This is a genomic window from Enterobacter sp. 18A13 (genome assembly GCF_007035975.1).
Lineage (GTDB): Bacteria > Pseudomonadota > Gammaproteobacteria > Enterobacterales > Enterobacteriaceae > Enterobacter > Enterobacter vonholyi.
The window spans coordinates 2,626,741-2,742,083 of record NZ_AP019634.1 but is presented as its reverse complement, the minus strand read 5'-3'; the positions used below and the strand labels follow the sequence as shown (position 1 = coordinate 2,742,083).

101 protein-coding genes and 2 pseudogenes (2 of these 103 only partly in view) are annotated in these 115,343 nt (G+C 56.3%); 78 read left to right on the top strand and 25 right to left on the bottom strand.

The window, feature by feature from the left end; genetic code table 11:
• Positions 1–247: the 3' portion of a cysteine cluster protein YcgN gene (ycgN, locus tag FOY93_RS13330; protein WP_024909872.1), read on the top strand. Its footprint begins 194 nt before the window's first position; the window shows 247 of its 441 coding nt (coding positions 195–441); the start codon falls outside the window, past its left edge; the stop codon is at positions 245–247.
• A gap of 115 nt (positions 248–362) precedes the next feature.
• Here ycgN and dsbB read toward each other — a convergent pair whose 3' ends face one another.
• Both dsbB and nhaB read right to left on the bottom strand, forming a co-directional pair.
• On the bottom strand, positions 363–893 hold the full coding sequence (dsbB, locus tag FOY93_RS13325; RefSeq protein WP_063408593.1) for a disulfide bond formation protein DsbB: 531 nt from the start codon (positions 891–893) through the stop codon (positions 363–365).
• 143 nt (positions 894–1,036) lie between these two features.
• On the bottom strand, positions 1,037–2,575 hold the full coding sequence (gene nhaB / locus FOY93_RS13320; protein ID WP_111964783.1) for a Na(+)/H(+) antiporter NhaB: 1,539 nt from the start codon (positions 2,573–2,575) through the stop codon (positions 1,037–1,039).
• 200 nt (positions 2,576–2,775) lie between these two features.
• Between nhaB and fadR the strand changes: the two genes are divergently transcribed.
• Entirely contained in the window at positions 2,776–3,495 is a 720-nt protein-coding gene (gene fadR / locus FOY93_RS13315; protein WP_023336056.1) for a fatty acid metabolism transcriptional regulator FadR, read from the top strand.
• 44 nt (positions 3,496–3,539) lie between these two features.
• Here the strand turns inward: fadR and FOY93_RS13310 are convergent, their stop codons facing one another.
• Positions 3,540–5,072 carry a SpoVR family protein gene (locus FOY93_RS13310; RefSeq protein WP_023293929.1) on the bottom strand — a complete coding sequence of 511 codons (1,533 nt, stop codon included), beginning with the start codon at positions 5,070–5,072 and terminating at the stop codon, positions 3,540–3,542.
• A 321-nt stretch (positions 5,073–5,393) separates the two neighbouring features.
• On the opposite strand from FOY93_RS13310, the gene FOY93_RS13305 reads away from it, so the two are divergent.
• Positions 5,394–6,692 carry a D-amino acid dehydrogenase gene (locus tag FOY93_RS13305; protein ID WP_143345252.1) on the top strand — a complete coding sequence of 433 codons (1,299 nt, stop codon included), beginning with the start codon at positions 5,394–5,396 and terminating at the stop codon, positions 6,690–6,692.
• 9 nt (positions 6,693–6,701) lie between these two features.
• Positions 6,702–7,772 (top strand): catabolic alanine racemase DadX, encoded by a 1,071-nt coding sequence (gene dadX, locus FOY93_RS13300; protein WP_127731402.1) that lies wholly within the window; start codon positions 6,702–6,704, stop codon positions 7,770–7,772.
• 47 nt (positions 7,773–7,819) lie between these two features.
• Here the strand turns inward: dadX and FOY93_RS13295 are convergent, their stop codons facing one another.
• Entirely contained in the window at positions 7,820–9,553 is a 1,734-nt protein-coding gene (locus FOY93_RS13295) for a potassium/proton antiporter (protein ID WP_111964781.1), read from the bottom strand.
• A gap of 97 nt (positions 9,554–9,650) precedes the next feature.
• The gene (gene ldcA / locus FOY93_RS13290) at positions 9,651–10,565 is read right to left on the bottom strand and encodes a muramoyltetrapeptide carboxypeptidase (RefSeq protein ID WP_133294664.1); all 915 of its coding nucleotides are present in this window, start codon (positions 10,563–10,565) and stop codon (positions 9,651–9,653) included.
• 106 nt (positions 10,566–10,671) lie between these two features.
• On the opposite strand from ldcA, the gene emtA reads away from it, so the two are divergent.
• A complete protein-coding gene (gene emtA, locus FOY93_RS13285; RefSeq protein WP_024909815.1) occupies positions 10,672–11,283 on the top strand; it encodes a membrane-bound lytic murein transglycosylase EmtA in 612 nt (203 codons plus the stop codon).
• Between the two features lie 37 nt (positions 11,284–11,320).
• On the opposite strand, the gene ycgR is transcribed toward emtA, so the two are convergent.
• Positions 11,321–12,052, bottom strand: a complete 732-nt coding sequence (gene ycgR, locus FOY93_RS13280) for a flagellar brake protein YcgR (protein ID WP_023312174.1) — start codon at positions 12,050–12,052, stop codon at positions 11,321–11,323.
• 208 nt (positions 12,053–12,260) lie between these two features.
• Here ycgR and FOY93_RS13275 point away from each other — a divergent pair, with 208 nt between their 5' ends.
• Together FOY93_RS13275 and FOY93_RS13270 are read left to right on the top strand one after the other, a co-directional pair.
• A complete protein-coding gene (locus FOY93_RS13275; protein ID WP_008502662.1) occupies positions 12,261–12,515 on the top strand; it encodes a GlsB/YeaQ/YmgE family stress response membrane protein in 255 nt (84 codons plus the stop codon).
• Positions 12,516–12,626: 111 nt separating this feature from the next.
• Positions 12,627–14,729, top strand: a complete 2,103-nt coding sequence (locus tag FOY93_RS13270) for a TonB-dependent siderophore receptor (RefSeq protein ID WP_143345251.1) — start codon at positions 12,627–12,629, stop codon at positions 14,727–14,729.
• 63 nt (positions 14,730–14,792) lie between these two features.
• Here the strand turns inward: FOY93_RS13270 and FOY93_RS13265 are convergent, their stop codons facing one another.
• Both FOY93_RS13265 and FOY93_RS13260 read right to left on the bottom strand, forming a co-directional pair.
• A complete protein-coding gene (locus tag FOY93_RS13265) occupies positions 14,793–16,478 on the bottom strand; it encodes an alpha,alpha-trehalase (protein WP_143345250.1) in 1,686 nt (561 codons plus the stop codon).
• A gap of 102 nt (positions 16,479–16,580) precedes the next feature.
• The gene (locus tag FOY93_RS13260) at positions 16,581–17,537 is read right to left on the bottom strand and encodes an AraC family transcriptional regulator (protein WP_111964777.1); all 957 of its coding nucleotides are present in this window, start codon (positions 17,535–17,537) and stop codon (positions 16,581–16,583) included.
• 115 nt (positions 17,538–17,652) lie between these two features.
• Between FOY93_RS13260 and FOY93_RS13255 the strand changes: the two genes are divergently transcribed.
• Entirely contained in the window at positions 17,653–18,840 is a 1,188-nt protein-coding gene (locus FOY93_RS13255) for an MFS transporter (protein ID WP_143345249.1), read from the top strand.
• Between the two features lie 41 nt (positions 18,841–18,881).
• Here the strand turns inward: FOY93_RS13255 and gap are convergent, their stop codons facing one another.
• Both gap and FOY93_RS13245 read right to left on the bottom strand, forming a co-directional pair.
• Positions 18,882–19,892, bottom strand: coding sequence for a type I glyceraldehyde-3-phosphate dehydrogenase (gap, locus tag FOY93_RS13250; RefSeq protein ID WP_143345248.1), 1,011 nt, complete (start codon positions 19,890–19,892; stop codon positions 18,882–18,884).
• A 78-nt stretch (positions 19,893–19,970) separates the two neighbouring features.
• The gene (locus FOY93_RS13245) at positions 19,971–20,951 is read right to left on the bottom strand and encodes a GlxA family transcriptional regulator (protein WP_111964774.1); all 981 of its coding nucleotides are present in this window, start codon (positions 20,949–20,951) and stop codon (positions 19,971–19,973) included.
• 149 nt (positions 20,952–21,100) lie between these two features.
• Here FOY93_RS13245 and FOY93_RS13240 point away from each other — a divergent pair, with 149 nt between their 5' ends.
• Positions 21,101–22,072 (top strand): fatty acid desaturase, encoded by a 972-nt coding sequence (locus FOY93_RS13240; protein WP_143345247.1) that lies wholly within the window; start codon positions 21,101–21,103, stop codon positions 22,070–22,072.
• Positions 22,065–22,823 carry a phosphate/phosphite/phosphonate ABC transporter substrate-binding protein gene (locus tag FOY93_RS13235; protein WP_143345246.1) on the top strand — a complete coding sequence of 253 codons (759 nt, stop codon included), beginning with the start codon at positions 22,065–22,067 and terminating at the stop codon, positions 22,821–22,823. Before FOY93_RS13240 ends, FOY93_RS13235 begins: the two co-directional genes overlap by 8 nt.
• Here the strand turns inward: FOY93_RS13235 and FOY93_RS13230 are convergent.
• On the bottom strand, positions 22,802–23,698 hold the full coding sequence (locus FOY93_RS13230) for a LysR family transcriptional regulator (RefSeq protein ID WP_143345245.1): 897 nt from the start codon (positions 23,696–23,698) through the stop codon (positions 22,802–22,804). The genes FOY93_RS13235 and FOY93_RS13230 overlap by 22 nt on opposite strands.
• A gap of 21 nt (positions 23,699–23,719) precedes the next feature.
• Positions 23,720–26,008: an FdhF/YdeP family oxidoreductase gene (locus tag FOY93_RS13225; protein WP_143345244.1), complete on the bottom strand. Its 2,289-nt coding sequence runs from the start codon at positions 26,006–26,008 to the stop codon at positions 23,720–23,722.
• 1,001 nt (positions 26,009–27,009) lie between these two features.
• Between FOY93_RS13225 and FOY93_RS13220 the strand changes: the two genes are divergently transcribed.
• The 46 genes from FOY93_RS13220 (at position 27,010) to FOY93_RS12985 (ending at position 74,976) form a co-directional block, all read left to right on the top strand.
• Positions 27,010–27,504, top strand: a complete 495-nt coding sequence (locus tag FOY93_RS13220; protein WP_111964770.1) for an SH3 domain-containing protein — start codon at positions 27,010–27,012, stop codon at positions 27,502–27,504.
• Positions 27,505–27,527: 23 nt separating this feature from the next.
• A complete protein-coding gene (gene tssJ / locus FOY93_RS13215) occupies positions 27,528–28,031 on the top strand; it encodes a type VI secretion system lipoprotein TssJ (protein WP_063143854.1) in 504 nt (167 codons plus the stop codon).
• A 28-nt stretch (positions 28,032–28,059) separates the two neighbouring features.
• The gene (gene tssK / locus FOY93_RS13210; protein ID WP_111964768.1) at positions 28,060–29,403 is read left to right on the top strand and encodes a type VI secretion system baseplate subunit TssK; all 1,344 of its coding nucleotides are present in this window, start codon (positions 28,060–28,062) and stop codon (positions 29,401–29,403) included.
• Between the two features lie 17 nt (positions 29,404–29,420).
• Positions 29,421–30,659 carry a DotU family type VI secretion system protein gene (locus tag FOY93_RS13205; RefSeq protein WP_133294654.1) on the top strand — a complete coding sequence of 413 codons (1,239 nt, stop codon included), beginning with the start codon at positions 29,421–29,423 and terminating at the stop codon, positions 30,657–30,659.
• A gap of 3 nt (positions 30,660–30,662) precedes the next feature.
• Positions 30,663–34,283 (top strand): type VI secretion system membrane subunit TssM, encoded by a 3,621-nt coding sequence (gene tssM, locus FOY93_RS13200; protein WP_143345243.1) that lies wholly within the window; start codon positions 30,663–30,665, stop codon positions 34,281–34,283.
• 16 nt (positions 34,284–34,299) lie between these two features.
• On the top strand, positions 34,300–35,016 hold the full coding sequence (gene tagF, locus FOY93_RS13195; protein WP_029740102.1) for a type VI secretion system-associated protein TagF: 717 nt from the start codon (positions 34,300–34,302) through the stop codon (positions 35,014–35,016).
• An 11-nt stretch (positions 35,017–35,027) separates the two neighbouring features.
• The gene (gene tssA / locus FOY93_RS13190) at positions 35,028–36,044 is read left to right on the top strand and encodes a type VI secretion system protein TssA (protein ID WP_133294652.1); all 1,017 of its coding nucleotides are present in this window, start codon (positions 35,028–35,030) and stop codon (positions 36,042–36,044) included.
• Positions 36,045–36,119: 75 nt separating this feature from the next.
• A complete protein-coding gene (tssB, locus tag FOY93_RS13185) occupies positions 36,120–36,644 on the top strand; it encodes a type VI secretion system contractile sheath small subunit (protein ID WP_008502644.1) in 525 nt (174 codons plus the stop codon).
• Between the two features lie 3 nt (positions 36,645–36,647).
• Positions 36,648–38,147 (top strand): type VI secretion system contractile sheath large subunit, encoded by a 1,500-nt coding sequence (tssC, locus tag FOY93_RS13180; RefSeq protein ID WP_014884232.1) that lies wholly within the window; start codon positions 36,648–36,650, stop codon positions 38,145–38,147.
• Positions 38,148–38,484: 337 nt separating this feature from the next.
• Positions 38,485–38,904 (top strand): T6SS amidase immunity protein Tai4 family protein, encoded by a 420-nt coding sequence (locus FOY93_RS13175; RefSeq protein ID WP_232057350.1) that lies wholly within the window; start codon positions 38,485–38,487, stop codon positions 38,902–38,904.
• Positions 38,905–39,084: 180 nt separating this feature from the next.
• Positions 39,085–39,567: an Hcp family type VI secretion system effector gene (locus tag FOY93_RS13170; RefSeq protein WP_008502640.1), complete on the top strand. Its 483-nt coding sequence runs from the start codon at positions 39,085–39,087 to the stop codon at positions 39,565–39,567.
• Between the two features lie 56 nt (positions 39,568–39,623).
• Entirely contained in the window at positions 39,624–40,166 is a 543-nt protein-coding gene (locus FOY93_RS13165; protein ID WP_021240381.1) for a hypothetical protein, read from the top strand.
• Positions 40,157–40,564: a putative T6SS immunity periplasmic lipoprotein gene (locus FOY93_RS13160; RefSeq protein WP_111964764.1), complete on the top strand. Its 408-nt coding sequence runs from the start codon at positions 40,157–40,159 to the stop codon at positions 40,562–40,564. The genes FOY93_RS13165 and FOY93_RS13160 overlap by 10 nt, the downstream gene beginning before the upstream one ends.
• 81 nt (positions 40,565–40,645) lie before the next feature.
• Positions 40,646–42,409, top strand: a complete 1,764-nt coding sequence (gene tagH / locus FOY93_RS13155; RefSeq protein ID WP_133294651.1) for a type VI secretion system-associated FHA domain protein TagH — start codon at positions 40,646–40,648, stop codon at positions 42,407–42,409.
• Positions 42,406–43,203, top strand: a complete 798-nt coding sequence (locus FOY93_RS13150; protein WP_143345242.1) for a PP2C family protein-serine/threonine phosphatase — start codon at positions 42,406–42,408, stop codon at positions 43,201–43,203. Before tagH ends, FOY93_RS13150 begins: the two co-directional genes overlap by 4 nt.
• 16 nt (positions 43,204–43,219) lie before the next feature.
• Positions 43,220–44,218, top strand: a complete 999-nt coding sequence (locus tag FOY93_RS13145) for a hypothetical protein (protein ID WP_133294650.1) — start codon at positions 43,220–43,222, stop codon at positions 44,216–44,218.
• Positions 44,219–44,227: 9 nt separating this feature from the next.
• On the top strand, positions 44,228–45,040 hold the full coding sequence (locus tag FOY93_RS13140; protein WP_133294649.1) for a type VI secretion system accessory protein TagJ: 813 nt from the start codon (positions 44,228–44,230) through the stop codon (positions 45,038–45,040).
• Positions 45,033–45,596 carry a type VI secretion system baseplate subunit TssE gene (gene tssE / locus FOY93_RS13135; protein ID WP_111964760.1) on the top strand — a complete coding sequence of 188 codons (564 nt, stop codon included), beginning with the start codon at positions 45,033–45,035 and terminating at the stop codon, positions 45,594–45,596. Before FOY93_RS13140 ends, tssE begins: the two co-directional genes overlap by 8 nt.
• Positions 45,597–45,598: 2 nt before the next feature.
• The gene (gene tssF / locus FOY93_RS13130; protein WP_111964759.1) at positions 45,599–47,470 is read left to right on the top strand and encodes a type VI secretion system baseplate subunit TssF; all 1,872 of its coding nucleotides are present in this window, start codon (positions 45,599–45,601) and stop codon (positions 47,468–47,470) included.
• Positions 47,467–48,510 (top strand): type VI secretion system baseplate subunit TssG, encoded by a 1,044-nt coding sequence (tssG, locus tag FOY93_RS13125; protein WP_133294648.1) that lies wholly within the window; start codon positions 47,467–47,469, stop codon positions 48,508–48,510. Before tssF ends, tssG begins: the two co-directional genes overlap by 4 nt.
• A 38-nt stretch (positions 48,511–48,548) precedes the next feature.
• Positions 48,549–51,164: a type VI secretion system ATPase TssH gene (gene tssH / locus FOY93_RS13120; protein ID WP_143345241.1), complete on the top strand. Its 2,616-nt coding sequence runs from the start codon at positions 48,549–48,551 to the stop codon at positions 51,162–51,164.
• 24 nt (positions 51,165–51,188) lie between these two features.
• Complete coding sequence (locus tag FOY93_RS13115) at positions 51,189–52,607, top strand: serine/threonine protein kinase (protein ID WP_143345240.1); 1,419 nt, start codon at positions 51,189–51,191, stop codon at positions 52,605–52,607.
• Positions 52,608–52,627: 20 nt separating this feature from the next.
• Positions 52,628–53,431 carry a DUF8093 domain-containing protein gene (locus FOY93_RS13110; protein WP_143345239.1) on the top strand — a complete coding sequence of 268 codons (804 nt, stop codon included), beginning with the start codon at positions 52,628–52,630 and terminating at the stop codon, positions 53,429–53,431.
• Entirely contained in the window at positions 53,415–53,867 is a 453-nt protein-coding gene (locus tag FOY93_RS13105; protein ID WP_045404275.1) for a hypothetical protein, read from the top strand. Before FOY93_RS13110 ends, FOY93_RS13105 begins: the two co-directional genes overlap by 17 nt.
• A gap of 71 nt (positions 53,868–53,938) precedes the next feature.
• On the top strand, positions 53,939–55,867 hold the full coding sequence (locus tag FOY93_RS13100) for a type VI secretion system Vgr family protein (protein ID WP_143345238.1): 1,929 nt from the start codon (positions 53,939–53,941) through the stop codon (positions 55,865–55,867).
• Positions 55,868–55,878: 11 nt separating this feature from the next.
• Complete coding sequence (locus FOY93_RS13095) at positions 55,879–56,673, top strand: DcrB-related protein (protein WP_136195747.1); 795 nt, start codon at positions 55,879–55,881, stop codon at positions 56,671–56,673.
• A gap of 2 nt (positions 56,674–56,675) precedes the next feature.
• A complete protein-coding gene (locus FOY93_RS13090; protein ID WP_045404269.1) occupies positions 56,676–57,938 on the top strand; it encodes a polymorphic toxin type 46 domain-containing protein in 1,263 nt (420 codons plus the stop codon).
• Positions 57,931–58,278 (top strand): immunity protein Tsi6 family protein, encoded by a 348-nt coding sequence (locus tag FOY93_RS13085; RefSeq protein ID WP_045404268.1) that lies wholly within the window; start codon positions 57,931–57,933, stop codon positions 58,276–58,278. Before FOY93_RS13090 ends, FOY93_RS13085 begins: the two co-directional genes overlap by 8 nt.
• 200 nt (positions 58,279–58,478) lie before the next feature.
• On the top strand, positions 58,479–59,549 hold the full coding sequence (gene tri1 / locus FOY93_RS13080; RefSeq protein ID WP_136195745.1) for an ADP-ribosylarginine hydrolase Tri1: 1,071 nt from the start codon (positions 58,479–58,481) through the stop codon (positions 59,547–59,549).
• Positions 59,550–59,629: 80 nt separating this feature from the next.
• Entirely contained in the window at positions 59,630–60,010 is a 381-nt protein-coding gene (locus FOY93_RS13075; RefSeq protein WP_133294641.1) for an immunity protein Tsi6 family protein, read from the top strand.
• Positions 60,011–60,047: 37 nt separating this feature from the next.
• Entirely contained in the window at positions 60,048–61,145 is a 1,098-nt protein-coding gene (gene tri1 / locus FOY93_RS13070; protein ID WP_133294640.1) for an ADP-ribosylarginine hydrolase Tri1, read from the top strand.
• 111 nt (positions 61,146–61,256) lie between these two features.
• Entirely contained in the window at positions 61,257–61,697 is a 441-nt protein-coding gene (locus FOY93_RS13065) for a hypothetical protein (RefSeq protein WP_143345237.1), read from the top strand.
• Positions 61,698–61,748: 51 nt separating this feature from the next.
• Entirely contained in the window at positions 61,749–62,198 is a 450-nt protein-coding gene (locus tag FOY93_RS13060) for a hypothetical protein (protein ID WP_143345236.1), read from the top strand.
• A 59-nt stretch (positions 62,199–62,257) separates the two neighbouring features.
• Positions 62,258–64,180 (top strand): type VI secretion system Vgr family protein, encoded by a 1,923-nt coding sequence (locus FOY93_RS13055; protein WP_143345235.1) that lies wholly within the window; start codon positions 62,258–62,260, stop codon positions 64,178–64,180.
• Entirely contained in the window at positions 64,173–64,670 is a 498-nt protein-coding gene (locus FOY93_RS13050) for a hypothetical protein (protein ID WP_232057348.1), read from the top strand. The genes FOY93_RS13055 and FOY93_RS13050 overlap by 8 nt, the downstream gene beginning before the upstream one ends.
• A 75-nt stretch (positions 64,671–64,745) precedes the next feature.
• On the top strand, positions 64,746–65,300 hold the full coding sequence (locus FOY93_RS13045; RefSeq protein WP_232057347.1) for a hypothetical protein: 555 nt from the start codon (positions 64,746–64,748) through the stop codon (positions 65,298–65,300).
• A 3-nt stretch (positions 65,301–65,303) separates the two neighbouring features.
• Complete coding sequence (locus FOY93_RS13040; RefSeq protein ID WP_143345234.1) at positions 65,304–66,197, top strand: Ivy family c-type lysozyme inhibitor; 894 nt, start codon at positions 65,304–65,306, stop codon at positions 66,195–66,197.
• Positions 66,198–66,272: 75 nt separating this feature from the next.
• Positions 66,273–66,713, top strand: coding sequence for a DcrB-related protein (locus FOY93_RS13035; RefSeq protein ID WP_143345233.1), 441 nt, complete (start codon positions 66,273–66,275; stop codon positions 66,711–66,713).
• 3 nt (positions 66,714–66,716) lie between these two features.
• The gene (locus FOY93_RS13030) at positions 66,717–71,195 is read left to right on the top strand and encodes an RHS repeat-associated core domain-containing protein (RefSeq protein ID WP_143345232.1); all 4,479 of its coding nucleotides are present in this window, start codon (positions 66,717–66,719) and stop codon (positions 71,193–71,195) included.
• Between the two features lie 381 nt (positions 71,196–71,576).
• A complete protein-coding gene (locus FOY93_RS13020; protein ID WP_126304639.1) occupies positions 71,577–71,783 on the top strand; it encodes a hypothetical protein in 207 nt (68 codons plus the stop codon).
• A gap of 575 nt (positions 71,784–72,358) precedes the next feature.
• A complete protein-coding gene (locus tag FOY93_RS13010) occupies positions 72,359–72,604 on the top strand; it encodes a hypothetical protein (protein WP_126304651.1) in 246 nt (81 codons plus the stop codon).
• 146 nt (positions 72,605–72,750) lie between these two features.
• Entirely contained in the window at positions 72,751–73,233 is a 483-nt protein-coding gene (locus tag FOY93_RS13005) for a hypothetical protein (protein ID WP_070533130.1), read from the top strand.
• A gap of 26 nt (positions 73,234–73,259) precedes the next feature.
• Positions 73,260–73,736 (top strand): hypothetical protein, encoded by a 477-nt coding sequence (locus FOY93_RS13000; RefSeq protein ID WP_136195001.1) that lies wholly within the window; start codon positions 73,260–73,262, stop codon positions 73,734–73,736.
• Positions 73,737–73,856: 120 nt separating this feature from the next.
• Positions 73,857–74,201, top strand: a complete 345-nt coding sequence (locus FOY93_RS12995; protein WP_232057346.1) for a hypothetical protein — start codon at positions 73,857–73,859, stop codon at positions 74,199–74,201.
• Positions 74,202–74,217: 16 nt separating this feature from the next.
• Positions 74,218–74,583, top strand: coding sequence for a hypothetical protein (locus FOY93_RS12990; RefSeq protein ID WP_133294631.1), 366 nt, complete (start codon positions 74,218–74,220; stop codon positions 74,581–74,583).
• A 99-nt stretch (positions 74,584–74,682) separates the two neighbouring features.
• On the top strand, positions 74,683–74,976 hold the full coding sequence (locus FOY93_RS12985) for a YciI family protein (RefSeq protein WP_133294630.1): 294 nt from the start codon (positions 74,683–74,685) through the stop codon (positions 74,974–74,976).
• 53 nt (positions 74,977–75,029) lie between these two features.
• On the opposite strand, the pseudogene FOY93_RS12980 reads toward FOY93_RS12985, so the two are convergent.
• A pseudogene (locus FOY93_RS12980) lies at positions 75,030–75,131 on the bottom strand (DUF933 domain-containing protein); the annotation flags it as partial.
• A gap of 2 nt (positions 75,132–75,133) precedes the next feature.
• Here FOY93_RS12980 and FOY93_RS12975 point away from each other — a divergent pair.
• From FOY93_RS12975 to FOY93_RS12965, 3 genes and pseudogenes are all read left to right on the top strand, one after another.
• Positions 75,134–76,299 (top strand): annotated as a pseudogene (locus FOY93_RS12975) (RHS repeat domain-containing protein); the annotation flags it as partial.
• Positions 76,265–76,828: a hypothetical protein gene (locus tag FOY93_RS12970; RefSeq protein WP_115875499.1), complete on the top strand. Its 564-nt coding sequence runs from the start codon at positions 76,265–76,267 to the stop codon at positions 76,826–76,828. The pseudogene FOY93_RS12975 and the gene FOY93_RS12970, both read left to right, overlap by 35 nt.
• A gap of 113 nt (positions 76,829–76,941) precedes the next feature.
• Positions 76,942–77,367 carry a tetratricopeptide repeat protein gene (locus FOY93_RS12965; protein ID WP_045405000.1) on the top strand — a complete coding sequence of 142 codons (426 nt, stop codon included), beginning with the start codon at positions 76,942–76,944 and terminating at the stop codon, positions 77,365–77,367.
• Positions 77,368–77,428: 61 nt separating this feature from the next.
• On the opposite strand, the gene ychF is transcribed toward FOY93_RS12965, so the two are convergent.
• The gene (gene ychF / locus FOY93_RS12960; RefSeq protein WP_003856650.1) at positions 77,429–78,523 is read right to left on the bottom strand and encodes a redox-regulated ATPase YchF; all 1,095 of its coding nucleotides are present in this window, start codon (positions 78,521–78,523) and stop codon (positions 77,429–77,431) included.
• A 126-nt stretch (positions 78,524–78,649) separates the two neighbouring features.
• Positions 78,650–79,234, bottom strand: a complete 585-nt coding sequence (pth, locus tag FOY93_RS12955) for an aminoacyl-tRNA hydrolase (protein WP_143345231.1) — start codon at positions 79,232–79,234, stop codon at positions 78,650–78,652.
• A gap of 274 nt (positions 79,235–79,508) precedes the next feature.
• Between pth and ychH the strand changes: the two genes are divergently transcribed.
• The gene (gene ychH / locus FOY93_RS12950; protein ID WP_111965910.1) at positions 79,509–79,784 is read left to right on the top strand and encodes a stress-induced protein YchH; all 276 of its coding nucleotides are present in this window, start codon (positions 79,509–79,511) and stop codon (positions 79,782–79,784) included.
• 122 nt (positions 79,785–79,906) lie between these two features.
• Positions 79,907–80,965, top strand: a complete 1,059-nt coding sequence (locus FOY93_RS12945) for a MerR family transcriptional regulator (protein WP_136194999.1) — start codon at positions 79,907–79,909, stop codon at positions 80,963–80,965.
• Here the strand turns inward: FOY93_RS12945 and dauA are convergent.
• From dauA to lolB, 4 genes are all read right to left on the bottom strand, one after another.
• Positions 80,951–82,630, bottom strand: a complete 1,680-nt coding sequence (dauA, locus tag FOY93_RS12940) for a C4-dicarboxylic acid transporter DauA (RefSeq protein ID WP_136194998.1) — start codon at positions 82,628–82,630, stop codon at positions 80,951–80,953. The two genes, FOY93_RS12945 and dauA, sit on opposite strands and share 15 nt — an antisense overlap.
• Before the next feature lie 124 nt (positions 82,631–82,754).
• Positions 82,755–83,702 carry a ribose-phosphate diphosphokinase gene (gene prs / locus FOY93_RS12935; RefSeq protein ID WP_003856663.1) on the bottom strand — a complete coding sequence of 316 codons (948 nt, stop codon included), beginning with the start codon at positions 83,700–83,702 and terminating at the stop codon, positions 82,755–82,757.
• Positions 83,703–83,827: 125 nt separating this feature from the next.
• Positions 83,828–84,697, bottom strand: a complete 870-nt coding sequence (ispE, locus tag FOY93_RS12930; RefSeq protein ID WP_143345230.1) for a 4-(cytidine 5'-diphospho)-2-C-methyl-D-erythritol kinase — start codon at positions 84,695–84,697, stop codon at positions 83,828–83,830.
• Positions 84,694–85,305, bottom strand: coding sequence for a lipoprotein insertase outer membrane protein LolB (gene lolB, locus FOY93_RS12925; RefSeq protein WP_047651182.1), 612 nt, complete (start codon positions 85,303–85,305; stop codon positions 84,694–84,696). The genes ispE and lolB overlap by 4 nt, the downstream gene beginning before the upstream one ends.
• Before the next feature lie 201 nt (positions 85,306–85,506).
• Between lolB and hemA the strand changes: the two genes are divergently transcribed.
• The 6 genes from hemA to kdsA are packed head-to-tail and all read left to right on the top strand — an operon-like array spanning position 85,507 to position 90,810.
• Positions 85,507–86,763: a glutamyl-tRNA reductase gene (hemA, locus tag FOY93_RS12920; RefSeq protein WP_024907067.1), complete on the top strand. Its 1,257-nt coding sequence runs from the start codon at positions 85,507–85,509 to the stop codon at positions 86,761–86,763.
• A 41-nt stretch (positions 86,764–86,804) separates the two neighbouring features.
• Positions 86,805–87,887 carry a peptide chain release factor 1 gene (gene prfA, locus FOY93_RS12915; RefSeq protein WP_021240360.1) on the top strand — a complete coding sequence of 361 codons (1,083 nt, stop codon included), beginning with the start codon at positions 86,805–86,807 and terminating at the stop codon, positions 87,885–87,887.
• On the top strand, positions 87,887–88,717 hold the full coding sequence (prmC, locus tag FOY93_RS12910; protein WP_143345229.1) for a peptide chain release factor N(5)-glutamine methyltransferase: 831 nt from the start codon (positions 87,887–87,889) through the stop codon (positions 88,715–88,717). Before prfA ends, prmC begins: the two co-directional genes overlap by 1 nt.
• Entirely contained in the window at positions 88,714–89,106 is a 393-nt protein-coding gene (gene sirB2 / locus FOY93_RS12905) for an invasion regulator SirB2 (RefSeq protein WP_143345228.1), read from the top strand. Before prmC ends, sirB2 begins: the two co-directional genes overlap by 4 nt.
• Before the next feature lie 3 nt (positions 89,107–89,109).
• Positions 89,110–89,919 carry an invasion regulator SirB1 gene (sirB1, locus tag FOY93_RS12900; RefSeq protein ID WP_143345227.1) on the top strand — a complete coding sequence of 270 codons (810 nt, stop codon included), beginning with the start codon at positions 89,110–89,112 and terminating at the stop codon, positions 89,917–89,919.
• 36 nt (positions 89,920–89,955) lie between these two features.
• Positions 89,956–90,810 (top strand): 3-deoxy-8-phosphooctulonate synthase, encoded by an 855-nt coding sequence (gene kdsA / locus FOY93_RS12895; RefSeq protein WP_143345226.1) that lies wholly within the window; start codon positions 89,956–89,958, stop codon positions 90,808–90,810.
• A 91-nt stretch (positions 90,811–90,901) separates the two neighbouring features.
• Here the strand turns inward: kdsA and chaA are convergent, their stop codons facing one another.
• Positions 90,902–92,002, bottom strand: a complete 1,101-nt coding sequence (chaA, locus tag FOY93_RS12890) for a sodium-potassium/proton antiporter ChaA (protein WP_039024239.1) — start codon at positions 92,000–92,002, stop codon at positions 90,902–90,904.
• A 270-nt stretch (positions 92,003–92,272) separates the two neighbouring features.
• Between chaA and chaB the strand changes: the two genes are divergently transcribed.
• Together chaB and FOY93_RS12880 are read left to right on the top strand one after the other, a co-directional pair.
• Positions 92,273–92,503, top strand: coding sequence for a putative cation transport regulator ChaB (chaB, locus tag FOY93_RS12885; RefSeq protein WP_045908986.1), 231 nt, complete (start codon positions 92,273–92,275; stop codon positions 92,501–92,503).
• Positions 92,504–92,680: 177 nt separating this feature from the next.
• The gene (locus tag FOY93_RS12880; RefSeq protein ID WP_061097960.1) at positions 92,681–93,376 is read left to right on the top strand and encodes a gamma-glutamylcyclotransferase; all 696 of its coding nucleotides are present in this window, start codon (positions 92,681–92,683) and stop codon (positions 93,374–93,376) included.
• Positions 93,377–93,406: 30 nt separating this feature from the next.
• On the opposite strand, the gene FOY93_RS12875 is transcribed toward FOY93_RS12880, so the two are convergent.
• The 3 genes from FOY93_RS12875 to FOY93_RS12865 form a co-directional block, all read right to left on the bottom strand.
• A complete protein-coding gene (locus FOY93_RS12875) occupies positions 93,407–93,646 on the bottom strand; it encodes a DUF1883 domain-containing protein (RefSeq protein WP_111965917.1) in 240 nt (79 codons plus the stop codon).
• 211 nt (positions 93,647–93,857) lie between these two features.
• Positions 93,858–95,642 carry a methyl-accepting chemotaxis protein gene (locus FOY93_RS12870; RefSeq protein ID WP_133294622.1) on the bottom strand — a complete coding sequence of 595 codons (1,785 nt, stop codon included), beginning with the start codon at positions 95,640–95,642 and terminating at the stop codon, positions 93,858–93,860.
• Positions 95,643–95,748: 106 nt separating this feature from the next.
• Positions 95,749–96,102, bottom strand: coding sequence for a DsrE/DsrF/TusD sulfur relay family protein (locus tag FOY93_RS12865; RefSeq protein WP_127731335.1), 354 nt, complete (start codon positions 96,100–96,102; stop codon positions 95,749–95,751).
• Between the two features lie 72 nt (positions 96,103–96,174).
• Here FOY93_RS12865 and nasR point away from each other — a divergent pair, with 72 nt between their 5' ends.
• The 7 genes from nasR to FOY93_RS12825 all read left to right on the top strand — a co-directional run bounded on the left by nasR (position 96,175) and on the right by FOY93_RS12825 (position 108,488).
• The gene (nasR, locus tag FOY93_RS12860) at positions 96,175–97,359 is read left to right on the top strand and encodes a nitrate regulatory protein NasR (RefSeq protein WP_143345225.1); all 1,185 of its coding nucleotides are present in this window, start codon (positions 96,175–96,177) and stop codon (positions 97,357–97,359) included.
• A gap of 226 nt (positions 97,360–97,585) precedes the next feature.
• The gene (locus tag FOY93_RS12850) at positions 97,586–98,833 is read left to right on the top strand and encodes a CmpA/NrtA family ABC transporter substrate-binding protein (protein ID WP_133294619.1); all 1,248 of its coding nucleotides are present in this window, start codon (positions 97,586–97,588) and stop codon (positions 98,831–98,833) included.
• 2 nt (positions 98,834–98,835) lie between these two features.
• Positions 98,836–99,714, top strand: a complete 879-nt coding sequence (ntrB, locus tag FOY93_RS12845) for a nitrate ABC transporter permease (protein ID WP_127731329.1) — start codon at positions 98,836–98,838, stop codon at positions 99,712–99,714.
• A 9-nt stretch (positions 99,715–99,723) separates the two neighbouring features.
• A complete protein-coding gene (locus FOY93_RS12840) occupies positions 99,724–100,512 on the top strand; it encodes an ABC transporter ATP-binding protein (protein ID WP_033145769.1) in 789 nt (262 codons plus the stop codon).
• Positions 100,513–100,525: 13 nt separating this feature from the next.
• The gene (nirB, locus tag FOY93_RS12835; protein ID WP_143345224.1) at positions 100,526–104,512 is read left to right on the top strand and encodes a nitrite reductase large subunit NirB; all 3,987 of its coding nucleotides are present in this window, start codon (positions 100,526–100,528) and stop codon (positions 104,510–104,512) included.
• Positions 104,509–107,034, top strand: a complete 2,526-nt coding sequence (locus tag FOY93_RS12830) for a nitrate reductase (protein WP_143345223.1) — start codon at positions 104,509–104,511, stop codon at positions 107,032–107,034. The genes nirB and FOY93_RS12830 overlap by 4 nt, the downstream gene beginning before the upstream one ends.
• Positions 107,035–107,081: 47 nt before the next feature.
• Positions 107,082–108,488 (top strand): YchO/YchP family invasin, encoded by a 1,407-nt coding sequence (locus FOY93_RS12825; protein WP_143345222.1) that lies wholly within the window; start codon positions 107,082–107,084, stop codon positions 108,486–108,488.
• A gap of 3 nt (positions 108,489–108,491) precedes the next feature.
• Here FOY93_RS12825 and narL read toward each other — a convergent pair whose 3' ends face one another.
• Positions 108,492–109,142 carry a two-component system response regulator NarL gene (narL, locus tag FOY93_RS12820; RefSeq protein WP_008499531.1) on the bottom strand — a complete coding sequence of 217 codons (651 nt, stop codon included), beginning with the start codon at positions 109,140–109,142 and terminating at the stop codon, positions 108,492–108,494.
• Positions 109,135–110,931 (bottom strand): nitrate/nitrite two-component system sensor histidine kinase NarX, encoded by a 1,797-nt coding sequence (narX, locus tag FOY93_RS12815; RefSeq protein WP_143345221.1) that lies wholly within the window; start codon positions 110,929–110,931, stop codon positions 109,135–109,137. The genes narL and narX overlap by 8 nt, the downstream gene beginning before the upstream one ends.
• Positions 110,932–111,240: 309 nt before the next feature.
• Here narX and FOY93_RS12810 point away from each other — a divergent pair, with 309 nt between their 5' ends.
• Together FOY93_RS12810 and FOY93_RS12805 are read left to right on the top strand one after the other, a co-directional pair.
• Positions 111,241–112,638 carry a NarK family nitrate/nitrite MFS transporter gene (locus tag FOY93_RS12810; protein WP_133294615.1) on the top strand — a complete coding sequence of 466 codons (1,398 nt, stop codon included), beginning with the start codon at positions 111,241–111,243 and terminating at the stop codon, positions 112,636–112,638.
• Between the two features lie 380 nt (positions 112,639–113,018).
• Positions 113,019–115,343, top strand: the 5' portion of a protein-coding gene (locus tag FOY93_RS12805; protein ID WP_143345220.1) for a nitrate reductase subunit alpha. The gene runs 1,419 nt beyond the window's last position; only the first 2,325 of its 3,744 coding nucleotides appear in the window; the start codon lies at positions 113,019–113,021; its stop codon lies beyond the right edge, outside the window.

Genomic DNA, 115,343 nt, shown 5'->3' with positions numbered 1-115,343 from the left:
CCGGTTTGAATTTGAGCCGGACTGCATAAAGTTAACCCGGGATAATCTTCCGACGTTTGAATGGCTGCCGCATACCTGCGCGTATCGCCTGCTGGCGGAAGGGAAAGGTCTGCCTGACTGGCATCCGTTGTTAACCGGTTCAAAAGCGGCGATGCACGGCGAGCGTATCTCTGTGCGCCACATTGCGGTGAAAGAGTCCGAGGTGCGGGACTGGGAAGATCACATCATGAATCACCCGACCCGTTGAGATTAAAAAACCCGCCGAAGCGGGTTTTTTATTATGCGCGGTTGTGTCGGGTGGCGCTGCGCTTACCCGACCTACAAAACCGTAGGCCCGCGCAAGCGAAGTGCCGCCGGGCAACTTAGCGCCCAAAGAGATCGCGTTTCTTCGGTTTGAACGGCTGAGCGATCAGCACCAGCAGCGCCACGATGAAGTAGGCGGCAAAAATGCCTACCAGCCACTGCGGCATCTCCAGCGTCAGGAATTCCCACTGACGAACGGAGCAGTCACCGGATGCGACAAACACCTGCGGCAGCCATTTATCCAGCGGCAGCCAGCTCGGGAAGCGGGCGGCAAAATCGCAGGTCATAAACGGTGACGGATGCAGCTGCATCATGGTGTGCTGCCAGGAGAGTTCAATCCCTTTCCAGGCGCTGTAGAGCCAGATCGCAATAGCGGCATAGCGAAGCGGCGATTTCGGCGCAATTGCGCCCACCAGGCCCGCCCCCATAATGCCGAACAGCGCGCAGCGTTCGTAAATACAAAGCACGCAAGGTTTCAGTCCCATTACGTGCTGGAACCACAGCGCGACCATTTCCAGCGCAAAGGCGGTCAGGGCCATTAACAACCACGCTCCGCGACCGCGGGAGCACTGGTTTAAAAATCTCAACATAATCATTTCCCTGGAACATGCTTAGAAAGCGCAGTGTAAACGAATTCGTTTTTCACGCCACCTGTACCTGGCGAAATAAAACGTAATTGGATGTTTATCGTGCGAAAAGGCAAACGGGCAGCGAACTGCCCGAGATGCATAGTTTACTGCGCCGCAAGTATACCCGCTTGTATCAACCATTGCGTACAGGGAATGAGGGTAATTTTGACGCAAAGCAATCCCACGATCGTGAGCACCAGCGTGTAGGGCAGCGCCATCCACACCATCCGGCCATAAGATAGACGTATGAGCGGCGCGAGGGCGGAGGTCAGCAGGAACAGGAAGGCGGCCTGGCCGTTTGGCGTCGCCACCGACGGAAGGTTGGTGCCGGTATTGATCGCCACGGCCAGCAGTTCAAACTGTCCGGCGCTGATAACGCCTTGCTCCATAGCGGCTTTGGCCTCGTTGATGTAGACCGTCCCGACAAAGACGTTATCTGAGATTGACGAGAGCAGGCCGTTAAACAGGTAAAACAGCGACAGCTGAGCATCCGGTGACGCCTGTAATACAAAGGCAATAATCGGCGCGAAGAGATGCTGGTCGATAATCACCGCCACGACCGCAAAGAACACCGCCAGCAGGGCGGTAAACGGCAGGGCTTCGGTAAACGCTTTACCGATGGCATGTTCGTCCGTCACGCCGGTAAAGGTGGTGGCGAGAATAATGACTGACAGGCCTATCAGCCCCACTTCGGCAAGATGAAGCGCCAGCGCGGCGATAAGCCAGACGCCGATGATCCCCTGAGCAATCAGGCGCAGCGTCTCCTGGCGGGTCCGCTGGCGTCGGCTCTGCAGATCGAATTTATGCAGTTCCTGACGTACCGGCTCCGGGAGTTGGGCCCCATAGCCAAAAAGGCGAAATTTTTCCACCAGCAGACAGGTCGCCAGGCCGCAGATAAGCACCGGTACGCTGACCGGGGCCATTCTCAGGAAGAAATCACCGAAGTGCCAGCCCGCCGCTTTGGCAATGATCAGGTTTTGCGGCTCGCCCACCATGGTCATTACGCCGCCCAGCGCGGTACCGACCCCAGCGTGCATCATCAGGCTGCGCAGAAACGCGCGGAACTGTTCCAGCACGTCACGGTTATGCGCATCGACGTGACTGTCATCCTGCAAATCTTCACCCGGACGAGAGGAGGCCACGCGGTGATAAATACCGTAAAACCCAACCGCGACGCTTATCACCACCGCGACGACCGTCAGCGCGTCCAGGAAGGCCGACAGGAAGGCGGCGGCAAGGCAAAACGCCAGCGAGAGGAACATTTTTGACGGAATGCTGAGCAGCAGGCGCGTGAAGATAAACAGCAGGAGCTGTTTCATGAAGTAGATGCCCGCCACCATAAACATCAGCAGCAGAAGCACTTCGAGATTTGACGCCAGCTCTGCTTTGACATGTTCGGCGCTGGTCATGCCGATGACGACGGCTTCAAACGCCAGCAATCCGCCCGGCAGCAGGGGATAACATTTTAGCGCCATGGCCAGGGTGAAGATAAACTCTGCCACCAGCAGCCAGCCGGCGATAAAGGGATTCACACTAAAAATGATGGGATTAACGACCAGGAAAACCAGCAGTATCAGCTTATACCAGTCAGGAGACTGACCTAAAAAATTGCGCCACAGCGCGCGCCCAAAAGAAATTTCCACAACAGACGTCCTTCCCGTCAAGTAAGACAAAACATCAGTATACGCAAAAAATGCGGCCTGGAGGCGGATGAGGCGGCATTGTAAATTTCACAAAAATGAAACGGCGATCCCTCTTTTCTCTCTTTGCCGCGCTACCTGCCACTGGCTGCCTCTGGTATGATGAGTCCAATTTGCTAAAGCTGTGTAATGGAAATCTCACTATGGTCATTAAGGCGCAGAGCCCGGCGGGTTTCGCGGAAGAGTACATCATTGAAAGCATCTGGAATAATCGTTTCCCTGCGGGGTCCATTCTTCCGGCTGAACGCGAACTCTCTGAACTGATTGGCGTCACTCGCACCACGCTGCGTGAAGTGCTTCAGCGGCTGGCGCGCGATGGCTGGTTGACGATCCAGCATGGTAAGCCTACGAAAGTAAACAACTTCTGGGAAACATCCGGGTTAAACATTCTTGAAACGCTGGCGCGTCTCGACCATGAAAGCGTGCCGCAGCTCATTGATAATCTGCTCTCCGTTCGCACCAACATCGCGACGATCTTTATTCGTACAGCTTTCCGTCAGCATCCGGAAGACGCCCTTGCGGTGCTGGCCAGCGCGAACGAGGTGGAAGATCATGCCGATGCCTTTGCCACCCTCGATTACAACGTGTTTCGCGGCCTGGCGTTTGCCTCCGGCAACCCGGTTTACGGCCTGATCCTCAACGGTATGAAAGGGCTCTATACCCGCATTGGCCGCCACTACTTTGCCAATCCGGAAGCCCGCAGCCTGGCGCTGGGCTTCTACCATAAGCTGAGCAAGCTCTGTACCGAAGGCCTGCACGATCAGGTTTATGAGACGGTGCGCCGCTACGGTCACGATTCCGGTGAAATCTGGCACCGTATGCAGAAAACGCTGCCGGGTGATTTAGCGATTCAGACCCGCTAAAAGAAAAACCTCTCGTATGAGAGGTTTTTTTTCGTCGGGTGGCGCTACAGCGTATTCAACCGCGCCGGGCAACGTTCCAGCAGCTCGACGCTGCCGTCTTCATTCTGTTGCTCCAGCTGCACGTCAAATCCCCACAGGCGATGCACATGCTTCAGCACCTCTTTACGCCCTTTATCCAGCGGCGCGCGATTGTGCGGGATATAGCGCAACGTCAGGGAGCGGTCACCGCGCAAATCGACGTTCCATACCTGAATATTCGGTTCAAGGTTGCTCAGGTTGTACTGGGAGGAAAGGCGAGAGCGGATCTCACGGTATCCCTCTTCGTTATGGATTGCTGAAATCTCCAGATAGTTGTTGCGGTCATCGTCCAGCACGGTGAAGAAGCGGAAGTCACGCATGATCTTCGGCGACATAAACTGGCTGATGAAGCTCTCATCCTTAAAGTCGCGCATCGCAAAGTGCAGCGTTTCCAGCCAGTCTGACCCGGCGATATCCGGGAACCAGTACTTGTCTTCTTCCGTCGGCGACTGGCAGATACGCTTAATGTCCTGGAACATGGCAAAGCCAAGGGCATACGGGTTAATGCCGCTGTACCACGGGCTGTTGTAGGGCGGCTGGAACACCACGTTAGTATGGCTGTGGAGGAACTCCATCATGAACCGCTCGGTGACTTTCCCCTCGTCGTACAGATGGTTGAGGATAGTGTAGTGCCAGAAGGTCGCCCAGCCTTCGTTCATCACCTGCGTCTGCTTTTGCGGGTAAAAATACTGGCTCACCTTGCGCACGATACGCAGGATCTCACGCTGCCACGGCTCTAGCAGCGGGGCGTTCTTCTCCATAAAATAGAGCAGGTTTTCCTGCGGCTCGGACGGATAACGACGCGCTTCGGCGATCGTTTTTTCCTCCTCACGCTTCGGCAGGGTGCGCCACAGCATGTTCACCTGGCTTTGCAGATACTCTTCGCGGCTTTTCTGCCGGGCTTTCTCCTCCTGCAGGGAGATTTTCTGCGGACGTTTGTAGCGGTCCACGCCGTAGTTCATCAGCGCGTGGCAGGAGTCGAGCAGTTTTTCCACTTCGTCCACGCCGTAGCGCTCTTCGCAGTCGGTAATGTATTTACGGGCGAAGATCAGGTAATCGACGATGGAGCTGGCATCCGTCCAGCTGCGGAACAGATAGTTATTCTTGAAAAAGGAGTTGTGCCCGTAGCAGGCGTGCGCCATCACCAGCGCCTGCATGGTAATGGTGTTCTCTTCCATTAAATAGGCGATACACGGATTGGAGTTGATGACGATCTCATACGCCAGACCCTGCTGCCCGTGCTTATACAGCCGCTCCGTTTCAATGAATTTCTTACCAAAAGACCAGTGCGGATAGTTAATCGGCATCCCGACGCTGGAGTAGGCGTCCATCATTTGTTCGGACGTAATGACTTCAATCTGATGGGGATAGGTATCCAGGCGGTACAGTTTTGCGACCCGGTCGATCTCGGCGAGGTAAACATCCAGCAGCTCGAAGGTCCAGTCGGGTCCATCGCTCAGACGTGTGTTGTCCTTGTTCAGGGAATCAATAGTAGCCATTAGCGCGCCCTCGTTGTGGGTGCTCTCTCTGTCTGGAGAGCCTCCTTTCAAGCATAGATCAACGTGTTAAAAAGCGTGCTGGGGCAGAAATTTTTTCTTTGCGATTTCGCGTTTTTGATACGGCAAAAAAACGGTGTCCATCAGCATTTTATGCTGGTTAAAAATAACGCGCAGCAGGAGATCCCAAATTAGCACTATCCCCTGATGCTGGGGGATGTGTGAGGTAAGTCACCATAAAAAAGTCGTATGTTGAATAATATTTTCAACTAGGTTATCAATCTGTAATTAGAAGATTGTTCTTTTACACATAATGGAGTGGCTATGCGTGTTGTCATACTGGGAAGTGGTGTCGTTGGGGTAACCAGCGCCTGGTATTTAAGTCAGGCGGGACATGACGTCACCGTTATCGATCGTGAGTCCGGTCCTGCGCTTGAAACCAGCGCGGCGAACGCCGGGCAAATCTCTCCGGGGTATGCGGCACCGTGGGCAGCGCCGGGCGTTCCGCTGAAGGCGATTAAATGGATGTTCCAGCGCCACGCGCCTCTGGCCATCAGCCTTGACGGCACGCAGTTCCAGCTCAAGTGGATGTGGCAGATGCTGCGTAACTGTGACACCCGCCACTACATGGAGAACAAAGGACGCATGGTGCGCCTGGCGGAATACAGCCGCGACTGCCTGAAAGCGCTGCGCGCGTCGACGGGTATTGAGTATGAAGGCCGCCAGGGCGGGACGCTGCAGCTTTTCCGCACCGAGCAGCAGTACGAAAATGCCACCCGCGATATCGCCGTGCTGGAAGATGCCGGTGTACCTTACCAGCTGCTGGAAGCCAGCCAGCTAGGCCAGGTTGAACCGGCGCTGGCGGAAGTTGCGCATAAGCTGACGGGCGGCCTGCGCCTGCCGAATGACGAAACCGGCGACTGCCAGCTCTTTACGCAGCGTCTGGCGCAAATGTGCGAACAGGCGGGGGTGAAATTCCGCTTTAACACCTCTGTCGACAAGCTGCTGTCGGAAGGGGAAAAAATTTACGGCGTGAAGTGCGGCGAGGAGGTGATCAAAGCCGATGCCTACGTGATGGCGTTTGGTTCGTACTCCACCGCCATGCTGAAAGGTATTCTCGATATTCCGGTCTACCCGCTGAAGGGCTACTCGCTGACCATTCCGGTAAAAGAAGAGAGCGGCGCTCCGGTGTCGACCATTCTGGATGAAACCTACAAAATCGCCATTACCCGCTTCGATAACCGCATCCGCGTAGGCGGCATGGCGGAGATCGTCGGCTTCAACACCGAGCTGCTGAAGCCGCGTCGGGAAACGCTGGAGATGGTCGTGGGCGATCTCTTCCCGCGAGGAGGTTTTGTTGAGCAGGCGACGTTCTGGACCGGCCTGCGTCCGATGACCCCGGACGGCACGCCGATCGTGGGGCGCACGCCGTTCAAAAACCTGTGGACCAATACCGGACACGGCACGCTTGGCTGGACGATGGCCTGCGGATCGGGCCAGCTGCTGAGCGACCTGATTTCCGGGCGCACGCCGGCCATTCCGTTTGACGATTTAAGCGCCGCGCGCTATCAATCGGGGTCTACGCCGTCGCGTCCACAGCACCTGCACGGCGCGCATAGCTAAGGAGTTGTCATGTCCCGTCCTGTTCTGGCCCAGCTGAACCTGCAGGCCCTGAAGGATAATCTGCAAATTGTTCGCCGGGCGGCGCCTGGTTCGCGCGTCTGGTCTGTGGTGAAAGCGAATGCCTACGGCCACGGTATTGACCGTATCTGGAGCGCCCTGAGCGCCACCGACGGCTTTGCGCTCCTGAACCTGGAAGAGGCCATTCTGCTGCGCGAGCGCGGCTGGAAAGGGCCGATACTGCTTCTGGAGGGCTTCTTCCACGCGGACGATCTGCCGCTGCTGGATAAATATCGGCTGACCACCAGCGTTCACAGCAACTGGCAGATTAAGGCGATTCAGGATGCGAAACTCCACGCGCCGCTGGATATTTACCTCAAGGTGAACAGCGGCATGAACCGCCTGGGCTTCCAGCCTGAGCGCGTGCATACGGTCTGGCAGCAGCTGCGCGCCATGAAAAACGTGGGCGAAATGACGCTGATGGCCCATTTTGCCGACGCGGAAAAACCGGACGGCATTGCCGATGCCATGGTCCGCATTGAGCAGGCGGCAGAAGGGCTGGACTGCCCGCGCTCGCTGTCAAATTCGGCGGCCACGCTCTGGCATCCTGAGGCGCACTACAACTGGGTGCGTCCGGGGATCGTTCTTTACGGTGCGTCACCCTCGGGCCAGTGGCAGGACATCGCCAACAGCGGCCTGAAGCCGGTGATGACCCTGCGCAGCGAAATCATTGGCGTGCAAACCCTGAAGGCCGGCGACACGGTGGGCTACGGCAGCCGCTACCGGGCAAAGGGCGAGCAGCGGATTGGCATCGTGGCGGGCGGCTATGCCGACGGCTACCCGCGCATCGCACCAACCGGCACGCCTGTCTGGGTCGATGGGGTTCGCACGGGAACGGTGGGCACCATATCAATGGATATGCTGGCCGTTGACCTGACGCCATGCCCGCAGGCGGGCATCGGTTCACCGGTCGAGCTGTGGGGTAACGAAATTAAGATTGATGACGTTGCTGCCGCTGCGGGCACGGTGGGGTACGAATTGATGTGCGCGCTGGCACCGAGAGTGCCGGTTGTGACGGTGTAACGAGCATTAGTGTCGGGTGGCGCTAGCGCCACCCGGCAAAAAAACCGCTACTCCGCTTCATCTTCCATCGGCCTGACGCCGACTTTCCTGACAGCGTTATCTTCTTTCTCCGCAACCGTCCAAATCATCCCGGCGAACTCCACCTGGTCGCCGACGACGGGGGCCGCCCCCAGCAGTTGCTGAATGATTTCCCCCAGCGTTTGCTGCTTGTCGCGGTACTCCAGCCCTTCATCCAGGCCGTAAATCAGCGCCACATCGGCAAACTTGGCGCTGGCTTCCAGAATAAAATCGCCGAAGAAACGCTGGTCCAGCGCCACCGGAGGCGACTGACTGAACAGTTTGCCCAGCGCGGGCAGGTCGCGCTCGCGGCCAATCACGCAGAGAATATCCCCTTCGCGCAGGCGGGTGCTGCCGGTAGGGTGCAGCAGGACATTATCGCGGAACAGGGCGGCAATGCGCGTTTCAGTCGGCATGTGCAAATCGCGCAGCGAGGCCCCCACGCACCATTTGTCAGCGCTCAGCTGATAGACAAACTGCTCCCAAGGATTCTCTGGGTGAATATCGAGCCCCACGCGAGAGACCGGCCAGCCCACGGGAGGCACCACAACTTTGGCTTTCTTCGCCGCCCACCCGAGGGAGGTTCCCTGGAACAGCAGCGAAATCAGCACCACGAAGAAGGCCACGTTAAAGAACAGCCGGGCGTTATCCAGACCGGCCATCATCGGGAAGACCGCAAGAATAATCGGTACCGCGCCGCGCAGGCCCACCCAACTGATAAAGACCCGCTCGCGCAGGTTGAAGCCGCGAAACGGCAGCAGGCCTGCAAATACCGACAACGGACGGGCGAAGAAGATCATCCACGCGGACAGCAGCAGCGCCGGAACGGCGATCGGCAGCAGGTCCGAAGGCGTAACCAGCAGGCCCAGCACCAGGAACATGCCAATTTGTGCCAGCCAGGCCAGGCCGTCGAAGTTCTGCAAAATGGCATGACGGTTACGGATCGGTCGGTTGCCCATCAGGAAACCGCAGAGATAGACGGCGAGAATGCCGCTGCCGTCCAGCGCGGTGGTAACGGCAAAAATAAGAATGCCGCCGCTCAGCGCCAGTAGGGGGTAAAGCCCCGCGGGCAGGGAGATGCGGTTGATCATCTGCTGTAAGAGGTATCCCCCCGCCAGGCCAATAACAATCCCCAGCCCGAACTGCTGCAGGATATGCCAGACGAACATCCAGCTCAGGCCCGTCTCGTGCTGCTGGATCATCTCAATCAGCGTGATGGTGAGAAACACCGCCATCGGATCGTTACTGCCGGATTCAATCTCAAGCGTGGAGCCGACGCGTTCGTTAAGCCCTTTTCCGCCGAGCAGGGAAAACACCGCTGCCGCATCGGTTGAGCCAACAATCGCCCCAATCAGCAAACCTTCCATGATGTTGAGATGGAAAAGCCACGCGGCCATCATTCCGGTGAGGCCTGAGGTAATCAACACGCCAACCGTCGCGAGCGACAGCGCGGGCCCTAAGGCCACGCGGAAGGAGCTTGCCTGGGTGCGCATCCCGCCGTCCAGCAGGATCACCGCCAGAGCAAGGTTACTCACCATGTAGGCGAAAGGGTAGTTATCGAATGGGATACCGCCAATACCATCAATGCCGGCCAGCATGCCGATGGCGAGGAAAATGACAAGAATAGGTATGCCGAGACGCGATGAAAATGAACTTAATAAAATACTGCTGGTTACAAGGACCGAACCCAGAATGAAAAGGCTGATTATCGCTGCGGCATCCAATGTTCTCTTACTCCCACCTCAATGTTAACGCTGTTACTAAAACCCTAACATATTAACGACGGCAACAGCGTTTTATTAAGGGGGTATAACGGCTTTTTTATGCCTTTATGACAGGATGGCCGCTGATGGTCAGCCGACTGCCTGAATCATTGTGGATCAGGGAGGCGTGCGCCCCCAGCGCCAGGGTCACGGTTTGCTGCTCATGACCAAAATCCAGACCGGTGATGACCGGAACATCCAGCCGCGAGCGAATGAACTCAACCATGGTTTCCAGGGAGTAACCCGCGTCATAGTCATTCGGGGCAGAGCCGCTGAAGCTGCCCAGCACAATTGCGGACTGGCGCTCAAGAATACCGGCATGATAGAGCTGCAACAGCATGCGCTCGACGCGGAACGGATGTTCGTTGATATCTTCCAGCACCAGAATGCCGTCCTCGATTTGCGGCATCCACGGCGTGCCGATAAGCGAAACCAGCATCGCCAGGTTACCGCCCCAGAGCTGACCTTCACATTCCCAGTGCGGTCCATTGCCTTGCCACTCCACGCTGTAGGTGGAATTGCGCAGCGCGCGCCAGAAGTGTTCCACGGTAAACGCATCCAGCTCCGGTGCGCCGAAGTTACCGGCCAGCATTGGGCCGCTGAAGGTGATAATGTCATGCAGCGCCAGCAGCCCAAGCTGGATGACGGTGAAATCGCTGTGGCCGCAGATCAGCAGCGGATCCTGCTGCTGACGCTGTGCCAGCCCCTGCCAGTCAATGCTCTCCAGTAACCGGCTCGCACCATATCCGCCGCGCACCGCCAGCACAATCCGGTTTTCGCCCGTCAGGCTCACCAGACTATTGATATCATTCAGCCGCTGCGCTTCGGTACCGGCAAAACGCTGCTGGCGGCGGGGGATAATTGTCTGATTTTCTACCTGGTGGCCCGACTCCAGTAAACGCTGAACGCCCCGCTGCGCCGCATCCTGGTTAATGCAGTAGCCCGACGGCGCGATGAGATGAAACTGAGACATGGCAAATCCTTGCTGAATGAGAAACTAATTGTCTATATCATGCCGCTTATTCGCCGCCTGCTTCAAGAGCGGCGCACCGCAATGACCGGCTATAAGGATAGATGACGTGAAACTGAGATGGTTTGCTTTTTTGATTGTGTTGCTCGCTGGCTGTAGTTCAAAACATGATTATCAAAACCCGCCCTGGAATCCGGAAGTGCCGGTGAAGCGGGCCATGCAGTGGATGCCGATCAGTGAGCAAGCCGGGAAGGCCTGGGGCGTCAGTCCGCGCCTCATCACGGCGATCATCGCGGTGGAGTCAGGCGGTAATCCCACCCTCGTCAGCAAATCCAACGCGGTGGGCCTGATGCAGCTTAAAGCGTCAACGGCGGGGAAAGAAGTTTACCGCTATATGGGCTGGAGCGGCCAGCCGTCGACCAGCGAGCTGAAGAACCCGGAACGCAACATTTCAATGGGCACGGCCTATCTGAGCATCATGGAGCATGGCGTGCTGAAGGGCATTAAGGATCCGGAGGTGATGCAGTACGCGCTGGTGGTGTCTTACGTTAACGGTGCCGGCGCGTTGCTCAGAACCTTCTCTTCTGACCGAAAAGAGGCGATTGAAGAGATTAACGGCATGGACAAAGACGAATTCTTTGAACACGTGGCGAAAAATCATCCGGCACCACAGGCGCCTCGTTATATCTGGAAGGTACAGAAAGCGATGGATGCCATGTAATGCCGCAGACGGGCGGCGGTCACGCTGCCCGATTTCTTCACAGGACTTTATTTGCGCGTTCCCGCGCCTCCCGCTCCAGGGAATAGATAATACGCTGAAGCTCACGCTCTGCGCCTGGCCCGACGTTCAGGAAGCGGAAGCTCAGACGCGGCGTGGTGATGGTTTCGTTTTTGCTGTCCACGACGGTGCGGTCGCTGATGGCAATCAGCTGCGCATCGAAATAGAAGCGACCCCAGCCACCCATATCCAGTTCAATTTGCGTAAACCGCATGCCCTCTACCAGCCCGTCGGGTTTCGGCGTATCCATCAGTGCGCCCATGCCGCCAAGCGACAGATCGAAGAGGCGAAAGCGGATCTCTTTTTTGTCCGGCATTTTGGCCTTACAAAAATAGGCGGGATGGAGCGGGGCGCTGATGCGGAAATATTCACGACGTTGAACAAACCAGAGATTGGTCGGAAGGGGGGTCACAAAAGCCGGAAGTCCCTGGTATTCGCTGAGTTCCAGTCGCGACAGGACAAACTCCACTTTGGCCCCCTGCGTTTCGGCCATCACCGCGATGTTCTCCGCTTTCAGCGCCGCGCGGTTTTCGTACTCCTGACTGCCTAAATCAATCACCAGCCGATCCTGCGAGGCGTCAAGGATCTTGCTGATGAACTGATTATTCGACCAGCTGATGCGCAGCGGCACTTCACCTTTTTGCAGGTCGCGTAATACCCCTAATACAGCCAGCGGATTTTGCTTGAGGAACTGCTCACTGTAATGACTCACGCCGGATGGCTCCTTGATTGATGACAGACTGTCTTAGCGTTATCGGCAATCTGCAATGAAACTTAATACAAACCGGTGAGTTTTTTTTGCCTGTTTAACCAAAGATAAGTCGGTGAGATGAAAATGGTTTTCCGGCGATGACCTATACTTAAGTTAGCTGTGCAGAAGGTTTTCTGCGCATGCGTTAAACCTGCAAGAGGGCATCGCTATGGGTATCATCGCCTGGATTATCTTTGGTCTTATTGCTGGCGCTATCGCTAAACTGATCATGCCGGGAAACGATGGCGGCGGCTTTATTTTGACCTGTGTACTCGGGGTCGTTGGTGCGGTTGTGGGCGGCTGGCTGGCGACGATGTTTGGTTTTGGAGGCAACATAAGTGGTTTCGACCTGCACAGTTTTCTGGTCGCTGTCGTGGGTGCCATTGTGGTGCTGGGCATATTCAGGTTACTGCGACGAGCATAAATTCACATAAACGGCTCTCTGAGGAGGGCCGTTTTTTGCCTGCGTATTGATTTGTTAATCTAAATGATAATAATTGTCGTTCCGTATTGCATCTAACAACAAGACGACATTATGAATACCTCACGTTTTACGCTATGCGTCCTGGCAGGCGCCGTCACGCTCGCACTGCATGTTCCGGCATTCGCCGAAGAATCCACTATTGTCGTCACCGGCTCAGAGCAGGGCAGCGCGCTGCCGGCCTGGACGAACAGCGCCACGAAATCGGCCGTTGCCGAAAGTAAAACGCCGCAGGTCATCACGACCGTCTCTGCGCCGGAAATTGAAAAGCGTCATGCGAATTCCGTGAATGAAATCCTGCGCTATGCTCCGGGCGTCTCAACCGAGGTGCGGGGGAATACGTCATACATGAGCGAATACAAAATTCGTGGCTTTACCGTCGACCAGGAGTTCTACAACGGGCTGCAGCTGCCCTATAACGTTACCGGCAATACCAAAGCGCGAATCGATCCGCTGTTGATTGACAGCGTTGATATCCTGAAAGGCCCCTCATCGGTACTTTACGCCGGCGGTTCACCGGGCGGGCTGGTGAATATTCAAAGCAAAAAACCGCAGCGTGAAGCCCGAACCGAAATCGGCGTTAACACCGGAAACCGTAATCTGAAAGAGGGCTATCTCGATTCAACCGGGCAGGTTGCCGACAGCAACTGGAACTACCGTCTGCTGGGCAAAGCCACGGAAAACGACGATCAGCCGCACTCCACCCGGTATGAAAACTACCTGGTTGCCCCGTCCGTTGCCTGGCAACCCGACAGCAAAACCCGCCTTACCCTGGACGCGCTGGCGCAAAACACCCCGAGCCTGACGCCGTCTAACCCGCTGCCGCTCGCCTACCTGCGCTCGAAATACGCGGGCAAGCGCGACTACGCCGGTGATGAGTGGAGCGGGTTTAAGCAGCGTCAGTGGATGCTGGGCTACAGCTTTGAACATGAATTTGACAGCGGCTGGGGCTTTAATCAGAAGGCGCGCTATTTTGATGTCGATACCCATCAGCGCAGCGTGTATGCAACGGGGACGGGAAGCGAGGTCTATCAGCTCAACCGCTTTGCCTACACCACGGATGAAGATCTGCAGAGCTTCAACATTGACAACCAGGTGACCAAAACCGTTGCGCTGGGCGAGTGGAAACACCACCTGCTGGCCGGGTTTGACTACCAGAAGCTGAACTCCCACTTCCACTACCGCTACGCGTCGGCCACGCCGGGTATCGATATGCGGCATCCTGACTATTTGCAAATCCAGGAAAGCGCGCTGGGGCTCTATACCGCCCAGAAAAACCGCCTCAGCTATCAGCAAAACGGTTACTACCTGCAGGATCAGGTAGAGTTTGGCGGTCTCAACCTGCTTGGCAGCCTGCGCTACGATGATTACCGCTCCGTCACCACCAACTACCTGCAAAACGGTGATAAGGCCTGGGTGTCGCAGGATCGCGTCACCAAACGCCTGGGCGCGCTTTACGCCTTCGATAGCGGGATTTCGCCGTTTATCAGCTATTCCGAAGGTTTTGCGCCGGTGTCGCCGCAGGGCACGCTCGTGGCGAAAGACGTTAAGCCAACCACCGGCAGGCAGGTGGAAGGCGGGGTAAAATATCTGCTGGCCGACTACGCTACCACCTTTACCGCCTCGGTGTTTAACATCCGTCAGAAAAATGTCGTCACCTCCGATCCGGGCTTCCTGAACTATCGTCAGACCGGGGAAGTGGAATCTAAAGGGGCAGAGCTCTCCGCCATTAGCCGTCCGACGGACAACCTGACGCTGATTGCCAACTATGCGTACACCCACGCGATCAACAGGGAAGATGACAAGTACAAAGGTAAACGTCCGACGCAGGTCCCGGAGAATGCCTTTAACCTCTGGGGGGATTACACCTTTGAGAGCACCGCGCTGAAAGGGCTGATGCTGGGCGCAGGCGCACGCTACACCGGGCCAATGGAGATCTCTCCGGCTAACGATACGGGTAAGCTGGGCGGCACCACCCAGTACGATCTGGCGGCTTCATATCGGATGGGCGAGATCCTGCCTTCCCTGGCAGGGCTGACGCTTAAGGCCAGCGCGCAGAACATCACCAACAAAGAGACGCTGACCTGCTACGATGCGACCAACTGCTGGATTGGGCGTGACAGGACGTATCAGCTAGGGGCGAGTTACAGCTTCTAGGTAACTCCCTGTGAGTTCAAAATGTAGGCCGGGTAAGGCGTAGCCGCACCCGGCATTACTCCCTTACTGCGCCGTCGCTTTTACCGGCGCAGCCTCATCATTCGCCGCAGGCCGATTCTCCGGCACGCTGTCGCAAGGTTTCTCTTTCGGGCAGACCCGATCCAGCATTTTCAGCGTCACGCCGTTGCTCCAGCCGAAGCCGTCCTGCAGCGGATACTCGCCGCCGCCGCCGCCCGTACCGGTGGTCGACACGTCATACTTTTCAACCAGTTTCTTTTCCCGGTCGTAAGTATGCTGAACGTTCTTCAGGAAGCGCCAGGTCACGTCCATCGAGACCTTCTCTTGCCCGTAATTCTGCAGCCCTTCCGCAGCCACCCATTGCAGGGGGGCCCAGCCGTTTGGCGCATCCCACTGCTGGCCGCTGTTTACGGTGGTTGTCGCTATCCCGCCCGGTTTCAACAGGCGCGACGAGGTTGCCGCGGCGACTTTATCGGCACGATCCTGCGCCGCCGCCTTCACGTAAAGCGGGAACAGGGCTGCGGCGGTGAGCTGATTGCGTACCTTCTTGCTCTTCAGATCGTAATCCGCGTACCAGCCCTCTTTATCATTCCACAGGTGGCTCTCGATGGCTTTCTGACGCGCCGTAGCCAGCGCTTCGTATTTACTTGCGCTGGCGGCGTCGCCGCTCTCCTGGCTTGCCCGCGCCAGCAGTTTTTCCATCTTAAACATCAGGGCGTTGAGATCCACGGGAACAATGCTGGTGGTCCGGATGGTGCCGAGCTTTTGCGGGTCGTCCATCCAGCGGGAGCTAAAGTCCCAGCCCGAGGCCGCGGCGGAACGTAAATCACGATAGATCTCGGTCGCGGGTCGGTTAGGGTTACTTTTGGCAGTATTCACATCGTCAAGCCAGGACTCCGGACGCGGGGTATCGCGGTCGTCCCAGTAGCGGTTGAGAACAGCGCCGTCGTCCAGCTTCACCACGCGCTTGTTGGCCTGACCCGGCTGAAGGGCGTCGACGCCGTCCATCCAGTAGGCATACTCTTTCTCCATCTGCGGACGATACTTCTTCAGCGCATCGCTGTCGTGCGTTGCCAGCAGTTCCACCATCAGCGAGAAGAACGGCGGTTGGGATCGGCTCAGGTAATAGCTGCGGTTGCCGTTGGGAATGTGGCCGAAGGTGTCAATCTCATAGGCAAAGTTATCCACCATGTCGCTGATTTTGTCCCAATGATCGCTCTCTGCCAGGCCCAGCATGGTGAAATAGCTGTCCCAGTAGTAAACCTCGCGGAAACGTCCGCCGGGCACAACGTAAGGTTTCGGTAACGGCAGAAGGGAATCCCATTTGTTGCTGGCTTTACCGGTGGTGCGCGTCAGCACGGGCCAGAGATCGTCAATGTGCTCACGTAAACTTTGTCCAGCAGGCGGAACATATTTTTCCCCTTCCGCAGGGAGCGTAAAGTTCATCTCGACAAAGTGGCGTAAGTCAAAGCTGGACTGCGTGTGCTGCATCCGGTAGTCCGCCAGAATCATCAGCGGGTCGCTTTTGGGGACGGCATCAGCAAAGGTTTTCTGATCGGGAAACAGTTTGGCGCTTTGCACATCGTTAAACAGAGGGCCCAGCAAAATATCGGGTGAGGTTGTCTGGGCTGCGGGGCTATCGTCGGCATATCCCAGTGTCGTTACGCCGAGCAGCGCGCCGCCTAACGCAAGGGGCAAAAACGCGGGGCGTAGTGTACGAGGTCTTATCATCAGTTCGTCTCCTGTCTTCACTAAACAGCGTGACCGCTGTTGTCAATCACCTGAAAACCTTAGACGAATATTGCCCGCTTCGCGTTAAATATTGCCGGTCTTTCAGACCTCTTCCGCGGTCTGGCTGGCTTCCCGCAGCGTGCCCGGCGCATGTCCAATAATGCGCTTGAATGCCCGGCTGAAGGCCGCCAGGGAGCCGTATCCCAGCCGCAGCGCGACGGTTTCAATGGGTTGATTTTCATGCCGAATGTACTGAATCGCCAGCCGCATTCTCAGCTCGCTGAGATATTTTGCCGGAGTGGTTCCCGTCGCGGCCAGAAACCGTTCGGCGAACACGGAGCGGGACGTGCCTGCTTCTTTTGCCAGATCCGCGACGCTCCAGTTCAGGCCTGGCTGCTGGTGCATGGCGTAAATGGCACGGCTCAGGCGCGGGTCGCGCAGAACCTGCACCCAGCCGGTGGCTTTACCGCAGCCGCCTTCAACCCAGCCGCGCACGATTAATGCCGCCACCACGTCGGCAAGGCGCGCAAGGATCCCGGCATACCCGGCCTGACGCGCCGCGGATTCCCGCTCCATCGCCGCCAGCAGCGGATGAATTTCCGGCCAGGTGGACATCAGCCGGCTGACCATCATCACTTCCGGCATCGCTTTGATCAGCGGCTGCATCCCGCCCAGCTCAAAATCCATGCACCCGCTAAAGATGAGGGTATTCTCGCTTTCCGGGCAGGGCTCGCAGGTGATAGCACACACCGAGCTGCAGATAGGCTCGCTCGGGAAGGCGTTGATGGGCGTAATGGTGGCCTGCTCGTCAGAGAGCAGGGCGTGGGAATTCCCGCCGGGAATAAAGAGGGCGTCGCCACCGCTCAGTTCGAACGTTGCACCGCTCTCCATGCGCAGCAGGGCGCTACCGTGGCTCACAAAATGAAACTGTGCCCGGCCGGGCGCCTGATGAAAAGCGACGCCAAACGGCGCGCTGGCCTGGATCCGCCGGTATTTCACGCCTGACAGACGCATGCCGCGTAAAAGTTCGCTGATCAGATCGGGTGACTGTACGGTCATGGCACAACTCCGGACGAATAATCAATAAGTGGAGATTATATGTCATAGATCGTCCAGGGTGAACCTTCTATTCTTTTGCGACAGTAGTCACATTTTTATAACGGGAGATCAACAGATGAGTTCATGTGTCGCGGCGAGCGAGGCGGTAGCGCCTGCAAAACCCGCCTGGCGGGCCGTCTATTCACTGGGGCTGGGAGTATTTGGTTTGATTACGGCAGAATTTCTGCCGGCGAGTTTGTTAACGCCCATGGCCGCGAGCCTGGGCGTGACCGAGGGAATGGCCGGACAGGCCGTCACCGCCACCGCGCTGGTGGCGCTGGTCACCGGGTTGCTGATTACCCCTGCCACCAAAAGTATTGACCGCCGCTGGGTGCTGATGTTTTTCTCGGTGCTGCAAATTATCTCCAGCCTGCTGGTGGCCTTTGCGCCCAACCTGCACGTCCTGCTGATGGGGCGTCTGCTGCTGGGGGTAGCCATTGGGGGATTCTGGGCGATGTCGACGGCGACTACGATGCGTCTGGTTCCGGCAGATAAAGTGCCGAAAGCGCTGGCGGTGATCTTCTCCAGCGTATCAATTGCCACGGTGGTCGCGGCGCCGCTCGGCAGCTATCTGGGCAGCCTGATCGGCTGGCGCAACGTCTTTATACTCTGCATTCTGCCGAGCATGCTGGCGCTGCTGTGGCAGCTCTGGGTGCTGCCGTCCATGAAGCCGGAGAGCAGCGGCAGCCTGAGTACGCTGTTCCGCGTGCTGCGTCGTCCGGGAATGATCGGCGGCATGCTCGCAACCATCCTGATCTTCAGCGGCCATTTCGCCTTCTTTACCTACCTGCGTCCGTTCCTGGAGACGGTGGGGCAGGCGAGCGTGGAGACCATTTCGCTGATCCTGCTGGGCTTTGGTATTGCCAACTTTGTGGGCACTTCTGTTGCAGGGCATCTGCTGGCACGCAATCTGCGCCTGACGCTGGCGCTGGTGCCGTTTGCGATGGGCGTTCTCGCGCTCATGATGGTCGCCTTTGGTCATCTGGCGATGCTGGACGGGCTGCTTGTCGCGCTGTGGGGCTTTGCATTTGGTCTGGTTCCGGTGGGCTGGTCAACCTGGCTTGCCACTACCGTTCCGGATGAAGCCGAAAGTGCAGGAGGGCTGCTGGTGGCCTCAATTCAACTGGCAATCAGTGCCGGTGCGGCCGGGGGCGGGGCGGTCTTTGACCTCAACGGTGCCAGCGGCGTGTTCGCGGGAAGCGGTTTCCTGTTAGTAACGGCGATGGTGATTGTGTTTATGGGCGTGAAAGTGAAAGCGGATTGAATTATTTGCCGGGTGGGCGCATGCGCCACCCGGCATCAGGCTTACAGCCCTTTCTTATCCATCAGCACCGCCAGATCCACCAGGCGGTTAGAGAAGCCCCACTCGTTGTCATACCACGCCAGGATCTTCACCATGTTCCCGCCAATCACCAGCGTGGAAAGCCCGTCGATAATTGAGGAGCGTGGGTCGCCCTGGTAGTCGCTGGAAACTAGCGGTTCATCGCTATAGCCCAGAATGCCTTTAAGAGGCCCGCTGGCGGCCGCGTTGCGGAACGCGTCATTCACCTCTTCGGCGGTTACGTTACGGCTCAGCGTTACCGTTAAATCCACAATCGACACCACCGGCACCGGCACGCGCAGGGAGTACCCGGTCAGTTTGCCGTCAAGGGAAGGGATCACTTTCCCCAGCGCTTTCGCCGCACCGCTTGAATAAGGCACAATCGACAGCGCCGCCGCGCGAGCGCCGCGCAGATCTTTTTCCGGCTGATCGTGCAGCGCCTGGCTGTTGGTGTAGGCGTGCGTCGTGTTCATCAGGCCATGCTCAATCCCGAACTGCTGGTGCAGCACCTGAGCGGCCGGCGCCAGACCGTTAGTGGTGCAACTCCCGTTGCTTACCACCGCGTGTTTGGCGGGATCGTACTGCTCATGGTTGACGCCCATCACAATCGTCAGATCATCGTTTTTCGCGGGAGCGGAAATGATGACGCGCTTAGCGCCGCCGTGGGTGATATGCACCGCCGCTTTCTCCCGTTCAGTGAAGAAGCCGGTGGCCTCAATCACCACGTCTACTCCAGCTTCACGCCACGGGATATTCGCCGGATCGCGTTCGCTAAATACGGCGATCCGCTGGCCGTCTACCTGCAGCGCGCCGTCACCCGCTTCAACGGGCGCGGGCAGCGTGCCCAGAAGGGAATCATGCTTCAGCAGATGGGCGAGGGTTTTACTGTCCGTCAGATCGTTAATGGCCACAATCTGCAGAGCCGGGTTGCCCAGCGCCGCGCGCAGGAAATTACGTCCGATACGGCCGAAACCGTTAATACCGACCTTAACCATGATGCACTCCTTATCTCTGTTGTCTGGAGTCACTGTAGGCGTCGGGCAGGTTGGCGTAAACGACAAAAAAGGATCAGATTACGCCATCTTGCGGCAGTGGAAGCGCTGGCGGTACTCGCCGGGCGTAAGGTGAAGCTGTTTCTCAAAGATGCGGCGCAAGTTAATGCTGGTGCCAAACCCGCTTTGCTCGGCAACGCGCTCAAGGGAGTCATGGGTCTGCTCAAGCAGCTGACGGGCCGCGGCCAGGCGCGCTTCGGTCACATAGCGGGCGGGAGAGACTCCCGCGTCGCGGGTAAACACGCGGGTGAAGTTACGCGGGCTCATTGCCGCTTTCTCGGCCAGATTTTCCACGCACAGATCGGCGGTGAGGTTCTGCAGGATCCAGGTTTGCAGTTCGCTTATCGGACCGGATGTGCCGGGCTGCTGAAGGCTGTAGCGGCTGAACTGCAGCTGCCCGCCGGGACGGCGCAGGTACATCACCATATCCTGCGCGACGTCGCGGGCGAGGGTAAATCCGTAATCGTCCTCTACAAGCGCCAGGGTCAGATCGAACCCGGAACTGACGCCGCCGGAGGTCCAGATGGGGCCGTCCTGAATGTACAGCGGGCCGCCTTCGACTCGGATTGACGGGTACTGTGTCTGCATTGTCTCCAGCAGCCGCCAGTGGGTTGTCGCGCGGCGACCGTCCAGCAGGCCGGTCTGGGCCAGCAGCATCGCGCCGCCGCAGATAGAGGCTACCCGCCGGGCGTGCGGCGCAGCGAGGTGCAGCCAGTCCACAACGGCCGTGCTCTCCTGCTCGTTCATGCCGCGTCCGGTGATGATAATGGTATCCAGCGGTTCACGTGGATCCAGCTCCGGCAGGCGATAGTCCGCCAGCAAATTTAGGCCGGACTGGCCGTGGATCACCTGGTGAGGCTGCGTGGTGGCGATGATAATCCGGTAGCGGGGCTGCGCAAGCCCTTCCGGATGCAGCCGGTTGGCCTGCATCAGAATGTCGGCGATACCGGCGGCTTCAAACAGCATGCCGCCGTCGGGAACGATAATCAGGATCTTTTTCATGTCCTGAAAAGTACCTTTATTACAGAATAAGTCAAGGAACGCATGACCCCCACGTTTCTGGCAAAGCAAAGCGATTAATGTTCTTTGTTATTTCAGGCGTTTTCCCCGATCGTCAGAGAATTATCTCTGGCGAAACGGCGTCTGAAGGAATGAGTCAACGAAGCTCCCTCTATTTACATCCGCAACAACGCGAACAAATCCGCCACCTCGCATCGGGTTTTTTATGGCGAAGCGAACTGCCCACGTGGCTGCTGATTATCACTATTTATGCAGGCTGGTTTACCACGCTGGCGTTCTGGCAAACGCTGGGTCTGCTGCCCGCCACGCTGCTGCTTATCGGGTTTACCGCCTGGTACATGTCGCTGCAGCATGAGCTGATCCACGGGCATCCCACCCGTTTTGCCTGGCTGAACCAGCTGTTTGGCACGCTCCCGCTGGCGGTCTGGTATCCGTACGGCCTGTACCGGGACTCCCATCTCGCCCATCATCGGCACCATAGCCTGACCCATCCGGTGGATGACCCGGAGTCGTACTATTTTACCGACGAGAGCTGGGCGCGCTTTTCTCCCTGGCAGAAACGGCTTATCAGGGCCCGGAATACCTTTGCCGGACGGCTGATGCTGGCACCGCTGCTGGATATCCTTCAGACGCTGGGCAGCGCCGCGGCGGCATTTCGTCACCTTCACCTGTGCGCAATGACGATGTGGCTGGTGCACGCTTTGCTGCTGGTGGTGCTCTTCGCCTGGATGGCGCATACCGGTTTTTCTCCCTTCTGGTTCGTGCTGGCAGTCAGCTATCCGGCGCTGGCGCTGACCAAGGTCCGATCGTTTTTCGAGCATCGCGCGGCGGACGATCCGCTGGCGCGCTCCGTCATTAACGAGGCCGGGCTGTTCTGGCGGGTACTGTTTTTGAATCTCAACTACCATTCAGTACATCACGATCTGCCGGGCGTGCCCTGGTACGGGCTGAAGGCGATCTACCAGCAAAACCGGGAGGCGTACCAGCAGCGAAACCACGGTTTTCTCGTCAGGGGCTATGGTGAATGGCTGCGTCAGTTCTGGGTGAGACCCGTCGACGTCACCGTTCATCCCGCAAAACAACAGGGGGAAGGGTATGAGTAACCTGCTGGCGTTTCCCATGTATGCTGTGGATCGCGCCGACACCCTTGCGCTCTGGCTGGCGGTAAAAGGGCTGCTGGCTGCGCGCGGTGTGTCCGTCGATCGCGATCCCGGCTGGCCGGAGTCCTATCTGCTGACCCACTGGCGACAGCCTGCGCTTGTCCTCAGCCAGACCTGCGGTTATCCGCTGGTTACCCAGCTTCCGGACGTGCAGGTGGTCGGCTGTTTTCACTACGCGCCCCCGGGCTGCGAAGGGTTCCAGTACCGCAGCTTTCTGGTGGTGCGCGAGGAGGATCGCCACCTCACGCTGGCGGATTTTCGCGGACGTCGTGCGGTCTGTAATTCTCCGGATTCGCAGTCCGGCTACAATGCGCTGCGAAAAATAGTCGCTCCCCTGGTGAGCAACGGTCCATTTTTCGCGCAAACGTCCTTCAGCGGCAGCCATCGCCAGTCGCTGATTGATGTGAAACGCGGTGCAGGGGATATCGCGGCCATCGACTGCGTGACCTGGGCGTTGCTGCAGCGTCACGAGCCGGAAAGACTGACGGGGCTGGCGGTGATTGACCATACCCCTCTGACGCCGGGGCTGCCGCTCATTACCTCGCACCACACCTCGCCTGACACCCTTGATGCCCTTCGCGATGCGCTCCGCGCGCTGGTGAGTTTGCCGGAATATCGGGCCGTGTGCGGCGCGGTGCTGATTGACGGTTTTAGCGTGGTGACGCGCCAGGCCTACGCCTCATTGTTGGCGTGATAAATCTCCTGCGCGTCGGTAAAGCAGCGCAGCGCCAGCGAGGAGACGGGCTTCTGCCTGCGCATAATCAGGCCGACAGGGGCCTCAATATTCGCGTCGGCGATGGGGACAATCCTGAAATTACTGTTCAGATCTTCCAGACCGTTATTCAGCGGCATCACGGCGCAGCATACGCCGCTTTGCACCGCCTGTATGATCTGAAACGTGGAGTCGCTCTCGAAAACGGACGCCGGTTCGATGCCTGCAGACTTAAAGCTGGCCTCCATATGCGCCCGGTAATGCATCCCTTTAGTCAGAAACCCCAGCGGAAAATCCGTCAGATCGCGCCAGGTCAACGTCTCCTGGCCGAGCTGGAAATGGCGGACGTCGTGCAGCAGGCCCATCTTGGTTTTGGGTAGCTGGATAATATCGAACAGGCTGGTGTCGATGCTGTTGAGGTAGCAAATTCCCAGCTCAAGCTGATTGCGGCTGACGCCGTCGGCAATCTGCGCGGAGGACATGGAATAGAGGCTGTAGGTCAGCTCCGGATATTTTTGGGTCAGCAGGCGAATAAAGATCATCGGATCCACGCTCGCCAGCGGCACCATCCCGAGACGTAATTCGCCCACCACCTGGCCTTTGCACAGCGCCGCTTCCGCCTGCAGCCCGTCGTGCGCGGCCAGCAGCGCTCGGGCCCACGCGAGGATGCGTTCACCCTCCGGCGTCAACCCTTCAAAGCGCTGTCCTCGAACAATCAGCACCAGCCCCAGCTCCTCTTCCAGGCTGCGGATGCGCATGGAGAGGGTCGGCTGGGTGATGTTGCACTGCGAGGCCGCCTTGCCAAAATGGCGGGTCTCGTCGAGCGCGATTAAATATTTTAACTGTTTAATATCCATCTTTTTCTCTGCGCGATCGGCTTACAGCATGCGGATCTCTTTAGAGCGCAGGGTGATGCGAACCGGAACGGATTTATACGACGGCGTACCGCTGTCCTTATCCAGATAATCCAGCGGTACCAGCACGTTGGCCTCCGGATAATAGGCGCCGACGGTGCCCGGCGCGATGTTGTACGCCACCACGGTAATATCTTTCAGACGCTGAACGCTGCCGGGGAGGGCGGTTTCGATATCCACGCGGTCGCCATGTTCCAGGCCTGACAGCGCCATGTCGTCCTCGTTCATGAACAACACGTCGCGGCGGCCAAACACGCCGCGGTAGCGGTCGTCCAGAGCGTAAATGGTGGTGTTGTACTGGTCGTGGCTGCGCAGCGTGATCAGGCGCAGAACGTGCTCACCTTCGCCGCTGGCGTTCTCGTGAACGCCGTCGAACACCGAGAACATCGCTTTTCCCGTCGCCGTTGGCCAGATGCGTTGCGTGGGCGGCAGCGGCATGCGGAAGCCGCCGGGAACGCGGATCCGCGCATTGTAGTTCTCAAAGCCCGGGATGGTCTGCTCGATCAGATCGCGGATGCGGTCGTAATCCTCAACCAGCATCAGCCAGTCCACGCGGGTTTCCGGCAGCGTGGCTTTCGCCATGCCGGCGACGATAGCGGGTTCCGAACGGAGCAACGGCGAGGCGGGCTTCAGCTTGCCGGATGAGGCATGGACCATCGACATCGAGTCTTCGACGGTAATGGACTGACGACCGGTAGCCTGAACATCCAGCTCGGTACGGCCAAGACACGGGAAAATAAAGGTCTCTTTGCCCACCAGCAGATGGGTACGGTTCAGCTTGGTGCCGACGTGCACGCTCAAATCCAGGTTACCCATCGCCGGAAAACCACGTTCGTGATCGGGCATCGCCACCGCAAAATTACCCCCGAGGCAGATGAGCGCCTTCGCGCGGCCGTCGATCATGGCCTGCGTGGCCTGCACCGCATCGTGTCCATGGTGAGACGGCGGCTCAAAGCCGAACACGTCCTTCAGACGATTCAGGAAGGCCGGCGATGGTTTCTCGCTAATCCCGACGGTACGGTTCCCCTGAACGTTTGAATGACCGCGCAGAGGACATATTCCCGCACCGGGCTTGCCGATATTCCCCCGTAGCAGCAGCAGGTCAGCGATCAGGCGGACGTTGGCCGTGCCTTTATTGTGCTGGGTAATGCCCATCCCGTAGGTGATGATGGTGGCATTCGATTTCGCATAGGCCTCGGCTACCGTTTTGAGGGCCGCCTGACTGAGACCTGACTCCCGCTCGATCTCGTCCCAGCGGGTCTGTGCGATATCGGCGGTGAAATCTTCAATGCCCTGGGTATGTTCGGCGATAAACGCGCGATCGAGCACGTCGCCGCGTTCGGCCTCCATTTCAAGCAGGTGTTTAGCTATGCCTTTCAGCGCGGCGGCGTCGCCCCCGGCCTTTACCTGGAAGTAGGTTGAGGCAATATCCGTAGAGCCGTAAGTTGCCATTTCAATCACGCTTTGCGGATCGGCGAAACGTTCGAGGGCGCGCTCGCGCAGCGGGTTAAAGACGATAATCGGTACGTTGCGGCGGGCCAGCTCATGGAGGGTGCCCATCATTCGCGGATGGTTCGTGCCGGGGTTGTGACCGATGGAGATAACCAGCTCGGTCTTGTCGAAATCATCCAGCGAGACGGTGCCTTTCCCGATGCCAATCGAACGCGGCAAACCGACGCTGGTGGCCTCGTGACACATATTAGAGCAGTCGGGGAAATTGTTGGTGCCGTATTCGCGAGCGAACAGCTGGAACAGATAAGCCGCTTCGTTAGAGGCCCGCCCGGAGGTATAGAACTCAACCTGGTCCGGTTCAAGCCCGCGCAGCACTTCGCCGATGCGTTCAAACGCCTCGTCCCAGGCGACGGGCCGGAAGGTATCGCTTGCCGGGTCATAGCGCAGGGGATGCGTGAGTCGACCGTAACCTTCCAGCTCAAAGTCCGATTTTGCCAGCAGCGAGGAGACGCTGTTTTCGGCCAGAAACGCGGGGGTAACGCGTTTGCTGGTGGCTTCCCAGGTCACCGCTTTGGCGCCGTTCTCGCAGAACTGGAAGGTCGATTTGTGTTCTTTATCCGGCCACGCGCAGCCCGGGCAGTCAAAGCCGTCAGGCTGGTTGGTGCGCAGCAGCGTCGCGGGGGCATCAAGGGTATCCATTTGGGTACGTACTGCAATGGCCGTCGCTTTCAATGCGCCCCAGCCGCCGGCAGGACCGTCATAGTGTCTGATACCCGGCACCGAGCGTCTTTTCTTGTTCATACCCACTCCTGATTTGTTCGGTCACACAACGTCTGAACCCCTAAAAGCGCTGCAAAGAACGATAAGTGAATGCAATGACGACCGGATGGCGACGCGCGTGCGGTACGAAAAGATGCTTTAACTTAAATTCTTTTTATTACAGTTGTTTATAGGGTCTGGTGTTGAAGCATTTAAAGAAATTATAACGATTTTTTATCATTTTAATAATAAATCTTATCTATCGCATGGTAAGCAAGATAGATGGGGCGAGCAGGAGAGGATGTAGCACCAATAAAGTTTCGAATGAAGCCTTTGAGCGGTGACAATAAAAAACATTCACAGCTGGCGGGCTATCGCGAGCATTTTCGGCTGCTATAAGGTCAGGAAAGTTAACTCAGGCTTAATGATTAATAGATAAAATTTAGGCCTGACGGGATAATTGCCATAACGAGAAATATAAAGTTATTTTTAGGCGTGAAATTAACGCCCTGCAACATAAGTGAAATAGTCACATTCAAGTCTTAGAGTCCGATCGATATTAAAGATACTCTGTTGGTGCAACAAATAATTCATCGTTGATATATTCTGCTGACCTCATCAATACGCAAATTCTACTAATTATGGTAGTGGCGATAATAGCTGTATTGCGTTAATGAAAGTATTTCTATTTTATATTTTTGCTATATAAAACATTAAGTTGCAGTGTATTTTGGTAGGGAAATAAGAGAGTTTGGGCTACGTCGGGTTTTTTCATAGGATTAATCCTATAATTTTCCGACTGCTTCATTTAGCAACAGTTACGCAACGGTAAATATTGAATTGAGGCAAAGCTCATGTAAACTTGCTTACCGTTTGTCAAAATATGTCAGGAAGACGCTGGGCCTTATTCTGAAGGGCTCGTGCGGTAGCTATGTCCTTAAAATAGTAACGCCCCGAAAATATCCTGGCTATTTTAACAATAGCACTTAAGTCAAACTTCACCCCCTTATCTTCATCATCGAAATATCGCTACGGAAAAGCATATGAAAATGCGCGTACTGTTTTCACTTCTGTTTGTAATGGCGGTGGCGGGCTGTAAAGCGCCGCAGAAACCTGTGATCAACGACGATACTATCGAGACCAGTCAGGTCAACGGCGTCACCTTAACCCACCGTCACGCTGTTACCCCGCCGGCGGAGTTCACGCCGGTCAACGAGCCGTATCGTGCTATGTATCCGGCCTCTCTGATGAGCCGTCCTGACTTCGGCGGTAAAGTTATCCGCACTCTTGATACCGGAAAAACGTACGTGGTGCTGGGTCAGGTTGAACACTACTGGATGGCGCTTGCCGATGAAGGTAACGAGCAGCTGATTGGTTACGTCCCGATGCGCGCCGTTATCAAGGCCGACCTGTACGACGCCGCCGTGCGTAAACAGGCTATTCGTCCGAAGACGCGTAAAAAAGCGACCTGTGTCGATGTCGATGGCAACAGCAAAGCCTGCAAAGACAGCGCTAACGGTACCTGGATCCTGAACTAAACGGCTTTAATGAGCGCATTTTTATGAATAATAAAAATTTTCATAAGCTGTGGTTATTCTTTTACGCGGTGGTTTTCGCCCTGGTCAGTGGTTGTACGTCGTCTTCACACAGCGACCCCTCCCGCTACAATCTGCAGTTTCAGGCTCATCCACAAATCAATGAATCTGCGCCGCTTAAGGTCCGGGTGCTGTTGCTGAAATCCGATGCGGATTTCATGTCCAGCGACTTTTACTCCCTGCAGAACAACGCGTCAGCCACGCTTGGCGCGAATCTGCTGAACAGCGACGTGTTTTTCCTGATGCCGGGACAGCTGTCCAAAACCCTCAGCGGGCAAAGCTCTCCGGAGGCCCGCTACATCGGCGTGATGGCGGAGTATCAGGTGCTGGATGGCAAAAAATGGCGCGTTTCACTTCCTCTGCCCGTGCCTGGCGAAAATCATATCTACCAGTTCTGGAAATGGTCCGCAGATGAACTCCAGGCCAACGTTTTTCTCGACGTGAACGGCATTCGGGTCATCAGCCAGTAACGCGCTTCTAAACAGGAAACACATCATCATGACGAAAGCAGAAAAGGTTGTCTGGACCGAAGGCATGTTCCTGCGTCCACACCATTTTCAGCGGACTGAAAGCTATCTGCTCAACCATGTTCGTGAATGGGGCGCGCTGCAGCGATCGTATCTCTGGGGCTTTCTTGACGTTGAACTGGATGAAGCGATGCTTCGTCAGGGATGCATAGCCCTGAGCTACTGCAGTGGGTTGCTGCCGGACGGCACCTTTTTCCAGGTCCGTAACGGGCGCAACGGCCCTGTACCGCTGAAAATTCCTGACAATCTCACTAACGAAAAGGTGGTGCTCGCGCTGCCGGTTCGTCGTGGCGAGAGAGAAGAGGTGATCTTTAGCGAAGAGGCAGCCTCGCTGGCGCGCTTTATCGCTTTCGAGCAAGAGGTGGAAGACGACAACGCCATGTCGGTGGGAGATGCCACCGTTCAGTTTGGCCGCCTGCGTCTGACCCTGATGCTGGAAAAAGACCTCACGGCAGAATGGACCGCCATCGGCGTGGCGTTTGTGACGGAGAAACGTAACGACAACCACGTGCGGCTCGACAACAGCTACATCCCGCCGATGCTCAATGCCAACAACAGCCCGCAGATCTACAGCATGATCAACGATCTGCACGGCTTGCTGGTACAGCGCAGCCAGCAAATTGGCGGTCGTTTGCGCCAGCCCGGTCGCTTTAATACCTCTGAACTGATTGAGTTCACGCTGCTGTCGCTGGTTAACCGTCATCTGGGCGAGGTGTCTCATTTAAAAACCCTCCCGCTGCTGCATCCGGAAACGCTCTGGCGCAGCTGGCTGCCGTTTGCGACCGAACTTGCCACCTGGACGTCGCAGCGGACCGCCGAAAGCGTGCTGCCGATTTACGATCATGACGATCTGGCAAACTGCTTCAGCAAGCTGATGCTGATGCTGCGTCAGGGGCTGTCGCTGGTGATGGAAGACCACGCGATTCAGATCCCGCTTAACGAGCGCTCTCACGGCCTCAACATCGCCACGGTGCCTGAAACCAGCATGGTGCGTGAGTTCGGCTTCGTGCTGGCGGTAAAAGCCAACGTGCCGGGCGAACACCTGCAAACCCATTTCCCGGCGCAGATGAAGGTCGCACCGGTGTCGAAAATCCGCGATCTGGTTCAGCTTCAGCTGCCGGGCATTATGCTGCGGGCCATGCCGGTCGCGCCGCCGCAGATCCCGTGGCATGCCGGCTACAGCTACTTCGAGCTCGAGAAGGGCAGCGAGCTGTGGCACGAGATGGATAAGTCCGGCGCATTCGCCCTGCACCTTGCAGGGGAGTTCCCGGGGCTGGATATGGAGTTTTGGGCCATCCGTAGCCCGACAGAATAATAAAGCGAGCGCTTAATATGCAGGAACGACAGGACACCGGCAGCGATGCCGCGTTTACCGGGGCCAGTAGCAACAATCAGCTGGTGGCGGCCGCCAATCCGCTGCTCAATGCGATTCCGCAGATCCGTCATTCGGTCTCCCATGACGATCAGGTGGCGTTACGCCAGCGCCTGATCGATGAAATTCGCCGTTTTGAAGTCCGCTGCCAGCAGGCAGGGCTGCCCTACGAAGTGATCGTCGGGGCACGTTACTGCCTGTGTACGGCGCTCGACGAGGCCGCCGCGCTCACCCCCTGGGGCAGCAGCGGCGTCTGGTCCAGCAACGGTCTGCTGGTGACGTTCCATAACGAAACCTGGGGCGGCGAGAAGTTCTTCCAGCTGCTGGCGCGCCTGTCGCAAAACCCGCGCGAGCACATTCTGCTGCTGGAGATGATCAACTACTGCCTTCTGCTGGGCTTCGAGGGACGCTATCGGGTTCTGGATAATGGCCGCACCCAGCTTGAGACCATCAAGCAGCGGCTGTGGCAGATGATCCGCGGCGTGCGCGGCAGCTATCCGCCGCCGCTTTCTCCCCATCCGGAAGATCGTCCCGTGCTGCGTAAGCTCTGGCGGCCGATGGTTCCCCTGTGGGCCTGCGTGGCGCTGGCCGGGTTTATCGCCTGTCTCTTCTATATCTTGCTTAACTGGCGTCTTGGCGACAGCACCAACCCGGTGCTGGCGAAGATTTACCAGTCCCAGCTGCCGGAAACCACTATTCAGCAACCGGCCCGTCAGCTACCGGCGGTGCTTAACCTTCGCGGCTTCCTGAAACCGGAGATCGAGGCTGGCCTCGTCGCGGTGAAAGACGAAGCGGATCGCAGCGTCGTTATCCTGAAAGGCGACGGGCTGTTTGCCTCTGCCTCGACCGTCGTGCGCGACCGCTATGAACCGGTCATCAGCCGCATTGCGCAGGCGATGAATAACGTCAGCGGCAAAATTCTGGTGGTGGGCTACAGCGACAACGTGCCGATCCGCAGCGCGCGCTTTGCCTCCAACTATGAACTCTCTCTGGAACGCGCCCGCTCGGTACAAAAAATGCTGCAGGGAAGCCTCTCTCAGCCTGGCCGCGTGAAAGCGGAAGGGCGGGGCGAGATTAACCCGGTGGCGCCAAACACGACGCCTGAAAACCGCGCCCGAAACCGCCGTGTGGAAATTACTCTGCTGGTGTCGCCTGAAAACACTCAGGCCGAGCTGAACGGATTGCCGCAAGGAAACTAAGGAATGCTGACTACACTTCTTTCCATTTTGACCAACCGCATTCTGTGGAGCTTCCTCGGCGTAACGGCGCTGGCGGCGGTGATCTGGATGATTGGCCCTCTGCTGTCCATCGTGGACACCCGACCGCTCGAATCCGAACAGAACCGCATCATCAGTATCGCCGTGGTCTACCTGCTGTGGGCGCAGGGCCATATTCTGCCGCGCCTTTATAATGCCTGGCTGAACCGCAAGCTGATGGACAAGCTCAAGGAGAACACCGCCAGCCAGGAAGCGGCGGATCCGCAGAAGCGACTGAACAGCGAGGAGCAGATCCTCGCCAGCCGCTTTGATGAAGCCGCGCAGATGCTTAAAAAAGCGCACTTCAGCAAAGCGGGCCAGGGCGCCCAGTGGACGCAGCGCTTCAGCACGCAATATCTCTATCAGCTGCCGTGGTACGTCATTATTGGCGCGCCGGGCTCCGGCAAAACCACGGCGCTGGTCAACTCCGGGCTGCAGTTCCCGCTGGCCGACCGCTTCGGTAAGACCGCGCTGCGGGGTATTGGCGGCACGCGTAACTGCGACTGGTGGTTCACCAACGAGGCCGTGCTGCTGGACACCGCGGGTCGTTATACCACCCAGGAGAGCGAGCAGGCGCAGGATGCCGGTGAGTGGCTGCAGTTCATGGGGTTACTGCGCAAGTACCGTCGCCGCCAGCCGATTAACGGCGTCATCGTCACGATCAGCATTTCGGACCTGCTGACCCAGTCTGCCGAGGCGTCCCGCCAGCAGGCGGTGAACCTGCGCCAGCGCCTGTCCGAGCTGCATGAACAGCTGGGTATCCGCTTCCCGGTCTACGTGATGGTGACCAAGGCCGACCTGCTTAAAGGCTTCCGCGCCTGGTTTGCCGACTACGATAAAGCGCAGCGCGACCAGATCTGGGGCTTTACGCTGCCGTGGGAGCAAACCAAACACGCCGATTACGACCTGATGGGCAACTTCCAGCAGGAGTTTTCTCTGCTGCAGCAGCGCCTCGATGCCGGGCTGCCGGAAACCATGCTGAAAGAGCATGACGCGAAAACCCGCGCAGAAGCGTATCTCTTCCCGCAGGAGTTCGCCGCGCTGCGTCCGCTGCTGGCGGACTACCTGAGCACCGTCTTCGCCCGCTCCAACTTCGAAACCGAGTTCTCTCCGCGCGGGATCTACTTCGCCAGCGGGACGCAGGAAGGCATGCCGTTCGACCGCGTGATGGGCGAACTGAACCGCGCGCTGTCGCTGCCGGAAGGGGGAGAGGCGGATAACTGGGATTCAGTCAGCAAAGAAGCGCCAATCCCGGGCGCAAAAGGCCAGAGTTTCTTCATTAAGAACCTGCTGCAAAACGTCATCTTCCAGGAAGCCGGGATCGCAGGCGAAAACCGCTGGTGGGAGCTGCGCAACCGGGCGGTGATATGGTCCGGCTACGCGGCGCTGCTGGCCCTGCTGGTGATCCTGGGCGGTCTGTGGCTGACCAGCTATGCCAAAAACAAGGCCTACCTGGAAGAGGTGGATGCGAAGGTGCCGCTGCTGGACCAGCAGAGCAAAGCCTTACAGAACCAGACCCAGCGTGACCTGTTCGATCTGCTGCCGCTGCTGAACGGTCTGGTTGACCTGCCGAAAAGCGACGCGTTTGATGTCAACGATCCGCCGGTATCCCGCCGTATGGGACTCTATCGCGGGGATGACGTCAGCGACGCCTCGCAGTCGCTGTATCAGAAAGCGCTGGATCAGATGCTGCTCCCTGCCGTTGCCATGCACATCACCACCTGGCTTCGTAACGACAACGGCAGCGATGTGGAATACAGCTATGAAGCGCTGAAAGCCTATCAGATGCTCTATCAGCCAAAGCACTACGACGGTAAATTCCTGCATTCGTGGGTGATGCTCAACCTGCAGCGGAATCTGCCGCAGAACGTCACGAAGGCGCAGCTGCAGCAGCTTGAATGGCACCTGACGCAGCTGCTGGAGCCGAAAATTCAGGCCTCGCCGTACGCGCAGGACGAATCGCTGGTTGCCCGCGAAAGGGCGATGATCGGCCAGCAGCCGCTCTCCACGCGGGTGTACGGTCGTCTCAAGCGCCTGCTGGAGCATGATGAAAACCTGAAGCCGGTTTCCCTTTCCGACCTGGGCGGGCCGCAGAGCGAGCTGGTATTTTCCCGCAAAAGCGGCAAGCCGGTCAGCGAAGGCGTACCGGGGCTCTATACGCCGGACGGCTACTGGAAAAGCTTTAACGGCCAGATTGACAGCGTAACCACCGCTCTGCACGAGGACGACGCCTGGGTGCTGGGGGCCGCGACGGCGCAGGAGGATAAACAGCAGATCGACAACGCCGTGCGCCAGCTCTACATGCGCGACTTTATCGCAAACTGGGATCGCTTCCTCGCCGACATTCAGCTGAACAACAGCGCCGATCTTTCCCAGCGCATCAACACCGCGCGCCTGCTCTCCGGCGCCAATTCGCCGCTGCGCCGTCTGGTGCAGAACCTGAGCCAGGTCCTGACGCTCTCCCGCGATACGCCAGCGCCGGAAGATGCGGGTAAAGCGCAGGCGCAAAGCAACCGCGCCACCCGCACGCTGGAAGCGCTGTTCAGTAATAATGACAATGCGCCGACGCAGGCCGCCGCGGTTACCCAGGCGCCGGAGCAGCTGGTGACCGACCACTACGCGCCGATGATTGAGCTGGCCCAGCCGCTGGAGAAGGGCGGGAAGACCATCGTGTTTGACGATTTTCTCAAGCAGGTGGATGAGCTGTATCGCTACCTGACCGCCGTTCAGGATGCGGCCAACAGCGGCATGCCGGCGCCGGGCGGGGAGGCGATCAGCCGCCTGCAGGCCAGCGCCGGTCGTCTGCCGGGCGGGCTGCAAACCATGTTCAGCAACATGGCTGTGGGCGCCAGCAGCGATACCCAGCGTCGTGACCTGGAAAACGTACGGAAGCGGATTAACGTTGAAGTGGGCGGTTTTTGCCGCCAGGCAATTGCCGGTCGCTACCCGCTGGTGCGCAGCGCCAGCACCGAGGTCACCCCTGACGATCTCGCGCGCATGTTTGCGCCGGGGACCGGGCTGATGGATACCTTCTTTCGCGATAACCTGACCAGCAAAGTGGACACCACCCAGGCAAACTGGCGCTTTATGCCGGGCATCGACGGTAAAACGCTGCCGGGCAGTGAAGGGCTGCTGAGACCGTTCCAGCAGGCCCAGTCGATTCGCGACGCCTTCTTTGCTAACGGCACAACCACGCCGTCCTTTAAGGTGACGGTTCGCACCGTGCGAATGGATAACTCCATTCTGAACCTGACGCTGGACGTTGACGGCCAGCTGCTGCGCTACAGCCACGGCCCGCAGGCCGTGCAGATCATGAACTGGCCGGGGCCGGGCGGCACCAACCAGGTGCGCATGCAGCTGGGGCTGACGAACGGCAGCACGGCGACGCTGGTGACCAACGGTTCCTGGGCGCTGAACCGCTTCTTTGATAAAGCGAGCACCAGCCCGGGGGCGGGTAGCCTGAGCCGTCAGGCCACCTTCAACGTCGACGGACATCAGGTCACGCTGGAGTTTGCGCCAAACAGCATTCGTAACCCGTTCCAGCTTCCCCGTTTCTCATGCCCATAACCGCAAGGACAGCCGTATGACGAATACCCCTGCGATGAACCGCTACAGCTGGTATGGCAAGTTACCCAGCGCCGGAGATTTTTTGCAGCGTCGCTTTCCTGACACTTTACAGCGCCAGTGGTCACACTGGTTCCAGGTCGGCCTGCTGGCCTGGCAGCAGGAAGAGCAGCGCAGCGGCGAGCGCCAGTTTCAGAAAGCGCCAGTCTGGAATTTTGTGGTACCGCCCATGCTGGGCAGCCAGATGATCCAGATGGGCTGTCTGCTGCCCGGCCGCGACAGCGTTGGCCGACAGTATCCTGTTTGCCTTCAGCTGAGCTTCGCGCCGTCCGAATGGTCGACCAGCCTGCTCAGCCAGGCCGAAAGCTGGTATCAGCAGATTGGGCGCCTGGGGCTGCACGCGGTGCGCAACAGTTTTTCCGCCTCGCAGCTCGACGAAATGCTGATGACCATTCCGGCGCCGCAGCCGGTCGAGCCGCAAAAGCGTTCCGACATACTTGATGTGATTGGCTATGACGAGGACGGCCAGAGCACGCTGGGCTGGCCTCAGGCGGCTGAATGTTTTGATCCTCTGCGTCAGACCAGCTACTGGTGGACCAACCGCTGCGACGGCTACCCGCTGTACACCCACGTGCACAGCGGTAACTTTACCGGGCAGCTTTTCACCCTGCTGTTCGACCCGGCAGGGGGCGCTCGTCCGGGCCGTCACGGTCTCTATCCGCCTATGTTTGAATAAGCAGGGATCTCATGAATATCGAAGAATTTCTCGCGCCAATAAGTCCCGAAAAACCCTGTGGCGAAAACCTGGAGTACGACGCCGACTTCCAGAGCATGAATCAGGCAAGTCTTGGGAAAGCGGAACAGCAGTTTGGCGACACCATTATTCCGGCAGAACCAGCTGACTGGAACACGGTGGAAAAATACGCCACCAGCCTGCTGACCCGCACCAAGGATCTTCGCGTCCTGCTGGCGTTAACCCATGCCTGGACCCGCCGTCGCGGGCTTGCGGGCTACGCGGACGGATTACTGCTGGTGCAGGAGGCGATCGCCCGTTACTGGGAGACGCTCTATCCGCTGCTGGAAGAGTATGGCGAAACCGACCCGTTCTACCGCATTAACGCCCTGGCAGGGCTGAGCGATAAGTCCGACCTCACCATCGCCGTGCGTAACGCCTCGCTGCTGCGTTCAAACGGCGATGAAATTTCGCTCCGGGATGCTCAGGCCCTGCTGGACGGCAGTAAAACCGAATGCCCGGACTATCCCGGCGGGCGTCCACGGCTGATTGACGAGCTGGCCCGCGGCGACCAGCCGGGGACCGCAGCGGTTATCGTCATCAACGAACGGCTGCTGGCCATTCGCGAGCTGCTCACCGGGCATCTCGGTGAAAGCGGCGTGCCCGAGATGGAGCAGCTGCTTAAAACCGTCGGACTGGTAGCAAGCGCGTGTCAGGTAACCGACATCAGCAAGCTGCTGCCGAACCGTGAGGCGCATGCAGAACCACAGGCAGAGCAGCCGTCGTCGGCAGCGCAGCCCGCTCAGCCGGTCACCGACTGGCGCAGCGTGCAGGTCACCAGCCGCGCCGACGCGCAGCTGATGCTGGAAAAAGCAAAACAGTATTTTGCGCAGTACGAACCGAGCCACCCCGCACCGCTGATGATTGAACGGGTGCAGCGGCTGTCAGAACTCAACTTTATGGACATTATTCGCGACCTGGCGCCAGACGGCGTTAACCAACTTGAAAACATCTTTGGGCGCCGCGAATAACGCGTCCAGGCATTATGACGACAGGCATGGAGCCTGCCGTTTCACCTTCACCGCGCATCTTTGATGGAGAACATCATGGCAATGAGTAACAGTGGGCAGAAATTCATCGCACGTAACCGTGCCCCCCGCGTGCAGATCGAGTACGACGTAGAGATCTACGGTGCAGAACGTAAGATTCAGCTGCCGTTTGTGATGGGCGTCATGGCCGATCTGGTCGGCAAACCGGTTGAAAACCTGCCGGCCGTCGACGAGCGTAAATTCCTCGAAATCGACATCGACAACTTTGACGAACGCATGAAGGCGCTTAAGCCGCGCGTGGCGTTCCAGGTGGATAATACCCTGACCGGCGAAGGTAAGCTCAACGTGGATCTGACCTTCGACAGCATGGACGACTTCCTGCCGGATGCGGTGGCCCGCAAGGTTGAGCCGCTGAACAAGCTGCTGGAAGCGCGTACCCAGCTTTCCAACCTGCTGACCTATATGGACGGTAAAAACGGTGCGGAAGAGCTGATCGCAAAAATTCTGCAGGATCCGACGCTGCTCAAATCCCTGAGCCAGTTGCCGAAAAATGACGAAAGCGCGAAAGGTAGCGAGGAATAATCGATGAGCAACCAGACTCAACAACACGAGCAGCAGGCGGGTCAGGCGTTCAGCCAGGATGAATTCAGCGCGCTGCTGAACAAAGAGTTCCGCCCGAAAACCGACCAGGCGCGTTCCGCTGTAGAAAGCGCGGTCAAAACCCTGGCGCAGCAGGCGCTGGAAAATACCGTCACCTTCTCGAACGATACCTACCGTACCATTCAGAACCTGATTGCCGGTATCGACGAGCAGCTTTCGCAGCAGGTAAACCAGATCATTCACCACGAAGAGTTTCAGAAGCTGGAGAGCGCCTGGCGCGGTCTGAGCTACCTGGTGAACAACACTGAAACTGACGAGATGCTGAAGATCCGCTTTATGAGCATCTCCAAGCAGGAGCTGGGCCGCACCCTGAAGCGCTTCAAGGGCGTGGGCTGGGACCAGAGCCCGATCTTCAAAAAAATCTACGAGCAGGAGTACGGTCAGTTCGGCGGCGAGCCGTTTGGCTGCATCGTCGGCGACTATTACTTCGACCACAGCCCGCAGGACGTTGAGCTGCTGGGGGAAATGGCGCGCATCGGCTCTGCGGCGCACTGTCCGTTTATCACCGGTACCGCACCGGGCGTGATGCAGATGGAGTCCTGGCAGGAGCTGGCTAACCCGCGCGACCTGACCAAGATCTTCCAGAACACCGAATACGCCGCCTGGCGTTCGCTGCGTGAATCCGAAGATGCCCGCTATCTGGGTCTGGTGATGCCGCGCTTCCTGTCGCGCCTGCCGTACGGCATTCGCACCAACCCGGTCGACAGCTTTGACTTTGAAGAGCAGACCGACGGCGCGAACCACAACAGCTACTCGTGGGCGAACGCAGCGTATGCGATGGCCGCCAACATCAACCGCTCCTTCAAAGAGTACGGCTGGTGCACCTCGATTCGCGGCGTGGAGTCCGGCGGGGCGGTGGAAAATCTGCCGTGCCACACCTTCCCGAGCGATGACGGCGGCGTGGACATGAAGTGCCCAACCGAGATCGCCATCAGCGATCGTCGTGAAGCTGAGCTTGCGAAAAACGGCTTTATGCCGCTGGTTCACCGCAAAAACTCCGACTTTGCTGCCTTCATCGGCGCGCAGTCCCTGCAGAAACCGGCCGAGTACCACGACCCGGATGCCACCGCCAACGCGCGCCTGGCCTCTCGTCTGCCGTACCTGTTCGCCTGCTGCCGCTTTGCCCACTACCTGAAGTGCATCGTCCGCGACAAAATCGGCTCCTTCCGCGAGCGCGAAGAGATGGAGCGCTGGCTGAACGACTGGGTGATGAACTACGTCGACGGTGACCCGGCTAACTCCTCCCAGGAGACCAAGTCCCGTAAACCGCTGGCGGCTGCGGAAGTGCAGGTGCAGGAGATTGAGGACAACCCGGGATACTACGCCGCGAAGTTCTTCCTGCGCCCACACTACCAGCTGGAAGGTCTGACCGTTTCTCTGCGTCTGGTATCTAAACTGCCGTCTCTGAAGACGAAAGACGCGTGATGATGAGTGCCGGCCCTGGAGGGTCGGCACCATTTCGGTGAGTACGAGATAGCTAATGAATTTGACTGTGAAAGCGTTAATACGAAAATTCATCAGCTATTTAACCGTTTATATATTGCTAATAATTTCATTTATGCTGTTTGTGGCGGTATCCAGCTACTATCTGTTTATCTTTGACTGGCCGGAAGATGTTCCGAGAATCGCAATGCATGGATTCTTATGTGCTGGACTTAATGCATTAGCGATAGGGATATACGTTGTCGCAGAAAAATGGAAAGATAAAAGTTAGTATTTTGGTCGGACTGATGCGCTGTGGTTCTATGGCAAAGGATATAAGGTGAAGCATTTCTGTTTTTTCCTCGCATTTATGACTTTTTATGTGTGTGCTGGAAATAACTATCCTGATTTTTATCAGCAGCAAACATACCGGCAGGTTTTAAAAGATTTAGTTCTGTCGCGCTGTCTTGCTCAGGTGGCAGATAAAGGCAGTCAGTTTTCTGCTGATGCGGCCCGAAGTGCGAGCGCATTTATTGAGTGGATACCTTTTGATGCTGAAAATGGCACGGATAAAGTGAATGCCCTCATCGAAAAATATAAAAATCAAATTAATGGTTTTCATTCAGAGCGAAAACCCGATGTCAAAGGTGTAACCTTCAACTGTCTACGTCTTTATCATAGCGACGAACTGAACAAACTGGTTCCGCAAGTCATCATTGGCGATCCTGATCGTAGCTGGATCCAGGATAACCCAGAGTAGTAAAAGACTTCACATTCTTTCCGTTCATTCAGGGGGAATGTAAGACTGTCAAATGACACGGGTCATTTGATATGAGGCAGAGGTAAAATATGGACGGTTTTATTCAGCCCCATGCTTTCCTGTTTGCCATATAAGTGCTTTTTCGAAAGCAATATTGTTCATCCACGAAGAGTAGATATTATGGCTATTGATATGTTTCTGAAGGTCGAGGGTGTTACGGGCGAATCTAAAGATTCTAACCACACCGGCTGGACTGATATTACCTCCTTCTCCTGGGGTGCTTCCCAGCCAGGTAATATGAGCGTTGGCGGTGGCGGCGGTGCTGGTAAAGTTAACTTTAACGACCTGCACGTTAACGCGCTGATCGACAAATCCACCACCGCTATCCTGAAACACTGCGCCAGCGGTAAACACCTGACCAAAGTTGAGCTGTCCGTCTGTAAAGCCGGCGGCCAGCAGGTGGAATACTCCCGCATCACGCTGGAAGATGTGCTGGTCACCTCTGTTCAGTACACCGGTGCAGACAACGGCGATACCGTTGGTGTGACCTATGCGTTCCAGGCTGCGAAAGTGAAACAGCAGTACTGGGAGCAGACCACGTCTGGTGGTAAGGGTGCTGAAAGCAGCGCTGGCTGGAACATCAAAGAAAACAAAGAAGCGTAATTGCGTATGTGGCCGGGGAGTTTCCCCGGTCATTATCAACCGGGAAGGAAGATAGCATGGCAAGTTTGCAGGAAGGAGGCGCCCGTCCTCTCACCATTGGCGAAATAGCGCTGGCGCGCTCGGTTTTTGGTGACGCAATAAAGTATTCAGAAGTAAAAGTCCATAATAAAAGCTATTTGCCGTTTAATATGCAGTCGACAGATGTCGCGATGACCCCCAATGGTGAGCTCTATTTTCGCGAGCCGCATTATCGGGATGACTTCTCAATAGAGGTTCCGCGATATAAACACTGGTTTATTCACGAAATGGTGCATGTATTGCAGCATCAGATTGGAATGAATGTTCGAACCCGAGGCGCATTCAGTTGGGCAGCAAGTTATAATTATTCTCTGCCCCCCGATAAAAAACTATCGGACTTTGGTATGGAGCAGCAGGCTTCTATCATTTCGGATTTTTATTATTTGATAAATTACGGCCTGGGTGATTTCCGAAACATTGCTGGGTTTGAGGGAATAATCGGCCCCGACCTGAAGGATAAATACCTGCAGGTATTATCGTTGTTTATTCAAAATCCTAAAGACCGGCGGGTATGGTTATGAAACAGTTACTCAGTGTTGTAGCAATCGCATTAACGGTGAGTGCATGTGTATCTCATCCTGCACAATATCAGTCGCTTTCGGTTACGCTAAAGAACAACGAACCCTGCTTTGCTATTCCCGCTAACTCCGGGTTAGACGCGCCTGTCACCAGCCATTCGCCCACCATAATGAAACGCGCGGGAAATGAGTGGAAAGCGGTATCGCCGCCGTCAACGTTTAGCCCTGAAGTGACGTTAACGACCCAACAGTGTCACCAGTGGCAGGGGATTGCGTGGCAAGCCGGAGAATATGATGTTGCTCTGAAAGTGTCAGGGAAAAACGATTCTGTTCGCTATGCTGCCCGCTTCACCTTACAGGAAGGTCCTTCAGGCCAGTTTAAGCTTACGCAGACTGAATAGAATGTGTTAACCCCAAACGCCGCCGTTCTCGCCCCGAGAGCGGCAGCGTTTGAGCGCTAATCATACCAGCAGGAATACGCCATGCGATTCACGATTATTTCTACAAAACCCGGTCATCAGCCGCCGCAAAGCAGCTGTGATTTTTACGCCCCGGGCGGCACCATTGGGCGCGGTACGGATAACAATCTGGTGTTGCCGGACAATGACCGCACCATCTCTCGTCTGCAGGCCATTGTTCACGTTGACGCCCAGGGCGAATGCCGCGTGACCAACCGTGGCAGCGTCACCCGCGTGGTATTAAATGACATTCCGCTGGAGCGAGGGCGTCAGGTTGAGCTGCAGGATGGCGACATTCTCGGTATTGATGACTACCGTATCGAAGTCACCGAACTGATCCACGATACGCAGCCAGTGAGCCGTATGGCCGCCAGCATGCATCAGCAGGCGCGTCCGGCAGCCGCGTCCGCGCCCGCTCCGCAACCGAAGCCGGCGAGCACCGCACCGCGCGGGAAGGCCGAGCCGACCGCCGTGCCAACGGAAATCTGGGATAGCCTGATGCAGGAGTTCTCCATCTCCGACAGCATCTCCAGCAACCGTACAAAACCGCAGCCAGCTGCATCGCACGATCCATTCTCCCAGCCAGCGGCCCCGGAGCGTAACGCTGAAGATCCGCTGGCGATGTTCAACGACAGCGATCCAAGGCTTGAGCGTAAGAACGTTGACCCGGACACGCTGTTCAGCGACGAAGCGTTGTTCAAAAAAGAGAGTATTTTTGACGACGTCACCCCGTCAACGCTGGTGCCGCCGGGCGAGACGAGCCCCGTTAAGCCAGAAGACGAGGCGACGGATGAGCTCGATCCGCTGGCCCTGTTTGGCGGCAAGGCCAGCGCGCCAGCCGCGCGTAATGACGACCCGCTCGGGCTGATGGGCGGCGCGCCGTTAACCCATCCGGATGACATAGTCGACGAAAAGCCTGCGCCAGTGCCGGAGCCTGAGCAGGAAGAGGACGTGCTGGCCGATTCTCCGCTGTTCGCCCCTGAGCCGCAGGAAGAACCGCGCGCTGAAGAAGAGCCCGCGCGACCGGATTACGCAGGCTTCACCATGCCTACGCCGCAGGCCGTTGCGCGCAGCAGCGCCCAGGCCCCTAAGGGCCGTCTTCGCATCGACCCGGTCAATAACGCCGCCGCCCCAGCCGCCACGGCAAACAGCGGTGAGAAGGGCGAAGTGCTGCAGGGCGAGCTTCTGGAGGCGCTGCTGGAAGGCATGGGGCTGAGCGAAATGCAGCCCGTTCCGCAGTTTGACCGTGAAAATATGCGTCAGCTGGGACAGATCCTCGGTATGTTCTCTCAGGGGACCGTGGCGCTGCTCTCCTCGCGCTCCATCCTCAAGCGCGGCGTAAAAGCCGATATGACCATGGTGCTGGACGATGCCAACAACCCGTTCAAGCTGTTGCCGACCGGCAAAACCGTGCTGATCCAGATGTTCGGCACCCCGATGCCGGGCTTTATGCCGCCGACCAAATCCGTGCGCGACGCGCTGATCGATCTGCAGGCGCACCAGCTGGGTATGATCTCCGGCATCCGCGCCATCATTGCCGCGATGCTGCAGTCCTTTAACCCGGAGCAGCTGGAAGAGCAGGCGAAGCAGAACGGCATGACCTCACGTCTGGCGCTGCCGGGCAGCCGCAAAGCCGCCCTGTGGGACTATTTTGTGCGCAGCTATGGCGAGACGGCGGGCGAGATTGAGGATGACTTCCACACCCTGTTCGGCGAGGCCTTCCTTCATGCGTACGACATGGAGGTGAATCAGTACAAAGACTCACAGAGCGGATCGGAAGACAAATGAATATCGCAACGGCTTCTCTCTCCCGCCAGGGGACGCGCGCCAGCAACCAGGATCAGACGGGAGAAACCATAGGGGAACGTTCAGCCTGCTTTGTCGTCTGCGACGGCATCGCGGGCCTGCCGGGCGGTGAGGTAGCTGCAGAGCTGGCACGCAACAGCATTATCTCCCGCTTCGATGGCGACAAACATCTTAATGCGCAGCACATCCGCGACTACGTGCAGACGGCGAACCGCACCATCCTCAGCAAGCAGCAGGCCGTTCAGGACTATCGCCGGATGGGCACGACGCTGGTCAGTCTGTTCATTGACCGTGATTACGGCCTGGCCTACTGGGCGCATGCCGGAGACAGCCGCCTGTACCTGTTCCGCCGGGGATGGCTGTGGCATGTGACCACCGACCACAGCCTGGTGCAGCAGATGAAAGATGCCGGACACCAGACCGACAACCTGAACAGCAACCTGCTCTATCTGGCGCTCGGGATTGAAAACGGCGGGCCAGAAGCGAGCTACAGCGACGTGGTGCAGGTTGAAGACGGCGATGCATTCTTACTCTGCACCGACGGGTTCTGGCACGGCGTCAGCGAAGAGCAAATGAAGCAGTCGCTGCATATGGTCAATACGCCGCAGGAGTGGCTGACCTTAATGAACCAAATCATTCAAAAGAATGGTGAACAGGAAGGGAATGCTCAGGATAACTATACTGCCCTGGCGGTATGGATGGGCAACCCTCAGGACACCACTTTGCTGCACACCCTCTCTGACGCAGCACAATTTCTTCCCTGCGGAACTGATTAGACACACAAGGAACGATATGAAACTTTGGCTATCGGGTTTGGCACTTCTGGCGGTCACCTCCACCGCGCAGGCTGAGAATTTCCGCATCGTGCAGTCTCCTGCACAGAAGCTGGATATCTGGATCGACAACATTAAAGACAACACGCCGCAAAGCTGGTGTAAGCCTGAGGTGGCGCTGCGCATTGTGGCGAACGGCAAGAAAGACGTCTCCGTGCTGGAGAACTTTGTACCGCGTCTTGGCTCACTGCTGGAACACCAGTGCAGCAAAGTGAATAAACTCAGCTGGACGCTCAACGATCCGGCAGGTACCACGCTGGCGCAGGGCACCGCAGGCAAAGCGCAGGACTGGGCGCTGGTGGTGAAACAGGAGCAGGCCACGCCTGCCGCAACCGTCACCGCTGCCACAGCCAGCGGCACGTTAATGCCGCCAGATCAAAATGTGGCTTCCCGCACCGTTGCCGCCGACCGTACGCCGTGGCAGGAGTTTACGCTTCAGGACGGCTGCCACCTGCGCACCTTCTGGGAAGGGGGCGCCTCTGCTCCGGCGCTCTTTATTCCGGATTCTGACACCACCCGCTGCGGCAACGGCAGCTGGCTGAGCGGACACACCGTAGTTTCGCAGTCCCGCAACGGCGGACAGAAAGAGATGGCGGTGACGTACATCCACGGTTTCCCGGTGACCGGCCTAAATCAAAGCGCCGACCCGGAAAACGCGCTGATCACCTCCGTCAACAAAGAGCGCATGGTATTCAGCACCCCAAACAGCGACCAGAGCTGGATGATCCTGCCTTACGATAACAGCCTGAACAGCTGGAAGAGCAACGGCACCGTAGCGGTGGAGATTTCCCGTGAAATCGCCAGCGATGACGCAAAACTGCAGGCGCGTATCGCGGCGGTGAAAAAAACGTGGAGCGCCTGGGTCGCACCGGGTACTCCGCTGAATATCGTTCTGATTGACACCCTGCGTCCTCAGCTGCGCGATCCGGCCGTCGGTGCATGGCGCGCGGCGAATTAAGGAATGGCTATGAATACGCTTTATCAACACCTGGCGGGCGAGTCGCTCAACGATGCGCTGGCGCGTCTGGAAGCTGAAATCAAAGCCCGTCCGGCGGATGCCGACCTTCGCGCTGCGTTTGTGCAGTTTTTAACCCTCAGCGGCAACTGGACGCGGGCTCTTACCCAGCTGAAAAGCTGGCTGGCGCTGAAGCCTCAGGCGAAACCTACCGTCACGCTGCTGGAGCAGTCCATTCAGGGCGAGCTGCAGCGCGCGCAGGTGATGGCGGGACAGGCGCGCCCGGCCATGCCTGAAACCCAGTGGCCGTGGCTGACTACTCTGGCCGAGGCGCTGAGCGAGAAGGGCGAGCGCGCCCGGGAACTGCGTCTCGAAGCCCTCGAACAGGCGCAGGCCACTGCGGGTCACATCACCCTCGAAAACGAGGAGACGCAGGCTTTTGACTGGCTGATGGACGGCGATGCCCGTCTCGGCCCGGTCTGCGAAACCATAGTGAACGGCCGCTATTTCTGGCTGCCGTTTAACGCTATCGCGGAGATCCGTTTCCAGGCGCCTGCCAGCGTCACCGATCTGGTCTGGCGTCACGCGCTTGTGCGCCTGACCGACGGTACGGAGCAGGTGTGTCAGATCCCGGCGCGTTATCCTTTTGCTGCCGATGCCGCTGATGCGGTCAAATTAGGCCGCACCACCGAATGGCAGGCGCTCGACGAAGACGGTACCCTTTACGAAGGCAGGGGCCAGAAAGCCTGGCTGAGCGAGCAAAGCGAAAGCCCGCTGCTGTCCTTGAGCCTCGTGACGTTTGCGACGGATGGAGCCGATGAGTAATCCCGCTGGCGAAGGCGATCTGCTGCGCAGCGGCTGGCAAGCCCGCAGCAAGCAGGAGAAGGTGGGGGCGCGCGACAAAATGCAGCCCTCGCTGCTCGATCGCCTTACCGATGACGACCCGGAAAAAAAGCGCGAGTCGGCCAACAGCAATCTGATCACCCACGCCGCCCTGCGCCGCAACGTCCTGCGCGATCTGCAGTGGCTGTTTAACACCATCAACCACGATGCCTCCGGCGATTTGAGCGCCTTGCCGCACGTGAACCGCTCGGTGGTCAACTTCGGCGTCGCGCCGCTGGCCGGGAAAAGAATGTCGGACATCGAATGGCACGATATTCAGCGCAAGCTCACCGAGGCCATCATTAATTTTGAGCCGCGCATTTTGCCGCAGGGGCTGCAGGTTCGCTGCGTGTCGGATACCTCCTCGCTGGATCTGCACAACGTGCTCTCCATCGAGATCAAAGGGCGTTTATGGTGCGTGCCGTACCCGCTGGAGTTTCTGTTTCGTACCGATGTCGATCTGGAAAACGGCCATTTTGAACTGAAGGATGCGGGGTAATCATGGAAAGTAAACTGCTCGAATATTACAACCGCGAGCTGGCCTATCTGCGCGAAATGGGGGCCGAGTTTGCCGAACGCTACCCTAAAGTCGCCGGACGGCTGGGCATGCGCGGCATCGAAGTGGCGGACCCGTATACCGAACGTCTGATGGAGGGCTTCGCCTTCCTGACTTCCCGCGTGCAGATGAAAATGGACGCGGAGTTTCCGCGCTTCTCCCAGCGTCTGCTGGAGATGATCGCGCCTAACTATCTCGCGCCCACGCCGTCGATGGCGATTGCGGAGATTGAGCCCGACAGCAGCCGGGGCGACCTGAGCAAAGGCTTTATTGTCCCGCGTGGCACCATGATGGACAGCCTGGCGCTGAAAAAAACCGGCGTGACCTGCAGCTATACCACGGCGCACGAGGTCAACCTGCTGCCGCTGAAAATCGATAAGGTTGAACTGGGCGGCGTCCCCGCCGATCTGCCGCTGGCGCAGCTGGGACTGAGCCAGCGGGGGATCGGCAGCGCCCTGCGGATACGCATTGCCTGCGACGGCCCGCAAAACCTCGGGCACCTGGATTTCGACCGCCTGGAATTTTTCCTCGGCGGTCCGGACATTGAAGCGCTGAAGCTGCTGGAGCTGGTGATGGAGCACCACGCCGGGATCGTCTGTCAGACGGTCAGTCCGCAGCCGCAGCGACAGCTGCTGGCGTCAGATGCGCTGCGCCAGGAGGGCTTTGAGCCTGACCAGGCGCTGCTGCCGGACGATCTGCGCAACTTTGACGGCTATCGCCTGCTGCAGGAGTACTTTGCGTTTCCGGCCCGCTTCCGCTTCATCAGCCTGAGCGGTCTGAGCACGCTGATCCAGCGCTGTGAAGGCGAAAAAGCCTTCGACATCTTCATTCTGCTGGATAAGTCAGATGAACAGCTGGAGCGCGTGGTCGATGCCAGCCATCTGGCGCTGCACTGTACGCCGGTCATCAACCTGTTTCCAAAGGTCGCGGCGCGTCAGAAGCTGAATGACGGCCAGCATGAATACCATCTGGTGGTCGATAACATTCGTCCGCTGGATTATGAAATTTACGCGGTCAAAAAAATTTATGGCAGCGCGGACGGCCAGCGCGATGACCAGACGTTTCGTCCATTCTGGAGCACCTGGAGCGGCGATGCGGGCAACTACGGGGCCTATTTTTCGCTGCGACGCGAACAGCGCGTGCTGTCCGAACACGCCCTGCGCTACGGCACCCGTACCGGCTATATCGGCTCGGAGGTGTTTGTTTCACTGGTGGATGAACAGCATGCCCCCTGGCAGGAGAACCTGCGCTATATCTCTGCCGAGGTGCTCTGCACCAGCCGCGACCTGCCGCTGATGCTGCAGCAGGAACTCGGGCAGTTCATTGTGGCGGACTCCATGCCGGTGAAATCCCTCACCCTGCGTAAAGGGCCGACGCCGCCGCGTCCGGCGCTGGCGGAAGGGTTCAGCACCTGGCGGCTTATCAGCCAGCTGCAGATGAACTACCTCAGCCTGATGGACAGCGAAAACGAAGAGGGGGCGGCCGCGCTGCGCCAGCTGTTAGGGCTTTATGCCAACCTGGCCGAAACGCCCGTTGCGCGTCAGGTGGAGGGGGTGCGCCACTGCGTGCTGGAGCCGGTTCACCGCCGCGTGCCTGAACCCGGCCCGGTCGTGTTCGCCCGCGGGATCGGCATTACCCTGACGGTGGATGAGCGAGCCTTTTCCGGGGCCAGCCCGTGGCTCTTCGGTAGCGTGATGGAGCGCCTCTTTGCCCGCCTGGTGTCTATCAACAGCTTTACGGAGTTCACCCTGAAAAGTCAGCAGCGCGGCGAGATTGGCTACTGGGCGCCGCGCATGGGTAAAAGGGCGCTGATATGAGTGACGCTGCCACTGCACCGCTGCGCGTGCATCGCCTGACCAGGCTGCCGGACGCGTTCTGGCACGGCGTCCGTGAGACGCCCTGGCGCTACGATCTGTTTCAGCTGTTAAGGCGCATTGATGCCCAGAGCGGCGAGCGCTACCCGCTGGGACGCGCGCCGCTGCCGAAATTTGAACCGCTGCGCATCGGCCAGCAGCCGTCGATGAGCTTTGCGCCGTCGACGCTGGCCCACGTACGTCAGCGGGAAGAGAGCGGGCTGCACGAGGTGTCTATCCTCAGCTTCGGCCTGTTTGGCCCGAACGGCCCGCTCCCGGTCCATATGACCGAGTACGCCCGCGAGCGTATTTATCATCATCAGGACACCAGCCTCAGCGCGTTTGCCGATCTGTTCCATCACCGTCTTGCGCTGCTGTTTTACCGCGCCTGGGCGGATGCGCAGCCTACCGTCTCCCTGGATCGTGCTGATAACAAGCGCTTTGAGGGCTATCTGGCGTCGCTGATTGGCATGGGCCAGCCGGGGCAGATGAACAAAGGCAGCCTGAGCTCGCACGCGCGCTTTACCCACGCCGGGCACCTGACCCGCCACGGGCGGGATCCCGAGGGGCTGGAGAAGATCCTGCGCAGCTATTTTAAGGCGCCGGTCAAACTGGTTAGCAACGTGCCGCAGTGGATGCCCCTCTCCACGCGCGAGCAGGCGCAGCTGGGAGCAGGACGCCGCATGCCGCGCATGGGTGAATCGGCCTTTCTCGGCGTCGCCGTCCGCGACGTGCAGCACAAGTTTCGCATCGAAATTGGCCCGCTGAGCGCGGAGGAGTACAACCGCTTTCTGCCGGGTGAAGCGTGGGTGACCGAGCTGCGCGACTGGGTGCGTCAGTACGCCGGGGTGGAGTTTGAATGGGAAACGCGGGTGATCCTGCGCGAAGACGCGGTGCAGGGCACCACGCTCGGCAGCAATGGGCGATTAGGCTATAACACCTGGCTGGGCCTTCAGCCGCAGCCTGTACCGCGCGGCGATCTGGTGTATCGCGCAGAGCGGTAATCCTTCCGTATACCGAACCATTGTTAATGGAAACTAACATGTCAGAAATTAGCCGTGCCGTGCTTTTCGGCAAACTGGATACGCTGTTATTTACCTCTCTGGAAAGCGCCACTGCGTTCTGCAAGCTGCGCGGTAACCCGTACGTTGAGCTGGTGCACTGGCTGCATCAGCTGATGCAGCAGCAGGATGGCGATCTGCAGCAGGTCATCCGCCACTTTGCCCTCGACGAACAGCAGCTGACGCGCGATATCGTGGCCGCGCTGGATGTCCTTCCGCGTGGCGCCAGTTCAGTTTCCGATCTCTCCGAGCATATCGACAGCGCCGTGGAGCGCGCCTGGGTCTTCGGCTCGCTGAAGTTTGGCGTCAGCCGTATTCGCGGCGGCCATTTGCTGATCGGCATGCTGAAAACCTGGAACCTGGCCAACGTGCTGAAAAGCATTTCGGCGCAGTTTACCCGCCTTAACGTCGAGGTGCTGATTGAGCAGTTCGATACCATCTGCGCCAACAGCAAAGAGACGCAGCAGGCCGCTGCCGCCGTCGACGCACCGGCGGGTGCGGTACCGGCTGCACAGGGGACGCTGGCCCAGTATGGCCAGGATCTGACCGCCCGCGCCCGGGACGGGAAGATTGACCCGGTTGTCGGGCGCGACGAGGAGATCCGCCAGATGGTGGATATCCTGATGCGTCGCCGTCAGAATAACCCGCTGCTGACCGGGGAAGCCGGGGTCGGCAAAACCGCCGTTGTTGAAGGGCTGGCGCTGCGCATCGCCGACGGCGACGTCCCGGAGCCGCTGCAAAATATTCAGCTGTGGCTGCTGGATATCGGCATGCTGCAGGCGGGCGCAGGCATGAAAGGTGAGTTTGAAGCCCGTCTGCAGGCGCTCATTAACGAAGTCCAGTCCAGCGCCACGCCGATTATTCTGTTTATCGATGAGATCCACACCCTGATTGGCGCAGGCGGCCAGCAGGGGACCGGCGATGCGGCGAACCTGCTGAAGCCAGCCCTGGCGCGCGGCCAGTTGCGCACCATCGGCGCAACTACCTGGGCAGAATATAAAAAGTACATTGAGAAAGATCCGGCGCTGACCCGTCGTTTCCAGACGGTGCAGGTGCACGAGCCGGATGAAGCGAAAGCTATTCTGATGCTGCGCAGCACCGTGTCGCCGCTGGAGACGCACCATCAGGTCCTGCTGCTCGACGAGGCGGTCAGTGCGGCGGTGAAGCTGTCGCATCGCTACATTCCGGCGCGTCAGCTGCCGGACAAAGCCGTGGCCCTGCTCGACACCGCCTGCGCCCGCGTCGCGGTCAGCCAGAGCGCCCCCCCTGCGCAGCTCGAAGACTGCCTGCGCCACCTTGCCGCGCTGGACGTGGAAATTGAGATTGCTGAACGCGAAGCGCGCGTGGGGGCCGGTGACGCCGAGCGCGTGACGACGTTACGCGCAGAACGCGGCGCGTATGAGACAAAACGCGAAGCCCTGGCCCTGCGCTGGGAAGAAGAACGCAGCCTGGTGCAGGAAATTATTCGCCTGCGCGCGGCGCTGTTCGCGGCGGGTGATGAAGATAGCGCCGATCTGCGCAGCCAGCTGGCGGAGCAGCAGCAGGCGCTGAACGCCCTTCAGGGCGATGAACCGCTGCTGTTTGCGGCTGTAGATGAAAACGTGGTCGCCGCGGTGGTCTCCGACTGGACCGGGATCCCGCTGGGCCGGATGGTGAAAAACGAGATCGACGCGGTGCTTAACCTGGCAGACACGCTCAACCAGCGCGTTATCGGCCAGCGTCACGGTCTGGATCTCATTGCCCGCCGCGTGAAAACCTCGCGGGCGAAGCTGGACGATCCCAACAAGCCGGTGGGAGTTTTTATGCTCTGCGGACCGTCCGGGGTCGGTAAAACTGAAACCGCGCTTGCGCTCGCCGAATCCCTTTACGGCGGCGAGCAGAACGTCATCACCATCAACATGAGTGAGTTCCAGGAAGCGCACACCGTTTCCACCTTAAAAGGTGCGCCTCCGGGGTACGTAGGGTATGGTGAAGGCGGCGTGTTGACCGAGGCCGTGCGCCGCCGTCCTTACAGCGTGGTGCTGCTGGACGAAATTGAAAAAGCGCACCCGGACGTCCACGAGATCTTTTTCCAGGTGTTTGATAAAGGCTGGATGGAGGACGGCGAGGGACGCCACATCGATTTCCGCAATACCATTATTATTCTGACGTCCAACGTCGGCACCGAGCTGATTAGCGCCATGTGCGCCGATCCGGACCTGATGCCGGAGCCTGAGGCGTTAAGCGGCGCGCTGCGCCAGCCGCTGCTGGAGGTCTTCCCTCCGGCGCTGCTGGGCCGCCTGCTGGTAGTGCCTTACTACCCGCTCAGCGACGAGATGCTGGGGCAGATTGTTCGCCTGCAGCTCAAGCGCATTCAGCGTCGTCTGGAAGAGAATCACAGCATAATTTCTGAGTTTGACGACAGCGTGGTGGAACAGATCGTTCAGCGCTGTACCGAGGTGGAGTCCGGGGGACGCATGGTGGACGCTATTCTGACCAACACTCTGCTGCCTCAGATGAGCCAGATCTTACTTACCGCCAGCCGCAGCGACGAGCAGTACCGACGTCTGCACGTCACCTGCGAGCAGGGCGAGTTTCACTGTCAGTTTGCCGCGTAATAATCATCAAGAGAACTGTAAAAGATGACGGATAATGATAACAATCGGACTGTCCCAAACGCGCTCCCGGTCGGGTACCGCTTCAACGAGTTTGAAATCAAAGAGGTGATCGGCGGCGGGGGTTTTGGCATCGTCTATCGCGCGTGGGATCACCAGCTCGAACGCACTATCGCTATCAAAGAATTTATGCCTTCCTCGCTCGCCGTGCGCGGCGACGACATGACCCTGGTGCTGCGCAGCGAGCGTTTTGGCAAAGCGTTTTCCGCAGGCCTGAACAGCTTCATTCAGGAAGCCCGTCTGCTGGCGCGCTTTAACCACCCGAACCTGCTGCACGTCCTGCGCTTCTGGGTGCAAAACGACACGGCCTACATGGGGACGCTGTTTTACAGCGGCACCACGCTTTCGCGCCTGCGCGAACAAAAGCCGGAGCTGATTAACGAAGCCTGGATCCGCCGCACGCTGCCGATGCTGTTTGGCGCGATCAAGACTATCCACAACGAAGGCTACCTGCACCGCGACATCTCTCTGGATAACATTCAGATCCAGGATAACGGCCTGCCGGTGCTGCTTGATTTCGGCTCCGCGCGCCGCACCATCGGTAATCTCTCCGACGAAACGGAAACCATGCTGCGCCCGGGCTTTGCCCCGATTGAGCAGTACACCGACGACAACGAAAGCGAGCAGGGCCCGTGGACGGATATTTACGCCCTCGGCGCCGTGCTGCGAACCCTGATTGTGGGTTCTCCGCCGCCGGTCAGCGTGGTGCGCTCTATTCAGGATACCTGCAAACCGCTGGTGGAAATCATGCCGCAGGGCTATTCCATTCCGCTGCTGCAGGCCATTGACCGTGCGCTGGCGCTGCACATGGAGGATCGTCCGCAGTCAATCGACGAGTTCGCCGCGCTGATAGAGATGCCGGTCGCCGGGATCAACGACGTGCTGACGGCGAAAAAGCCCGGCACGATGCTGGTTCCGGTTGAAGACGAGAAACCGGCTTCGCTGCTCGACTGGCGCCGCTACAAGATCCCGGGCATGGTTGCCGCAGGCGTGCTGGTAGGGGTTATCGCCGGGGCGATGCTGTTCAGCGGCGGTAACGATGCCCCTGAGCAGGCTGCACAGACACCGGGCGAGACGCGTCCAACCGAAACCGTCGCAAACGCGCCAGACGTGAAGCCGGAAACGGCGAAGGTGAGCGAGCAGGCGACGGCACAGCAGACGCCACCGCCTGTCGAGAGCCCGAGTGCGTTGGTCTATATCCGCATCCTTGATGGCGAAACGCTGAAAGTGAACGGCGAGCAAAAAGCGCTCCGTCCAGCGACCAACGGTTATGCGTCGCTCAAGCTGCCGGCCGGTGAGGTGAAGATTGAACTGCAGGGCAACGGAAGAACGCGTGGCCAGACGCTGGATATCACCAGGCCGGGCACCTGGCTGGTGAATCCGTAGAAATATAAACAGGAGAAACTATGGAAGTGTACGATCTTCGAAGCCAGAGGCTTCATCCAAAGGAATTCGAAAAGATTGTCTCTCCTGTTTATGCGCGGAGCGACGTAGGACGTGAATTTGTTGTGGTGCGCGGTGCTTTAAATCCATTTCACAGCATTGATGGTTTAACGTTGCGACGTCGCTTCGAATTTAATCCTAATGCCGTGTTTGATCCTCTCTACGCACAAAATCTTAGTAAAATTGAACGGTTAATTGACTCAGGAGAAGTAGTTTTAACAGACCACCGTCAACGGACAAAAGCCATATATCCCTTTTCCATCTCTGAGTCAGGAGAGTTGTTTTGTGTAGATGAGAAGATGTACAGCTCAGCTTTCGTGAGTTACATCCTCGAACGTTACCGAAACAATGTCGCTCTATTTGGAAAACCAGCCCCAACGCGTGATTCATTTATTCCATCGACCGCTTACTACGGACCGGGTTACTGGAAAACTGTGGAAGATGATTATCATGGCACAAAAAATGTTGTGATCATGGCGATTAATCGCCTGACGAGCATGGGGGACGAGGGACGGGTGTTTGGATCGGACGGTAAAGATTACATGAATACGTCGCGCGATAAAATCCAGCGCTGGACAGCACTACCCGCAGACCTGGACGGAGTATCACGCGCGTTGATATCTGAAAAATCTGTAATTAGACGATTCGGAGAACAACGATCCATTTATCAGAAATACCTTGAGAGCGATGATGCCTGGGCAGTAAGTGGTAAATCATGGCAATGGATACCTGGAGTCAGAGAAGAGGATTATGAATTTAAAAAGTAAATTATGGTATTTCTGGGGATGTATGGATGTACTGGCTATCTTGCTTTACGCTATAAATTCACTTCGCCAGGACAGGATCCCCTTCATTTCAGATATCATCGCGTTCACAGGGAACTCAGATGTCATTTCAGGAGGCGGTTACAGCTTTATCGTAACCCTCTTTTTTATATTTGATTTGCTTTTGTTGCTTTCTCTTTTTGCTTCGGCCTGGATGTTTTTTAAGAGAAAAAATGTTGCGATTAAGTTTGCCCTTATTCAGGAAGTCTTTCGTCTCATTTCATTCAGATGTTCGGTTTCTCTTTTCCCACTTCTGATAAGTGTGTTTGGTATTTCAAATGTGTGGGTGAATTTAGGGTTGTTTGTTATATCGGAGTTTCTGAAGATATATTCTCTCATTTACGTAATGGGCAAAAGAGAAAAAACTCATTCACTTTGATATATAAATGACGCTCATGCATAGATGCGAACCTCTTTTCTGAATCGCATAAGCTAGATGGAATAAAGATTATGCTCAACCGAATTACCGTTCAGCTCCCGGTGGAGGGGCTTCTGTTCTGGAAACTGACGGGCCGCGAGGCGATGTCCGAGTCGTTCGCGCTGACGCTGACCGTGCTCGGCACGGACGCGCGCATCGACCGCAGCAAGCTGCTGGGCCAGCCGGTCACGGTGACCATCCCGACGCAGAACCTGCTGACGTCCCGCTATGTTAACGGCAAAATTACCCGCGTGGCGGTCAGCGCCGTTGAGCTGACGGGCACCCGCTATGCGGTGTACCAGCTGACGGTGGAGCCGGACCTGTGGCCGATGAAGCGCGACCGTAACCTGCGTATTTTCCAGGGCCAGACGGTGCCGCAGATTGTGAAAACCCTGCTGGGTGAGCATCAGGTCAACGTTGAGGATAAACTCACCGGCAGCTACCGGGTGTGGGACTACTGCGTGCAGTATCAGGAGTCGAGCCTGGACTTCATCAGCCGCCTGATGGAGCTGGAGGGGATTGCCTATCACTTCCGCCATGAGGCGGACAAACACACCCTGGTGCTGACCGATGCCGCCACGCAGCATCAGCCGTTCAGCGGCTATGAGGTTATTCCTTACCACCAGACGCCTTCAGGCGGCAGTACGGATGAAGAGGGCATCAGCCAGTGGGCGCTGGAGGACAGCGTGACGCCGGGGATTTACAGCCTCGACGACTATGACTTCCGCAAGCCGAACGCGTGGCTGTTCCAGGCCCAGCAGAACCCGGCATCGCCGAAGCCGGGCAGCATCGACGTGTACGACTGGCCGGGGCGCTTTGTGGACAAAGGGCACGGGGAGTTCTATGCCCGCATTCGTCAGGAGCGCTGGCAGGTGGAGCATCAGCAGATTCAGGCCACCGCCACGGCGGCGGGGATTGCGCCAGGGCACACCTTCACGTTAACCAACGCGCCGTTCTTCAGCGACAACGGTGAGTATCTGGTCACGGCGGCGGGTTACCACCTCGAAGAGAACCGCTACGCCAGCGGCGAGGGTGAAACTATTCACCGCACCGATTTCACGGTGATCCCGTCGGCGGTGGTCTACCGTCCGGCGCAGACCACGGCGTGGCCGCGCACCTACGGCCCGCAGACCGCAAAAGTGGTGGGGCCGAACGGCGAGAGCATCTGGACGGACAAATACGGCCGCGTAAAGGTGAAGTTCCACTGGGACCGCCTGGCGAAGGGCGATGACACCAGCTCCTGCTGGGTGCGCGTGTCGAGCGCGTGGGCGGGCCAGGGCTACGGCGGGGTGCAGATCCCGCGCGTCGGCGATGAGGTGGTGGTGGACTTTATCAACGGCGACCCGGACCGGCCGATTATTACCGGTCGCGTGTACAACGACGCGAGCATGCCGCCGTGGGCGCTACCGGCTGCGGCGACGCAGATGGGCTTTATGAGCCGCACGAAAGACGGTTCCGTGGACAACGCCAACGCCCTGCGCTTTGAGGACAAGGCGGGCGCAGAGCAGGTGTGGATCCAGGCCGAGCGGAATCTGGATATTAACGTCAAAAACGACGAGTCGCATTCTACTGAAAAAAATCGCACTCAGTTTGTTGGCGAAGATGAAACCTTACGGGTAGCGAAAAATCAGAAATCAGGGATTAAAGGCGATGTGATATGCCTGACGGGTAACAGTCGAAACGATAAAGTGGTTAACAATTTTATCCTTTCCGCAGGTAATACACTGAGACTTGAATGTGGTGAAAGTGCTATCGAGCTATCAAAAGACGGCAGCGTTAATATCATTGGGAATAATTTTAACTTTACTGCAAAAGAGAATGCGCAAATTAATACGCTTTCCGGCGAATTACATTTGAACCCTGATGATGGACAAAATGTCATCGATCCGCCTGGCGCATCCCTTCAGGGTGAAATCCAGCAGGAAGTGGATAGTTTTTTTGTTATTAATGGCAATAAATAAGAGTAACCCGAATGGCTGAATATATTCTTCAGGAAGCATCCCTTGCCTTACCCGATGTTTTTAAAGACAGAACCATGAATTTATTTACCCTGAGTGATAACGGAGCCAGCGAGTTTACTTTTGTTGTTTCTCGTGCGAGTGCTAAAAACGAAGATAAAGTCCATGATGCGGCAACCCGTTTGGTACGTGAACTGGAAATTACGGTGCCCGACTTTCGTCTCGAATCCTCGCAGATGACCTCTGTTGATGGTCTCCCGGCGGTTGAGCTTTTTTATCAATTCAAAAATGATAATGCGATCATTTTCCAGAGGCAGACCGTTATTTTGCTCGGTGACCATCCTGGCGGCCAAAAGATGGTGTGTTATATCGGTACTTGCCCGGGCGAGTTTAGCGATTATTATCATAATCAATATCAGGAAATTATCCGCAGTATTAAGTTCCACAAACCGGCTCAGACTGAAACTAGAGAAATGCTCGCTGCCGACAGCCAGGGGCCATTTTTTGCGCTTGATAGTGAGAGTAAGGAATTGAGTGTCTTTGAAAACATTCAGGAACTGTATGGACATCTTTCGCTTCAGCGGGCGAAAGAGGGGCAATATTTGCTTTTTGAAAAACAGGGTAAACCACTCAGTATTGCACCCGTTCCGGACAGCCAACCCCTTCGTTACGCGCTCTGGACGACTTTCGCAGACAAATCACATCACCTACTTTCACAGCTTTCCGTATGCCGCCAGGTCTCTGGTTCTGACCAACTTGATACACCCGATCGGATACGTGGGTATCTGATGGCACAGCGAGCCGAATAGTTATGTCCGAATGTCTGGCCGCTCGCGTAGATGATGAGATTGCTCATACAGCCTCAAAAGGCTGGATGATCGCAGGATTGGTTGGTGGGGCAATTCTGGGCGCAGCTGCCGTTGTCGTCACAGGAGGGACCGCGTTGGTTGCTGTTTCTGCCGTTGCGGCTGGGGCATGTGCTGCGGGTGGGTTGGGTGAGCTCCTCGGCAGTATGTCATGGGCTCCACGCCATACCACCGGTACGCTAAAAGAAGGTTCACCCAATGTCTTTATCAACAGCCGAAAGGCTATCCGCGCTCATCTGTCAGCCGGAGAGTGTGATGAGCACAGCGGTAGCCTGCAACGGGTTGCGGAAGGTTCGATAAAAGTTTACATCAATAACTTTCCCGCCTCTCGCACAGGCGATAAGTTGACTTGCAGCGCCGAGATTAGTCAGGGATCGCGTAATGTTATTATCGGTGGAAGCAAGGTTCAGACCGATGAAATAAGTCCTGAAATCCCGGAATGGGTTAACTGGACGATGCTCGCCGTTGGTGCCGGAGCCATGGCGGTGCTGGCCAGTCCGGCAATCGCACTTCTGAGTACCCTCGGTGCGATGGGCGGTGGCACTGTGGGTAGCTACGCGGGTGGAATGCTGTTTGGCGAAGGCAGCGACGGTCAGAAATGGGGGATGCTGATTGGCTCTGTTATCGGCGGCGGGGCTGGCATGAAGGGAGGGGCAAGGTTTGATGCGTGGCGGGCTGGTAAGCCTGTTCTCGAACCGGTTAAGCCAAATATTTCGGCCCGAAGAGCTGAACTTAATGAAAAATTTGGACGCACGGGCGATCTCAATAGAGATATTACAGCCAGAGGAAATAAAGAGCTGGCAAGAAACTGGCTCGAATCTAAGGGCTTCACTCCGCAACAGATTCGTGACTTTGATAATGGCATTGACTATACAAATAGAGTGAGTGTTGAAACAATAAACAGAAATAAAACACTCTATCAAAACCAAGTGCCAGGAGGACGACAGGGAAACTGGTATGCTCTTCGAGAAGATGTTGAGCCAACAGAGTTGGGTATCAATCCAAAAGGTACTATTTATGGCACTGATCAAGTTGTTGATAAAGTAGCAAAACCGTATGTTTCACAACAAAAAGTTGAAATGTTACGTAGTACTTCTTTGCCCGCACTTGATACTTGGTCAGTGAAAGATGTACCCTATCAGACAAAAGGTGGGGCAATACAGATGCTTTCAAGCGAAAAGGATATATTTAAGGTGGCTCATGAATAAAGAAAATTACACCGCGCTAGATTATATAAATGATGCTATTGATGCAATTAATAATCGATTAGAACAAAATCCTACATTTTCTTTATATGTTATGGCGAAAAATCAGTTGGATTATATTAAATCTATTCTAACTGGTGCTGAAAAAGATAAAAGTAAATTACACACATTGAATCTTGGAGTGCTTGCGTCTAAAGAGTTTGATACTACCGATGCCGAACTTGCTCAGCATTTGTCCAATGCTAATTATATAGCCTCGCAGATGGGGCAAGGATTGAAGGTTATTCTTCCCCATGAGCAAGACGTAGAGTACCTGAAAAGGCAAAAAAGATATCGTAAGTGATAGGCAGTTTTTTTTATTTTTAAATGTGATTGTCCGGTATCGTTAACACTTTTTTGCTGTAACTATCATATACACTTGATTGCTATCTCCATTTTTTAATGTAATTAAGTCTTCTGTTTCACGGAAAAAAAGAGAGAATGATAGATTATAATCTGTCATGCGCAGTTTCCCTGGTTTAATCCTTTTATAAAGAATGCATAATGGAAGATCTTCACAGTGAAGACTCGGTAATCAATCGTTATGCCGATCGTTATCGTAGCTACATGCCAATTAATATCCGTAATGGAAGAAGAAACACTAGTCTTGATGCGTCGAATTCATCTCACTCATGGGATGCAACATTACCTTTAACCATAACTGAAGATGTTTCACGTGATAAGGCACTTGGATCGCTGGTCGGTTTGGCAGCCGGGGACGCCGTCGGCACCACTCTTGAGTTTAAGAAAAGAGACAGTGAACATGTAGAGGATATGATTGGTGGCGGGCCTTTTCAATTAAAACCTGGTGAATGGACAGATGATACGTCCATGGCATTATGTCTGGCAGAGACTTATCTTTCAGAAAAAAGAATGCATACCGATGTGCTTAGAAAATATCTCTTGAAATGGTATCTTAACGGAGATAATAGCAGTAATGGTCGGTGCTTCGATATCGGGAATACGACGCGATTCGCGCTTGAACAGTATATGCGTGTCGGACCTTCCTGGTATGGCAATACAGAGAAACACACTGCTGGTAATGCTGGGGTTATTCGTCAAGCCCCGGTATCTATCTTTCGTCGAAAATCGCTGCGTGCGATTTACTTCGAATCCCAGGCTCAGAGTAGAGCAACGCATGGCGCGGTAGAATCAATTAACGCATGCCAATTTCTCGGATTGGTATTGCACTATTTAATTAACGGTTATCAAAAAGAAGAAGCTTTTTCGCCTCATATTTTCCCACTGTGCGCGCGTGTAATGATCATAAACGCGGGTGAGTATAAGCAAAAAACTCGCGATCAGATTCGTTCAAGTGGTTATGTTATCGATACGCTTGAGGCCGCGATGTGGTCCGTATGGAATACTGACAACTTCCGGGATGCGATTCTGCTGGCTGCCAATCTTGCCGATGATGCTGACAGCGTTGCGGCGACGGCGGGACAAATAGCGGGAGCATTATATGGTTATTCCGGTATCCCGCAGGGGTGGAAAGATAAACTCGTGCAACACGAACGTATCGCCACAATAGCAGGTGAGTTATTCGATAGAGCACCTGAGGATAATTTTTTATAGTTAGAATTAATAGGGGGAAGCGAGGTGATAAAACAACTCGCACTAAGGTGTCGTATTTCAATTTAACTGAATCTACTGCAATGAATGAAATGACAACCTTTGGTTATGTTGATAAAGCATTAACTTTAGCACAAAAGAGATATGCAGACGTCACGAATCGTAATTCTCACGCCCCGATTTTACAAATGTACGACTCTATTGTACAACAATTAATATTTTTACGGGACTTAATCGAAGGCAAGGAAAAGGATAAAGCAAAGTTATGGAAAATGACTTTCGGTATGTTTGCAGCGAAGGAGTTTGATAATTCTGATGAGTTGTTTTTTGAAAGGTTGTCGGATGCCTGGTTTATTGTGGATCAAATACGTCGAGGGTTAAAGGTTAGACTACCGCACGAGGTTGACGCCAATTACACAATAAAACAACAAAACCTAAAGATGAAATATCCTGATGAGTTTTAGGTTACGATATTGAATGTAACTATATTTTAGGTGATGGATGATAGATTTACATACCAATTTGCATGCCCTGATAAAATATGTGGATAAATATCGCGAATACTTACCGATTAGCAATCCTTCCGTCCAGCGGAGGCTGCAGTATATTTATGATAATAAACCCTTAGAATCATCCTCGAATAGTGATGTACAAAAACAATGGGACTTAACGCCATCATGTAACATCTCACTAGCGGAATCGCGAGACCGTGCTGTCGGTGCGCTTATAGGTCTTGCTGTTGGAGATGCTGTAGGTACGACGCTCGAATTTTTACCTCGTGACAAAGCACATGTCAAAGATATGATAGGTGGTGGGCCATTTCGACTCCGCGCAGGTGAATGGACGGATGATACATCCATGGCATTATGTCTTGCGGAAACGCTTCTTGAGAAAGGTGATGCTGATACTATATGCTTCAGGAATAAACTTCTGGAATGGTATCAGCATGGTTATAATAGTTCAAATGGCGTCTGTTTTGATATAGGAAATACAACTCGGTTTGCTTTAGAGCAATATTTAACTGTTGGTCCCGGGTGGAACGGTAATACAGCACCAGAAACTGCAGGTAATGCTTCCATCATCAGGCAAGCACCTGTCTCTATTTTTTTTAGAAAGTCATTAAGTAAAGCGTTTTATGAGGCTAAAAAACAAAGTATAGCAACGCATGGAGCCGCGGAAGCAATAAATAGCACACAGTATTTAAGTTATTTGCTCGTGCATATGATTAACGGTAGCAATAAAGATTTTGTTTTTTCTCCGCACGTCATGCCGCTACAGCCACGTGTAATGATTATCAACGCGGGTGAATATAAGCAAAAAACTCGCGATCAGATTCGTTCAAGTGGTTATGTAATCGATACGCTTGAGGCCGCGATGTGGTCCGTATGGAATACTGATAATTTCCGGGATGCGATTCTGCTGGCTGCCAATCTTGCCGATGACGCTGACAGCGTTGCGGCCACGGCGGGACAAATAGCTGGGGCATTATATGGGTGCTCCGGTATTCCGAAGGAGTGGAAAAACAAACTCGTTCAATACGAACGAATTGCTACAATGGCAGGTGAATTGTTCGATAGAGCTCCTGAATACATCGCTTAGAAATTGTTCATCATCTATGGCACGGAAGGATATCCGTGTCATAAATCTGAAGAAAAGTAGTGGCTGTTTTTTACTCTGGCAAAAAGCATGGATAAAAGATGAAATAATGAAATGGACTGGCTTTATAATTTTATACTCATCGCCTTAGTCTATATCTGGAACGGGAAAGATCTTTACACCCTAAAAGAGTGGCGAGACTTTCGAATTAAATTCATTTCAGTGTTGGTTGGTGCGCTTGCATTGACACTCATTTTAATTGGCGTATCAAAATTAACCCCGTTACTGGACAGAGAAAGCGCGCGGGCGATAGCATTAATATTACCGGCATCCCTGGTGGCAATGTTACTGTCGAAATTTTTTGTTGTGATGTTGAATGCTATTTTCGAGAGTATTATGCGATTTCATAAACGGTATAATACCAAAGAAATGTATTTAAAACTATCGTCTCTGTCTGCCCGGTATGGGGCCAAATTACACCTGGTAGCAAAATGTCTCGCCTCGTTAGGCTGTATCTTGATGCTCTATGGCATCTGGTTTGGCAGTACAGGCTGATATAAAGAGGTTAGTTAGATGCCAGCAATGCCAGGATATGAAAATAAGTAAATGCGGGATATTATGATGCATTTGTTTTTCTTTTTTATTTTTATGATTTGGACGCTAGCACTTATCTGGAATGGAAAGGATTTGTTCAACAAAAAACAATGGTTCCTTGCTGGTGTGATGTTCGTTCTGGTGCTAGCGGTTACGGTTGTTATTGGCTTTACATTGAAATGGCTCGCGCTGTCAATGTCATTATTCTCCGTCGCAACGGCGAAACAATATTCGATTATCTTTTCCATGTCTTTCCTGTGCGTATGGGGACTAAAAGTTACCGTTGTGCTGCTCTGTACGATCTTTTCCGGGATTACAGGAGGGCACAAAAAATACAATGCTGAAAATTATGAAGCAATATCGTCTATAACACGCGTTGTTGCGCCTTGCTTACTTATCGTTGCTAAAAGCGTAGTTTCCCTGGGGAGCGTCCTTATGTTTTCAGGTTTATGGCTTAAATAAGCACGATTTAAAAAATATCTCAATGAACACCGAGATTAGTCCATAGTGGAATAAAGATTATGCTCAACCGAATTACCGTTCAGCTCCCGGTGGAGGGGCTTCTGTTCTGGAAACTGACGGGCCGCGAGGCGATGTCCGAGTCGTTCGCGCTGACGCTGACCGTGCTCGGCACGGACGCGCGCATCGACCGCAGCAAGCTGCTGGGCCAGCCGGTCACGGTGGCTATCCCGACGCAGAATCTGCTGACGTCCCGCTATATTAACGGCAAGGTGACGCGCGTGGCGGTCAGCGCCGTTGAGCTGACGGGCACCCGCTATGCGGTGTACCAGCTGACGGTGGAGCCGGACCTGTGGCCGATGAAGCGCGACCGTAACCTGCGTATTTTCCAGGGCCAGACGGTGCCGCAGATTGTGAAAACCCTGCTGGGTGAGCATCAGGTCAACGTTGAGGATAAACTCACCGGCAGCTACCGGGTGTGGGACTACTGCGTGCAGTATCAGGAGTCGAGCCTGGACTTCATCAGCCGCCTGATGGAGCTGGAGGGGATTGCCTATCACTTCCGCCATGAGGCGGACAAACACACCCTGGTGCTGACCGATGCCGCCACGCAGCATCAGCCGTTCAGCGGCTATGAGGTTATTCCTTACCACCAGACGCCGTCAGGCGGCAGTACGGATGAAGAGGGCATCAGCCAGTGGGCGCTGGAGGACAGCGTGACGCCGGGGATTTACAGCCTCGACGACTATGACTTCCGCAAGCCGAACGCGTGGCTGTTCCAGGCCCAGCAGAACCCGGCATCGCCGACGCCGGGCAGCATTGACGTGTACGACTGGCCGGGGCGCTTTGTGGACAAAGGGCACGGGGAGTTCTATGCCCGCATTCGTCAGGAGCGCTGGCAGGTGGAGCATCAGCAGATTCAGGCCACCGCCACGGCGGCGGGGATTGCGCCAGGGCACACCTTCACGTTAACCAACGCGCCGTTCTTCAGCGACAACGGTGAGTATCTGGTCACGGCGGCGGGCTATCACTTTGAAGAGAACCGTTACGCCAGCGGCGAGGGGGAGACCATTCACCGCACCGATTTCACGGTGATCCCGTCGGCGGTGGTGTACCGTCCGGCGCAGACCACGGCGTGGCCGCGCACCTACGGCCCGCAGACCGCAAAAGTGGTGGGGCCGAACGGCGAGAGCATCTGGACGGACAAATACGGCCGCGTAAAGGTGAAGTTCCACTGGGACCGCCTGGCGAAGGGCGATGACACCAGCTCCTGCTGGGTGCGCGTGTCGAGCGCGTGGGCGGGCCAGGGCTACGGCGGGGTGCAGATCCCGCGCGTCGGCGATGAGGTGGTGGTGGACTTTATCAACGGCGACCCGGACCGGCCGATTATTACCGGTCGCGTGTACAACGACGCGAGCATGCCGCCGTGGGCGCTGCCTGCCGCGGCGACGCAGATGGGTTTTATGAGCCGCACGAAAGACGGTTCCGTGGACAACGCCAACGCCCTGCGCTTTGAGGATAAAGCGGGTGCAGAGCAGGTGTGGATCCAGGCCGAGCGTAACATGGACACCAGCATTAAAAATGATGAAACGCACAGCGTCGGCGGCGAGCGCAGCCATTACGTGAAGAAAAATGAACTGCATCGCGTGGAAGCGAATCAGACTCAGGCCGTGAAAGGTGGCACCGAGATCCTGACGGGGAAAGGCAAGCTGGATGCGGCGGTGGAGCAGTACGTCATTGCTTCCGGGACGAAGCTGCGGCTGGTCTCCGGTGAGAGTGCCATTGAGCTGAATGCTAACGGCAAGATTAACCTGATCGGTAAAGAATTTAACTTCTTCGTGGAAGGGGATGGGTATATCACCACTGGCGGTAAGCTGCATCTGAATACCTCTGGTACAAAACCGGGCACCACGGCACCGGGATCGGGGCATAAAGGGGATATTGATGCGGCGGTGCAGGCGAAATTTACGGCCAAAGATGAGTAAAGCAGGTGCGGTGCTTATCGCGTTACTAACGACGGGAATGGCTGGAGGTGATGCACAGAAAAAGGATCTTTGGATGTTTATTTCCGGGATGAGTGCATCGCTTAAGACGTTATCCGTTACAACCCTTAGTAACGCGCCGTTATCGTTTAAGATGACCAGGCAAAATGAATATATCAATTTCTACAATGCCGACGATATCAAACTCGCTGATGGAACGAACATAACCGCAATTGGGTTACGTTTAAGCAAACAAAACGACGGCATGGCGCCTTTACTGAATTTTTCACCTTCCTCAGGTCAATGCATAACGCTTGATACCGTTAAAAAGCGCTATCCGCAGCTGAGGTTAACTGATTATCCGCGCGGCCGTTCGGAGAACGAAGTGACCAGCTATACAGCCCGAAAAGATATGAATGGACAAAAAGTGAGCTTCAGCTTCACCGTGAAAAATCCTCACTGTCTGGGTTCAGTCGTCATTAGCGCCGACTAAGAAATACTGCACTCATGTCCTGACGGTTTCTTCAGGGTGATAATGGCCATACACATTTAATAAATGACGATTAACGTGAAAAAACATACGCCAATATTTCTTTGTTCGGTCCTGATGTTTAGCTGTCCTGGCAGCAATGTGGTTTTCGCTCAAGGTAAGCCATCCATTCTGACTAAACAGGATTTTTCAGTACAGATCAAAGACCTGCCTGTCGCCTTGGGCGACAGATGGACGCCTGATATTGCCCGTAAAATTGGCGTGCCGGTGGAAGGTAGTTTTACCGGTGAGGTTCCTTTTGATGGAGTCCAATATAAATTCTTTCAGCATCAAAACGCTGGAGTAGAGATATTCACTTCCAATCTCTGGTGGGATAAAGCTGAACGAAGCGTTGATGATTATATCGTGTCGCAGATTACGCTGACTGCCGAAGAATTCGCAACGCCGCGTGGTGTCCATGTGGGTTCAACGAGAAAGGAACTGAACAGCGCATACGGTACCGGTCAGGTCGACAATGATGCGGGGGAGCAGTGGATTACCTACGAATTGGATAAAGAATTGCTCTCTTTTGAGATAAAAGGCGGCAACGTTATAAAAATAACGATGAATTACAAAAATGATTCTCAAGAATAATTTATGACCAAAAAATATCTGGCAGTCGTATTGTTCACGGCTTTATTGACAGGCGTCGTTGAAACGTCATCGGCACTTGAATTATCGCAATATAATAAGCTCGATACGGTAGGTCGCATCCTTAACGACAGTGAAGTGACAGACAATCTCAGGACGCTGCTGGGAAATCACTACCAAACCTTTATTGATAACTTTGACGTCTTCGGCGAACCGCATACCACCACAGGTGGAGGATTGTTTGTTGAAGGCTGGCTAAAAGATCTTTATCTGGAGAACGCGTCAGCGCTGGTTATCAATCCTGACGGCAAAATCTTTGCGGCCTGGGTGGTTCCGGAGTCGGACGTAATCCATTACCAATCCTCTGATAATAGCCCGGGTATTAATGTTGATATCCAGCAATGGGCCGCCAGGTTCAATACGATGCAGTTTGCAACGAACAGCCAGTCGAGACCTGCGTTTGACGGGGTTTGGGCAGGCGGCGCAGGCGGACGGGCTGTTCTGGAAATAAAGGGGAGTGAAATGGAATGGCGTCTGGTAACGCCTCCTCAAAAAGGAAATGATTATGCTCCACAGCGCTATACGTTACGTAAAGCCGCTTCGGTTCATCACGCTGAAACCCGAAAACTGGATACCGAAAAGTTCGCTATTTCTCTGAAAAACAGGTGCGGTCATTTTGAGAGCGAATGTGACGAGATGCTCTATCTCGTAGTGCGAAAAAGCGATAACAGTACGATCTCCTTAAAGGGAAAAACGTTGCACGATTCCGCAGGTAAAATAATCGGTTCAACGTACAAGAATGGCGAGATCGTTTATACCGTGACGTATGAGCCCGCGAAATTGGTTGTCAGCAAAGGCAGCCAGGTTTTAGTCGAACAGTCAGGTCAATGGCGTAAATAATAAAACAGCCAGCCAAAGGGCCAGCATGGATTGGCCTTTTTGTTTCTCACAATATTAATCATCCCGAGTTCACTTATGAAATACACCCTCCAGGAAGGTTCGTTTTCCCTTTTTCCTGCTGTCTGGCAGGATAACAGCATGAACATTATTCGCGATGACGAAAGCGGGCTGTCCGTGGTGGTCAGCCGTGGCGTGATCCCCAATGGCAGCGACTATGAACAAGAGTTCCACCGCCAGTGGGATGTACTGCGACCTCAGATGGGTGAGATCGCCCAGAGCGAATTTAGGAACGTAAAGGCCGGGCCTGACGGCAACATTAACGGGCTGGAAGTTGAGACCACGTTTGACCGTAACGGGCAGCGCCTGTGGCAAAAACAGCTGGCCGTGCAGACACCGGGCAAACCGGTATTGATGATTTTTACCCTCTCGGCACTCAGAGCCTTTACCGAAGAGGACGAGGTGCGCTGGAGCGCGCTTAAGCAGAGTCTGACGCTAAACGACAACCGGAATGTGTAAGGCATGAGCGATAACAACGCGGCCCGTAAGGGCGACGAGATTATTCACTCCAGCATTTTTGCTGACATCACCAGCATTGTGGCGGAAGGTGCCGCCTATGCGGTGATCGGCGCGGCGGTAGGCGCAGCAGCAACCGTAGCGGCGCCATTGCTGGGGGCCGGGGCAGCAGCTGCAGGCGTGGCGGCGATTGGCTCCAGCTGTCTGTTAAGCGGCATTATCGGTGGCGTGCTGGCGAACGTCGCGGGGATCACCGACGATATCAGCAACGCCGCTGAGGGGTTAGGTAATGCGCTTTTCCCGCCGTCGCCTGCGGGTAAAATCACGACCGGTTCCAGTAACGTTCTCACCAACGCAATCCCCGCCGCACGCGCGGCAGGCACGCTGACGCCCGCAGATACTCCTTCACCTGAGCCGCAGTCGCCGGGCAGCTTTGCCGATTACGCGGGCATGCTGCTTTCCGCCGCCGGACAGTTTGGCAGCGAAATGTGGCAGCCGAGCGTGGCCTCTGCCGCTGCCGGAACCTCCCCGCTGGAAGAAGACAAGGTGGCGTGCGAAAAGCACTCCGGGCCGCAGTATCTGGCGGAAGGTTCTAAAAGCGTCTTCATCAACGGGCAGCCCGCGGTGCGTGCGAAAGATCGCACCACCTGCGAAGGTACCGTGTCCGACGATGTTTCCCCGAACGTAATCATCGGCGGGGACACGCTCACGGTTCGCGATATCAAAAGCGGTAAAACGCCGGGTCTGGCGCTGGGGATGATTGCGCTCTCCCTGCTGCGCGGGCGTCCGGGCAAGATCCTGAAAAACATGCCCTGCGCGCTGGCGGCGGCCGGCGGCGGGATGCTGGCGGATATGGCGGTCAACGCCGTGTTTGGCTCCTCGCACCCGGTCCACGCCGCCACCGGCGTGAAGGTGCTGAACGACGACGATGAGCTCGACTTCTCGCTGCCGGGGCGCTTTCCGCTTCGCTGGCAGCGCAGCTACAACAGCCTGACCACCCGCGAAGGGCTGTTTGGTCTGGGCTGGGCAACCACTTTTGACAGCTACCTGGTGCTGGAAGAAGACAACGCGACCTGGTTCGACGAAACCGGGCGCGAGCTGAGCTTCGAGCTGCCGCCGGTCGACCGGGCATTTTACAGCATCAGCGAAGGCATTATTATCCGCCGCAACGAGAGCGGCGACGTGGCGATTGCCGACGATGACGGCGCGGTGTGGCGTCTGTATAAACCAACCCGGGCGAACCCCTCCATCCTGCGTCTGGCCTCCCTCAGCGACGAATACGGCAACGCGCTGCTGACGGAGTGGGACGAGCACGGCAGGCTGACTGGTATTCATGACGAGCCGCGGGCAATCGACGTCACCCTGCGCTATGAAGATGAACGTTTCCCGCAGCGCGTGACCGCAGCCAGCCATTTCGACGGCAACCAGACCTGGCCGCTGATGCAGTGGGGCTACGACGCGCGCGGCCAGCTGGCGAGCGCGACGGATGCCTCAGGCGTGGTGACGCGTGAATACCGCTACAACGACCACGGCCTGATGGTCTGGCACCGGATGCCGGGCGGTCTGGAGAGCGAATACCGGTGGCAAAAATTCGACCACTGGCGCGTGGTGGAAAACCGTACCAGCACCGGCGACGGGTGCCGCTTTAGCTACGATTTAGCCGCCGGGCTGACGACCGTCGAGCACTACGATGGTCAGACGCGCCGTCACTACTGGAACGCGCAGAATCTTATTGTCCGCTACGTTGACGAGCGCGGTGAAAACTGGCGCTACGAGTGGGACGAAAACGAGCTTCTCACGCGTCGCATCGATCCGCTCGGCAACGCCGTCACCTTTGTCTACGACGAGATGGGCAACCGGGTGCAGGAGACCGATGCCGACGGCAACACCCGCACCACCACCTGGCTGGAGCACCGCGCGCTTCCTGCGGCCATTATTGAAGCCGACGGCAGCGCCACCCGGTTCTGGTACGACGAACATCACGGGCTCAAGCGCGTAGTAGACCCGATGGGGCAGACGACGCAGCTGCGCCGGGACGAGTTTGGCCAGGTCGTGGAAGAGGTCGATGCCGCTGGCAACAGCCGTTACCAGGAGTACAACGAGGCCGGGCAGATTGTCCGTTCGACGGACTGTTCCGGGCGTATTACCCGCTATCGCTATCATCCGCTGGGCTGGCTGGTGGCTGAGACTGGCGCCGACGGTGAAGAGACGCGCTACCGCTACGACGCCGCAGGGCGTCCGGTGCAGCTCGATCGCCCGGAAGGCTGGATGGAATCGCTCAAATGGAACGAACGTGGCCTGCCGGTGAAGCATGCGGGTGCTGACGGGAAAGAAAGTGAGTTCAGATACGACGAGGCGGGGCGCTTAACCGCCACCCGTAATACGCAGGGTGAAGAAGTGCGACGCCGCTGGGACAGCCGCGGGCGTCTGATTGCCCTGGAAAACGAGAACGGCGAAGCGTATCAGTTCCGCTGGGGGCCAGACTCGCTGCTGCTGGAAGAGGTGGGGCTCGATGGCGTGGCCTCGCAGTATCGCTATGATGCCTGCGGGCGCACGATTGCGCGCACCTTTGCCGCCGGTCATCCGGAGGCCATCACCCACGTCTTCGCCTGGAGCGCGAGCGGCCAGCTGGTCGCCCGCACCACGCCGGAGGGGCAGACCCGCTACCATTACACGCCGTCCGGGCTATTAAGCCGGATTGGGCTGCATCCTGCACTTGCAGCCGACGCGTGGACCACCGAGGCAGAGCAGGAGCTTGCCTTTGAGTATGACGCGCTCGGTCGCGTGACGCGCGAAGCGGGCGAGCACGGCGAGCTGGCGTGGGAGTATGACACGCTGGGCAACCGCACCTCCGTCACGCTGCCCGATGGCCGCGAGCTGAAGCAGTTCTACTACGGCAGCGGGCATCTGCTCAGCATTGCGCTCAATAAGCTGTCGGTCTCTGATTTTACCCGCGACGAACTCCACCGGGAGACCAGCCGCACCCAGGGGCTGCTGACCACCCGCAGCGAATACGATCGTCTTGGCCGACTGCATCGCCGGGACGTCTTTACCGGCAATGCGCAGCGCCCGTCGCCGCGCCGCTGGTCCCGCCGCTGGGATTACGACTACCGCAATAACCTGGTGCGTGAAGAGCGGGACGATAACCCGTTCAGCTGGTACCGCTGGCAGTACGACAGCGCCGGGCGCCTGCTCGTTCAGGACGGCACGCTGCCCGGACAGGAGCAGTGGCGCTGGGATGCTGCCGGTAACCCGCTCGAAGGATCTGTTGAGAAGGTCACGCACAACCGCCTGACGCAGCTGAACGGCATTCGCTGGCGTTATGATATCCACGGCCGCACCGTGGAAAAAGATAACGGCCAGACCCGCTGGTACTACCGCTACGACGGTGAACATCGCCTGACGGAAGTCATCAGCCAGCCGCGGGATCGCAACAAGCCGCAGACGCAGGTCAGCTTCCGCTACGATCCGCTCGGGCGACGCATCAGCAAAACGCGCCGCCAGATGCTGGGCGGACAGCCAACCGGCAAGCCGGTCACCACCCGGTTTGTCTGGGAAGGGTTCCGTCTGCTGCAGGAGGTGCACGGGGATGTGCCGCTGACCTACGTCTACAGCGATCAGGACAGCTACGATCCGCTGGCGCGTATTGATGGCGTTAATGCTCCGGAGATCTTCTGGTTCCACTGCCAGCCGAACGGCACGCCGGAGCGGATGACGGATGTCGAAGGGCAGGTGCGCTGGGAAGGGGTCAACAGCGCCTGGGGCAAGCTGCTGCGGGAAAGCGAGTCGCAGGTATCAGGATATTCTCAGAACCTGCGCATGCAGGGGCAATACCTGGACCGTGAGACAGGGCTGCACTACAATCTGTTCCGGTATTACGACCCGGACTGCGGGCGGTTTACGCAGCAGGACCCGATAGGGCTGGCGGGGGGGATAAACCTTTACCAGTATGCGCCGAATGCGCTGGGGTGGGTGGATCCGTGGGGGTTGAGCCGTGAGTGTAGCGGTAAAACGAAACCTGATTTCTACGTCGGTCCAGCGGGGCCAAGCGCTACAATGCCTTCTACAGCCTATCGCTATATGAGGTATCTTGAGGATGACGGTACTATTAATGCATGGGTGCCTAAAACATTTGAATCCAAATCCGCACCAGTCACTTATTTTGGTTTTGATAAATTAGACTCCGGCCGCACAGTAAGAGATGCATTCCAGATCAAAGGAGCAGATAAATTGAATCCACTTGATCCTTTGGATAAATCATGGAGTGATGGACGTCTTAGAGCTGAGTTTGATACGCTTCAATTATATGAAAATGGTGTTCCGCAAGTGCGAACCCCGAGAATGTTCGGCGATAGACCAGGAGCGCCACTTGAACCGTTTACTAAGGCATACCCTGAATACGGCCAAGGTAATGTTCAACAGCTGCATGCTGAAAATAGAGTTATTAATTTCGACAAGATTGATATTCTGCCAGAGGAACCATGATAAATTTACAATCTTATAATGAAGTGTTAGATTTCCTGGAGCTGTTTTTTCAAAAATATATTCTTGATTCTAATTGTTTGCAGGATATGCAATCTATTTTAGATGATTGTCGAAAAGAAAAAATGGTGGCTATTCGAGCTATAGACTCATGTTTTATGGAATATAGGCGAAAGACTCAAGATTATAGAGTCCCTACTCATGAGGAACAGGAGGTATGGAAACAGTTGTTCAATATATGGCAGTAAAATATTAAATAAAAATGGCTGGGTGGGTTTTTACTTAATATCCCGTATTATTTTGCTAAGGTTATGCTATTACCATCGGTGTCAGGAGGTGATCTGTTTTTTTCGAATGTGTTATTAAAATTCAGGAGTAAAATGAATGACAGTGGAAAAGTTACGAAAGAATCTTGTTTTTTTAATAAAAAAATATGTTCGGGAAAGTCAACGGGAAGCATTTTATGATGACATATCAAAGCCTGATGTGCCAGTGAAAGGTATTTTAGCTGACTTTAATAAAGTCAAAACAAGAACCGTTGATGAAGCGGATGGAGATTTGATACGTGATATTTACTTTTATTTTTGCTAACTAATAGTTATACGGGGAATTGATTTTTTCAGGTTGTTTATTATGTTTGTTTTTTTAGTTTTTTTATGGAAGGTGAGTAGGTTGATGCATGGGGAAGGGTAAATGACTCTTGAGTCGTCCCAATCCTTACCCTCCCCTATGAGGGACATTAGAAATATATTAATTACAGATTTTATTTTATATATCACGCATTATGCTGATTTCCTTGTTTTAACTTTATTCAAAACCTGTTCGCCGCTGATGATAATCCGTTCGAAGGGCGATTGAGAAAATTACCCATAACCGCCTGCTGCAGGAGGTGAACGTGGACGTGCCGATGACCTAAGTATACTGCGACCAGACAGTGATGACCCGTTGGCACATGCTGACGACGTTAATGCCCCAGAGATCTTCTGGTTCCACTGCCAGCCCAACGGCACGCCAGAGCGGATAATGGATATCGAAGGGCAGAAGCGCTGGGAAGGGGCGAACGGAGCCTGCGTAAGCTACTGCTGGAAAGCGAGACGCAGATATCCGAGTATCTCCAGAATTGGATGTGCCAAACAAACCAGTGTATGAAATCAGGGATGCCTATCATGAATTACGATTCATATAATGAAGTACTTGATTATCTGAGGTTTTTTTTCAACGAAAGAGTGGATTCATCAATTTATTTAGAAAAACTAATGACTTTGATTGAAGGATCTCGCACTGAAAAAACGGTGATAATAAGAGCAATTTATGAAACGTACATGCAGTATGTAAAACAAAGTAGTGATGGCATAAAAATTAACGCTGAGGAAAAAGAAATGTGGATTGACTTATTGCACCATTGGCAATAAGACTTTATTGTTATGCGGGTGTCATTGTAAATGGTTATAATAAATATAATATGTACGCGGAAAATGCTCCTCATATGGATATTCTCATGTTGAGTCGATTATATTATTAAGAACTTGTCAGGCAATAAAAAGTCAATTAGGACAAAATGATTGAATTAAAATTTAAACCGATTACAGGTGAACTAAATCTTGATGATCTGCCTTTGGAAATTGATACTGAAGAAGGCTTTTGTAAGTGTGATTTATACCGCGAATTAGTAAAGCACAAAGCCGTTAAGAAAACCATGCCAAATCACTACCTTGTTGACTCAGCAGTGTTTTCCGATAAAGAATTTCAAGTTACTATACGCCCAGTGTGCTATGGTTTTCCTTTTATGCTTCATCTTGTAGATAAAAACAGTCAATACTATAAAGCATTAAATGATTGGAATGCTCGAACTAATATTCACATACTAAATGAATCAGTAAAAAGTTTGTCTGATTGGCTGAAAGAATCACTAAACCTGGACACGCCTGATACCATGGAAACAGACATCATTAGGTGGAACTTTGCGTGGGGGCGGGTTTCAGTCTCATATGAGACAAAGTCGTTTAATCATGGGATATATATAGTTTGGAATATAACGTAGTCACTTCCAGACAAGGTTGTTTAGATATGTTAGAAATGAAACTTGATGTTCATACTGGATTTGTAGCAATTAACAACTACCCAATCGAATTAAAAGATGTTGATACTTTTAAAAATTCCTCATTTTACAAGTTCTTCTCGCCATTGACTAAAATAGGTCCTTTTTATTTCGCTATCGATAATATTAAATGGAAAGATCAAGTTTTCATTTTGGAACTGAGGCCCTCAGCATTTTCTTTTACTCCATCATTATTCCTTACTAGTAAGGATGGAAATTTTTATAAAACTCTAGATGATTGGGATAAAAGGGCTAATCTGAGTAATTTATCGGAGGAGCGGCAGCGTTTGACAGCATGGGTTGAGAATGAAATAACCTCGAACCCTAAACTTAAAATTACAACCCCACCATATGGAATTCACTGGGTGCATGAATGGGGAAGTATTGTTGTGCAGTCTAATGAAAAAAGCTTCGATTGTGGTATTTATATCGAATGGAATGTTTGACATAAATAATGTTATTAATTAATAAAATTCCTCATTTTCTTCTCACCTTACTTTTCTATTAATAACTTAAAGGCTCAATAAAAATTGAAATTAACTAATCGACTAAAGAAGAAGATATTAGTGCTGGATGGCACTGATAATGACTTTATAGATTATGGCGCAAAAATAGCATGCCCTGAATGCGAGGGGGTAATAGTCTATTCTATCGTAAACTCATATGATTTTGACACGCTCACTGAAGAGGTAAAATGCTTTTTGGTAAAGAAAATGAGAGGTGTGAAGCTTGTCAGTGAACATAAGAAATATAGCTACGACGATAGCCAGTTAGATGTTTCGAAAAATACATGTACAAAGTGTTTGAAAGAGTTTTCTACTGTATTAACGTATAAAGAAGTGCAGCCAGCCCGATACCGGGTATATCTTGTGGGGCTTTTTGAAGGTGATTTGAAACAGATCAAACTTTAAAAGTTGAGGTTTACCAATGATTGAAAATCTCATTTGTATTAAAGAAAATGACCTGCTTCAATGGGCGCGTGGCGAAAGTAACATACAGGTTAGTATGCCATTTTTAGACTATGCAATGGTCGACTCAACACGCCAGTTAGTCTTTGCGTTAAGCAAGCCAAAGCCATTACCAACCGTTTTGACCATCTTCAATGCGCAGGGCGAAAAACTATTTTGGTCAGCACCTCCTGAAGGCGCATTTTTCTATTACTTAACCTTCAACCTGTCAAAGGAAGTGGTTGTGGTCTGTAGCTATGCAGAAAAGCAAAACTGCTGGCATGATTGGTTTTATTCCTGGGATATGAAGCGTAATGCTTTGTCTCAATTAGGCCCTGCGTATTAACATCAAAAGCGCCAAAAAACGATAACAATAACCGGTAGCCAAAGAGGGCCGCATAAGCAGTTCCAACAAGCGGTTTAAAACTGAACTGAGTGGCAAAGGATGAGCACGGTTTACATTGTCATTTTGACCTATATAAAACCACACGAAGAAATCGACGCAGCGAAACCTGCTCATGTGGAGTGGCTTAAAAAGGGGTATGCAGAGGGGATTTTCCTGACGTCCGGTAGACGGATCCCAAGGACCGGTGGAGTCATACTCGCTAAATGTGAGAGTCTTGCCTCTCTTGAAGAGCGCTTGCGCGAGGATCCTTTTCAGAGGTTAAAACTTGCGACTGCTGAAATCATTCCCTTTGAACCCTGCATGAAAACCGAACTCCTGGACAATGTGTTTTAACCCCGCAATAAAAAAAACACGCCAAAGCGTGGATTTTTTTCATTCAAAACAAATCAAACGTTAAACAGGAAGTTCATCACTTCGCCATCTTTAACGATGTAATCTTTCCTATTCGCACGCATCTTGCCTGCTTCTTTCGCGCCTTGCTCACCTTGTTCTCAATAAGCTGTCGGTCTCCGACTTTACCCGCGACGAACTCCACCGGGAGACCAGCCGCACCCAGGGGCTGCTGACCACCCGCAGCGAATACGATCGTCTTGGCCAACCGCATTGCCGGGACGTCTTTACCTGCAATGCCAGGTGCCGTCGCCGCGCCGCTGGTCCCGCCGCAGGGATTACGACTACCGCAATAACCTGGTGCGTGAAGAGCGGGACGATAACCCGTTCAGCTGGTACCGCTGGCAGTACGACAGCGCCGGGCGCCTGCTCGTTCAGGACGGCACGCTGCCCGGACAGGAGCAGTGGCGCTGGGATGCAGCCGGTAACCCGCTGGAAGGGGCTGCTGAGAAGGTCACGCACAACCGCCGTACGCAGCTGAACGGCATTCGCTGGCGCTATGACATCCACGGCCGCACCGTGGAGAAGGATAACGGCCAGACGCGCTGGCACTACCGCTACGACGGCGAACATCGCCTGACGGAGGTCATCAACCAGCCGCGGGATCGCAACAAGCCGCAGACGCAGGTCAGCTTCCGCTACGATCCGCTCGGGCGCCGCATCAGCAAAACGCGCCGCCAGGTGCTGGGCGGACAGCCAACCGGCAAGCCGGTCACCACCCGGTTTGTCTGGGAAGGGTTCCGCCTGCTGCAAGAGCAGCACGGAGATGTGCCGCTGACCTACGTCTACAGCGACCAGGACAGCTACGATCCGCTGGCGCGTATTGATGGCGTTAATGCTCCGGAGATCTTCTGGTTCCACTGCCAGCCGAACGGCACGCCGGAGCGGATGACGGATATCGAAGGGCAGGTGCGCTGGGGAGGGGTCAACAGCGCCTGGGGCAAGCTGCTGCGGGAAAGCGAGTCGCAGGTATCAGGATATTCTCAGAACCTGCGCATGCAGGGGCAATACCTGGACCGTGAGACAGGGCTGCACTACAATCTGTTCCGGTATTACGACCCGGACTGCGGAAGGTTTACGCAGCAGGACCCGATAGGGCTGGCGGGGGGGATAAACCTTTACCAGTATGCGCCGAATGCGCTGGGGTGGGTGGATCCGTGGGGGTTAACTCCTGAATATCTGATTCGCTACCGCCCACACGATTCTCTTGTAAGCAATTATAGGGGGAAAGATGAACATAAAAAATGCAGTCCAAGACTTTGTTAGCAAATTCAAAATGAATGATTTAAATATGGGAGAGATAGACTATACAGACGATGAAAATGAAACTTCTTTTCCAGTGAATTTAAATGGCGAAATTCGTTTTTTTTATAGCCATTTGATTTTAAATGACCACCCAACATTTGATGGTACTTTCTTTATACAGATTGTTGAGCCCCAAGAGCTTAATGAAATGTTATCAGGCTGGCGAGTTCAAAATGACACGACCTGGCGCGATGAATATATAATCTTTGCTGAAAGAAATGGAGATGTTCTTTTTTGTGATACCCAAAATATTACATCTCCTGTTTATGGTAGTATTCAAAAAAGAAATTTCATTATTTCCAATTCGTTAGCCGACTTTTTGGATGCTTTTTGTTCTGCCATTGAGATAGAACAAAGTAAATATGATGGTGATGCTACAGATGATGATTTTAATTTCAGAGAGGACTTTCTGGAAGATATCGATTTAATGCTAAAAAGCAAGCTTAAGGATGTTGAGGCAGAAGCTTTTAAATATTTCTTTTTTGGTTAATAACAATAAAAACTTACTCTTTTAGAGACCTCCATGCTTCTGAAGGCATTTATTGCTTATATCCCTTTTATATAGGCAAGGAGGTCTCTTTTCGAATGATAATGAATAAATATATGAAAAACGTATGCTATAAATTCGATGAAAAAAGAGTTACATCTCTTGTAGAAAAAGGAAACGAGTTTCACGACAACCAAAAATACGCCGAAGCTTTAGAGCAATACCAAAAAGCCTGGCAAGCTCTTCCTGAGCCAAAGTTTGAATCGGAATTTGCTAACTGGATCGCTGCGTGCATGTACAGCGCTTACTTTGATCTTGAGGATTACGATGAGGCGAAGAAATGGGGAGAGACGACTTTGCGCACACGTGGATCGGATATAGACACCGCACCATCAATCGACCTCGGCATGGTCTGTTACGAGTTGAATCAATTCGATGAAGCGTATAAATATTTCAACGATGCTTATAACTACGGCAAAGAGCGTGCGTTTCAGGATAGACCTAAAAAATACCTTGAGTTCTATCTGCGCAAGAAGGCGTAAAATCGGTAATTTATGAAAAAAAATCCACGCCAAAGCGTGGATTTTTTTCATTCAAAACCAATCAAACGTTAAACAGGAAGTTCATCACATCGCCATCTTTAACGATGTAATCTTTCCCTTCCGCACGCATCTTGCCTGCTTCTTTCGCGCCTTGCTCACCCTTGTAGGTAATAAAGTCTTCAAACGCGATAGTCTGCGCACGAATAAAGCCTTTCTCGAAGTCGGTGTGGATCTTACCGGCCGCCTGAGGCGCGGTCGCACCTACAGGGATCGTCCACGCACGCACTTCCTTCACGCCAGCGGTGAAGTAGGTCTGCAGATTCAGCAGCTCATAGCCTGCGCGAATTACGCGGTTCAGGCCCGGCTCTTCCAGACCCAGCTCGGCCATGAACTCTTCACGGTCGGCATCGTCCAGCTCGGCGATGTCGGATTCAACGGCAGCGCACACGGCAACAACCACAGAACCTTCCGCCGCGGCGATTTCACGCACTTTGTCGAGGTAAGGGTTGTTCTCGAAACCGTCTTCGTTAACGTTGGCGATGTACATGGTTGGCTTCAGGGTCAGGAAGCTCAGGTATTTGATCGCCGCTTTGTCTTCGTCAGTCAGGTTTTTCAGCGCGCGCAGCATGCCGGCGTTTTCCAGCTGTGGCAGACATTTTTCCAGCGCAGCCAGTTCCGCTTTCGCGTCCTTGTCGCCGCCTTTGGCTTTCTTCTGCACGCGGTGAATCGCGCGTTCGCAGGTGTCGAGGTCAGAGAGCGCCAGCTCGGTGTTGATAACGTCGATGTCGTCAGCCGGATCCACTTTGTTGTTTACGTGGATGATGTTGTCGTTCTCGAAGCAGCGCACAACGTGGCCGATCGCTTCGGTTTCACGAATATTGGTCAGGAACTGGTTGCCCAGGCCTTCACCTTTGGATGCGCCTTTTACCAGGCCCGCGATGTCCACGAATTCCATGGTGGTTGGCAGAATGCGCTGCGGCTTCACGATTTCCGCGAGCTGGTCCAGACGCGGGTCCGGCATTGGCACAACGCCGGTGTTAGGTTCGATGGTACAGAACGGGAAGTTCGCCGCTTCGATACCCGCTTTGGTAAGCGCGTTAAACAGGGTGGATTTGCCCACGTTTGGCAGACCGACGATACCGCATTTGAATCCCATTTCTAAATCACCTTAATATCTTGATAATCAATCCGTTAACGATAACCGATTGATGAAAAGTAAATAACTACGCCTATTATACACGTAACCCGCATGACGCGCGGTAAAAAAGCCGTATCGGGCGGATTATTGCGCTTTAAAAGCGTGCAGGCGGTTTGTCGCTTTGGTTAAGCCATCTTGCAGCCAGATTTCAGTGCAGCGCGCCGCTTCGTCTACCGCCTCGTCAATCAGTTTCTGTTCGGAAACCGGGGGCTTACCGAGCACGAAACCGACAACTTTGTTTTTATCGCCCGGATGGCCGATTCCCACGCGCAAACGGTGGAAATTCGGGTTATTGCCCAGCTTGCTGATGATGTCTTTAAGACCGTTGTGGCCGCCGTGGCCGCCGCCAAGCTTGAATTTCGCCATGCCAGGGGGGAGATCCAGCTCATCGTGGGCGACCAGAATTTCATCCGGATTGATGCGATAAAACGTTGCCATCGCCGCCACGGCTTTACCGCTCAGGTTCATAAACGTGGTGGGTACCAGCAGGCGAACGTCCGCGCCTGCAAGGTTGATACGTGAGGTATACCCGAAGAATTTAGGTTCTTCACGCAGGGGCGCACGTGACCGCTCGGCCAGCAAATCGACGTACCATGCACCGGCATTATGGCGGGTAGCCGCATATTCTGCGCCCGGGTTGGCGAGGCCGACAATCAGTTTAATCGTCACGATTCAATTCCTAATGGGTTCCAGATCTGGCGCGTAGTTTACTGTCTGGCGCGCCGCTTGACAAAATTCTGCGATCTTCTCGGCGAAATACGAATAATTTCTGATTTGAACAATTAGAATTTCAAGCTGTTCAAAGTCTTATTTGTAAACTTTTGTTTGGGAGTTATCTGTAATTGTGATCATTCACGCAACTCATAAAAGGGGCGTTGTCTATACTTTACACACAAGGATTAGGGGCTTTTCCCATGACAACCCAAAGTTCCGGAGGTGACACATGAAACGCAAAAACGCTTCGTTACTCGGTAACGTGCTGATGGGGTTGGGGCTGTTCGTGATGGTAGGCGGCGTGGGTTATTCCATTTTGAACCAGTTGCCGCAGCTTGATCTCCCGCAATACTTCGCCCATGGCGCGATACTGAGCATCTTCCTCGGTGCGGTATTGTGGCTCGCCGGGGCACGCATGAGCGGACATGAGGAAGTGTGCGATAAATACTGGTGGGTGCGCCACTACGACAAACGCTGTCGTCGCGACCAGCATAAGCACAGCTAGTGCTGCGATAAAGAACACCGAAACGGCTCCCGAGGGAGTCGTTTTTTTTTTGCATCAGGGGTTGACCCTCACGTAACGTAAGGCTCCAGAGTGGCGCCACTGGCAAAGAAAAAGGAGCAGTTATGTTGATTCAGGTGGGTGAGCTGGCGAAACGTGCCGGGATCACCGTGCGGACATTGCACCACTATGAGCAAACAGGGTTGTTGCTGCCTTCTGCCAGAAGCGCGGCAGGTTACCGGCTTTACAACCTGGCGGATGTCCAGCGTCTGCACATGATCCAGGCGCTGGCAAAAGCGGGGCTGGAACTTGCTGAAATCAGGGATTTCCTGGAGCAGGAGTCGCTGTCGTTAACCGAGTTACTCGATGCGCAAATCACGCTGCTGGATAAACAGCTGCGCAGCATACATACGCTGCGCGACCGGCTGGTGGAGCTGCGAGCCGGGCTTCTCGACGATGCGACGCCTGATCTGGAATCCTGGCTACAGACTCTGGAGTTAATGAATATGTACGATCGCTGGTTTAGCAAAGAAGAGTTACAGCAGCTGCCGTTTGCGGTGCAGAAGGATGCGCTGGCGGCTATCTGGTCAGGGCTGGTTGCAGAGGCCAACACGCTGCTGGAACACGGTATACCCGCTACGGACGCGCGGGCGATGGATCTGGCGACGCGCTGGATGGAACGCCTGGAGCAGGACACGGCGGGCAAGCCGGAGTTTCTCACCCGGCTGAACGAGATGCACAGCGTTGAACCGCAGATGCAGGCGCAGACCGGCATCACGCCGGAGATGACCGATTACATTACGCGGGCGTTTGCCGAGTCGAAGCTGATTATCTGGGAGAAATATCTTTCTGCCGAGGAGATGGCCTTTACCCGGAAGCACTATTTTGACCGTATGATGGAGTGGCCGCCGCTGGTGGCGAAACTGCATCAGGCGCAGCGGGAAAATATCGATCCTGCCTCGGAGGAGGCGCAAAAGCTGGCTGAAAACTGGCTGGCATTGTTCCAGTCCTACGCGGGCACCAGCCCGGAAACTCAGCAAAAGTTTCGCGCCGCCATGCAGCAGGAGCCGCACCTGATGAAAGGAACCTGGATGACGCCTACCGTGCTTGCATGGCTCCAGCAGGCGATCGGAGTGATGATGCAGAGACGTTTCTCTGCATCAGATAACTCACATATCCGCTAGCGCGGCTTCACGGTTAGGATAGAAGGAGAGTCGGCCAGGGATAGGCTGGACACCCGCACGCGCCATGGTGCGCAGGGGCTGGAATTCCAGATTACTCACCCGCAGCTCACAGCCTTCCGGCAGACGTGTCACAAAGCGCTGGAAGGCATCCAGACCGCCGGCATCCAGCACCGGTACGGCATCCCATTTCAGCACCACAACCCGTTTGCCCGCGATGCGGGACTCAAGATCGCTGAACAGACCTTCCGCTGCGGCGAAGAACAGCGGGCCAATCACGCGCAGCACCAGCACGTCGTCAGGCACCTCGACGTTAACCGGGGAAAGGCGCGTCATCTGCGCGATACGGCGCATAAACAGCAGGGAAGCCAGCACGATCCCGACGCTGATGGCGATAACCATATCGAACAGCACGGTCAGCGACATGCAGATCAGCATCACGATGATGTCGTCTTTCGGCGCGCGGCGCAGCAGGTTCACGACCTTATGCGCCTCGCTCATGTTCCATGCCACCATCAGCAGCAGGGCGGCCATGGCGGACAGCGGTAGCCAGGAGAGCAGCGGGGCGAGGATCAGCAGGGCAAGGATCACCAGCACGGAGTGGATAACCGCCGAAACAGGTGACGTTGCACCCGCGCGCACGTTGGCCGCAGAGCGGGCGATGGCTGCCGTTGCGGTAATACCGCCAAAGAACGGCGCGACGAGGTTCCCCAAACCCTGACCGACCAGTTCGCTGTTAGCTTTGTGCTTGGTGCCGGTCATGCCGTCCAGAACGACGGCGCAGAGCAGGGATTCAATCGCTCCCAGCATCGCCATCGAGAACGCAGCGGGAAGCAGGGCGCGCAGGGAATCCCAGCTTAGGGTAAAGCTGGAGCCGGGCATGTCCCACGGCAGCACCAGCTGCGGTAGCAGTTGCGGAATGCCGCTACCCTGTGAACCGTCCGCCAGAACATAGTGGAACTGCGAGCCGATAGTCGCGACGTGACCACCGAACATATTGACGATGGCCATCACCGCGCAGCCCAGCAGCAGCGCGGGCAGGTGACCCGGCAGACGGATCCCCAGACGAGGCCAGACGATCAGCGTGCCCAGCGTCACAATCCCGATGGCGGCGTCGCCCAGGTTAGCAGTCGGCAGCGCCATAAACAGCGCCCCCACTTTTTGCAGGTAGTGCTCCGGTACGTGGGGCATCTGCAGGCCGAGGAAATCCTTAATCTGCATGGTTCCGATGGTGATACCAATCCCCGAGGTAAACCCCAGCGTCACGGAAAGGGGAATGTACTCTATCAGGCGACCAAAGCGAGCCAGGCCAAACAGAATCAAAAAGACGCCGGACATCAGGGTGGCGACCAGCAGGCCTGCCAGACCAAACTGCTGCGAAACCGGGTAGAGGATCACCACAAAGGCGGCAGTCGGGCCGGATACGCTGAAGCGCGAGCCGCCCGTCAGGGCAATGACGATCCCGGCAACGGCCGAGGTGTACAGACCGTACTGCGGCGCAACGCCGCTGCCAATTGCCAGCGCCATCGCCAGCGGGATGGCGATAATGCCGACGGTGATCCCGGCAATCAGGTCACGGACAAAGCGTGACGAGGTGTACTTCTCTTTCCAGCAGGCGTCGATGAGGGCGCGAAAGGGCAGAACATGTGAGGAGGCTACGTTTTTCACAATTATCTATCATCCGTATGCGCATCATCTGTCATATGAATGGCAGGTGAAGGAGGCATTAATCATACAAATAAAACCCGGAGACAAAAAAACCCGCCGCAGCGGGTTTTTAGGCCGTGTTCGATTAGTGTTCGAACATTGCAGAGATGGATTCTTCGTTGCTGATACGACGAATCGCTTCGGCCAGCATCCCGGACAGGGTCAGGGTACGCACGTTTGGCAGTGCCTTGATCTCGTCGCTCAGTGGGATGGTATCGCATACTACAACTTCGTCAATGACGGAGTTGCGCAGGTTGTTTACCGCATTACCGGAGAAGATCGGGTGAGTCGCGTACGCGAACACGCGCTTGGCACCACGCTCTTTCAGCGCTTCAGCTGCTTTACACAGCGTACCGCCGGTATCGATCATGTCGTCGACCAGCACGCAGTCGCGGCCAGCCACGTCACCGATGATGTGCATCACCTGAGAAACGTTAGCGCGCGGACGACGTTTGTCGATGATCGCCATGTCGGTATCATTCAGCAGCTTAGCGATAGCACGGGCACGTACCACGCCGCCGATGTCCGGAGAAACCACGATTGGGTTATCCAGGTTCAGCTGCAGCATGTCTTCCAGCAGGATTGGGCTGCCGAATACGTTATCAACCGGGACGTCGAAGAAGCCCTGGATCTGCTCAGCGTGCAGGTCAACGGTCAGTACGCGGTCAACGCCGACGCTTGACAGGAAGTCAGCGACAACTTTAGCGGTAATTGGCACACGCGCGGAACGGACGCGACGGTCCTGACGTGCATAGCCGAAGTAAGGGATTACAGCAGTGATACGGCCTGCGGAAGCGCGACGCAGAGCGTCGACCATAACAACCAGTTCCATCAGGTTGTCGTTCGTTGGAGCACAGGTGGACTGGATGATGAAAATATCACCACCGCGTACATTTTCGTTAATTTGTACGCTGACTTCGCCGTCGCTAAAGCGACCTACGGCGGCGTCGCCGAGGGAAGTGTACAGGCGGTTGGCAATACGTTGTGCTAGTTCCGGGGTGGCGTTACCAGCAAAAAGCTTCATATCAGGCACGAGAAGAACCTCAGGCATGCGTCCAGTGGTGGATAGCGTTCGCCGTAAACTGTGCGGGCCAGGCAAAGGCTATCCAGGCGGTGTATTAAAGAGCGCGATGCAACGTCTGGAACAGGGTGACGTTGTCACCGAAACTCAGTCTGCGCCAGAATGGCCTGCTGTAGGGGGGAGGTGTTCATCCCACGTGCTACAAAACCATGCAGCCAAACCGGCGCTTGCTCAAGCACCTGACGAGCGGCGGATTCGGTGTCAAATTCAGCAAAGACACAGGCTCCTGTACCAGTCAGGCGCGACGGCGCGTATTCTAACAGCCAGGAAAGCACCGCATCAACCTCGCGAAAACGTTTTCTTGCGATATCCTCGCAATCGTTGCTGAATTCACAATTTAATAACGTTTCTATTGACCGAACCGGGGTATTCCTTTTCAGGTCAGGATCTTTAAAGATGACCGGGGTCGGAATGCTTACGCCAGGATGGGCAACCAGGTACCATTTTTCCGGCGGTTCTACAGGGGAGAGGATTTCCCCCACGCCCTCGGCAAAGGCCGCATGACCGCGCACAAACACCGGGACATCAGCCCCCAGCGTCAAGCCCTGTGCTGCCAGTTCATCCTTCGACAGCCCGCAGCCCCAGAGATGGTTCAGCGCAACCAGCACGGTGGCGGCGTTGGATGAGCCACCGCCCAGACCGCCGCCCATCGGCAGCCGCTTCTCGATACGGATTTCCGCGCCGCTTCCCGCGGGTAGACGGCCCGATTCCGCTGCGGCTTTCATCAGCAGACGCGCGGCGCGCACGATCAGGTTCTCCTCATGCGCCACGCCCTCGACCGGGGTCAGGAGGCAAATCTGCCCGTCCTGGCGCTGTTCAATGGAGATCGTGTCGCCATAGTCAATAAACTGAAACAGCGTCTGCAGCGTGTGATAGCCGTCAGCGCGCTGGCCGGTAATGTATAAAAACAGGTTTAGCTTCGCCGGAGAGGGCCAGTGGGTCATCATTTAACGATCCAGTTATCCATTTTCAGCTTGATGCGCTGGCTTCCCTGAGTCAGTTCCATATTCGATGGTAGCGACGGTTTACTCTTACTGTCATAGGCGCTGTACACCACTTTCCAGGTTTTGCCGTTCTGGGTGTAGTTCACCTGGCTCAGACGGTACTGGTCGTCCAAGGTGTAGTCGGTGGCGTCACCCGGCAGGCCCAGGATCCACTGGCGCAGACTGTTGAGCGGGATAGGCATCCCGGTCAGCTTGCCAATCATCTCTTCGGCATCGGTCGCGGTATAGTGCTGGCCTTTGTTATCGGTGATCTGCGCTTCGCCCGGTTTCGCGATAAGCTCCAGCTCGGTGCTGCCCAGCGGGTTCAGCAGCAGCAGGCGGTAGTTGTCCTGCCCCGTCTGCTGCCAGAAGAAGCGGGCATAAACCTTTTGTTCGTCAGAGAGATAAGCGAAAGCGCCGCGGGTCTGGTACTGGTTCAAATTACGGACGTCCTGCTGGTGCTGACGCCACTGCGGTGAATCAGGGCTTTTGCCCGGGCCTTTTGGTTGGGTGACGGTACAGGCGGTCAGAACCAGTGCTGCCAGCGGCAGCAGGCGAATCAGTCGGGTCATAATGAGGACAAATCCTTGAGATACGTTGCAGTTATGACTGTTAATGCTAGCGTCGAAGGGGGCTACCGTCTACGTTCAAATTATCTCAAAGCGCTGTGTAACCTATTACTCCGAAAGGGGGCTGTCTCTTTTATTGATCTCGCGCATCCTGTATGATGCGTTCTGCTAACCTTATTAACGCTGGTACTACTCCCGCTCAACATGACCCTATTAGCACTCGGTATCAACCACAAAACAGCCCCGGTTTCGCTGCGAGAACGCGTAACGTTTTCGCCGGATACGCTTGACCTGGCGCTGGACAGCCTGCTTGCACAGCCGATGGTGCAGGGTGGCGTGGTGCTCTCGACGTGCAACCGTACCGAGCTCTATTTAAGCGTGGAAGAGCAGGACAACCTGCACGAAGCACTGATCCGCTGGCTATGCGACTACCACAATCTCAACGAAGACGAGCTGCGTAACAGCCTGTACTGGCATCAGGACAACGATGCTGTCAGCCATCTGATGCGCGTGGCCAGCGGTCTGGATTCGCTGGTGCTGGGCGAGCCGCAAATTCTCGGTCAGGTAAAAAAAGCGTTTGCCGATTCACAAAAAGGGCATCTGAAGGCCAGCGAGCTGGAGCGCATGTTCCAGAAGTCGTTCTCCGTGGCGAAGCGTGTGCGAACCGAAACCGACATTGGTGCCAGTGCGGTTTCCGTTGCTTTCGCGGCCTGCACCCTTGCGCGCCAAATCTTTGAATCCCTTTCTACCGTCACCGTGATGCTGGTGGGCGCGGGCGAAACCATCGAACTTGTGGCGCGCCATCTGCGCGAGCATAAAGTGAAAAAGATGATCATCGCTAACCGCACCCGCGAACGCGCGCAGGTGCTGGCGGATGAAGTGGGGGCAGAGGTGGTTGCCCTGAGCGACATCGATGAACGCCTGAAAGAGGCGGACATTATCATCAGCTCTACCGCCAGCCCGCTGCCGATTATCGGAAAAGGGATGGTGGAGCGTGCGCTGAAGTCCCGTCGCAATCAGCCAATGCTGCTGGTGGATATCGCCGTCCCGCGCGATGTTGAACCGGAAGTGGGCAAGCTGCCTAACGCCTACCTCTACAGCGTGGATGACCTGCAAAGCATCATTTCGCACAACCTTGCCCAGCGTAAAGCGGCGGCGGTTCAGGCGGAAACCATCGTTGAGCAGGAAACCAGTGAGTTTATGGCCTGGCTGCGCGCGCAAAGCGTCAGCGAGACCATCCGCGAGTATCGCGGACAGGCGGAGCAGGTGCGTGATGACCTGACTGCCAAAGCGTTAGCGGCCCTTGAACAGGGCGGTGACGCGCACGCAATTATGCAGGATCTGGCGTGGAAACTGACCAACCGCCTTATCCATGCGCCAACCAAATCTCTTCAGCAGGCCGCCCGTGACGGGGATGATGAACGCCTGACTATTCTGCGCAACAGCCTCGGGCTGGAATAGCGCCCTATACCCATTTTCTAAGACAAGGTGCACTTACGCCTATGAAGCCTTCTATCGTCGCTAAACTGGAAGCTCTGCACGAGCGCCATGAAGAAGTACAGGCGCTGCTCGGGGATGCCGGGACCATTGCGGACCAGGAACGTTTTCGCGCCCTTTCACGTGAATACGCGCAGTTAAGTGATGTTTCTAAATGCTTTACCGACTGGCGACAGGTTCAGGAAGATATCGAAACCGCGCAGATGATGCTCGACGATCCTGAAATGCGCGAGATGGCGCAGGAAGAGCTGCAGGATGCGAAAGCGCGTTCTGAAGAGATGGAGCAGCAGCTTCAGGTGCTTCTGCTGCCGAAAGATCCGGACGATGAGCGTAACGCCTTTGTGGAAGTTCGCGCCGGTACCGGCGGTGACGAAGCGGCGCTGTTTGCCGGGGATCTGTTCCGCATGTACAGCCGCTACGCCGAGTCGCGTCGCTGGCGCGTGGAGATCATGAGCGCCAACGAAGGCGAACACGGTGGCTATAAAGAGGTTATCGCCAAGATCAGCGGCGACGGCGTGTATGGACGTCTCAAGTTTGAATCCGGCGGTCACCGCGTGCAGCGCGTACCGGCCACCGAATCTCAGGGCCGCATTCACACCTCTGCCTGTACGGTGGCGGTGATGCCGGAGCTGCCGGAAGCGGAACTGCCGGACATTAATCCGGCGGACCTGCGTATTGATACTTTCCGCTCCTCTGGCGCGGGCGGTCAGCACGTTAACACCACCGATTCCGCCATTCGTATTACCCACCTGCCAACCGGTATAGTTGTCGAATGTCAGGACGAGCGTTCCCAGCATAAAAACAAAGCCAAAGCGTTGTCGGTGCTGGGCGCGCGTATCCACGCGGCCGAAATGGCGAAACGCCAGCAGGCGGAAGCATCCACGCGTCGTAACCTGCTGGGCAGCGGCGATCGCAGCGACCGAAACCGCACCTACAACTTCCCGCAGGGGCGCGTAACCGACCACCGCATCAACCTGACGCTGTACCGTCTGGACGAGGTGATGGAAGGCAAGCTGGACATGCTGATTGAGCCTATCGTGCAGGAATACCAGGCCGACCAGCTGGCGGCACTGTCCGAGCAGGAATAATGGATTTTCAGCGCTGGTTACGTGAGGCTGCCGGTGAGCTTTCCGAAAGTGAAAGCCCTAAACGCGATGCCGAAATTTTGCTTGAGCATGTGACGGGTAAAGCCCGCACGTACCTGCTGGCCTTCGGCGAAACTGAACTGACCGCGGAACAGGAAGCACAGCTCGCCGCGCTGCTTGCCCGCCGTAAAACCGGCGAGCCGGTGGCGCACCTTGTCGGCGAGCGCGAGTTCTGGTCGTTACCGCTGTACGTTTCGGCGGCAACGCTGATCCCGCGTCCGGACACCGAGTGTCTGGTTGAGCAGGCGCTGGCGCGTTTATCTGCGGAGGCCTGCAGCATTCTCGATCTCGGTACCGGTACCGGGGCCATCGCGCTGGCGCTCGCCAGCGAGCGGCCGGACTGCACCGTTACGGCGGTGGACGTGATGCCTGATGCGGTCGCGCTGGCGCAGCGTAACGTGGAACGTCTCGGGCTCAGCAACGTGACGGTGCTGCAAAGCAGCTGGTTTGCCGCGCTTGAGAATCGTTCATTTGCGATGATTGTCAGCAATCCTCCTTACATCGACGAACATGATCCGCACCTTGCGCAGGGAGATGTTCGCTTTGAACCGCTCACGGCACTGGTTGCTGCCAACGCGGGATTAGCCGATCTTGATCACATTGTGACAACGTCACGAAAACATTTACTTCCCGGTGGCTGGCTGCTCGTGGAGCATGGCTGGACGCAGGGGGAAGCCGTGCGAGCGCTGTTTATGCAAGCAGGCTACGCCGCTGTTGAAACCTGCCGCGACTACGGCGGCAACGAGCGCCTGACGCTGGGGCAGTGGTTATGAGCCTGTTTACCGTACTTATTACCGTCCACTTGATTTCCGTTGCGCTGACCATCACCTTTTTCATCGTCCGTTACTGGTGGCGCTACAGCAACAATCCGCTGATGGATGCCCGCTGGGTGCGTATCGCGCCACACTGTATCGACACGGTGTTGCTCCTTTCCGGTGCCGGGCTTATGTGGAAGACCGGCTATCTGCCATTTACTGATAAAGGCGCATGGCTGACTGAAAAGCTGTTTGGCGTTATCATCTACATCGTTTTGGGTTTTATCGCGCTTGGGCGTCGTCGTCCGCGCAGCCAGCAGGTCGGGTTTATGGCCTTTCTGCTGGGTCTGGTGGTGCTGTACATCATCATTAAACTCGCCACCACAAGAATACCGTTACTGGGGTAAGTCATGAGGTCCTTAGCCGATTTCGAATTTAATAAAGTGCCGCTTTGCGATGGCATGATCCTGATTTCAGAGATGATTCGCGACGATTTTACGTCGCAGTTTGTCTACGATGAGCTGGAGAATCTGGTCAGCCTGGCGCGTGAAGAGATTAATCAGGCTCGCCCGCAAGACTGGCAATTAGAGAAGCTGCTGGAGCTTTTCTACGGCGAATGGGGTTTCTGCGACACGCGGGGCGTGTATCGCCTGTCTGACGCATTATGGCTGGACCAGGTCTTAAAAAATCGTCAGGGCAGCGCCGTGGCGCTGGGCTCTATTTTGCTATGGGTCGCGCACCGTCTGGATATTCCGCTGGTCCCGGTCATTTTCCCGACGCAGATGATCCTGCGTGCTGAGTGGCTGGACGGCGAAATGTGGCTCATTAATCCTTTCAACGGCGACACGCTGGATGAACATACGCTGGACGTATGGCTGAAAGGCAATATTAGCCCGTTGGCTGAACTCTTCAACGAAGATCTCGACGAGGCGGATAACGCAGAGGTCATTCGTAAGCTGCTGGACACGCTAAAGTCCGCGTTAATGGAAGAGCGTCAGATGGAGCTGGCGTTGCGCGCCAGCGAAGTACTGCTGCAGTTCAACCCGGAAGATCCGTACGAAATCCGCGACAGAGGGCTGATTTATGCCCAGCTCGACTGCGAGCACGTGGCGCTGAACGATCTGAGCTATTTCGTCGAGCAGTGCCCGGAAGACCCCATTAGCGAAATGATTCGTGCGCAGATCAACGCGATCTCGCACAAACAAATTACACTGCATTAATCTTAATTCCGATTCACACCTGAATAAGGCGATCCTATGAAACAAAAAGTGGTTAGCATTGGTGATATCAAGGTAGCAAACGACCTGCCGTTCGTACTGTTTGGCGGCATGAACGTGCTGGAATCCCGCGATCTCGCCATGCGTATCTGCGAACACTACGTGACCGTGACCCAGAAGCTGGGCATCCCGTACGTGTTTAAAGCCTCTTTTGACAAAGCCAACCGCTCCTCCATCAACTCTTACCGTGGCCCGGGCCTGGAAGAGGGTATGAAAATTTTCCAGGAGCTGAAGCAGACCTTTGGCGTGAAAGTGATCACCGACGTGCATGAAGCCTCCCAGGCGCAGCCGGTGGCAGACGTGGTGGACGTGATTCAGCTCCCGGCATTCCTGGCTCGCCAGACCGACCTGGTGGCCGCGATGGCGAAAACCGGTGCCGTGATCAACGTGAAAAAACCACAGTTCGTCAGCCCGTGCCAGATGGGTAACATTGTCGATAAGTTTATCGAAGGTGGTAACGATCAGGTCATCCTGTGCGACCGTGGTGCAAACTTCGGTTACGACAACCTGGTCGTGGATATGCTGGGCTTCAGCGTAATGAAGAACGTCTCTAACCAGTCTCCGGTGATTTTCGACGTGACCCATGCTCTGCAGTGCCGCGAGCCGTTTGGCGCCGCGTCCGGCGGCCGCCGTGCTCAGGTGACCGAACTGGCGCGCGCCGGTATGGCAACCGGCCTGGCTGGCCTGTTCATTGAAGCGCACCCGGATCCGGATAACGCAAAATGCGACGGTCCATCCGCGCTGCCGCTGGATAAGCTTGAGCCGTTCCTGAAACAGATCAAAGCGATTGACGATCTGGTGAAGAGCTTCGACGAGCTGGATACCAGCAAATAATAAAAAAACCCGCTTCGGCGGGTTTTTTTATGCCTCCCTCTCCCTGGCGGAGAGGGTTGGGGTGGGGGCATCAGCCCGCACCGGCCCACTCTTACGCAAATATCGTCATCAGATACGCAACAAACAACGCCATATGCGCCGCTCCGTTCAGCACGTTGGTGCGCCCGGTGGAGAACGAAATCTGGCACAGCAGCAATGATGCTACCATCACGATCATCTCCGGCGCACCCAGCGCAAACTGCAGCTCGTTACCGGTCATAAAGGCAATCAGCGTCACCACCGGTACGGTGAGTGAAATCGTCGCCAGCACGGAGCCGAAGAACAGGTTCATTGCGCGCTGCACCTGATTATTCAACACCGCTTTCAGCGCGCCCAGCCCTTCAGGGGACAGGATCAGCAGCGCCACCAGGAAGCCGGTAAACGCCACCGGCGCGTTCAGCTCGGTTAACAGCGTCTCCAGCGGGTTAGCGTTCATCTTTGTAACGGCAATCACCGCAATCAGATGCACGATCAGCCAAACCGTATGCCACGCGCTGCTGTGGGCCGACGGCTTACCGTGGTGCGGATCATCGTCGTCGCCGTCGTCTTCATGCTCATACACAAACAGGCTCTGGTGCGTTTTGGTCTGAATCAACAGGAACACGCCGTACATGGCGGCGGAAATCAGCGCGACCAGCAGCGCCTGACCGGTGGAGAAGTTTGCACCCGGCAGCGCCATCGGGAAGACCAGCACGATAATGGCAAGCGGGAAGAGGGCAATCAGATACTGTTTGATGCCAAACAGGTTCATATACTGGGTCGCGAATTTACGCCCACCCAGCAGCAGAGAGAAGCCCACCAGGCCGCCCGTCACAATCATAATGATCGAGTAAAGCGTATCGCGCATCAGCGTCGGCGCGGCATCGCCGGTCGCCATGAGCGCGGAAATCAGGCTGACTTCGAGAATAACAACGGAAAGGCTGAGAATTAAAGAACCGTACGGCTCGCCCAGACGGTGGGCCAGGACGTCCGCATGGCGAACGACGCTAAATGCGCTGGTTAAGATGCCGACCAGGGCAAGAATATTGATACCAACCACCACTGGCAGTGACTGACTGCTTCCCCAGAAGAGCAGCACAGCCAGTGCCAGAACCGGGAAAATGAGTGACGTCTCCTTGTGGCGGGTCTTTACCGCCTCGTGTGTTGCTGTCATGTGCTTCTCCATCAATGCAGGTGCTTGTAATTATAGATAGATTTTTAAGGGCATTAAACTAACAGATCTCTGTTAAATACCCTTTATCTTTTACTTAATTTTACCCTTTTCATTGAAATTTGCGCCTGACCCATATAATTTACTTTATCTCTTAAATAGATTTTAAATAACAATAAATTAGAGCTTTAATCAATGCATAAATTAAGCCCGGGTGGCACCATGCTATATCGTCGTCCACACTTATCTCTTTAAGCAAAAGAGAGGTGAGTGATGCCATATAAAACGAAACGCGAATTACCCGATAACGTGCAAAACGTGCTGCCCGCTCACGCGCAGGATATCTATAAAGAGGCGTTTAACAGCGCCTGGGATCAATACAAAGACAAGGAAGATCGCCGGGATGATGCCAGCCGTGAAGAGACGGCCCACAAAGTCGCCTGGGCCGCCGTAAAACATGAATATGAAAAAGGAGACGACGATAAATGGCATAAAAAGAAATAGCCCTGAAATAATTCGCTGCCTTCATTTTGACTTTTCAGGCGGTTGAACTGCCGTTGTATTGCAACTGGTCCGCTAATTGCTTATCGTTATTTCACTGCTGGCAAAATGACCAGCACCTAAGGCCGGGAAGGCGAATTACAGATGTCGCAAGGAAGCATGCAGTGGCGGAGGTGGAAAGTGTTAACGCGTGATTTCTTAATGAAGGCAGATTGTAAGACGGCATTTGGTGCTATTGAGGAATCGCTTCTCTGGTCAGCTGAACAACGTGCGGCGTCGCTCGCTGCCACGCTTGCCTGCCGCCCGGATGATGGCCCGGTATGGATTTTTGGCTACGGTTCCCTGATGTGGAACCCGGCGCTCGAATTTGTCGAATCGGCAACGGGAACGCTGCCTGGCTGGCACCGCGCATTTTGCCTGCGTCTGACGGCCGGACGCGGCAGCGCGTGCCAGCCCGGGCGCATGCTTGCACTGAAAGAGGGCGGGCGCACCACTGGCGTGGCGTATCGCCTGCCGGATGCCACGCTGGAAGAGGAGCTTACGCTGCTCTGGAAGCGCGAGATGATCACCGGCTGCTACATGCCAAGCTGGTGCAAGCTGGAACTGGACGACGGACGCACCGTCAATGCGCTGGTGTTTATCATGGACCCGCGCCATCCGCTGTATGAAGCGGATACCCGCACGCAGGTGATTGCTCCGTTAATAGCCGCTGCCAGCGGACCGCTGGGTACCAACGCGCAGTATCTCTTCTCCCTCGATCAGGAGTTGACCCGCCTCGGCATGCAGGACGATTGTCTGAATGAGCTGGTGGTGAAGGTGAAGGCGTTGCTGGAAGGGAACCCGCTCAACGGCACGCTGCGACCGGGTTTTGCCTGATATTACGCCCGGCTTGCCGGGCGTTTAATATTATGCTGCCACGTAGCTGATGGAATGCTCCAGAGACTGACTGTGGCTGTCAATCAGCACATCCCATGTGCCGGTGTAGGGCACTGTAAGCCAGGCCTTATCATCCTGTACGGTGAGAATATCCGCCTGGGACTGTTTTTGTGCTTTCGAACTCATCAGATGAATACGACAGCGTTCTGAGCAACGCACCACCACCGTATCCCCGCCAAACAGCTTCAAACTTGTTTTTACCAGTGCCATTTTTTACCCCGTAGTCTTAAACAACGCTCTCCCTGCAGCCATATCCGAGCGTGATGTTGTTCACAATTCACTCATGGCATAACACCAAAGGGGAGGGGGTGGGATGCTGATTTTGATCAAAAAATGGCATAACGATTAAACAAAAATGACAAAATTCCTCAAAATTTCAGCTGGCGCGCGTTTTACCCGCTAAACGCGCGCCGCCAGAAAATTAAATGCGGAAATGACCGGCTGTTTCAGCAAGGTCGCCCGCCTGGCTCTGCAGGGCACCCGCAGCGGCGGCGGATTCCACGACCAGCTCGGCGTTCTGCTGAACCATTCTGTCGAGATGGGTCACCGCGTGGTTGATCTCATGAATCCCTTTCATCTGCTCGCTGGTGGCGATGGAAATTTCGCGCATAATGCCGGAGACGCTGCCGATGCTGGAGCGGATCTCGTCCATGCTTTCCCCGGCCAGGTGCACGTAGCGGGAGCCGGTGGCGACGCTGTCGGTGGTGGAATCGATCAGCGATTTGATCTCTTTCGCCGCCTGGGCGCTGCGGCTCGCCAGGTTACGCACTTCGCCCGCCACCACGGCAAACCCGCGTCCCTGCTCACCCGCACGCGCCGCCTCGACGGAGGCGTTCAGCGCCAGAATGTTGGTCTGGAAAGCAATGCCGTCAATCACGCTGGTGATATCGCCAATTTTAGCCGACGCGACTTCGATGGACTGCATGGTGCTGATCGCCTGGGATACCACCTCGCCGCCGCGCGCAGCGGCCGCTGAGGCTTTGCTCGCCTGGTCATTCGCTTCTGCCGCCGATTCGTTCGACTGGGTCACGGAGGCGGTGATCTGCTCCACGGCGCTGGCCGTCTCGCGCAGGCTGGATGCGGCCTGCTCGGTACGTCCGGAAAGATCCTGGTTACCCGCCGCAATCTCCTGAGCGGCGTTTTTCACCGACTCGCTGGCATCACGGAGCTGCACCATCACCACCGACAGCTTATCGCTGAAGGCGTTAAAGGCCTGCGCAATCTGCGCAACCTCGTCCTCGCCGTTGTCCGGCAGGCGCTGGGACAGATCGTTAGTCCCGTTAGCAATGTTGTGCATCGCGTCGCGAATGTCTGACAAACGCTTGAGCAGGCGGGCAATCAGGAAATGCACAATGGCCGCGCTCAGCAGTGCCAGGATCACCAGCGAAATCGCCGAGGCTTTAAGCAGGGAACGCATGCCGGAGGTGGCATCACCGTTGTCGAGCGCGACGACTAACAGCCAGTTTGTACCCGGCACGGCTGTCGCCACGAAGGTTTTTTCAGCATCGTTCAGCGTTCCGTCGACGAGATTACCGCTTTTCAGTGCAGCAAAATCAATGCCTTTGATCGTCTCAGCGAATGGTTTAAGCGTGAGCGCCGGATCGTTAGCGGCAATCACGCTGCCGTCACTGTTCAGAAGCAACCCGCTGCTGGCCGGTGTTGGATGGATCCCGCGCACGTTAGCCACCACGCTGTCCATCGCCACATCGCCCGCCACCACCGCTTTCAGCGTACCATTCTCTTTTACCGGCACGGCGAAGGTTACCACCAGTTTGCCGGTCCCCGCGTCAACGTAGGGCGCGGTGACGACCGGACCGTCCGTGCTGACCACCTGCTGATACCACGGGCGGATAGTCGGGTCATAGTCCGCCGGGACACCCGCCGGTTCAGAGAATTTCGCCGTTTTGCTGGCGTAACCAACATAAACGTTGGTGAAGCCACCCGCCTGCGCAAGCTGTTTAAACACCGGAACCGGATCGTCACTCAGCGCAACGGTCTGCGCTGAGGCGATCACCGCCATCTTGCTTTTTACCCAGTCGGCAATCGCCATGTTATGGCTGGCGCTGGTGCTGGTCAGAATATCGCGCTGGGACTGCTGGTTATCCTGGCGCGTGACCTGGAAGTTAATAACGGTATTAAGGAGAAGTGCGACGACCAGACAGCCTGCAGTCGTCGCGATGATGCGTGCACGAATCGATCTGAACATAAGTGAAATACCTGCTGTGTTGTTTCCATGCCTATCGGCATCCCCGCAGGTAAACTTGATGCTGAAACCGCGTCCATAAGAAAATAATATTTTTACGGGTTTATTATTAAAAAGCTAATACTTTATCCGCGGACAGCGTCCACTCGGCCAGCTCAACCAGCGTACCAATCTCTACGCCATCAACCAGCGGCAGACCGGTAATACCGCGGCCATCGGTACAGGTCTTGCACAGCTTCACCGGCACGTTTTGCGCGGTCAGGATCTCCAGCATCTGCTGAATGTTATAGCCTTCTGCCGGTTTTTGTCCCTTCAGCCCCGCGGTGACCGCGTCCGACATTAAAAAGAGTCGTAACGCGAGGTCACTCTCTTTTTCACGCAGCGCAATCGCCAGGCGCAGGCTATTAAAAAGGGATTCGCTGCCGTAGGCCGCACCGTTGGCGACGATCACAATCTTTTGCATGTTGACTCCTGTTCTTATAAAGGCACGAATATTGCTTAGCTTTCCCGAGTTTCGCTGTTCCGGAGAGAAAGCATGACATTAATGGCTGGCATTTCGCCAGGCGCTGCCGAATGGCTCGAGCGCGCAAAGATGATGCGCCGGGAGCAGCTCAGCAAGCTGGCACAGCTTGGCGAGCTTGTGCACGGCATTAGCCAACTGGTGCACATGTTACAGTGCGAGCGTGGGGCGTCCAACGTCTGGCTCTGCTCACAGGGTAAGCTTTACGCCCCCGAATGCAAAGCCAGCCGGGCGCTGGTGGATGAAAACCTCGCTGCACTTTATGTGATTCTTGAAAAACAGTCGCCGATCCCGGGAAGTACGGTCTGTGAACGCATCGGCGGCGCGCTCCTGAGCCTGGATATGCTTCCCGCGCTGCGCGAAGGAGTTATTCAGCAAACGGTAACGGCACCGCAGGCGATGGAACACTACTCCCGCATGCTTCGCCATCTGCTCAGTATCGTACCGCAGCTTAATGACAGCATTGACGATCCGCAAATAGCCGGGCGTTTTGTCGCCCTGTATAGCCTGATGCAGGGGAAAGAGCTGGCGGGACAGGAGCGGGCGCTGGGGGCGATTGGCTTCACGCAGGGTTTTTTCGATGATGTGACTCGCCAGAGGCTGGTTGACCGCATCGACGGGCAGCAGGCCTGCTTTGAAATCTTTCTCTCGCACAGCCACGCTGAGGTACAGGCCACCTTTGCCTTAAACTGCCAGTCCGATCGTGAAACGGAACAGCTACGAAGGGTGGCCTGCACCCGCCAGCCCGCCGCCGATAACGGCCATACCGCACTGGCCTGGTTTGCGCTGCAAACCGCGCGCCTTGAGCATCTGCGCGCGCTGGAGGAGACGCTCATCGCCGATCTGATGACGGCGGTGGACGAGCGTATTTACCGTAACGATGAGTACGTGCCTCCCGCCGATGAGCAGGACGATCCGCTGATACAGTACCCGGAAAAACCGTTGCTCACCCTGGTACGCCAGCAGGCGCGTGAGATAGAACAGCTCTCGCGCCAGCTTGCGTCGCTGCGCGATACGCTTGAAGAGCGCAAAGTCATAGATAAAGCGAAAAGCGTTTTGATGACCCACCAGAATATGAGTGAGGAACAGGCCTGGACGGCGCTGCGCAAAATGGCGATGGATAAGAACCAAAGGATGGTGGATATCGCCCGCGCGCTGCTCATGGTGAAGAATTTGTGGCAGGTAATACCAAAGGAGTAGCTGCACGGTTAGCGGGCATTTTGTGCCTGATTGAGGTGCGTAAACCTGAGGGTAAAGCGGGATACACCGCGAAAACCGCGTGTTAAAACCTGGCATTCGCTTTGCATTATCAGATTAACCATTTTTGACGATGCGCCAACGGCGGTGCATTCGTCTTCGGGATAAAGGCGTCCACTGGTGCTTCGGCATCGTGGGCGCTTTTTTTGGTTTTTATTCAGGAGTGGTCATGGCGGATTTGTCGAGACGGCGTTTTTTGCAGGCCAGCATGCTGGCGAGTGGCGCAATGCTGTTACCGGGTATCATGCAGGCCGCATGGGCGGCAGGCTCGGATAAACCGGAGCAGGAAACAGTGCGCATCGGGTTTATCCCGCTGACAGACTGCGCGCCCGTGGTTATCGCGGCGCTGAAAGGCTTTGATAAAAAATACGGCATTACCATCGTGCCCACCAAAGAGGCGAGCTGGGCGGCGGTGCGCGACAAGCTGGTGGCGGGCGAGCTTGATGCCGCGCACATTCTCTACGGCCTGCTGTACGGCCTGGAGCTGGGCATTGCCGGCAAGCCGCAGCAGATGGCAAACCTGATGACGCTTAATCAGAACGGCCAGGCGATTACGCTTTCCAGCGATCTGGCGGAGAAGGGCGTTCGAGACCTTGACGGGCTGAAAAAGCTAATTGGTCAGCAGGCGCCCGGCACCTACACCTTCGCGCACACCTTCCCGACCGGGACGCACGCCATGTGGCTCTACTACTGGCTGGCCAGCGCGGGCATTAACCCCTTTGACGACGTGCGCACGGTGGTGGTGCCGCCGCCGCAGATGGTGATGAACATGCGCATTGGCAACATGGTCGGCTTTTGCGTCGGCGAGCCGTGGAACGCGCGGGCGATTAACGACCGCATCGGCTTTACCGCCGCGACGTCACAGTCTGTCTGGGCCGACCATCCGGAAAAAATCCTCGGCACGCGTCGCGACTGGGTGGAGAAAAACCCGCACACCGCGCGGGCGCTGGTCAGCGCGGTGCTGGAGGCCGCACGCTGGATCGAAGCCTCCCCGGAAAACAAGCGCGAGACCGCGCGGATCCTCTCCCGCCGGGCGTGGCTCAACTGCAAGGAACAGTTTCTCACCGGGCGAATGCTCGGCGAGTACGACAACGGCCTGGGCCAGCGCTGGCAGGACGCGCACCCGATCCGTTTCTTCAACGAGGGGGCCGTCAGCTACCCATATCTCTCCGACGGTATGTGGTTCTTAACCCAGTTCCGCCGCTGGGGCTTGCTCAAATCCGCGCCGGACTACGCGGCTATTGCACAGCGCATTAACCAGACCGCTGTCTGGCAGGATGCCGCCACGGCGGTGGGGGGCATCACCACACCGACTTCACCATTACGCAGCAGCACATTGATGGACGGCACCGTCTGGAACGGTACCGACCCGGAAGGATACGCCAGCCGTTTCGCCATTCATCGTAAAGGGGCCTGATTATGCAGCATCTGCAAAAGACGAAATCACCAGATACGCCAGAGAGTGGGGAGGTGATTGTCCTCCCTCCGGTGCAGGTTCGCCGCCGTACGCCGACGTTTGCGCGTCGGATTAACGCGATCATTCAACGCATCATTCCGGCGTTAATCGGTCTGGGACTGCTGGTCGTGCTGTGGCAGCTGGCGGCGATTAACAGCAAAGGTTTCCCGACGCCGCTCAGCACGCTTGATTCCGCCATTACTCTGTTTGCCGATCCGTTTTATCGCGACGGGCCTAACGATATGGGCATCGGCTGGAACGTGCTCGCCTCATTACAGCGCGTGGCGGTGGGCTTTGGCCTGGCCGCGTTCGCCGGGATCCCGCTCGGCTTCCTGATTGGCCGCTTCACCTTTTTTTCGCGCATGTTCGGCCCGCTGATCGCGCTGTTACGCCCGGTTAGCCCGCTGGCCTGGCTGCCCATCGGCCTGCTGCTGTTCCAGAAAGCGGAGCCCGCGTCGAGCTGGACCATTTTTATCTGCTCTATCTGGCCGATGGTGATCAACACCGCCGAAGGCGTGCGCCGCATTCCGCAGGACTACCTCAACGTTGCCCGGGTGCTGCAGCTTTCCGAGTGGACCATCCTGCGCCGCATTCTCTTCCCGGCGGTGCTGCCCGCGGTGCTGACCGGGGTGCGCCTCTCCATCGGCATCGCCTGGCTGGTGATTGTCGCCGCCGAGATGCTGACCGGAGGGCTGGGGATCGGCTTCTGGATCTGGAACGAGTGGAACAACCTCAACGTCGAAAACATTCTCATCGCCATCGTCATCATTGGCGTGGTCGGGCTGCTGCTGGAGCAGGGGCTGATGCTGATCGCCCGGCGCTTTAGCTGGCAGGAAAAATAAGGAGCGAACATGAAACCATTAATTCAGGTCCAGGCCGTGAGCCAGCGTTTTTCCACCGCCAGCGGCGAGTTTCTGGCGCTGCAGAACGTCTCTTTTGATATCCACGAGGGCGAAACCGTGAGCCTGATTGGGCACTCTGGCTGCGGCAAATCGACGCTGCTGAACCTCATCGCCGGTATTACCCTGCCGACCGAAGGTGGGCTGATTTGTGACAACCGCGAAATCGCCGGGCCGGGGCCGGAGCGCGCGGTGGTGTTCCAGAACCACTCGCTGCTGCCGTGGCTCACCTGCTTCGACAACGTGGCCCTGGCGGTAGATCACGTGTTTCGCCACAGCATGAGCAAGGCTGAGCGCCGGGAGTGGATTGAACACAATCTCGACCGCGTGCAGATGGGGCACGCTCTGCACAAGCGTCCGGGGGAGATCTCCGGCGGCATGAAGCAGCGCGTCGGTATTGCCCGCGCGCTGGCGATGAAGCCGAAAGTGCTGCTGATGGATGAACCCTTCGGCGCGCTCGATGCGCTGACGCGCGCTCATCTGCAGGACTCGGTAATGCAGATCCAGCAGGCGCTGAACACCACCATCGTGCTCATTACCCACGACGTGGACGAGGCGGTGCTGCTCTCCGATCGCGTGCTGATGATGACCAACGGCCCGGCGGCGACCGTCGGGGAGATCCTGCGCGTCGATCTGCCGCGCCCGCGCAACCGGGTGCAGCTGGCGGACGACAGCCGCTATCACCACATGCGCCAGCAGATCCTTCATTTCCTCTATGAAAAGCAGCCAAAAGCGGCGTAGCGAGGGGGCTTTGATGCGACTGGTCATTATCGGAAATGGCATGGCGGCTACGCGGCTGATTGCCTCGCTCACCGGGCGTGCTGCAGGTCGTTTCGCTATCACCGTCATCGGTGACGAGCCGGAACATGCCTATAACCGCATCCAGCTTTCGCCGGTGCTGGGCGGTGAAAAGCAGGCTGCAGACATCTGTCTTCAGGATGACGACTGGTACCAGGCGCGCGGCGTGACGTTGCTGCGGGGCGAAAAGGCGATCGCCGTAAACGTGGACACGCGGGAAGTGCAAACCGCCGCCCGCACGCTGGACTGGGATGCGCTGGTGTTTGCCACCGGATCAACGCCCTTTATTCCGCCAATCCCCGGCTGCGATGCGCCGCATGTGTTCACGTTCCGTACCCTGGCAGATACCCGGGCCATTCAGGCGATCGTCGGTCCTGCGGTGGTGCTGGGCGGCGGCGTGCTCGGGGTTGAGGCGGCAGCAGCGCTGGCGCGTTCAGGTGACGAGGTCACGCTTGTTCATCGCGGTCCGTGGCTGATGGAGCAGCAGCTGGATCGGCAGGCGGGAATGCTGCTGGAAGAGGCGCTGGCGGCGCGGGGCGTGCGCTGTGAGCTCGTCTCTGGCATCGCAGCGGTGAACGGAGATAGCGTGACGCTGCTTAACGGACGCAGTATCGCCGCCGCGCGCGTGGTGCTAGCGACCGGCGTGCAGCCCAGCGTCGCGCTGGCGCAGGCCAGCGGCATTCGCTGCGCGCGCGGCATCGTGGTGGATCACCAGATGCAAACCTCCGAGCCGGACGTCTACGCCATTGGCGAGTGCTGCGAAATTGACGGCCAGACGTTTGGCCTGGTCGCCCCCTGTCTGGCGCAGGCGGATATCCTTGCCGCGCGGCTGGCGGGGGACGTCACCGCGCCGTTTGTCCTGACTGACAACGGCGTACGCCTCAAGGTGACCGGCGTGGAGCTGTTCAGCCTCGGTCGCGCGGCAGAGCGGGAGGGCGACGTGGTCTGGAGCGCATGGGATCCGCTGACCCGTCACTATCGTCGTTTACTGATCAATCAGAGGGCGCTGGCTGGCGTACTGCTGATGGGCGACTGCCGCAGCGCGGCAACATTTACCGATTTACTGGCAACGGCTGCGCCCGCGCACGCGGACTGGCTGTTCGATCGTTTCACTACGCAACCGCAGGTTGCAGGACACAATGCTATGACAAAACCTACTCTGGTGGTGGTTGGGCACGGTATGGTCGGCCATCATTTCCTCGAAGACTGCGTTAACCGCAATCTGCATCAGCAGTATCAGATCGTTGTCTTTGGCGAGGAGCGCTATGCCGCCTATGACCGCGTGCATCTGTCGGAATATTTTGGCGGCCGCAGCGCGGCGTCGCTTTCGCTGGTGGAGGGGGATTTCTTTGCCGACAACGGCATTGAGCTTCGCCTGTCGCAGCAGGTCGTCGCTATCGATCGCGACGCGCGCGTGGTGCGTACCGCCAGCGGGCACGAAACCCACTGGGACAAGCTGGTACTGGCGACCGGATCATACCCGTTCGTGCCGCCCGTGCCGGGCAACGATTTGCCGGGCTGTTTTGTCTACCGCACCCTTGACGACCTGGACAACATTGCGGCGCACGCGGCGGGCTCGCGCCGCGGCGTGGTGATTGGCGGCGGCCTGCTCGGGCTGGAGGCGGCGAATGCCCTGAAGCAGCTCGGGCTGGAAACCCACGTGGTGGAATTTGCGCCTAACCTGATGGCGGTCCAGCTCGACAACGACGGCGCGATGATGCTGCGCAAGAAAATTGAGGCGCTGGGCGTCGGCGTTCACACCAGTAAAGCGACAACGGAGATCGCCACGGCGGACGGCGGGCTGGTGCTGCGCTTTGCCGATGGCGAACAGCTTGAAACGGACATGGTGGTCTTTTCTGCCGGCATTCGTCCCCAGGACGCGCTGGCGCACAGCAGCGGGCTGGCTATCGGCGAACGCGGCGGGATTTGCATTGACGACGGTTGCCAGACCTCCGATCCGGACGTGCTGGCCATCGGCGAATGCGCGCTGTGGGAAGGGAAAATCTTCGGTCTGGTCGCGCCCGGCTATCAGATGGCGCGGGTGGCCGCCGCCGCGCTGGCGGGTGAGGATAAAACCTTCGCCGGCGCGGATATGAGCACTAAGCTCAAGCTGCTCGGCGTGGACGTCGCCTCGTTCGGCGACGCTCACGGGCGCACGCCGGGGGCGCTGAGCTATCAGTGGACGCACGGTCCGCAGCAAATCTATAAGAAAATCGTGGTCAGCCACGACGGCAAAACGCTGCTCGGTGGCGTGCTGGTGGGTGACGCCAGCGAATACGCCACGCTGGTGCAGATGATGCTTAACGGGATAGCCCTGCCAAAAGAGCCGGAAACGCTGATTTTACCCGCGTCGTCAGGCAGCGCGCCGAAAGCGCTTGGCGTGGCGGCGCTGCCGGAAAGCGCGCAAATCTGTTCATGTCATAACGTCAGCAAGGGCGATATCTGCCGGGCGGTGAGCGCGGGCGCGACGGATATCGGCGCCGTTAAGCAGTGCACCAAAGCGGCGACCGGCTGCGGGGGATGTAGCGCGCTGGTGAAGCAGGTGATGGAGTTCCAGCTGGCTGAGCAGGGCGTGGAGGTGAAAAAGGACATCTGCGAGCACTTCCCGTACTCGCGCCAGGAGATTTACCACCTCGTGCGCGTCAACCATATTCGCACCTTTGACCAGCTTATCAGCCGCTACGGACAGGGACACGGGTGCGAAATTTGTAAGCCGCTGGTGGGGTCAGTGCTTGCCTCGTGCTGGAACGAGTATCTGCTGAAACCGGCACACCTGCCGCTGCAGGACACCAATGACCGCTACTTCGCCAATATCCAGAAAGACGGTACCTACTCTATCGTGCCGCGCATGCCGGCGGGGGAAGTGACCGCGGACGGGCTGATCGCCATCGGGCAGATTGCGAAACGCTACAGCCTGTACAGCAAAATTACCGGCGGGCAGCGTATCGACCTTTTCGGCGCCACTCTTGAACAGCTGCCTATGATCTGGCAGGCGCTGGTCGAGGCCGGGTTTGAAACCGGGCACGCTTACGGGAAATCCCTGCGCACGGTGAAATCCTGCGTCGGTTCAACCTGGTGCCGCTACGGGGTGCAGGACTCCACCGGCCTCGCGGTCAGGCTTGAGCACCGCTACAAGGGGCTGCGCGCGCCGCACAAAATCAAAATGGCGGTCTCCGGCTGCACCCGCGAGTGCGCGGAGGCGCAGAGCAAAGACGTTGGGGTGATTGCCACCGATAAAGGCTGGAACCTCTATCTCTGCGGCAACGGCGGGATGAAGCCGCGCCATGCGGATCTCTTCGCCAGCGATCTGGATGACGAAACGTTAATCCGCACCGTCGACCGCTTCCTGATGTTCTACATCCGCACGGCGGAACGCCTGCAGCGCACCAGCACCTGGATGGATAACCTGGAAGGCGGTCTCGACTACCTGCGGGAGGTGATCCTCAACGACAGCCTGGGTATCGCCCACGAGCTGGAGCAGGAGATGGCCCGGGTGGTGGAAACCTATCAGTGCGAATGGCAAACAACGCTTAACGATCCCAACCGGCTGGCGCTGTTCCGCACGACGGTGAACGACACCGCGCCGGATGAAAGCAAGCGCTGGCAGGAAATTTGCGGCATCGACGATATCCCCGAGCAGGCGGGCATCGGCGCGCGGCTTGGACGTAAGCCGATTGCGCTCTTCCGTTTTGGCAAAACCGTTTACGCCCTCGACGATCGGGAACCGGGCGGTAATGCTAACGTGCTTTCACGCGGCATTCTTGGCGATGCAGCGGGCGAGCCGGTGGTGATTTCACCGCTGTATAAGCAGCGCATTCGCCTGCGCGACGGCTGTCAGGTAGAGAACGGCGAACCCGCGGTGCGCGCCTGGCCGGTGAAAATTGAAAACGGCAAGGTATGGGTTGGCAGCGACGCCCTGGTAATGCGTGCGGAGGCTTCATGACGGAAACCCGGACAACGTGCCCCTACTGCGGGGTCGGCTGTGGCGTAGTTGCCAGCGTGGAAGGTGAAGCGGTCAGCGTTCGGGGAGATGAAACCCATCCTGCGAACCTGGGACGTCTGTGCGTGAAAGGATCGGCCCTGGGGGAAACGACGGGGTTACAGGGGCGATTGCTGCGCCCCGCTGTTGACGGACTTGAGGTGGACTGGGCGCAGGCGCTGAACGCGGCGGGGGAGCGTCTGCGGGAGATTATCGACACATGGGGACCGCAGGCGGTGGCGTTTTACGCCTCCGGACAATTGCTTACCGAGGACTACTACGCCGCCAACAAGCTGATGAAAGGATTTATCGGTGCGGCAAACATCGATACTAACTCCCGGCTCTGTATGTCCTCGGCGGTGGTGGGCTACAAGCGCGCCTTTGGCGAAGACGTGGTGCCGTGCAGCTATGAGGATGTGGAAAACAGCGATCTGGTGGTGCTGGTGGGTTCAAACGCGGCCTGGACGCATCCGGTGCTGTATCAGCGGCTGGTGCAAGCAAAGTACAGCAATCCGCAGATGAAGGTGGTGGTAATCGATCCCCGCAGAACCGCCACCTGTGATATTGCTGACCTGCATCTGGCGCTCGCCCCCGGCAGCGACGCCGGGCTGTTTGTCGGTCTGCTTAATGTGATTCAGGGAACGGATGAGTGGCCCGTTGAGCGCGTGGCGGCGTTTTGCGATCTTCCGTCAGAAGACATTGGTACCTTTTACGACTGGTTTATCACCGCGCCTCGCGCAATTACGCTCTACACCATGGGTATCAACCAGTCCGCCAGCGGCAGCGACAAGTGTAACGCTATTATTAACGTTCATCTTGCCAGCGGGAAGTTCAACCGTCCGGGCTGCGGCCCGTTTTCGCTGACCGGACAGCCAAACGCGATGGGCGGAAGGGAGGTGGGCGGACTGGCGAACCAGCTGGCGGCACACATGAACTTTGAGCCGGACGATCTTTCGCGGGTGGCGCGTTTCTGGGGAACGGAACGGCTGGCGCAGACGCCGGGCCTGATGGCGGTGGAGTTGTTTGACGCTATTGCCCGCGGCGATGTGAAGGCGGTGTGGATCATGGGCACCAACCCTGCCGTGTCGCTGCCGGACAGCCACGCGGTGTGTCAGGCGCTGGCGAGCTGCCCGCTGGTGATGGTCTCTGAAGTGATGAACGATACCGACACCAGCCGGTTCGCCCATATCCGTTTTCCGGCTTTGGGCTGGGGAGAAAAGGACGGGACGGTGACCAATTCCGAGCGGCGCATTTCACGCCAGCGCGCGTTTCTGCCTGCGCCGGGCGAGGCGAAGCCGGACTGGTGGATCGTCGCGCAGATGGCGAAGCGGCTGGGCTACGGCGAGGCCTTTGCCTGGCAACATCCGCACGAGATTTTTTGCGAACATGCGGCGCTGACGGCCTTTGAAAATGACGGCGCGCGGGCATTGAATCTTCATGACCTGGCTGCACTAACCCGTGAGGAGTGGGATCAGCTTGAGCCTTATCAGTGGCCGACAGGGGATTTCCCGCGTCGAAACATTGTTCCCGTTAATCCTCTGTCGCACGGTGCGACGGTCAGCGCGTTGTACCCGCTGATTCTTAACTCGGGGCGCATCCGCGATCAGTGGCATACCATGACCCGAACGGGATACGTAGCCAGACTGATGCAGCATATCGCCGAACCGTTTGTTGAGGTTTGCCCCGCAGACGCCGTTCGGCTTTCCCTGTGCGACGGCCAGCTGGCGCGAATTAGCTCGCCGCGCGCCGTGATGGTCGTCAGAGTACGAATCAATGACGGGATACGGGAAGGCGAGGCGTTTGCCCCGATGCACTGGAACGCTGAGTTTGCCCGCCAGGGAAAGGTGAATGCCCTGGTGGAAGGGCGCTGCGATCCGGTTTCGGGCCAGCCGGAGAGTAAACAAACCGCGGTCAGAATTCTGCCGTGGCAGCCTGCCTGGCAGGGGGAACTCTATGCCCGGGAATGGCCGGAAATGCCTTCTTCGGTTTACTGGTGGCGCAAAGCCTCACGTCTGACGGTGGCGTGCGATAAAAGTTTGCTGTCGTGGGTAATGGAATACGCCGGCGTCCGGGGCTGGCAGCTGCAGGTTGCCCAAACCGGCGAACGCAGCAGCGTGCTGGCCTGGCATGAAGGCCAGCTGATGCTGGGCTTCTGGGAGGGCACCGCGTTACCGGCGCTGGCGCATACGGTGATTGAAGCCGCTTTTCAATCCCCACCCGTGCTTCTCGCAGAACGCCACGCCTTGCTGAACGGACAGAGCGTCGGGAAGGAAGCGGATCCGGGACGCATCATCTGCAGCTGTTTCAGCGTCGGGGAGAATACGATACGGGAGGCGATCGTCGGAGGGTGTGATTCCGTCAACGCGCTGGGGGCGAAGCTGCGCTGTGGTACGAACTGTGGTTCCTGCGTGCCGGAGCTGAAAGGGCTGTTTCAGGATAATCCTGAAATGTCCGCCAGGACTGCATTTCAGGGCTTATCGCGTTAACATAATAAGAGTTTAGTCATAAACACAGGTTCTTATTGACGACGTTGATGGCTGTATCGTCCCGCATTCGTTTGCTGTTTTTACTCCCCCTTCTTACGGTCGGAGCCGTTCACGGTGCGCCGAATTCCTTTATCCAGCAGGCACAAAATCCCTTTGATAACGACGGGGATAACCTGCCCGACCTCGGAATGGCGGCGCCAACCGGCGAGGGGGAGAAGCATCTGGCCGAAATGGCGAAAGCCTTTGGTGAAGCCAGCATGACCGACAATGGACTGACGACCGGCGAGCAGGCGCGTCAGTTCGCGTTTGGCCAGGTGCGCGACGCGGTAAGCGGCGAAGTGAACCAGCAGATTGAGTCCTGGCTTTCGCCCTGGGGGAACGCCAGCGTGAACTTACTGGTGGATAACGACGGCAAATTTAACGGCAGCAGCGGGAGCTGGTTTATCCCGTGGAACGATAACAACCGTTATCTGAGCTGGAGCCAGCTTGGCCTGACCCAGCAGACGGATGGCCTGGTGAGTAACGCTGGAATCGGCCAGCGCTGGGTCGCCGGGAAATGGCTGCTGGGTTACAACACTTTTTACGATAACCTGCTGGATGAAAACCTGCAGCGTGCCGGGCTGGGCGCGGAAGTGTGGGGGGAAAATCTGCGCCTGTCAGCCAACTATTATCAGCCCTTAGCCGGCTGGCGCGAGCGCTCTGACGTCCAGGAGCAGCGCATGGCGCGCGGCTATGACGTCACCGCTAAAGCCTGGCTGCCGTGGTTCCATCACCTGAACACCAGCGTCAGCTTCGAGCAATATTTTGGCGATAACGTCGATCTCTTCAACAGCGGAACCGGCTACCACAATCCGGTAGCGGTGAATCTGGGGCTTAACTACACCCCCGTCCCGCTGGTCACGTTGACTGCCGGGCACAAGCAGGGCGAAAGCGGCGAGAGCCAGAATAACCTCGGGCTGAAGCTCAACTATCGCTTTGGCGTGCCGCTGGTGAAACAGCTTTCCGCCGGTGAAGTCGCCGCCACGCGATCCCTGCGCGGAAGCCGCTACGACTCGCCGGAGCGCAATAGCCTGCCGGTGATGGAGTTCCGTCAGCGCAAAACGCTGTCCGTGTGGCTGGCAACGCCTCCGTGGGATCTGAAAGGGGGCGAGACCGTCATGCTGAAGCTCCAGGTCCGCAGCACGCACGGCATTCGTCAGATCCACTGGCAGGGGGATACGCAGGCATTGAGCCTGACGTCACCGGCGAAAAGCAACAGCACAAACGGCTGGAGCGTGATTATGCCTGCCTGGGATGACAGCGAAGGGGCGACAAACCGCTGGCACCTGTCGGCGGTGGTGGAAGATGAGAAAGGCCAGCGCGTCTCGTCCAATGAGATCGCGCTTGCGGTGGTGCAGCCGCTGGTCGCATTGCCTGACGACGATCCGCGCTGGAAGCTGCTGCCGGATGAGTAGCCCTTAAAAAATGCGTTCCTGATGCACCCACACCGCGGCTTCGACGCGGGATTTGAGCTTCATTTTCTTCAGCATATGCTTCACGTGCACTTTGACCGTACTTTCCGTGATGTCCAGACGACGGGCGATCATTTTATTCGGCAACCCCTGGGCAATGAGCTTGAGAATGTCGCGCTCGCGCGGCGTTAGCTGGCTGACGTCGCGGTCAGAGGTGGCGCGGTTGGCGCGCAGGCTGGCGGCCAGCACCGGCGTTAAGGCTTCGCTGAGAACCATCTCGCCCGCCGCAGCCTGCTGCAGCGCCTTAAGCAAGTCTTCCGGCTCCATGTCTTTGAGCAGATAACCATCCGCCCCGCGCTTCAGCGCCGTGACCACATCCTCTTCATGGTTCGAGACGCTAAAGACGACGATGCGCCCGGAAAGCGATTTTTCCCGCAGCTTGTCGAGGGTCTCCAGACCGTTCATGCCGGGCATATTCAGATCGAGCAGGATCAGATCGGGATCGAGGGATTCGGCAAGCTCAATGCCCTGTTCGCCGTTGCTGGCTTCGCCAACCACGGTGATATCGGGTGCCATGCTGACCAGCTGTTTTACGCCAGTACGCAGCATCGGATGGTCGTCGATCAACAGGATGGATGCCGGTTCCTGATTAGTCATGGGTTTCTCCTTGAGCAGTTGTAAGCGGTTTCTCGGGAATAAAGGTGACGACAACTTCCGTGCCGCCCGTCTCTCTCCGGCGAACCTGGCAATCACCGCGCAGGCTTTGGGCGCGGTCTCGCATAATAATTAAACCATAGTGGTTAGTGCGTTCGGCATTTTCCGGCACGCCGCGGCCGTTGTCGTGAACCGTAAGCTTCACCTGGTTGTTGTGCTGGCTGACGGTGACCGTTACCGCCGTCGCGCCGGAGTGCTTGAGCACGTTGCTCAGCGCTTCACGGGCGATCTGCAGTAAATGTATGGCCTGATGGGAGGGGACAAACCGCGGCGGCAGCTGGTAGTCAAGCTTCACCGGGAACCCCAGCCGGGCGCTAAATTCGTGACAGCTGGCCTCCAGCGCCGGGCGCAGGCCCGGCTCGGTCAGCTGCAGGCGGAAGGTGGTCAGCAGCTCGCGAAGCTGCACCCAGGAGGTGTTCAGCTCGTTGCGGATCTGGCTAAGCAGCTGCTTATTGCTTTCCGGCATCTCTGCATCCTGCATCTGCAGGCAGCTCACCTGCATTTTCATACAGGAGAGCGACTGGGCGATCGAGTCGTGAAGCTCGCGGGCGATGGTCGCGCGCTCTTCCATGACGATCAGCTGCTGCTGCTTTTCCTGATGCCTGTCGAGCGCCAGCGTGGCCGTTAGCTGTTCGACCAGCGTATCAACCAGCTGCTGCTGGTCGTGGCTCAGGTGACGCCCGGCTGGCAGCGTTGCCAGCAGAATACCGTACTGAGTGTGGCTGTCGGTCAGGCGCCACTTCAGGGTGGTGCCGCCGGACGTCAGCGGCGGCAGGCCGCGAGGGCAAAGATGGCAGCCTTTGTCATCGCACGAAATATCCGACTGGCAGGTAAATTCCTGATGGTTATCTTCGTCTTCCACGTCGTAGACGCGCAGCTCAAGGTCGTGCAGCAGGGTCAGATTTTGCAGGCCGTTCAGCACCGGAGAGAGGCGCTCGCATAGCGGCACCTGCATGTGCAGACGGCGGTTGGCTTGCCACAGGAAGGAGAGGATCTCGTTTTTCTGCTCCAGTCCCGCCGTTTTTTCCTGAACGCGCTGTTCCAGTACCGCGTAGCTCTCGGAGAGCTCTGCCGACATGGTGTTGAGCGCCTGGCCAAGCATGGCCATCTCGTTGCGCCCGCTGATGTGCGTGCGCTGGGTAAAATCGCGTGCGGTCACCGCGCGGGCCATCGCCAGCAGCTGTTTCCACGGGTTCAGCAGCCGCGCGCGGAGCCAGACGATGGTGAAGATCAGCAGCAGCCCCATAAACAGCGCCATTGCGCGGTGCACCATCACCACCCGGTCGATGCGTAATTCGGTCGTCTGGTCAAAAGCGGAGACCAGCGCATCAATACGTGAGACGAACCCCGCAACGTCCTGCGCAACGGTTTCCGTGCTGCGAGCCTGTTTCAGCCCGGGCTGCAGCTGGGTGTGCCAGTAACCCTGAAGGGCGTTAAGCTGGGACTGCTGACCGGCGCGGATGGCGGCGTTTTCCAGCTCGGGGCTGAAGACCGTGCGCTCCATTTCATCAATCAGAGGCCGATCGTCCTGCGTCAGGGGGACCGACGCCAGCAGGCGATAACTCTGCATGCGTAGCGAGCCTGCCTCGTTGATGGCATGCGCATTACCCTGTACTCCCTGTACCAGCCAGCCGGAGATCGCCATGCCGGTCACGCCGATGGCGGTGGACAGCAAAACAATCAGGGCTAGCTGATTCACGAGCGTCAGCGGAGATAAACATCTTTTTAACATAGAGGTGGCGTGCTCCTGACGTGGCCTGCTTGCAGGAATGGCGCTATTCTGGTGCATACCCTGGAGTATACCCATACCAATAAAGGATTACCCCTAAATTGCCAACGGAGTAGGGGGAAGGAGGTGGGAGTAGCCAGGAACCGTCAGTGCCGTGAAAAACCACGTCTTTTTTACCGAATTAGCCTACTCACTAAGGGTGAGACCTTATTTTGCGCCGCAAATCCTCCCACTTTTCCTTTGATTTATATCAACTTACCGCCGCCCTAAAACCCTAATGTTTGCAGCATCATTCGAGAATCAGAGGTGTCTATGAGTCACTCATCCGCTCCCGAAAGGGAAAATGGTGCCGTTATTACAGACTGGCGTCCAGAGGATCCGGCGTTCTGGCAACAGCGCGGCCATCGTGTAGCAAGCCGGAATCTTTGGATTTCCGTGCCGTGTTTGTTATTGGCGTTTTGCGTATGGATGTTGTTTAGCGCGGTGGCGGTCAATCTGCCGAAAGTTGGGTTTACGTTTACGACCGATCAGCTGTTTATGCTGACCGCGCTGCCGTCGCTGTCAGGCGCGCTGCTGCGTGTGCCTTACGCGTTTATGGTGCCGGTCTTTGGCGGCCGTCGCTGGACGGCATTCAGTACGGGCATCATGATCGTCCCCTGCGTCTGGCTCGGCTTCGCGGTGCAGGATACCTCTACGCCGTTCAGCGTGTTCGTGATTATCTCCCTGCTGTGCGGTTTTGCGGGTGCGAACTTCGCCTCCAGCATGGCAAACATCAGCTTCTTCTTCCCGAAAGCGAAGCAGGGCGGCGCGCTGGGTATTAACGGCGGTCTGGGCAATATGGGGGTGAGCGTGATGCAGCTGATTGCCCCGCTGGCGATCTCTGTTTCTATTTTTGCGGCCTTTGGCGGCGGTGGCGTTGAGCAGGCGGATGGTTCTTCCCTCTATCTGCAGAACGCCGCCTGGATCTGGGTACCTTTCCTGGTGGTCTTCACCCTCGCAGCCTGGTTCTTTATGAACGACCTGTCCGCGTCGAAGGCGTCGCTGAGCGAACAGCTGCCGGTGCTGAAGCGTGGACACCTCTGGGTGATGGCGCTGCTGTATCTGGCGACCTTCGGTTCGTTTATCGGCTTCTCGGCGGGCTTCGCGATGCTGTCGAAAACGCAGTTCCCGGACGTGCAGATCCTGCAATTCGCCTTCTTCGGCCCATTTATTGGCGCCCTTGCTCGCTCGCTGGGCGGCATGGTGTCTGACCGTCTGGGCGGTACCCGCGTGACGCTGGTTAACTTCATCGTGATGGCGGTCTTCTGCGCGCTGCTGTTCCTCACGCTGCCGGCCGACGGGCGGGGCGGTAACTTCATCGCCTTCTTCGGCGTGTTTATGGTGCTGTTCCTGACGGCGGGGCTGGGGAGTGCGTCCACCTTCCAGATGATCTCCGTGATCTTCCGTAAGCTGACGATGGATCGCGTGAAAGCGCAGGGCGGGAGCGAAGAGCAGGCAATGCGCGAAGCGGCGACGGATACGGCTGCGGCGCTGGGCTTTATCTCAGCCATCGGCGCGATTGGCGGCTTCTTTATCCCGAAAGCGTTCGGTATCTCTCTGGATCTGACCGGCTCTCCGGCTGGCGCCATGAAAGTTTTCCTTGTCTTCTATATCGCCTGCGTCGTGATTACGTGGCTGGTATATGGCCGTAATACCAAAAAAAATAAGTAAGTGTGATTATCCGTTTACGCGGCCTTCGGGCCGCGTTTTTTTATCCTGAGTAATAGTTACAACATACTCACGACTTTTTCGACATACGCCTGCGGGGGCACTGCGATCGCCATCGCTTTGCAGGTGGGTCTACCCCTTAATACCTGAGATGTTAAATTTCGACTGGCTTTTTGTACGATGAAATAAAATTAACCTTATATTTCATATTGATATGGATTTTTTGAAGATACCGCTTTGGTGGTATTCGGTGTAACCCCTCGCCTGAGAGTCCCTCCTCGTCTTGATCGTTATCAATTCTCCCCCTCTTTCAGGGCGTTACCTTCGCTGCAAATCAGCAATGTCGATTTAGAGAGCCACAGGCTCCATACAGGAGATACCCGATGAGCAAATTTTTGGACCGGTTTCGCTACTTCAAACAGAAGGGTGAAACTTTTGCCGATGGGCACGGCCAGGTTCTGGATACCAACCGGGACTGGGAAGACGGTTACCGTCAGCGCTGGCAGCATGACAAAGTCGTCCGTTCGACCCACGGCGTGAACTGTACTGGCTCATGCAGCTGGAAGATTTTCGTTAAAAATGGTCTGGTGACCTGGGAAATGCAGCAGACCGACTACCCGCGCACCCGCCCGGATATGCCAAACCATGAACCGCGTGGCTGCCCGCGTGGCGCCAGCTACTCCTGGTATCTCTACAGCGCTAACCGTCTGAAATATCCGCTGATGCGCAAGCGTCTGATGAAAATGTGGCGTGAAGCGAAAGCGCAGCACAGCGATCCGGTTGATGCCTGGGCCTCCATCATTGAAGACGCGGATAAAGCGAAAAGCTTCAAGCAGGCCCGAGGCCGCGGCGGCTTTGTGCGTTCCTCATGGAAAGAAGTGAACGAGCTGATTGCCGCCTCCAACGTCTACACCGTGAAAACCTACGGTCCTGACCGCGTGGCGGGCTTTTCGCCGATCCCGGCGATGTCGATGGTCTCTTACGCTTCCGGCGCGCGCTATCTGTCACTTATCGGCGGTACCTGCCTGAGCTTCTACGACTGGTACTGCGACCTGCCGCCAGCGTCTCCGCAGACCTGGGGCGAGCAGACCGACGTGCCGGAATCCGCCGACTGGTACAACTCCAGCTACATCATCGCCTGGGGCTCTAACGTGCCGCAGACGCGTACGCCGGATGCGCACTTCTTTACCGAAGTCCGTTACAAAGGCACCAAAACCGTGGCGGTAACCCCTGACTACGCGGAAATCGCCAAGCTCTGCGATCTGTGGCTGGCACCGAAACAGGGTACCGATGCCGCGATGGCGATGGCGATGGGCCACGTCATGCTGCGCGAATTCCATCTTGATAAGCCAAGCCAGTACTTCACCGACTACGTCCGCCGCTACACCGACATGCCAATGCTGGTCATGCTGGAAGAGCGTGACGGCTACTATGCCGCAGGGCGTACGCTGCGTGCTGCCGATCTGGTGGACGCGCTGGGTCAGGAAAATAACCCAGAGTGGAAAACCGTTGCCTATAACAGCAACGGCGAGCTGGTGGCGCCAAACGGCTCTATCGGCTTCCGCTGGGGCGAGAAGGGCAAGTGGAACCTTGAGCAACGTAACGGCACCACCGGCGAAGAGACTGAGCTGCGCCTCAGCATGCTGGGTAGCCAGGACGAGATCGCCGAGGTCGGGTTCCCGTACTTCGGCGGCGAAGGTTCCGAGCACTTCAACAAGGTTGAACTGAAAAACGTACTGATGCACAAGCTGCCGGTGAAACGCCTGCAGCTTGCCGACGGCTCTACCGCGCTGGTCACCACCGTCTATGACCTGACCATGGCGAACTACGGTCTGGAACGCGGCCTGGGCGATGAAAACTGCGCAACCGGCTATGACGACGTGAAGGCCTACACCCCGGCCTGGGCGGAACAGATCACCGGAGTTCCTCGCGCACACATTACCCGTATCGCACGCGAGTTCGCAGAAAACGCGGACAAAACGCACGGCCGTTCGATGATCATCGTCGGTGCCGGTCTGAACCACTGGTATCACCTCGATATGAACTACCGTGGCCTGATCAACATGCTGATCTTCTGCGGCTGCGTCGGTCAGAGCGGCGGCGGCTGGGCGCACTACGTTGGCCAGGAGAAACTGCGTCCGCAGACTGGCTGGCAGCCGCTGGCGTTTGCCCTCGACTGGCAGCGTCCTGCACGCCACATGAACAGCACCTCTTACTTCTATAACCACTCCAGCCAGTGGCGCTACGAAACGGTCACCGCGCAGGAACTGCTCTCGCCGATGGCGGATAAATCCCGCTACAGCGGCCACCTTATTGACTTCAACGTGCGTGCTGAACGCATGGGCTGGCTGCCGTCGGCACCGCAGCTGGGCACTAACCCGCTGCGCATTGCGGAAGCGGCGAAGCAGGCGGGTATGTCACCGGTGGATTACACCGTGAAATCCCTGAAGGATGGCTCAATTCGCTTCGCGGCGGAACAGCCGGAAAACGGTAAAAACCATCCGCGTAACCTGTTCATCTGGCGCTCCAACCTGCTGGGTTCGTCCGGTAAAGGCCACGAGTACATGCTGAAGTACCTGCTCGGTACTGAAAACGGTATCCAGGGGAAAGATCTCGGCAAGCAGGGCGGCGTGAAGCCGGAAGAGGTGGAGTGGAAAGATAACGGTCTCGACGGCAAGCTGGATCTGGTGGTAACCCTCGACTTCCGT

Excerpts from the sequence above, each read along its gene's own strand:
- dsbB (WP_063408593.1), bottom strand. The coding sequence starts at position 893 with ATGTTGAGATTTTTAAACCAGTGCTCCCGCGGTCGCGGAGCGTGGTTG.
- fadR (WP_023336056.1), top strand. The coding sequence starts at position 2,776 with ATGGTCATTAAGGCGCAGAGCCCGGCGGGTTTCGCGGAAGAGTACATC.
- FOY93_RS13310 (WP_023293929.1), bottom strand. The coding sequence starts at position 5,072 with ATGGCTACTATTGATTCCCTGAACAAGGACAACACACGTCTGAGCGAT.
- FOY93_RS13305 (WP_143345252.1), top strand. The coding sequence starts at position 5,394 with ATGCGTGTTGTCATACTGGGAAGTGGTGTCGTTGGGGTAACCAGCGCC.
- dadX (WP_127731402.1), top strand. The coding sequence starts at position 6,702 with ATGTCCCGTCCTGTTCTGGCCCAGCTGAACCTGCAGGCCCTGAAGGAT.
- ldcA (WP_133294664.1), bottom strand. The coding sequence starts at position 10,565 with ATGTCTCAGTTTCATCTCATCGCGCCGTCGGGCTACTGCATTAACCAG.
- FOY93_RS13275 (WP_008502662.1), top strand. The coding sequence starts at position 12,261 with ATGGGTATCATCGCCTGGATTATCTTTGGTCTTATTGCTGGCGCTATC.
- FOY93_RS13270 (WP_143345251.1), top strand. The coding sequence starts at position 12,627 with ATGAATACCTCACGTTTTACGCTATGCGTCCTGGCAGGCGCCGTCACG.
- FOY93_RS13265 (WP_143345250.1), bottom strand. The coding sequence starts at position 16,478 with ATGATAAGACCTCGTACACTACGCCCCGCGTTTTTGCCCCTTGCGTTA.
- FOY93_RS13260 (WP_111964777.1), bottom strand. The coding sequence starts at position 17,537 with ATGACCGTACAGTCACCCGATCTGATCAGCGAACTTTTACGCGGCATG.
- FOY93_RS13255 (WP_143345249.1), top strand. The coding sequence starts at position 17,653 with ATGAGTTCATGTGTCGCGGCGAGCGAGGCGGTAGCGCCTGCAAAACCC.
- gap (WP_143345248.1), bottom strand. The coding sequence starts at position 19,892 with ATGGTTAAGGTCGGTATTAACGGTTTCGGCCGTATCGGACGTAATTTC.
- FOY93_RS13245 (WP_111964774.1), bottom strand. The coding sequence starts at position 20,951 with ATGAAAAAGATCCTGATTATCGTTCCCGACGGCGGCATGCTGTTTGAA.
- FOY93_RS13240 (WP_143345247.1), top strand. The coding sequence starts at position 21,101 with ATGAGTCAACGAAGCTCCCTCTATTTACATCCGCAACAACGCGAACAA.
- FOY93_RS13235 (WP_143345246.1), top strand. The coding sequence starts at position 22,065 with ATGAGTAACCTGCTGGCGTTTCCCATGTATGCTGTGGATCGCGCCGAC.
- FOY93_RS13230 (WP_143345245.1), bottom strand. The coding sequence starts at position 23,698 with ATGGATATTAAACAGTTAAAATATTTAATCGCGCTCGACGAGACCCGC.
- FOY93_RS13225 (WP_143345244.1), bottom strand. The coding sequence starts at position 26,008 with ATGAACAAGAAAAGACGCTCGGTGCCGGGTATCAGACACTATGACGGT.
- FOY93_RS13220 (WP_111964770.1), top strand. The coding sequence starts at position 27,010 with ATGAAAATGCGCGTACTGTTTTCACTTCTGTTTGTAATGGCGGTGGCG.
- tssJ (WP_063143854.1), top strand. The coding sequence starts at position 27,528 with ATGAATAATAAAAATTTTCATAAGCTGTGGTTATTCTTTTACGCGGTG.
- tssK (WP_111964768.1), top strand. The coding sequence starts at position 28,060 with ATGACGAAAGCAGAAAAGGTTGTCTGGACCGAAGGCATGTTCCTGCGT.
- FOY93_RS13205 (WP_133294654.1), top strand. The coding sequence starts at position 29,421 with ATGCAGGAACGACAGGACACCGGCAGCGATGCCGCGTTTACCGGGGCC.
- tssM (WP_143345243.1), top strand. The coding sequence starts at position 30,663 with ATGCTGACTACACTTCTTTCCATTTTGACCAACCGCATTCTGTGGAGC.
- tagF (WP_029740102.1), top strand. The coding sequence starts at position 34,300 with ATGACGAATACCCCTGCGATGAACCGCTACAGCTGGTATGGCAAGTTA.
- tssA (WP_133294652.1), top strand. The coding sequence starts at position 35,028 with ATGAATATCGAAGAATTTCTCGCGCCAATAAGTCCCGAAAAACCCTGT.
- tssB (WP_008502644.1), top strand. The coding sequence starts at position 36,120 with ATGGCAATGAGTAACAGTGGGCAGAAATTCATCGCACGTAACCGTGCC.
- tssC (WP_014884232.1), top strand. The coding sequence starts at position 36,648 with ATGAGCAACCAGACTCAACAACACGAGCAGCAGGCGGGTCAGGCGTTC.
- FOY93_RS13170 (WP_008502640.1), top strand. The coding sequence starts at position 39,085 with ATGGCTATTGATATGTTTCTGAAGGTCGAGGGTGTTACGGGCGAATCT.
- FOY93_RS13165 (WP_021240381.1), top strand. The coding sequence starts at position 39,624 with ATGGCAAGTTTGCAGGAAGGAGGCGCCCGTCCTCTCACCATTGGCGAA.
- FOY93_RS13160 (WP_111964764.1), top strand. The coding sequence starts at position 40,157 with ATGGTTATGAAACAGTTACTCAGTGTTGTAGCAATCGCATTAACGGTG.
- tagH (WP_133294651.1), top strand. The coding sequence starts at position 40,646 with ATGCGATTCACGATTATTTCTACAAAACCCGGTCATCAGCCGCCGCAA.
- FOY93_RS13150 (WP_143345242.1), top strand. The coding sequence starts at position 42,406 with ATGAATATCGCAACGGCTTCTCTCTCCCGCCAGGGGACGCGCGCCAGC.
- FOY93_RS13145 (WP_133294650.1), top strand. The coding sequence starts at position 43,220 with ATGAAACTTTGGCTATCGGGTTTGGCACTTCTGGCGGTCACCTCCACC.
- FOY93_RS13140 (WP_133294649.1), top strand. The coding sequence starts at position 44,228 with ATGAATACGCTTTATCAACACCTGGCGGGCGAGTCGCTCAACGATGCG.
- tssE (WP_111964760.1), top strand. The coding sequence starts at position 45,033 with ATGAGTAATCCCGCTGGCGAAGGCGATCTGCTGCGCAGCGGCTGGCAA.
- tssF (WP_111964759.1), top strand. The coding sequence starts at position 45,599 with ATGGAAAGTAAACTGCTCGAATATTACAACCGCGAGCTGGCCTATCTG.
- tssG (WP_133294648.1), top strand. The coding sequence starts at position 47,467 with ATGAGTGACGCTGCCACTGCACCGCTGCGCGTGCATCGCCTGACCAGG.
- tssH (WP_143345241.1), top strand. The coding sequence starts at position 48,549 with ATGTCAGAAATTAGCCGTGCCGTGCTTTTCGGCAAACTGGATACGCTG.
- FOY93_RS13115 (WP_143345240.1), top strand. The coding sequence starts at position 51,189 with ATGACGGATAATGATAACAATCGGACTGTCCCAAACGCGCTCCCGGTC.
- FOY93_RS13110 (WP_143345239.1), top strand. The coding sequence starts at position 52,628 with ATGGAAGTGTACGATCTTCGAAGCCAGAGGCTTCATCCAAAGGAATTC.
- FOY93_RS13105 (WP_045404275.1), top strand. The coding sequence starts at position 53,415 with ATGAATTTAAAAAGTAAATTATGGTATTTCTGGGGATGTATGGATGTA.
- FOY93_RS13100 (WP_143345238.1), top strand. The coding sequence starts at position 53,939 with ATGCTCAACCGAATTACCGTTCAGCTCCCGGTGGAGGGGCTTCTGTTC.
- FOY93_RS13095 (WP_136195747.1), top strand. The coding sequence starts at position 55,879 with ATGGCTGAATATATTCTTCAGGAAGCATCCCTTGCCTTACCCGATGTT.
- FOY93_RS13090 (WP_045404269.1), top strand. The coding sequence starts at position 56,676 with ATGTCCGAATGTCTGGCCGCTCGCGTAGATGATGAGATTGCTCATACA.
- FOY93_RS13085 (WP_045404268.1), top strand. The coding sequence starts at position 57,931 with ATGAATAAAGAAAATTACACCGCGCTAGATTATATAAATGATGCTATT.
- tri1 (WP_136195745.1), top strand. The coding sequence starts at position 58,479 with ATGGAAGATCTTCACAGTGAAGACTCGGTAATCAATCGTTATGCCGAT.
- FOY93_RS13075 (WP_133294641.1), top strand. The coding sequence starts at position 59,630 with ATGAATGAAATGACAACCTTTGGTTATGTTGATAAAGCATTAACTTTA.
- tri1 (WP_133294640.1), top strand. The coding sequence starts at position 60,048 with ATGATAGATTTACATACCAATTTGCATGCCCTGATAAAATATGTGGAT.
- FOY93_RS13065 (WP_143345237.1), top strand. The coding sequence starts at position 61,257 with ATGGACTGGCTTTATAATTTTATACTCATCGCCTTAGTCTATATCTGG.
- FOY93_RS13060 (WP_143345236.1), top strand. The coding sequence starts at position 61,749 with ATGCGGGATATTATGATGCATTTGTTTTTCTTTTTTATTTTTATGATT.
- FOY93_RS13055 (WP_143345235.1), top strand. The coding sequence starts at position 62,258 with ATGCTCAACCGAATTACCGTTCAGCTCCCGGTGGAGGGGCTTCTGTTC.
- FOY93_RS13050 (WP_232057348.1), top strand. The coding sequence starts at position 64,173 with ATGAGTAAAGCAGGTGCGGTGCTTATCGCGTTACTAACGACGGGAATG.
- FOY93_RS13040 (WP_143345234.1), top strand. The coding sequence starts at position 65,304 with ATGACCAAAAAATATCTGGCAGTCGTATTGTTCACGGCTTTATTGACA.
- FOY93_RS13035 (WP_143345233.1), top strand. The coding sequence starts at position 66,273 with ATGAAATACACCCTCCAGGAAGGTTCGTTTTCCCTTTTTCCTGCTGTC.
- FOY93_RS13030 (WP_143345232.1), top strand. The coding sequence starts at position 66,717 with ATGAGCGATAACAACGCGGCCCGTAAGGGCGACGAGATTATTCACTCC.
- FOY93_RS13020 (WP_126304639.1), top strand. The coding sequence starts at position 71,577 with ATGACAGTGGAAAAGTTACGAAAGAATCTTGTTTTTTTAATAAAAAAA.
- FOY93_RS13010 (WP_126304651.1), top strand. The coding sequence starts at position 72,359 with ATGAATTACGATTCATATAATGAAGTACTTGATTATCTGAGGTTTTTT.
- FOY93_RS13005 (WP_070533130.1), top strand. The coding sequence starts at position 72,751 with ATGATTGAATTAAAATTTAAACCGATTACAGGTGAACTAAATCTTGAT.
- FOY93_RS13000 (WP_136195001.1), top strand. The coding sequence starts at position 73,260 with ATGTTAGAAATGAAACTTGATGTTCATACTGGATTTGTAGCAATTAAC.
- FOY93_RS12990 (WP_133294631.1), top strand. The coding sequence starts at position 74,218 with ATGATTGAAAATCTCATTTGTATTAAAGAAAATGACCTGCTTCAATGG.
- FOY93_RS12985 (WP_133294630.1), top strand. The coding sequence starts at position 74,683 with ATGAGCACGGTTTACATTGTCATTTTGACCTATATAAAACCACACGAA.
- FOY93_RS12970 (WP_115875499.1), top strand. The coding sequence starts at position 76,265 with ATGAACATAAAAAATGCAGTCCAAGACTTTGTTAGCAAATTCAAAATG.
- FOY93_RS12965 (WP_045405000.1), top strand. The coding sequence starts at position 76,942 with ATGAAAAACGTATGCTATAAATTCGATGAAAAAAGAGTTACATCTCTT.
- ychF (WP_003856650.1), bottom strand. The coding sequence starts at position 78,523 with ATGGGATTCAAATGCGGTATCGTCGGTCTGCCAAACGTGGGCAAATCC.
- ychH (WP_111965910.1), top strand. The coding sequence starts at position 79,509 with ATGAAACGCAAAAACGCTTCGTTACTCGGTAACGTGCTGATGGGGTTG.
- FOY93_RS12945 (WP_136194999.1), top strand. The coding sequence starts at position 79,907 with ATGTTGATTCAGGTGGGTGAGCTGGCGAAACGTGCCGGGATCACCGTG.
- ispE (WP_143345230.1), bottom strand. The coding sequence starts at position 84,697 with ATGATGACCCACTGGCCCTCTCCGGCGAAGCTAAACCTGTTTTTATAC.
- lolB (WP_047651182.1), bottom strand. The coding sequence starts at position 85,305 with ATGACCCGACTGATTCGCCTGCTGCCGCTGGCAGCACTGGTTCTGACC.
- hemA (WP_024907067.1), top strand. The coding sequence starts at position 85,507 with ATGACCCTATTAGCACTCGGTATCAACCACAAAACAGCCCCGGTTTCG.
- prfA (WP_021240360.1), top strand. The coding sequence starts at position 86,805 with ATGAAGCCTTCTATCGTCGCTAAACTGGAAGCTCTGCACGAGCGCCAT.
- prmC (WP_143345229.1), top strand. The coding sequence starts at position 87,887 with ATGGATTTTCAGCGCTGGTTACGTGAGGCTGCCGGTGAGCTTTCCGAA.
- sirB2 (WP_143345228.1), top strand. The coding sequence starts at position 88,714 with ATGAGCCTGTTTACCGTACTTATTACCGTCCACTTGATTTCCGTTGCG.
- sirB1 (WP_143345227.1), top strand. The coding sequence starts at position 89,110 with ATGAGGTCCTTAGCCGATTTCGAATTTAATAAAGTGCCGCTTTGCGAT.
- kdsA (WP_143345226.1), top strand. The coding sequence starts at position 89,956 with ATGAAACAAAAAGTGGTTAGCATTGGTGATATCAAGGTAGCAAACGAC.
- chaA (WP_039024239.1), bottom strand. The coding sequence starts at position 92,002 with ATGACAGCAACACACGAGGCGGTAAAGACCCGCCACAAGGAGACGTCA.
- chaB (WP_045908986.1), top strand. The coding sequence starts at position 92,273 with ATGCCATATAAAACGAAACGCGAATTACCCGATAACGTGCAAAACGTG.
- FOY93_RS12875 (WP_111965917.1), bottom strand. The coding sequence starts at position 93,646 with ATGGCACTGGTAAAAACAAGTTTGAAGCTGTTTGGCGGGGATACGGTG.
- FOY93_RS12870 (WP_133294622.1), bottom strand. The coding sequence starts at position 95,642 with ATGTTCAGATCGATTCGTGCACGCATCATCGCGACGACTGCAGGCTGT.
- FOY93_RS12865 (WP_127731335.1), bottom strand. The coding sequence starts at position 96,102 with ATGCAAAAGATTGTGATCGTCGCCAACGGTGCGGCCTACGGCAGCGAA.
- nasR (WP_143345225.1), top strand. The coding sequence starts at position 96,175 with ATGACATTAATGGCTGGCATTTCGCCAGGCGCTGCCGAATGGCTCGAG.
- FOY93_RS12850 (WP_133294619.1), top strand. The coding sequence starts at position 97,586 with ATGGCGGATTTGTCGAGACGGCGTTTTTTGCAGGCCAGCATGCTGGCG.
- ntrB (WP_127731329.1), top strand. The coding sequence starts at position 98,836 with ATGCAGCATCTGCAAAAGACGAAATCACCAGATACGCCAGAGAGTGGG.
- FOY93_RS12840 (WP_033145769.1), top strand. The coding sequence starts at position 99,724 with ATGAAACCATTAATTCAGGTCCAGGCCGTGAGCCAGCGTTTTTCCACC.
- nirB (WP_143345224.1), top strand. The coding sequence starts at position 100,526 with ATGCGACTGGTCATTATCGGAAATGGCATGGCGGCTACGCGGCTGATT.
- FOY93_RS12830 (WP_143345223.1), top strand. The coding sequence starts at position 104,509 with ATGACGGAAACCCGGACAACGTGCCCCTACTGCGGGGTCGGCTGTGGC.
- FOY93_RS12825 (WP_143345222.1), top strand. The coding sequence starts at position 107,082 with ATGGCTGTATCGTCCCGCATTCGTTTGCTGTTTTTACTCCCCCTTCTT.
- narL (WP_008499531.1), bottom strand. The coding sequence starts at position 109,142 with ATGACTAATCAGGAACCGGCATCCATCCTGTTGATCGACGACCATCCG.
- narX (WP_143345221.1), bottom strand. The coding sequence starts at position 110,931 with ATGTTAAAAAGATGTTTATCTCCGCTGACGCTCGTGAATCAGCTAGCC.
- FOY93_RS12810 (WP_133294615.1), top strand. The coding sequence starts at position 111,241 with ATGAGTCACTCATCCGCTCCCGAAAGGGAAAATGGTGCCGTTATTACA.